The organism is Caulobacter sp. Root1472 (assembly GCF_001426985.1).
Classification (GTDB): Bacteria; Pseudomonadota; Alphaproteobacteria; order Caulobacterales; family Caulobacteraceae; genus Caulobacter; species Caulobacter rhizosphaerae.
The window spans coordinates 102,985-196,722 of record NZ_LMFX01000007.1 but is presented as its reverse complement, the minus strand read 5'-3'; the positions used below and the strand labels follow the sequence as shown (position 1 = coordinate 196,722).

Annotated in this window: 90 protein-coding genes, 1 tRNA gene and 4 pseudogenes; 29 read left to right on the top strand and 66 right to left on the bottom strand. The window is 68.4% G+C overall.

The annotated features are described in order from the left end of the window. Window positions 1–192 (top strand): annotated as a pseudogene (locus ASD47_RS26990) (IclR family transcriptional regulator); the annotation flags it as partial. 87 nt (window positions 193–279) lie between these two features. On the opposite strand, the gene ASD47_RS07235 reads toward ASD47_RS26990, so the two are convergent. From ASD47_RS07235 to ASD47_RS07200, 8 genes are all read right to left on the bottom strand, one after another. Then, complete coding sequence (locus ASD47_RS07235) at window positions 280–1,500, bottom strand: non-reducing end alpha-L-arabinofuranosidase family hydrolase (protein ID WP_082564508.1); 1,221 nt, start codon at window positions 1,498–1,500, stop codon at window positions 280–282. After that, the gene (locus ASD47_RS07230) at window positions 1,412–2,605 is read right to left on the bottom strand and encodes an acyltransferase (protein ID WP_056753646.1); all 1,194 of its coding nucleotides are present in this window, start codon (window positions 2,603–2,605) and stop codon (window positions 1,412–1,414) included. Before ASD47_RS07230 ends, ASD47_RS07235 begins: the two co-directional genes overlap by 89 nt. A gap of 113 nt (window positions 2,606–2,718) precedes the next feature. After that, window positions 2,719–4,599 carry a glycoside hydrolase family 97 protein gene (locus ASD47_RS07225; protein WP_082564507.1) on the bottom strand — a complete coding sequence of 627 codons (1,881 nt, stop codon included), beginning with the start codon at window positions 4,597–4,599 and terminating at the stop codon, window positions 2,719–2,721. A gap of 63 nt (window positions 4,600–4,662) precedes the next feature. Next, on the bottom strand, window positions 4,663–6,741 hold the full coding sequence (locus ASD47_RS07220) for a beta-galactosidase (protein WP_056753642.1): 2,079 nt from the start codon (window positions 6,739–6,741) through the stop codon (window positions 4,663–4,665). Window positions 6,742–6,795: 54 nt separating this feature from the next. Next, complete coding sequence (locus tag ASD47_RS07215) at window positions 6,796–8,370, bottom strand: alpha-L-fucosidase (RefSeq protein WP_056753692.1); 1,575 nt, start codon at window positions 8,368–8,370, stop codon at window positions 6,796–6,798. 39 nt (window positions 8,371–8,409) lie between these two features. Continuing rightward, window positions 8,410–9,408 carry an alpha/beta hydrolase family protein gene (locus ASD47_RS07210; RefSeq protein ID WP_235525813.1) on the bottom strand — a complete coding sequence of 333 codons (999 nt, stop codon included), beginning with the start codon at window positions 9,406–9,408 and terminating at the stop codon, window positions 8,410–8,412. Between the two features lie 114 nt (window positions 9,409–9,522). After that, on the bottom strand, window positions 9,523–11,205 hold the full coding sequence (locus tag ASD47_RS07205) for a DUF5597 domain-containing protein (protein ID WP_056753637.1): 1,683 nt from the start codon (window positions 11,203–11,205) through the stop codon (window positions 9,523–9,525). A gap of 1,098 nt (window positions 11,206–12,303) precedes the next feature. Beyond that, window positions 12,304–12,645 carry an autotransporter domain-containing protein gene (locus ASD47_RS07200; RefSeq protein ID WP_056753634.1) on the bottom strand — a complete coding sequence of 114 codons (342 nt, stop codon included), beginning with the start codon at window positions 12,643–12,645 and terminating at the stop codon, window positions 12,304–12,306. 163 nt (window positions 12,646–12,808) lie between these two features. Between ASD47_RS07200 and ASD47_RS26035 the strand changes: the two are divergent. The 4 genes and pseudogenes from ASD47_RS26035 to ASD47_RS26560 form a co-directional block, all read left to right on the top strand. Further along, window positions 12,809–12,991, top strand: a pseudogene (locus ASD47_RS26035) (hypothetical protein); the annotation flags it as partial. Between the two features lie 180 nt (window positions 12,992–13,171). After that, window positions 13,172–15,517: a glycoside hydrolase N-terminal domain-containing protein gene (locus tag ASD47_RS07195; RefSeq protein WP_056753631.1), complete on the top strand. Its 2,346-nt coding sequence runs from the start codon at window positions 13,172–13,174 to the stop codon at window positions 15,515–15,517. Between the two features lie 129 nt (window positions 15,518–15,646). Then, window positions 15,647–16,174 (top strand): annotated as a pseudogene (locus ASD47_RS28150) (type IIL restriction-modification enzyme MmeI); the annotation flags it as partial. Window positions 16,175–16,208: 34 nt separating this feature from the next. After that, entirely contained in the window at window positions 16,209–16,373 is a 165-nt protein-coding gene (locus ASD47_RS26560) for a hypothetical protein (protein WP_156402148.1), read from the top strand. Here the strand turns inward: ASD47_RS26560 and ASD47_RS26555 are convergent. The 4 genes from ASD47_RS26555 to ASD47_RS07180 form a co-directional block, all read right to left on the bottom strand. Next, complete coding sequence (locus tag ASD47_RS26555) at window positions 16,331–16,576, bottom strand: hypothetical protein (RefSeq protein ID WP_156402147.1); 246 nt, start codon at window positions 16,574–16,576, stop codon at window positions 16,331–16,333. The genes ASD47_RS26560 and ASD47_RS26555 overlap by 43 nt on opposite strands. Before the next feature lie 161 nt (window positions 16,577–16,737). After that, entirely contained in the window at window positions 16,738–17,775 is a 1,038-nt protein-coding gene (locus ASD47_RS07190) for a hypothetical protein (protein WP_156402146.1), read from the bottom strand. A gap of 55 nt (window positions 17,776–17,830) precedes the next feature. Further along, entirely contained in the window at window positions 17,831–18,433 is a 603-nt protein-coding gene (locus ASD47_RS07185; RefSeq protein ID WP_082564506.1) for an N-6 DNA methylase, read from the bottom strand. Window positions 18,434–18,698: 265 nt separating this feature from the next. Beyond that, window positions 18,699–18,775 (bottom strand) — tRNA-Arg (locus ASD47_RS07180). Window positions 18,776–19,088: 313 nt separating this feature from the next. Here ASD47_RS07180 and ASD47_RS07175 point away from each other — a divergent pair. Then, complete coding sequence (locus ASD47_RS07175) at window positions 19,089–20,276, top strand: sensor histidine kinase (protein ID WP_056753623.1); 1,188 nt, start codon at window positions 19,089–19,091, stop codon at window positions 20,274–20,276. Beyond that, entirely contained in the window at window positions 20,273–20,641 is a 369-nt protein-coding gene (locus tag ASD47_RS07170) for a response regulator (protein WP_056753620.1), read from the top strand. The genes ASD47_RS07175 and ASD47_RS07170 overlap by 4 nt, the downstream gene beginning before the upstream one ends. Before the next feature lie 36 nt (window positions 20,642–20,677). Here ASD47_RS07170 and ASD47_RS27480 read toward each other — a convergent pair whose 3' ends face one another. The 9 genes from ASD47_RS27480 to fdxA all read right to left on the bottom strand — a co-directional run bounded on the left by ASD47_RS27480 (window position 20,678) and on the right by fdxA (window position 27,403). Further along, on the bottom strand, window positions 20,678–20,890 hold the full coding sequence (locus tag ASD47_RS27480) for a helix-turn-helix transcriptional regulator (protein WP_056753618.1): 213 nt from the start codon (window positions 20,888–20,890) through the stop codon (window positions 20,678–20,680). Beyond that, the gene (locus ASD47_RS27475) at window positions 20,887–21,291 is read right to left on the bottom strand and encodes a hypothetical protein (protein ID WP_056753615.1); all 405 of its coding nucleotides are present in this window, start codon (window positions 21,289–21,291) and stop codon (window positions 20,887–20,889) included. Before ASD47_RS27475 ends, ASD47_RS27480 begins: the two co-directional genes overlap by 4 nt. 100 nt (window positions 21,292–21,391) lie before the next feature. Next, window positions 21,392–21,766 (bottom strand): GFA family protein, encoded by a 375-nt coding sequence (locus ASD47_RS07155; protein WP_082564509.1) that lies wholly within the window; start codon window positions 21,764–21,766, stop codon window positions 21,392–21,394. A gap of 101 nt (window positions 21,767–21,867) precedes the next feature. Then, complete coding sequence (locus ASD47_RS07150) at window positions 21,868–22,116, bottom strand: hypothetical protein (protein ID WP_056753612.1); 249 nt, start codon at window positions 22,114–22,116, stop codon at window positions 21,868–21,870. 159 nt (window positions 22,117–22,275) lie between these two features. Then, window positions 22,276–22,539, bottom strand: a complete 264-nt coding sequence (locus ASD47_RS07145; RefSeq protein ID WP_056753686.1) for a hypothetical protein — start codon at window positions 22,537–22,539, stop codon at window positions 22,276–22,278. 14 nt (window positions 22,540–22,553) lie between these two features. Next, window positions 22,554–23,027, bottom strand: a complete 474-nt coding sequence (locus tag ASD47_RS07140) for an Hsp20 family protein (protein ID WP_056753609.1) — start codon at window positions 23,025–23,027, stop codon at window positions 22,554–22,556. A 512-nt stretch (window positions 23,028–23,539) separates the two neighbouring features. Further along, a complete protein-coding gene (locus tag ASD47_RS07135; protein WP_056753605.1) occupies window positions 23,540–25,906 on the bottom strand; it encodes a TIM-barrel domain-containing protein in 2,367 nt (788 codons plus the stop codon). Between the two features lie 221 nt (window positions 25,907–26,127). After that, window positions 26,128–26,634, bottom strand: a complete 507-nt coding sequence (locus ASD47_RS07130; protein ID WP_019848404.1) for a CarD family transcriptional regulator — start codon at window positions 26,632–26,634, stop codon at window positions 26,128–26,130. 427 nt (window positions 26,635–27,061) lie between these two features. Beyond that, a complete protein-coding gene (gene fdxA, locus ASD47_RS07125) occupies window positions 27,062–27,403 on the bottom strand; it encodes a ferredoxin FdxA (protein ID WP_056753603.1) in 342 nt (113 codons plus the stop codon). A 244-nt stretch (window positions 27,404–27,647) separates the two neighbouring features. On the opposite strand from fdxA, the gene ASD47_RS07120 reads away from it, so the two are divergent. The 3 genes from ASD47_RS07120 to ASD47_RS07110 all read left to right on the top strand — a co-directional run bounded on the left by ASD47_RS07120 (window position 27,648) and on the right by ASD47_RS07110 (window position 31,607). Beyond that, window positions 27,648–29,741, top strand: a complete 2,094-nt coding sequence (locus tag ASD47_RS07120) for an EAL domain-containing protein (protein ID WP_156402144.1) — start codon at window positions 27,648–27,650, stop codon at window positions 29,739–29,741. Window positions 29,742–29,813: 72 nt separating this feature from the next. After that, window positions 29,814–30,410 (top strand): hypothetical protein, encoded by a 597-nt coding sequence (locus ASD47_RS07115; protein WP_056753600.1) that lies wholly within the window; start codon window positions 29,814–29,816, stop codon window positions 30,408–30,410. Between the two features lie 87 nt (window positions 30,411–30,497). Next, window positions 30,498–31,607 (top strand): MBL fold metallo-hydrolase, encoded by a 1,110-nt coding sequence (locus tag ASD47_RS07110; protein ID WP_056753598.1) that lies wholly within the window; start codon window positions 30,498–30,500, stop codon window positions 31,605–31,607. Between the two features lie 13 nt (window positions 31,608–31,620). Here the strand turns inward: ASD47_RS07110 and ASD47_RS07105 are convergent, their stop codons facing one another. From ASD47_RS07105 to ASD47_RS07045, 14 genes are all read right to left on the bottom strand, one after another. Beyond that, the gene (locus tag ASD47_RS07105; RefSeq protein WP_056753595.1) at window positions 31,621–31,908 is read right to left on the bottom strand and encodes an RNA-binding S4 domain-containing protein; all 288 of its coding nucleotides are present in this window, start codon (window positions 31,906–31,908) and stop codon (window positions 31,621–31,623) included. Continuing rightward, window positions 31,905–34,451, bottom strand: coding sequence for a helicase-related protein (locus tag ASD47_RS07100; RefSeq protein ID WP_056753592.1), 2,547 nt, complete (start codon window positions 34,449–34,451; stop codon window positions 31,905–31,907). The genes ASD47_RS07105 and ASD47_RS07100 overlap by 4 nt, the downstream gene beginning before the upstream one ends. A 167-nt stretch (window positions 34,452–34,618) precedes the next feature. Next, window positions 34,619–37,183: a polynucleotide kinase-phosphatase gene (locus ASD47_RS07095; protein WP_056753590.1), complete on the bottom strand. Its 2,565-nt coding sequence runs from the start codon at window positions 37,181–37,183 to the stop codon at window positions 34,619–34,621. A gap of 7 nt (window positions 37,184–37,190) precedes the next feature. Next, entirely contained in the window at window positions 37,191–37,697 is a 507-nt protein-coding gene (locus tag ASD47_RS07090; protein WP_056753580.1) for a hypothetical protein, read from the bottom strand. After that, a complete protein-coding gene (locus tag ASD47_RS07085) occupies window positions 37,697–39,082 on the bottom strand; it encodes a 3' terminal RNA ribose 2'-O-methyltransferase Hen1 (RefSeq protein ID WP_056753578.1) in 1,386 nt (461 codons plus the stop codon). Before ASD47_RS07085 ends, ASD47_RS07090 begins: the two co-directional genes overlap by 1 nt. Window positions 39,083–39,103: 21 nt before the next feature. Further along, a complete protein-coding gene (locus ASD47_RS07080; protein WP_056753575.1) occupies window positions 39,104–39,349 on the bottom strand; it encodes a hypothetical protein in 246 nt (81 codons plus the stop codon). A 1-nt stretch (window position 39,350) separates the two neighbouring features. Beyond that, the gene (locus ASD47_RS07075) at window positions 39,351–40,667 is read right to left on the bottom strand and encodes a TROVE domain-containing protein (RefSeq protein WP_056753571.1); all 1,317 of its coding nucleotides are present in this window, start codon (window positions 40,665–40,667) and stop codon (window positions 39,351–39,353) included. Between the two features lie 893 nt (window positions 40,668–41,560). Continuing rightward, the gene (locus ASD47_RS07070; protein ID WP_056753568.1) at window positions 41,561–41,950 is read right to left on the bottom strand and encodes a MucR family transcriptional regulator; all 390 of its coding nucleotides are present in this window, start codon (window positions 41,948–41,950) and stop codon (window positions 41,561–41,563) included. 66 nt (window positions 41,951–42,016) lie between these two features. Next, window positions 42,017–43,576 carry a SulP family inorganic anion transporter gene (locus ASD47_RS07065; protein WP_082564505.1) on the bottom strand — a complete coding sequence of 520 codons (1,560 nt, stop codon included), beginning with the start codon at window positions 43,574–43,576 and terminating at the stop codon, window positions 42,017–42,019. After that, the gene (locus ASD47_RS07060; RefSeq protein WP_056753563.1) at window positions 43,573–44,268 is read right to left on the bottom strand and encodes a carbonic anhydrase; all 696 of its coding nucleotides are present in this window, start codon (window positions 44,266–44,268) and stop codon (window positions 43,573–43,575) included. The genes ASD47_RS07065 and ASD47_RS07060 overlap by 4 nt, the downstream gene beginning before the upstream one ends. 161 nt (window positions 44,269–44,429) lie before the next feature. Then, window positions 44,430–44,933 (bottom strand): recombinase zinc beta ribbon domain-containing protein, encoded by a 504-nt coding sequence (locus tag ASD47_RS27240; RefSeq protein WP_200945237.1) that lies wholly within the window; start codon window positions 44,931–44,933, stop codon window positions 44,430–44,432. After that, the gene (locus ASD47_RS27235; protein WP_200945236.1) at window positions 44,930–45,670 is read right to left on the bottom strand and encodes a recombinase family protein; all 741 of its coding nucleotides are present in this window, start codon (window positions 45,668–45,670) and stop codon (window positions 44,930–44,932) included. The genes ASD47_RS27240 and ASD47_RS27235 overlap by 4 nt, the downstream gene beginning before the upstream one ends. A 19-nt stretch (window positions 45,671–45,689) precedes the next feature. Continuing rightward, window positions 45,690–45,881 carry a hypothetical protein gene (locus ASD47_RS07050; RefSeq protein WP_056753562.1) on the bottom strand — a complete coding sequence of 64 codons (192 nt, stop codon included), beginning with the start codon at window positions 45,879–45,881 and terminating at the stop codon, window positions 45,690–45,692. 156 nt (window positions 45,882–46,037) lie between these two features. After that, window positions 46,038–46,454 (bottom strand): hypothetical protein, encoded by a 417-nt coding sequence (locus ASD47_RS07045; protein WP_056753561.1) that lies wholly within the window; start codon window positions 46,452–46,454, stop codon window positions 46,038–46,040. A 164-nt stretch (window positions 46,455–46,618) separates the two neighbouring features. Here ASD47_RS07045 and ASD47_RS07040 point away from each other — a divergent pair, with 164 nt between their 5' ends. Next, complete coding sequence (locus ASD47_RS07040; protein ID WP_056753560.1) at window positions 46,619–46,825, top strand: helix-turn-helix domain-containing protein; 207 nt, start codon at window positions 46,619–46,621, stop codon at window positions 46,823–46,825. On the opposite strand, the gene ASD47_RS07035 is transcribed toward ASD47_RS07040, so the two are convergent. The 9 genes from ASD47_RS07035 to ASD47_RS06995 all read right to left on the bottom strand — a co-directional run bounded on the left by ASD47_RS07035 (window position 46,822) and on the right by ASD47_RS06995 (window position 56,952). Beyond that, window positions 46,822–47,733: a HEPN domain-containing protein gene (locus ASD47_RS07035; protein WP_056753557.1), complete on the bottom strand. Its 912-nt coding sequence runs from the start codon at window positions 47,731–47,733 to the stop codon at window positions 46,822–46,824. The two genes, ASD47_RS07040 and ASD47_RS07035, sit on opposite strands and share 4 nt — an antisense overlap. Window positions 47,734–47,954: 221 nt before the next feature. Next, entirely contained in the window at window positions 47,955–49,277 is a 1,323-nt protein-coding gene (locus tag ASD47_RS07030) for an ATP-binding protein (protein ID WP_056753555.1), read from the bottom strand. Then, entirely contained in the window at window positions 49,274–50,002 is a 729-nt protein-coding gene (locus tag ASD47_RS07025; RefSeq protein WP_056753553.1) for a response regulator, read from the bottom strand. The genes ASD47_RS07030 and ASD47_RS07025 overlap by 4 nt, the downstream gene beginning before the upstream one ends. Window positions 50,003–50,245: 243 nt before the next feature. After that, on the bottom strand, window positions 50,246–50,488 hold the full coding sequence (locus tag ASD47_RS07020) for a hypothetical protein (protein ID WP_056753549.1): 243 nt from the start codon (window positions 50,486–50,488) through the stop codon (window positions 50,246–50,248). Window positions 50,489–50,530: 42 nt separating this feature from the next. Further along, window positions 50,531–51,178, bottom strand: coding sequence for a hypothetical protein (locus ASD47_RS07015; protein WP_056753548.1), 648 nt, complete (start codon window positions 51,176–51,178; stop codon window positions 50,531–50,533). A 155-nt stretch (window positions 51,179–51,333) separates the two neighbouring features. Beyond that, entirely contained in the window at window positions 51,334–53,664 is a 2,331-nt protein-coding gene (locus tag ASD47_RS07010; protein WP_056753547.1) for a beta-L-arabinofuranosidase domain-containing protein, read from the bottom strand. A gap of 165 nt (window positions 53,665–53,829) precedes the next feature. Beyond that, the gene (locus ASD47_RS07005; RefSeq protein WP_056753544.1) at window positions 53,830–54,297 is read right to left on the bottom strand and encodes a hypothetical protein; all 468 of its coding nucleotides are present in this window, start codon (window positions 54,295–54,297) and stop codon (window positions 53,830–53,832) included. Window positions 54,298–54,451: 154 nt separating this feature from the next. Further along, window positions 54,452–55,975 carry a bifunctional glutamate N-acetyltransferase/amino-acid acetyltransferase ArgJ gene (argJ, locus tag ASD47_RS07000; protein WP_056753529.1) on the bottom strand — a complete coding sequence of 508 codons (1,524 nt, stop codon included), beginning with the start codon at window positions 55,973–55,975 and terminating at the stop codon, window positions 54,452–54,454. Beyond that, complete coding sequence (locus ASD47_RS06995; RefSeq protein ID WP_056753521.1) at window positions 55,972–56,952, bottom strand: peptidylprolyl isomerase; 981 nt, start codon at window positions 56,950–56,952, stop codon at window positions 55,972–55,974. The genes argJ and ASD47_RS06995 overlap by 4 nt, the downstream gene beginning before the upstream one ends. A gap of 491 nt (window positions 56,953–57,443) precedes the next feature. On the opposite strand from ASD47_RS06995, the gene secA reads away from it, so the two are divergent. Further along, window positions 57,444–60,209 (top strand): preprotein translocase subunit SecA, encoded by a 2,766-nt coding sequence (secA, locus tag ASD47_RS06990; RefSeq protein WP_056753519.1) that lies wholly within the window; start codon window positions 57,444–57,446, stop codon window positions 60,207–60,209. Between the two features lie 218 nt (window positions 60,210–60,427). Here secA and ASD47_RS06985 read toward each other — a convergent pair whose 3' ends face one another. Further along, complete coding sequence (locus ASD47_RS06985) at window positions 60,428–60,874, bottom strand: MarR family winged helix-turn-helix transcriptional regulator (RefSeq protein ID WP_056753677.1); 447 nt, start codon at window positions 60,872–60,874, stop codon at window positions 60,428–60,430. A gap of 154 nt (window positions 60,875–61,028) precedes the next feature. Here ASD47_RS06985 and ASD47_RS06980 point away from each other — a divergent pair, with 154 nt between their 5' ends. Then, a complete protein-coding gene (locus tag ASD47_RS06980; RefSeq protein ID WP_056753517.1) occupies window positions 61,029–62,024 on the top strand; it encodes an alpha/beta fold hydrolase in 996 nt (331 codons plus the stop codon). Between the two features lie 261 nt (window positions 62,025–62,285). On the opposite strand, the gene ASD47_RS06975 is transcribed toward ASD47_RS06980, so the two are convergent. From ASD47_RS06975 to ASD47_RS06955, 5 genes are all read right to left on the bottom strand, one after another. Continuing rightward, window positions 62,286–63,728 carry a DEAD/DEAH box helicase gene (locus tag ASD47_RS06975; RefSeq protein ID WP_056753514.1) on the bottom strand — a complete coding sequence of 481 codons (1,443 nt, stop codon included), beginning with the start codon at window positions 63,726–63,728 and terminating at the stop codon, window positions 62,286–62,288. 287 nt (window positions 63,729–64,015) lie between these two features. Next, the gene (locus tag ASD47_RS06970; protein ID WP_156402143.1) at window positions 64,016–64,639 is read right to left on the bottom strand and encodes a hypothetical protein; all 624 of its coding nucleotides are present in this window, start codon (window positions 64,637–64,639) and stop codon (window positions 64,016–64,018) included. Then, entirely contained in the window at window positions 64,639–65,055 is a 417-nt protein-coding gene (locus ASD47_RS06965; RefSeq protein WP_200945233.1) for a RusA family crossover junction endodeoxyribonuclease, read from the bottom strand. The genes ASD47_RS06970 and ASD47_RS06965 overlap by 1 nt, the downstream gene beginning before the upstream one ends. A gap of 42 nt (window positions 65,056–65,097) precedes the next feature. Next, complete coding sequence (locus ASD47_RS06960; protein WP_200945232.1) at window positions 65,098–65,727, bottom strand: class GN sortase; 630 nt, start codon at window positions 65,725–65,727, stop codon at window positions 65,098–65,100. Then, a complete protein-coding gene (locus ASD47_RS06955; protein ID WP_056753505.1) occupies window positions 65,724–67,883 on the bottom strand; it encodes a marine proteobacterial sortase target protein in 2,160 nt (719 codons plus the stop codon). The genes ASD47_RS06960 and ASD47_RS06955 overlap by 4 nt, the downstream gene beginning before the upstream one ends. A 183-nt stretch (window positions 67,884–68,066) precedes the next feature. Here ASD47_RS06955 and ASD47_RS06950 point away from each other — a divergent pair, with 183 nt between their 5' ends. After that, entirely contained in the window at window positions 68,067–68,831 is a 765-nt protein-coding gene (locus ASD47_RS06950; RefSeq protein ID WP_082564502.1) for a helix-turn-helix transcriptional regulator, read from the top strand. Between the two features lie 61 nt (window positions 68,832–68,892). Continuing rightward, window positions 68,893–69,222 carry a hypothetical protein gene (locus tag ASD47_RS06945; RefSeq protein WP_056753503.1) on the top strand — a complete coding sequence of 110 codons (330 nt, stop codon included), beginning with the start codon at window positions 68,893–68,895 and terminating at the stop codon, window positions 69,220–69,222. 10 nt (window positions 69,223–69,232) lie between these two features. On the opposite strand, the gene ASD47_RS06940 is transcribed toward ASD47_RS06945, so the two are convergent. Next, complete coding sequence (locus ASD47_RS06940) at window positions 69,233–69,577, bottom strand: PRC-barrel domain-containing protein (RefSeq protein ID WP_056753502.1); 345 nt, start codon at window positions 69,575–69,577, stop codon at window positions 69,233–69,235. Window positions 69,578–69,759: 182 nt separating this feature from the next. On the opposite strand from ASD47_RS06940, the gene ASD47_RS06935 reads away from it, so the two are divergent. The 3 genes from ASD47_RS06935 (at window position 69,760) to mutT (ending at window position 73,883) form a co-directional block, all read left to right on the top strand. Then, a complete protein-coding gene (locus tag ASD47_RS06935) occupies window positions 69,760–71,055 on the top strand; it encodes an MFS transporter (protein ID WP_056753501.1) in 1,296 nt (431 codons plus the stop codon). 4 nt (window positions 71,056–71,059) lie between these two features. Further along, window positions 71,060–72,700: a glycoside hydrolase family 43 protein gene (locus ASD47_RS06930; RefSeq protein ID WP_056753498.1), complete on the top strand. Its 1,641-nt coding sequence runs from the start codon at window positions 71,060–71,062 to the stop codon at window positions 72,698–72,700. A 778-nt stretch (window positions 72,701–73,478) separates the two neighbouring features. Next, window positions 73,479–73,883, top strand: a complete 405-nt coding sequence (gene mutT, locus ASD47_RS06925) for an 8-oxo-dGTP diphosphatase MutT (protein ID WP_056753492.1) — start codon at window positions 73,479–73,481, stop codon at window positions 73,881–73,883. Between the two features lie 7 nt (window positions 73,884–73,890). Here mutT and ASD47_RS06920 read toward each other — a convergent pair whose 3' ends face one another. After that, entirely contained in the window at window positions 73,891–74,805 is a 915-nt protein-coding gene (locus tag ASD47_RS06920) for a methyltransferase domain-containing protein (RefSeq protein WP_056753490.1), read from the bottom strand. On the opposite strand from ASD47_RS06920, the gene ASD47_RS06915 reads away from it, so the two are divergent. Genes ASD47_RS06915 through ASD47_RS06900 form a run of 4 tightly spaced genes read left to right on the top strand, consistent with a single transcriptional unit; the run spans window position 74,804 to window position 77,179 of the window. Next, the gene (locus tag ASD47_RS06915) at window positions 74,804–75,595 is read left to right on the top strand and encodes a ComF family protein (protein ID WP_056753488.1); all 792 of its coding nucleotides are present in this window, start codon (window positions 74,804–74,806) and stop codon (window positions 75,593–75,595) included. The genes ASD47_RS06920 and ASD47_RS06915 overlap by 2 nt on opposite strands. 31 nt (window positions 75,596–75,626) lie before the next feature. Then, window positions 75,627–75,881: a glutaredoxin 3 gene (grxC, locus tag ASD47_RS06910; RefSeq protein WP_056753479.1), complete on the top strand. Its 255-nt coding sequence runs from the start codon at window positions 75,627–75,629 to the stop codon at window positions 75,879–75,881. Then, the gene (locus ASD47_RS06905) at window positions 75,878–76,729 is read left to right on the top strand and encodes a carbon-nitrogen hydrolase family protein (RefSeq protein WP_056753478.1); all 852 of its coding nucleotides are present in this window, start codon (window positions 75,878–75,880) and stop codon (window positions 76,727–76,729) included. The genes grxC and ASD47_RS06905 overlap by 4 nt, the downstream gene beginning before the upstream one ends. A 15-nt stretch (window positions 76,730–76,744) precedes the next feature. Then, window positions 76,745–77,179, top strand: a complete 435-nt coding sequence (locus ASD47_RS06900) for a DUF1178 family protein (RefSeq protein WP_056753477.1) — start codon at window positions 76,745–76,747, stop codon at window positions 77,177–77,179. Between the two features lie 77 nt (window positions 77,180–77,256). Here ASD47_RS06900 and ASD47_RS06895 read toward each other — a convergent pair whose 3' ends face one another. From ASD47_RS06895 to ASD47_RS06860, 8 genes are all read right to left on the bottom strand, one after another. After that, window positions 77,257–77,571, bottom strand: a complete 315-nt coding sequence (locus ASD47_RS06895; RefSeq protein ID WP_035072319.1) for a glycine zipper 2TM domain-containing protein — start codon at window positions 77,569–77,571, stop codon at window positions 77,257–77,259. A 137-nt stretch (window positions 77,572–77,708) separates the two neighbouring features. Further along, the gene (locus ASD47_RS06890; RefSeq protein ID WP_056753476.1) at window positions 77,709–78,746 is read right to left on the bottom strand and encodes a glycine zipper 2TM domain-containing protein; all 1,038 of its coding nucleotides are present in this window, start codon (window positions 78,744–78,746) and stop codon (window positions 77,709–77,711) included. A 111-nt stretch (window positions 78,747–78,857) separates the two neighbouring features. Further along, window positions 78,858–79,247, bottom strand: a complete 390-nt coding sequence (locus ASD47_RS06885; protein WP_056753475.1) for a type II toxin-antitoxin system VapC family toxin — start codon at window positions 79,245–79,247, stop codon at window positions 78,858–78,860. Continuing rightward, a complete protein-coding gene (locus tag ASD47_RS06880; RefSeq protein WP_230983814.1) occupies window positions 79,247–79,516 on the bottom strand; it encodes a type II toxin-antitoxin system VapB family antitoxin in 270 nt (89 codons plus the stop codon). Before ASD47_RS06880 ends, ASD47_RS06885 begins: the two co-directional genes overlap by 1 nt. Window positions 79,517–79,555: 39 nt before the next feature. Beyond that, on the bottom strand, window positions 79,556–79,942 hold the full coding sequence (locus ASD47_RS06875) for a hypothetical protein (protein WP_056753471.1): 387 nt from the start codon (window positions 79,940–79,942) through the stop codon (window positions 79,556–79,558). Window positions 79,943–79,947: 5 nt separating this feature from the next. Then, window positions 79,948–80,700: a bifunctional 2-polyprenyl-6-hydroxyphenol methylase/3-demethylubiquinol 3-O-methyltransferase UbiG gene (ubiG, locus tag ASD47_RS06870; protein WP_056753469.1), complete on the bottom strand. Its 753-nt coding sequence runs from the start codon at window positions 80,698–80,700 to the stop codon at window positions 79,948–79,950. Then, window positions 80,697–81,089, bottom strand: a complete 393-nt coding sequence (locus tag ASD47_RS06865; protein WP_056753467.1) for a type II toxin-antitoxin system VapC family toxin — start codon at window positions 81,087–81,089, stop codon at window positions 80,697–80,699. The genes ubiG and ASD47_RS06865 overlap by 4 nt, the downstream gene beginning before the upstream one ends. Continuing rightward, on the bottom strand, window positions 81,079–81,624 hold the full coding sequence (locus ASD47_RS06860; RefSeq protein ID WP_230983813.1) for an AbrB/MazE/SpoVT family DNA-binding domain-containing protein: 546 nt from the start codon (window positions 81,622–81,624) through the stop codon (window positions 81,079–81,081). Before ASD47_RS06860 ends, ASD47_RS06865 begins: the two co-directional genes overlap by 11 nt. A gap of 181 nt (window positions 81,625–81,805) precedes the next feature. Between ASD47_RS06860 and ASD47_RS06855 the strand changes: the two genes are divergently transcribed. Beyond that, complete coding sequence (locus tag ASD47_RS06855) at window positions 81,806–83,053, top strand: aspartate kinase (RefSeq protein ID WP_056753461.1); 1,248 nt, start codon at window positions 81,806–81,808, stop codon at window positions 83,051–83,053. Window positions 83,054–83,056: 3 nt separating this feature from the next. On the opposite strand, the pseudogene ASD47_RS26985 reads toward ASD47_RS06855, so the two are convergent. Continuing rightward, window positions 83,057–83,186 (bottom strand): annotated as a pseudogene (locus ASD47_RS26985) (hypothetical protein); the annotation flags it as partial. A 52-nt stretch (window positions 83,187–83,238) separates the two neighbouring features. On the opposite strand from ASD47_RS26985, the gene ASD47_RS06850 reads away from it, so the two are divergent. The 6 genes from ASD47_RS06850 (at window position 83,239) to ASD47_RS06820 (ending at window position 90,824) form a co-directional block, all read left to right on the top strand. After that, complete coding sequence (locus ASD47_RS06850) at window positions 83,239–83,700, top strand: hypothetical protein (RefSeq protein WP_056753458.1); 462 nt, start codon at window positions 83,239–83,241, stop codon at window positions 83,698–83,700. Between the two features lie 22 nt (window positions 83,701–83,722). Beyond that, a complete protein-coding gene (locus ASD47_RS27470; protein WP_235525796.1) occupies window positions 83,723–85,228 on the top strand; it encodes a helix-turn-helix domain-containing protein in 1,506 nt (501 codons plus the stop codon). 176 nt (window positions 85,229–85,404) lie between these two features. Continuing rightward, entirely contained in the window at window positions 85,405–86,364 is a 960-nt protein-coding gene (locus ASD47_RS06835; RefSeq protein WP_056753454.1) for a DMT family transporter, read from the top strand. 240 nt (window positions 86,365–86,604) lie between these two features. Next, window positions 86,605–87,075: a glycine zipper 2TM domain-containing protein gene (locus ASD47_RS06830; protein WP_056753446.1), complete on the top strand. Its 471-nt coding sequence runs from the start codon at window positions 86,605–86,607 to the stop codon at window positions 87,073–87,075. A 217-nt stretch (window positions 87,076–87,292) separates the two neighbouring features. Beyond that, complete coding sequence (gene ptsP / locus ASD47_RS06825) at window positions 87,293–89,557, top strand: phosphoenolpyruvate--protein phosphotransferase (RefSeq protein ID WP_056753445.1); 2,265 nt, start codon at window positions 87,293–87,295, stop codon at window positions 89,555–89,557. A gap of 169 nt (window positions 89,558–89,726) precedes the next feature. After that, on the top strand, window positions 89,727–90,824 hold the full coding sequence (locus tag ASD47_RS06820; protein ID WP_156402142.1) for a RodZ family helix-turn-helix domain-containing protein: 1,098 nt from the start codon (window positions 89,727–89,729) through the stop codon (window positions 90,822–90,824). Window positions 90,825–90,826: 2 nt separating this feature from the next. Here the strand turns inward: ASD47_RS06820 and ASD47_RS06815 are convergent, their stop codons facing one another. The 5 genes from ASD47_RS06815 to ASD47_RS06800 form a co-directional block, all read right to left on the bottom strand. Then, window positions 90,827–91,417, bottom strand: coding sequence for a hypothetical protein (locus tag ASD47_RS06815; RefSeq protein ID WP_156402141.1), 591 nt, complete (start codon window positions 91,415–91,417; stop codon window positions 90,827–90,829). 84 nt (window positions 91,418–91,501) lie between these two features. Then, entirely contained in the window at window positions 91,502–91,957 is a 456-nt protein-coding gene (locus ASD47_RS06810) for an SMI1/KNR4 family protein (RefSeq protein WP_056753443.1), read from the bottom strand. A 35-nt stretch (window positions 91,958–91,992) separates the two neighbouring features. After that, entirely contained in the window at window positions 91,993–92,529 is a 537-nt protein-coding gene (locus ASD47_RS06805; RefSeq protein WP_200945231.1) for a hypothetical protein, read from the bottom strand. Window positions 92,530–92,844: 315 nt separating this feature from the next. After that, the gene (locus ASD47_RS26550) at window positions 92,845–93,189 is read right to left on the bottom strand and encodes a hypothetical protein (protein WP_156402140.1); all 345 of its coding nucleotides are present in this window, start codon (window positions 93,187–93,189) and stop codon (window positions 92,845–92,847) included. Then, a complete protein-coding gene (locus ASD47_RS06800) occupies window positions 93,186–93,464 on the bottom strand; it encodes a hypothetical protein (protein WP_056753440.1) in 279 nt (92 codons plus the stop codon). Before ASD47_RS06800 ends, ASD47_RS26550 begins: the two co-directional genes overlap by 4 nt. Window positions 93,465–93,738: the final 274 nt, after the last annotated feature.

Sequence of the window (93,738 nt, the reverse complement as noted above, 5' to 3'; positions counted from 1 at the left end):
TGGCGCGCCGAAAGCGACCTGGCGCCGAACATCACCGACGTCTCCGCGCCCATCATGGCCGACGGCGCGGCCATCGCGGCCCTGACCATGCCCTACATCTGCAAGCGTGGCGTGCGGCCGGTGGAAGAGACCATCGCCGAGGTCCAGGCCACCGCCGCGGCCATCTCCCGCGAGATCCAGGGCGTCGCCTGAAACACCCCCGACCGGCCGGACGTGGCCCAGCCGGTCCAGATCAGATCCGCTGAGCCGACCGCCGCCGACCGGCTCAGCGGATCCAGGTCATTTCACCGGCGTCCGGCACAGCCGGCTGATGGGATTGGGTCCCGTCGCCGTCAGGAGGGCCAGATTGTAGGGCAGGTTGATGTAGTCCGTGCCCGGCGGGTGGGACGCCAGGCCTTGATAGAGAAACCGCAGAGGCTTGCACGGATCGATGGTCAGGGTCTGGTCATGGCCGCTGCGCACGAGCTCGCCGTGGGAAACGCCTTCGGACCAGGCCGGTCCATCGAAGGTGACATTGTCCGAGCCCGCGAACGAATTCGAAGCGCTGTCGGCGAGCGGGCGCCATTCGCCGTCGAGCCGGTCGCTGATCCACGAGCGGAAGTAGCGCCCCCGCGGGCTGATGGCCTCGATGGCGGTGAGATAGGTGTTCGTGCCCGCGATCTTGTAGTGCATGCTGGCTTCGAAGATGTCGTCGCGAGCGCCGGTCAGGACCATCTTGGTGTCCGCGAAGCCCTCGGGAAAGCGGCCGATGGGCGTCTGCGACCGGTACAGGTGGCCGTTGTCGTCCGTGTTGAACAGATGGCAATTGACGTCGTCGCAGATGACCCAGAAATCGAGCCACGACGCCTCGCCCGCGGCGTTTTTGACGGCCGCCGGCGTTTCCGCGAAGAAGGGTTTCGGCGCGCTCCAGGACATCGGGTCTTCGATGTTCGCCGTTGTCGAATAGAGGGGCGGCCCGCCCTGATAGACCAGGTACCAAAGCTTTTGCGGCGCGAAGTAGAAGACCTGCGGGGCCGCGCGATAGCCCGGGCCAATACCGGATGGCTTCAAGCTGACGACCTTGGCCTTGGGCGCCTCGGACCAGTCCTTGAAGCGGGCGTACGCCATGTTCCACCCGTCCGAAGCGGCCGTGGTCATGAAGACGTGATAGGCCCCGTTGAAATAGACGACCGAAGAGTCCTTGAGGCCGGAATAGGCCTGAGCGCCCGCGTTCGAGGGGGTGATCAAGGGCGCGGACGAGCGCCATTCGAACCGCCCCTTCGTACCCGCGCCGGCCTGAGCCTGTGTCGCACCGGCCGCGGAGAAAGCGCCGAGAAAGGCGGCCGCGACGCATGCCCAGGTCCGGTATTTGGTGATCGCCACGATGTCAGTCCTGTTTGAAATTGAAAGTAAGTTGGATGTGAGGGGAGGATCAGTTCGGCGTCCGCAAGCGAGGCCCGGCCAGCAGCTTGCCGCCCAGCCAGCGCCGAGCCGGTTCGTCGTAGAATTTGAGGCAGGCATAGGCGATCGTGACCGCGGCCACGAACACCCCCGCCCCGACCAGGGCGCCCTGGGCCGGGGGGACCTTCTTGTCCACCACCCAGCCGGTGTAGATGTAGATCAGCGGGTAGTGGGTGATGTAGAGCGGATAGGACAGGTCGCCGAAGAAGCGGGCGATCCGCACCGACGGGCCGTCCGCGTCCTTTTCGCCAGCGCCGATGAGGACGATCAGCGGAAACAGCACGATCACGCACAGCGCTTCGTAGAGGCCGTTGACCCACAGTCGCTCGGTCCCGCCGAACCGCGGCAGCGCCAGCGCCGCGACCAGCAGCAGGCTGCAGACGGCGAAGGCGCCGCCGACCTTGATCCGCCGGCCCAGCCGCATCAGCAGTACGCCGGCCAGGAACGGGAACAGCACGCGCGTGAGACCAATGCGGACGCCGCTGGCGTCCAGGGCCCAGCCGCCGATGACGTCGCCGCGCGGACCAAGCACCAGCAGGTGGACGAGCGCCAGGGCCGCGAGCCCCACCAGGACCCCGAGCACGCGATTGGACAGCTTCCGCAGTCCCGTCGCGTAGAGAATGTTGGCGACATATTCGTAGAACAGCGACCAGGCCGGGCCGTTCAGCGGATAGATCTCGGTCCATCCGCGGATCTCGGCCGACGGCGTCAGCGGGATCATCAGGCAGCCCAGCAGCATGACCGCCACGATCTGCAAGGCCGAGGCCGCTTCCAGCTTGGGAAAGATGGAGAAGTGCTGGAAGGCGACCAGGGCCGCGCCGATCAGGCTGCCCATGACGATCATCGGCTGCAGCCGGACCAGGCGGCGCTTGTAGAACCCCCATGGGCTCATGCCCGCCGCCCAGCGGTCGTCATAGGCGTAGGCGACCACGAAGCCCGACAGCAGGAAGAAGAAATCCACCGCCAGATAGCCGTGGTTGATGATCTGCCTCTGCGGACTGCCCCCCGCATAGGCTTCGAACAGATGGAAGACGACCACCATCAGGGACGCGACGCCGCGCAGGCCGTCCAGCACGGCGTAGTGGCTCTTGGCGGGCGTGGCCGCGTCGGTCGAGGTCGCCGCGTCCGACGAAGGTTTGGCGAGCAACGAGGTTTGCTGAGTCATGGCCTTCCCAAGGCGGCGCGCCGGTGGCGCTGAACGGCGGTTGTCGATCTCGCCGACGCTGTCGGCGGCGGCGTCCCCCTTCGATCTGAACCAGACGAAGGGGGAGCCAAGCTCTAGTGAACCGGCTTGATGGCGATGGCGGCGCCGCCCCCCGCGCTCAGGGGAATATCGAGGACGTCGCGGCTGGAAACCGATTTGACGACATGCTCGACGTCATTGGGCCCAGCGCCGTCCCGCCAGATCTCGGCCTTGAACGTTCCCGCCCCCAGGAAGGCCAGCGGTATGGCGACGGCCCGGGCCTGTTCGTTGGTCATGGCCCCGACGTACCAGGTCTCGCCCTTGCGCCGCGCCAGCACGACGTGGCTTTCCGGCGTTCCGTCGACGAACCGCGTCTCGTCCCAGGCGGTCGGAACCGCCTTGAGGAAGTCGAAGCCCGGCGCGTTCTCATAGGCGGCGGGGTCGTCGGAGACCATCTGCAGCGGGCTGTCGAACACCACGTACTGGGCCAGGGCCTGGCCGCGCGTCGTGCGGGTCATCGGCATGACCTCCCGGGCGACATAGGTCTGCGGCGTGGTGTTGCGGAAGCCGCCCGGCGTGTAGTCCATGGGGCCCAGCAGCATGCGGGTATAGGCCAGCTTGACGTTGTGCCCGGGCGTGACCGGTCCCCACGGGAACTTGTTGTATTCCAGGCCCAGCACCCCTTCCTGGGTGATGTAGTTGGGATAGGTGCGCGCCAGGCCGGCCGGCGGAAAGGCGCCGTGCATGTCCAGCAGCAGATGGCGCTTGGCGGTCTCCCGGGCCAGGCGGACATAGAACTGGACCATCTCCTGGTCGTCCCGCTCCATGAAGTCGACCTTCACGCCCTTGATCCCCCAGCGCTGGTAGGTGTCGAGGACCTCCGCCATCCTGGGTTCGACATGCTTCCAGTGCGCCCACAGAATGAGCCCCACGCCCTTTGAGTCCGCATATTTCACGAGGGCCGGCATATCGACCGCCGGGTTGCTCTGGGTGATGTCGGTCTTCGGGTCCGCGTCGCAGCAGGGCGTGGCGTTGAGGGGCCATCCCGCGTCGATCAGAAAATAGGGAAAGCCGGACTCGGCCGCGAAATCGATGAAGCGGCGGAACCGCTCCGTGGTCGGCTTCTCGCCCGCGGTCGGTCCGGACCACCAGTCCCAGGCCGCCTTTCCGGGCCTCACCCACGAAAAATCGCCGCTGGCCTGGGTCGCCAGGTTTCCGATCAGGGGCGACTCGATCAGGTCGCCCGCACGGTCGCCCATCATGATCACCCGCCAGGCGCTCGTCAGGCCGGCGGCGGACTTGATCGCCACATCCTTTTCGCCGGGAAGCGGCGTCACCCGGACCTTCAGCCCGCCATCGACCGGGACCAGGCCTGAGCTCGCATAGGCGTCTATGCCCGACTGCGCGATCGCATAGTGGGTGCGACCGGAGGCGGACGAACAGACCACGGGAACGTCATAGAGCTTGGCGCGGTCCAGTTCCGAGATCTTCTTCAGGGCCCATGTGTTCTCATGGGAGCCCCCATATTCGCTGACTTCGCAGGCCGGGTCGTTCGGAAGACGGTACGCCGTCTTTTCTGCCTTCAGCACCACCGGCGCGTCCTTCGGCAACAGGTAGCGGAACGCGACCCCTTCATTGGCGGCGCGCGCTTCCACCGACAGCGTGCGACGCGCGCCGGTCTTTTCGCGGAAGGTGACGACGACGCCGTTGTACACGTCGCGCGCCGTCTTGGACTTCGTCGCCGTCAGCGGAATCTCGCGCCGCTGGCTCTGCTTTTTGACGTCGACGACCTCCAGGTCCGAGAAGTCGGCCGCGTTCGCCAGTTCCAGGCCCATCGGGGACGCCGCAACGATCGGCTCGCCCTTGCGCTGGACCGAATAGCTGGCCCCGTCGGCGGCGATCCTGATCTCGGCGCTCTTGTCCGGCGACGCCACGATGATTTGCGAGGCAGCAAGCGCCATCACGATATTGAACACTGGAGGACTCCCTTGGAGTGCGAATTCGAAAGCTGAGACGGCGATGGGTCGCCGACGACGCCGCTACTGCAGCAACTCGACGCCGTAGGGTTTGAGGTCGATCTTTCCCGCATAGGTCTGGTGCGTGAGCGCGCTCGATCTGGAGCCTGAGAAGGTCACGGTCGCGGGGGCGTTGTTGGTGTTCACGTACATCGTCCGCCCCTCGACCACGCGCGCGACGACGCCCTTCGGCGTCTCCGGGCCGCGCTCGATTCCGAGCTTGGGATAGAGCGACCGCAGCAAGGGACCGATCAGGCCGGGCTGGGCCGCGGTGGCGAGATAGATGGCCTGGCCCTTGCCGAAGTGGTTGATCGAAACGGCGGCGCTCTTCTCCGGCGTGTTCTCGAACACCGCCAGGGGCTTGGCGGCGCCAAGCTCGAGCACTTCATAGTAGCTGTCGCCGCCGGTCAGGGTTTCGCCGTTGAACCGGACCTTCAGCGGCTCCCAATGCCGATAGAAGGCGTTGGTGCGCAGGCCGAACACGTCGGCCAGGCGTCCCGGCAACGGCGTCTCGAACCATTTGCCCGTTTCGTCGACCTTCGCCGAATAGCCCGTCATGACGACCGTGCCGCCATCGGCGACGTATTTGCGGACCGCCGCGGCGGTCTGGGCGTCCATCACATAGGCGCTCGACAACACGATCAGCTTGTACTTGTCGAGCCGGTCGTGTCCGAAGTCGATCACCGCCGCGTCGATATTGTCCTCGAACAGCGGCTGGTAGGCGGCCTTCACCTGCTCGGTGTAGTTGCCCTTGAAGTACTCCTGAATCGTGTTGGGACCTGGAGGCGGATTGGTCAGCCACATCGTGTCGAACGAATAGTTCACCGCGACCTGGGGCTGGCGGTCGCGCGGGAAGCCGAGGGTCTTGAGGGTCTGGAACTCGCTGGCGATCCGCCCGAACTCGTCGACCTTCCAGGACGGGCGGCCGTCATGATCGACCAGGCCGAACAGCGCCTGCTCCTCGCCGCCGATATGGGAATTGAACGTCCAGGCCAGGAAGGTCTGGCCATAGTAGAGCAGCCCGAAATAGGCCCACATGCGCGATCGTCCAGGATCGCCATAGAAGCCGCCGCCGCCGGCCGTGAATTCGTTGAACCAGACCGGCGTCTCGTGCGCGGCCCTGTTCATCATGACCTCGAAGCCCGCGCCCAGCGCGTCGCCGGGATAGAAGCCCTGGGCGCCATAGGTCGAGACCTGGTCCCATGACCGCAGATAGTCGAAGCCCTTGGTCCCGGCGGTCGGCCAGAAATTCGACGCCACGGGAAGGTCGGGGGCGTACTGCTTGCGCGCGGACTCCAGGTCCTTGAGCGCGCCGATCGCGTCGTCGGACCAGTACCGGCGCAGGTCCAGATAGCGCTCGTTGGGCCCAGGGCCGCGGATATAGGGCAGGTCGACCTGGTCCCAGCTGGTGATCCGGCGCGACCAGCGCTGCGTCGCCCAGGCCTTGTTGAGGGCTTCGATCGTCCCGTATTTCTTCTGCAGCCAGGCCACGAAGCGCTCGCGATCCGCGGCGGAATAGGAGACCTGGCCGTTGCCGATCTCGTTGTCGTATCCGACGGCGATCACCGCGGGATTGTGGGCGTAGCGCTCCATCATCTTCTGCCCGAGCCGCTTGGCCAGGCGGCGGTAATCGGGGTCGCTGATGTTGTCCCAGTAGCGCGTCGCCGCGTTCAGCCTAACGCCGTCCTGGTTGATCAGGTCGACGCCGGGATAGCGCTTGTGCAGCCAGATCGGGGCCGGCTGGCCCGGAATGTCGACGATCACCCTGATCCCGGCCGCGTGCATCTGGGCGATCACCTGGTCGAACCATTCGAAGGTGAAGCGGCCTTCCTCCGGCTCGAAGGAGTCCCACGATAGGTCGCCCATGCGGACCAGGTTGAACCCGGCCGCCTTCATGATCGCGATGTCCTGGCGGATCTGCTCGGGCGATCGGTCGATGGGCTGGTAGCAGGCGCCGACGAACAGTTGGCCCTTGCCCGGCCAGTCGGGATGGCCCGCCGCGCTTTGCGCCCGGGCGGGCGACGGCTGGACGACCGGCGAGAGGCCGGTCGCCAGCATCAGCGCCAGGGTGACGCCGGCCAAGCGGGCGGGGCGATGTCCCATGAATCTCAAGTCCTGGTCGGGTTGTGGAATGGCCGTGACGCGCCGTTCGGCGCCTCAGGCGAAGCTGATCTTGAAGACGCTGGCATGCCGCGTCGCCGCGCGCGCCGGGACGTCGATCGACAGCGCGGCGGGGCCCTGGCGGAACTTGAGCGGCCCGCGGACACTCAGCATCTCCACCCGCCGGACGCGCCGACGCTCATGGGGATTGTTCGCGGCCAGCGCCGTGATCTCGGTGGACCCCGACGGCTCTCCCAGCGTGATCGCGTAGAGCGTATCGCCCTTGGTCGTGAACCTGATGTCCCGCGCGGTGTAGGCCGCACCCTCCTGGAACGCGCCGCTCGCGGCTTCGGTCGGCCCCTCGCCGAACAGCTTCCACGGCCGCGTCCCGTGGATGGCTTCGGCGTTCACCGCCATCCACGGCGCCAGCTCTTCCAGCAGAAGCTGCGACTCCGGCGGCAGGCTGCCGTCCGGATACAGCACGACGTTCAGCAGCAGGTTGCCGTTCTTGCTGACGATGTCGGCCAGCATGGCGATCACTTCCGACGTGGTCTTGTATTTGAAGCCGTCGCTGTAGAACCAGTCGCCGTTGGAGGTGTCGGTCTGCCACGGCAGCGGATTGATGCCGTTCAGGACCCCGCGCTCGACGTCCTGGACCGCCCATTCCTTGTGGAATTCGCCCGAACCCAGGTCCTTGCAATTGTACACGGCCTCGAGCTTGCCGCCGCGGGCGATGCTGCTGTTGTACATGTGCGCGACCAGGCTTCGCCCGACCACGCCGAACGGCAGCCCGCCGTCCGAGTACAGCAAGTCCGGCTCGTAGGTGTCGAGCAGGTCACGGATGCGGTCGAACCAGATCTGATGGAACCTCGGATCCTTGGTGTACCAGGTGTCGCCGCTGCCCCGGTAAGGCTCGTTGTGCGGCGGGTGGTAGAGGTCGGCGTACCGCGGGTCGGCGCCGTCGTAGGCCACGCCGTTCTCGGGCCAGGTCTGGTTGTAGAGATGGCTGGGGTGATACCAGTTATGGCTGGCCCCCAGGTGCTCCGACACCCCGAACCGCAGCTTGCGCTTGCGGGCGGCCGCCTTCCACGCGCCGACGATGTCGCGCTTGGGCCCCATGGCCGCGGCGTTCCAGCGGTGGTGCTTGGAGTTCCAGAGGTCGAAGTTGTCGTGGTGCACGCCCATGCTGACGAAGTACTTGGCGCCGGCGGCGGCGTACTTGTCCATCAGCGCTTCGGGATCGAACTTCTCCGCCGTCCACAGCGGAATGATGTCCTTGTAGCCGACCTTGGAAGGCTGGCCGTAGGTCTTCAGGTGATGGTCGTAGTGCGGATGGCCGGGAACGTACATGTACCGGGCATACCAGTCGCCCTGACGCGGCACGGCCTGCGGCCCCCAGTGCGCCCAGATCCCGAACTTGGCGTCACGGAACCAGTCCGGCGCTTGATAGGTCTTCAGGGAGCCGGGTTCCGGACCGAACGGGCCCTTGGTGATCGGCAGCCGATAGTCCGGCGCCGGCAGCTTGGCGCAGGCGTCCGCGGACGGCGCGTCCTTGGCCTGGGCGGCTCCGGCCAGGCCCAGCGCCGCCAGCGCCGGGACGCCCAGGAAGGTTCGCTTGTTCAAGGTCACCATGTTCACTCCCCAAGGTTCTCAACTGTTCGCAAGGCGGTTCTATTGGCCGTCCGAATGAAGCACGCGCCCGAAGAACGGGAGCACGTTGCTCTGGAAGCGGCTGGCGACGGCGCTGCCGTGATCGCCGCTGTAGATCTCGAAGGTGTTCCTGACGCCGAACGCCTCCATGCGCTCGTGCAGGGCCGCGGCGTCGACGCGCAGCCCGTCCCGATCGCCCACGTCGATGGCGATCGCCTGGTAGCGCCTGAGGTTAAAGACGTACTGGTCCAGCATGCTCAGGGGCGCGTTGGCGGCCCAGCGGGCCAGCACCGACCGGTCTTCGACGCCGTTCGATGTCGGCAGATCGACATAGAAGGGCGGCTTCTTCGGGTTTGGCGACCAGGCGGCGGCGACCGCGAAGGTGGCGCGCGGGAGGAAGTCGAGCCTGGCCGCCGCCTCCCGGGTCGTGACGCCCTCGACCACCGCGGCGGTCTCCGCGGGCGGCGCCTCTCGGGCCGAAAGGCAGCAGGGGCTCATGATGTACAGGGCGCCGAAGGTCTCGGGATATTTCATGCCGATCCGCGCGACGCCGTAGCCGCCCATCGAGTGGCCGGCCAGGCCGCGGCTCCGGCGATCGGGAAGGGTGCGGTAGTGAGCGTCGACATAGGCGACCAGGTCGCGGGTCAGGAACCCTTCCCAGTCGCCCGTCGTCACCGAGCTCGAATACATCGAGCCATTGTGCAGGGTCTGGGTGTCGGGCAGGACGACGATCATGCCGGGCGCGCCCGCGGCGAAGGCGCTCTCGGCGGTCCGCGGGGTCTGGAGCAATCCCGCGAACCCGTCGGCGGTCAGGCCGTAGCCATGCAGCGCATAGACGACCGGATAGCGGCGCGCCTTGTCGGCGGCGTAGCCGGGCGGGAGATAGACCACGACGTCCCGGTCGGGCGACTCGCCTTCGAGATTGCCCTCCAGGGCCGCGCCGTGGACCTTGATGCGCTCGACGGTCACGGCCTTGGCGCTCGCCGTCACCGGCGCCGCGGCCGCCAACAGAATGGCCATCGCCATGGAAGCCCAAACCGCCTTCATCTGTCTCCCCGCCTCCTTCATGGGTGGAAGCCCAAACCGCTTCACCGCTTGTGCTTCTCGCGCCCCTGTTCAGGGCTTCGCCGAGGGTCAGTTCGGATTGCCGACCGGAATGATCGCCGCGCCCTGGGCGGCCCCGAACTTGATCCGCAGGACCTGCTGGCGATCGACGAGGTTGAGGCCATTGTCGGTCTGGTCGCCGTTCCAGACCCGCCGGAAGATCCATTTCCCGTTCTCGAACCGACCCTCCTCGACGCGGAGCATCTGGCCGCTTTCGGGCTTGGACGGCTCGAACTTCACGCGGGTGTTGAAACCGGTCAGCAGGTAGTCGCCCGGTCCCAGCTCGGCGATCGCGGCGCCGCCCACGGGCTGGGGATTGCCGGTCGGCTTGTCCCCGCCGAACTGCCATTGGCCGAAGGTGGCGATGGCGCGATAGGGGCCGAGCTCCATCACCTGGGTGTGGTTGGCCTTGGGGTCGGTGGGCTCGGAGACGCCCCAGGTCTTGCCCGCGAACGCCAGGGCCGCCCACTCGCGCGCCATCGGCTCGAACAGGGTGTAGTTGCGGGCGAACAGCTTGGCCTTGGACTCGTCGAAGTCCTTGGCCCCGAGCGGGTAGTTGAAATAGCCGGTGTCGTCCATGCCGAACGGCGAGAACCCGATCGCGCCCTTGCCGATGGTCGCGAAGAAATAGCGCGCGAACTCGGTGTCGTTGCCGGTTTCAGGCACGAAGAGCGCGTTGTCGGGCCTGGCGTAGAAGTCCAGATAGGCCAGGTACGCCGCATGGTCGCGGACATAGATGTCGGGCGCGACCAGGTCGATCGACGGCGCGGCGGCCTTGTAGACATCGATCACGTGATGCACGGGGCCGCCGCTGGCGTAGGTCGTGGCCGGCTGCCGGCCGAACGCCGAGGCCAGGGCGGCGTTCATGTACATCGGCAGCGGCTTGACCGCCTTGCCGGCCTTGGCGATCTCCTCGACATAGGCGGCGATCGACCAGGCGTTGAAATATTCGTCGGCGTCGGTCCCGAACACGGCCTTCCAGCTTCCCGGCGACTTGCCTAGGCGCTTGAGCAGGGCGGCCGGAACGGGGCCGTCGAACAGCTTCTGGGCCGCGGGCGAGAAGTCCCGGACGCTGCCGTAGGAACCGACCTCGTTTTCCGGCTGGATCATGATGATCGTGTTCTGCGGGTCGATCTGGCGGATATGCTCCATCAGCTTGACGAAGGCGCGCTTGTCGGCCTCCAGGGTGGTGCGGCTATGCGGCGACAGCACATAGTGGGGCTGGCCGCTGGCGGTGATCATCCGCGGGAAGCGCTTGCCGTCCAGCTTGACCCATTCCGGGGTGTAGCTGGGCCCGGTGTTCTTCCAGGTGCCGAACCATAGCAGCACCAGCCGCACCTTGTTGGCGCGGGCCTGCTCCACCAGCGTGTCGACGAACGAGAAGTCGAACTGACCCTCGACGGGCTCGATCTGCTCCCAGGCGACCGGGACCTCGACGGTGTTGGCGTGGATGCGCTTGATCGTCGGCCAGACCTCCGGAAGCATGTCCGGATAGTTGCTGCTGTTGTTGACCTGGGCGCCCAGCATCAGGAACGGCGCGCCGTCGACGAACAGGGCGTGACGGCCGTCACGCGTCACGATGCGCGGAAGGGGATTGGCCTGCGGCGTTTCGGCGGCCGTCGCCGCCCCGCCGGCGAGGGCCAGGACCAACACCGCCAAGCCGGCTGTGACACGCGGCGTCCGGCGCCGGCAGGACGAATTCCAGAGGGTCATAACAACTCCATGCCGCTGGGGCGGCGAGATCGACGCTAGGGGGCAGGGCGGTGTCGTCGGGCGGTGTTCAGTCACGTTCATCGACGACCGCTGCGGCAAAGCATTTTCCATCCCTCCCATCGCCCGCCAGGGGTTCGCCGCTCTCTGGGCGGCGCTTAGCGCACAGACCGGCCATGGAATGGCAACGCTGTCATCGCATTTATCGACGTACCTCATCGCCGCAAATTAGCAAGTTAATTCCTCAGACAAATGTGCTCAGGATTCCGGGTTGGGACCCAACGTCGCTGACACCGGTGGCGCCCCGCGGGCACCGTAGTTCTGACCGGAGCAGGTTTGGAAAGACGCGCTCGCCAATTGGATATTTGAAACTGTTCCATTTAACCGATGGCGCCGAAAAGTTGTCTAGGTGGTCAGCGGTCAGGTCAGTCCGAGTTCGAAAGAAAAGGATAAATCAGACAATTAACGCGACAAGCGCGCTCACGCCGCAGCCCTTGACGTTCCGCGCCGGCGTTCGATGGACTGTCCCAGCTTTCAGGCGACGCTCTTGCGGCCTGCCGTCGACGGACGCCACCAAGTCGACTTGGCGCCAGATTATTCGGGAATTTTACTGATGCAACTATTTTTATATCTGGCGCCTCCGCTCGGCGATGTCCCCCGCCGCCACGCTGCACAGGCACCTGTTCGCGCCGATCGGCAGGCGTGACGGCGCCCAACCTTATCTCCGCGGCAGGCGACGCCCCGATCACTAGCGCGGAGGTCCTGCCGAAACCGTCGGTCGCGACCTCCTGCTCCCGAGACGCGGCGGCGCTGCTGCGGTGAGCGCCTGCGGTCCCGTCGGGCCTCCGGATTGAGCGCCGCCAGATCAACCACGTTTCTTCTGACCTGAGAAACACCCCCGGCGCAGGCTGGGGATGTCCTGACCGCGTCGGGATACGGCCGGCTCCTGCATCGTCCCCCAATGTCGGGGAGCCGGCCACCTTCTGCCCACGAACAGCATGGCAGGGCGGCCGTGCGCGATGCGGGCGCCTTGTCCCCCAGCAACCCGGGAAGGTCCCGGAACGTCGGATCGTCGCCAACGCGGAGGGGCGGTAAGCCGCGTCAGAACCGGAGGCTCACGCCGCCGCGCAGCGACTGGTCGGTGGACCTGTCGGCGAACTGGCCGTCGTAGGACAGGCTCAGGCGCAGGCGCGCGGAAACTTCCGCCGAGAGGCCGACCTCGACCATCAGGGCGTCTTTCTCGATGGGCAGGCCGGTGACCGTGAAGGCCGGGCCGCCCGCGGTGAAGGCCGCCGTCGCGGTCGGGTCTACGTCGCCCGAGGCATGGCGCCAGGCCAGGGTTCCCCGCCCGGTCAGGGCCCGGCCCGGCCCGAGGTCGAAGTCGGACGCCAGGACGGCGAACAGATCATGGCCGACCCCGCCGATCTCGAAGTCGAAGATCACGTCGGCGCCCGAACGGGAGTCGAAGGCGAAAACGTCGGCTCAGGTTTTGCGGTGCTGCATCTTCAGATTGTGCGTTTATCGGCCGCCTGAGGACGGCGCACGGATCCGTTGAATTCAAAGGGGCGGCGCAATTCGCCAAGTTAACGCCCCGACCTAAGAGCGTTCGCGGATCGAGCGCTTCGCGACCGACGTCCAGCGGCGCGTCCCGGCCGGCAACGGCTATGCCAACCGCTCGATGACCCGCGCCGTGGTCGACGTCCAGCCGTTCGGCGGCCGAGCGGTCGAGCGGGCGCTCAGCATCAGCACCACCACCCGGGGCGGGGATCCGGCGCTGCTGAACCCGTAGGCGTGACGCGTTCGCCGGCTTGCCCACGCGGCCAAGCCGGCGAAACGCCCCGCTGAAAGAGGCCCGGCGGCGCGATCATGGGTGAAACAAATTTCACTCTTGCAAACAATACCGCTCCCATGGATAGACATTTCCGGCTCAATCCGTCCAAACGAGGCGGACGACCGGGGAGTGACAGCCATGACCAACCCGACCCGCCGCGCCGTTTTCCTGGCGGGCTCGGCCATGGCCGCCTTGCCCGGCATGGCCCAAACGACTCCACTAGAAGCCGCCACGGGCCTGCGCCTCTGGTACCGGCAACCGGCCAGGGAATGGGTCGAGGCCCTGCCCGTGGGCTCGGGCCGGCTGGGCGCGATGGTGTTTGGCGGGACCGCCGTCGAGCAACTGCAGCTCAACGAGAGCACCCTGTGGGGCGGCGGCCCCTATGACCCGGTCAATCCCCAGGCGGCGGGCGCCTTGCCGGAAATCCGCCGGCTGATCGACGCGGGCCAGTACGCCGACGCCTCGGCCCTGGCCGCCGCCAAGTTCATGGCCACGCCGCTCTGGCAGATGCCCTACCAGACCCTGGGCGCGCTGAAACTGTCGTTCCCGGGCCTGCCGGACGCCGGCGAAGGCTATGTCCGCGACCTCGACCTCGACGCGGCCACAGCTCGGACGCGCTTTTCGCACGGCGGCGTGGCCTTCGCGCGGGAGGTCATCGCCAGCGCGCCCGACCAGGTGATCGCCGTGCGGCTGTCGGCCGACAAGATGGGCGCGATCTCGGTGGACCTGGCCTTCGACAGCCCCCTGAAGCCGACGGTCGCGGCGGAGGGCGGCGACACCCTGGTGCTCAGCGGCCGCAACGCCGGCCAGCACGGGATCGCGAGCGCCCTGACGGTGGACTGCCGGGTCAAGGTCGTCGCCAAGGGCGGCAAGGTTCTGGCCCAGGACCAGGGCCTGTCCGTGCGCGGCGCGGACGAGGTGCTGCTGCTGATCGTCGCCGGCACCAGCTATCGCCGCTTCGACGACGTCTCGGGCGATCCCGCCGCCGACAACCGTGCGCGGCTGGCCCGCGTCGCGCGCAAGCCGTGGCCTGTCCTGCTGGCCGACCATCAGGCCGACCATCGCCGCCTGTTTCGCAAGGTGGCCGTGGATTTCGGGACGACGGGCGCGGCCTTGCGGCCGACCGACGAGCGCATCCGCCTGTCGCCGACCACCGACGACCCGGCGCTCGCGGCCCTCTATTTCCAGTACGGCCGCTATCTGCTGATCGCCTGCTCGCGCCGCGGCGGCCAGCCGGCCAACCTGCAGGGCCTGTGGAACGACAGCATGAACCCGCCCTGGGGCAGCAAGTTCACGATCAACATCAATACCGAGATGAACTACTGGCCCGCCGAGCCCACCGGCCTGGCCGAATGCGTCAAGCCCCTGGTCGAGATGGTCCGCGACCTTTCGGTCACCGGCGCGCGAACGGCCAAGGCGATGTACGGCGCGCGCGGCTGGGTCGCCCACCACAACACCGACCTTTGGCGGGCGACGGCGCCGATCGACGGCGCGGAATACGGCGTCTGGCCGACCGGCGGCGCGTGGCTGTGCAAGCACCTGTGGGACCACTACGACTACGGCCGCGACACGGCCTATCTGGCCGACGTCTATCCGCTGATGAAGGGCGCGGTGCTGTTCTTCCTCGACGCCCTGGTGGTCGATCCCAAGTCCGGCCGGCTGGTGACCAATCCGTCGATCTCGCCGGAGAACAACCACGGCCGCGGGTCGGCCCTGGTCGCGGGTCCGACCATGGACGAGGCCATCCTTCGCGACCTGTTCGACAACTGCATCGCCGCCGCGCGGATCCTCGGGCGCGATGCGCCGCTGGCGGCGGAATTCGCGGCGACGCGCGACAGGCTGGCCCCCTACAGGATCGGCAAGGAGGGCCAGCTTCAGGAATGGCAGGAGGACTGGGACGCCGGCGCCATGGACATCCATCACCGCCACGTCTCGCACCTCTACGGCCTGTTCCCGTCCGACCAGATCGCCTTGGACCTGACGCCCGATCTCGCGGCGGCGGCCCGCAAGACGCTGGAGACCCGCGGTGACCTTTCCACCGGCTGGGCCATCGCCTGGCGGCTGAACCTGTGGGCCAGGCTGGGCCAGGGCGACCACGCCCATGGCATCCTCAAGCTGCTGCTGAGTCCCGAGCGCACCTATCCCAACATGTTCGACGCCCATCCGCCGTTCCAGATCGACGGCAATTTCGGCGGGACCAGCGGCATGACCGAGATGATCCTGCAGAGCCGCAACGGCGCGGTGCACCTGTTGCCGGCCCTGCCTTCGGCCTGGCCGAACGGCAAGCTGACGGGCCTGCGGGCGCGCGGCGGCCTGGGCGTCGACGTGTGGTGGAAGGACGGGAAGCTGCTGCGGGCCCGGCTGACGGCGGACAAGCCCGGCCGCCACATGGTGCGCGTCGCGGGGCGATCGTTCGTCGCGGACATGCGACCGGGCGAGAGGATCGAGCTGGTGATGCGGGACGATCAATTGCGACGCGGCTAAAGCCCCCAGCGGTGAAGGTTCTTTCTGCAATCGACCCTGATGGGCCGGTCGCCGTGGACAGATCGCCCATCTTCCCTCGAAGGCGCGTGATCTCTGTTACGCGGTCTTCGAGAGGCGCTCTATGCATCGATGGCCAGCGCCTGGCTGGACGACTTCATGGCGCGCCTGGCGTCCCCGCCCTACGCGACGCCCCTGAAGGATGAAAAGGGACAAGCGCAGGTCTTTTGTGAGCGGCTGTTTCAGGCTTTCGGGCACAAAGGGTATCTCGAAGCAGGGGCAGTCCTGGAGGATCGCGTCACCAAAAAAGGCGGCAAGGGCAAGAAATTCATCGACCTAATTTGGAAGCCTGTATGCCTCATTGAGATGAAAAGTGCGGGGCAAAAGCTCAATCTACATTATCAACAGGCCTTTGACTATTGGATCGCAGCCGTCCCAAACCGTCCCCGGTACGTCATTTTATGCAATTTTAGAGAGTTTTGGATCTACAATTTCGACAAGCAACCAGATGAACCTGTCGATCTGGTTACGCTAGACGAATTGCCGCATCGCTACACGGCCCTAAACTTCCTATTTCCTGACAGCCCGAAGCCAGTCTTCAACAACGACCGTGAAGAAGTTTCACGTGAGGCCGCCGATCAGATGGCGGAACTGTACCGGCGCCTGGTAAGCCGCCCTGCGAACAAGGTCTCGCATGAACAAGCGCAGCGTTTCGTTCTCCACCCACCGCAACCGCGTCGTCGCTGCCGAGGCTGTGATCCGCGATCGGTTGCTGAAGGCCGGCCTTGTCTATGGCGCGCTCGACGAGCCGTACGCTCAAATGTGCTTGGCCGAGGTCGTGGTCGGGGACGACGAGTGACCGCCCGGCGGCTCGACGACATCATGGACGCCATTGAGCGGGTCCTGCGCGCTGAGACCGCAGACTTGCGCGAGCTGGCGAGGCTCGCGGGTGCCGATCCGCGCAGCTTCTACATCGGTACCAAGCTCGATGGCGCGGATCTGCGCGGTCAGAATTTGCGCGGCATGCTCCTGCCCAACCTCAATCTTGACCACGTGCGGCATGACTCTGAGACCTTGATCGATCCCGACCAACTTGTGGCGTCGGTCAATCGTGCGGCCGGATCCGTTTTTATTGCGTCGCCGCTCATGGCGAATGGCCCCCTAGTCGGCTTTTTAGCCGGCTTCGGTGCCAAGGTATTCCATCCCAATCAGATCGAAGAATTTCAGGCTTCACTTGGGCCGCGCGCGTCGGGCATCGCTTTAGCCTGGGCCGAAGAACTCCTCTCGTCCCGCTCGCCTCTAGACCAGCTGGAGCGACTAGGTGGCCAACTGATCCATGTCGTGATCGGTAGGCATACCGCAGGACTTCGGGAGCAGTGGCGAAGGTCATGGCCGTCGGCAACAGTGGTCTTTTGTGCAAATTCGCAGAGATCTGGCAAGGTGCTTGCGGGGCGGTCCAAGGCGGACGTGCGAAGCCTCTGCTCGCTGTTGCTTGGGCATTGGGATGAGGCAGCCCGGAATTCGTCGCCGTTCTCGACCAGATGACGATGACCTAGCTCCCACATCAGCTGTTTGTAGAAGTCGGCGACCGACAACTCCGTCAGAGCAAAAAGGGCTTTGGCGGACAGGCTTTCCTCACCACCAGATTTCAGCAGGTTAGCCAGATAGGGCTTGTCGCGAACATCGGAATCCAGACGGGATTTCAGGATACGGCTCATCTCCACTGGTCCTTCCTGCTGAGGGCCGGCGGAAGCCGGCGCCCAATCATTCTCCGCGGTCGTGGCCCGCAGCCGCAACTCCGCGAGCGTCGTTCGGCTCAACCCCTCCAGCGCATTTTTGGCGAGTTCGCCGCGAAACGCCTGCGACAGCAACGTTTCCCTCAACCTCTCAAGGTTGTCGAGCGCCTGCATCGCGATCCTCGTTAGCGCATCGATGCGGCCGAGCGATTCATGCAGAATTCGGACGATTTCATGCTGCTCCTCGATCGATGGCAGCGGGAGCTTGTGGTCGATGACGTCGGCTTGCCGGATCTTCCAGATGCCCGCCGTCGTCCTCGCTTTGCGTTCTATCCGGCGCCGGACCTGAGGCGCGTTCCAGACGAACGCCAACCAAGCCGAGTCAGCGCGCGTCGGATCAGGCCGCAACCGAAAGGCGGTGTCCGGATAGATGGTCAGCTCACGCGGTGCCTCCATCAGCGATGCACGCCCCACCAGAGCCTTGGTTCCGTTGCCGCGACTGACGAGAATATCACCGCTCGCCAACTCATATCGCGCGGCTTGTGTCGGCGAAATGGGAAGATATCGAACGTCGTCCAGGTCAACCCGCGTTGATCGTAAAGCGCTGAGGCGCAAGGCGCGAACGCCCGGCGGCGTGTCCTGTCCCCGAGACTAGGAAGCCGCCGGTGCCCGCTGCTGGATCTTGTATGACCTCACCCGGTGCCGGGCGCATCAGCTCAACCAGGCAATCGACCAGGGCGCGCGGCGTGAAGTACTGGCCCGCGCCCGCTCGCCCCTCCGAGCTTTCGCGGAGGAGATATTCGTAAACGTCGCCGAACCGATCCGCCCCCACAGCGTGCCAGTCGAGTTCGTCCATCGACCGGAACACCTTCGCGAGGTTTTCGTCGTGAGAGAAGACCGTGGTCGGGAAGGCGAAGATGCGGCTGATCTCGCTGTTGCCGACGTCCTCACCAAGGCTAGTCAGCATTTTGCGATAGAAGCTCAGCATCCCTGAGCCGGCGTGAGCACGCAGGTCGCTCCATCGGCAGCCCTCGGGAAGCTCGTCCTCGGTGTCCGTCTCCTCCGCGATCTTGAGGAAGAGCAGATAACTCAACTCGGCCATATACTTATGGTAGACGATGCCGTCGTCTCGCAGAACGTGGCAGAGGCTCCATAGCTTCGCTCCGAATTCTGCTGTTTTCACGCGCTGCGTCTCTAGCTGCTAATCCCGAGCCTATTTGGCCCATCGCAGACGCGCTGCAAAGGGACGACTGCTGCAAGACCGCCTCTACGGTACGGCGTAACTCCTCTTACGCTCCAGACGGTCGCGTCTGCAGCCTGTGGTATGCTGGCTGTGGACGCCTTTGACATCCTATTTGGATGGCCAGGAAAGCCACCTGCGACCGCCTCGCATTATTGACGGTCTTAAGTTGCAAATGGGTACGCGTTAAGTTGCAACGACACTTAAATGGCGGCCCGGAAGGGACTCGAACCCCTGACCTTCGCTTTAGGAAAGCGCTGCTCTATCCTGCTGAGCTACCGGGCCGCGTTGCGCGCGCCAGGGTGCATAGCGCAAGTTTCCCGGCGTGCGAACCCCGGACGACGGCGGTCGTGTGGGCTGGTGGAGCCGTGTTCGTAAGATCGGTGGGATCGCGACCGATTGTCGCGCACGCCGGCCCGGGGCTCCGGGGTCTCGCGCCTTGAAGTCGTTGAGAATCTTGCCGCGTCGGTCGGGCGCCAGTCATGGCGGGCGCCTCGCGCATAGCCGCGAGCGACGAGCATTAAGCCTATGCTCCACCTTGCCGCGACCCCTGCGGGTGCTAGGGTCGCGCGGGACACGGACATCGGGACAACCAAGAGTGCTAAACGTCGCGAACGCCGAGCGTTCGGAACAGGCGGATCACGCCGCCCTGATCACGCTGGTCGAGACCATCGAGGCGCTGTCGGCCACGCGCACGATCGAGGAGGTCGCCGCGGTGGTCCGCTCGGCCGCCCGGCGCATGTCCGGCGCCGACGGCGTCTGCTTCGTCCTGCGCGACGGCGACCAGTGCTGGTACCTGGACGAAGACGCCATTGGCCCGATGTGGAAGGGCCAGCGCTTTCCGATGAGCGCCTGCATCTCCGGCTGGGCCATGCTGCACGGCCAGACGGTGGTGGTCCCCGACATCTACGCCGACGATCGCATCCCGCACGACGCCTACCGCCCGACCTTCGTCAAGAGCCTGGTGATGACGCCGGTGCGCCCCAAGGACCCGATCGCCGCGATCGGGGCCTACTGGGCGGTGGGCCAAACGCCCTCGCCGGACACGGTGATCCGGCTGGAGGCCATGGCCCGGGCCACGGCGGCGGCCATCGAGAACGCCAGGCTTTACGCCTCGCTGAACGAGGCCCTGGAGCGCCGCACCTTCCTGCTGCGCGAGCTGGACCACCGAGTGAAGAACACCCTGGCCTCCGTGCAGTCGATCGCCCGCCAGACCCTGCGCGCCGCCCCTACGCCCGCCGATTTCGCCGAGTCGTTCGAGTCGCGGCTGATGGGTCTGTCTCGGGCCCACGAGCTGCTGACACGCCAAGCCTGGGGGCGCACCGACCTGCGCGACGTGCTGGAGGCGGCGCTGCAGCCGTTCGGCGGCCTGGCCGACCCGCGCTTCACCGCCCGCGGTCCCGCCATCGCCCTAACCGCCGAGACGGCGGTGGCCCTGCACATGACCCTGCACGAACTGATGGTCAACGCCGCCAAGCACGGGGCGCTGACCTCGGCCAGCGGTCAGGTCACGGTGGTCTGGCGGATCGAGGAGGTCGAGGGTGATGGCGAGGGCGGGGGCGGGGCCGGTCCCAGCCTGGTGCTCGAATGGGTCGAGCGCGGCGGTCCGCCGGTGTTCGTGCCCAAGCGCCAGGGGTTCGGCACCAAGCTGCTGGAGCGCGGCGTCGCCCGCGACCTGGGCGGCGAGGCCAGGCTGACCTACCAGCCCAAGGGCCTGAGCTACGCCCTGCGCGCGCCGCTGTCGGACCGGATCGCGGCGGCCACGGCGCCGAGGGCGCTGGCATGACCGCGCCCCGCATCATGATCGTCGAGGACGAGGCCCTGGTGGCCCTGATGGTCGAGGACCTGCTGACCGACATCGGCTGCCGGATCTCCGGCTCGTTCGGCGCGGTCGACGAGGCCCTGGACTATCTGAAGGACGCGGCCGCCCCGCCGCCGGCCCTGGACGGCGCGGTGCTGGACGTCAATGTCGGCGGGACCATGGTCTTTCCGGTGGCCGAACGGCTGCGGGCGGCCGGCATCCCCTTCGTGTTCGCCACCGGCTACGGCGCCTTGCCCCGCAAGGGTTTCGAGGACGTCCTGGTGTTGAACAAGCCGATCGACCCGGTCCTGCTGGAGGGCGCGGTCAAGGGGTTCGGCCAGGCGGCGTGAGCCGCCGTCCTTCGTCCACGAAGGTGGGGTTGAGCGTCAATCCTCGCCGCCCGCCACGAACGGGTTGAAGAAGATCTGCTCGACCGGCAGCTCGAACAGGGCGGCCAGACGGTAGGCCAGCGGCAGCGAGGGATCGTACTTGTCGGCCTCGATCGCGTTGATCGTCTGGCGGGAAGCGTCCACCCGATCGGCCAGTTCGCCCTGGCTCCAGCCCCGCGCCAGGCGGGCCTCGCGCAGCCGGTTCTTCACGAGGCCTTGGGCCGGCGCATCGCCCACCAGCCCAGCCAGCAGACGCCATAGGCCGCGACCTGGGCCAGGAAGACCAGGGCCGCGCCCTGGAACAAGGGGGCTCGGACGCCGCTCGCGGCGATGGCCGCCAGCAGCGCCACGCCGCCGCCGAACGACGCGCCCCAGTACCAGGCGGTCAGGTGGGCGTCGCGCGCCATGTGGTCCAACCGTCGCCACCAGGGCGTTGTGGCCAGCAGCGCCGCGCCCGTCAGGGCGGCGCAGGCCAACACGATCACGACCAGCGGAACGCGGCCCTGGCCGGCGACGATGACCACGCCGCTGGCCAGCCCGACGACCAGCGCGGCCAGGAGCGCCGCCCCCCCGGCCTTCCAGATCTTCTTCTGATGTCGCTCGACAGCCATGTCGGCCTCCTCGTTGCCTGTAAAAGACCTTTGACATGCCGGCGTGTGCTGTCAAATTCTTTTTACAGGCCGGGGGCGGCCTGGCCGATCCCGGGCCGGTCTAATAAGCCTTGCCGTCGTACTTGCGCACCGGCAGCTGGTCCCAGGCGAAGTCCACCAGCAGCCGGGCGTTGATGCTGATGCGCGGATCGTCGAAGTCGGGCGCGCCGTTGTCGAAACTGGGAAATTCCGAATAGGTCGGGCAGCCGCAGATGGCGCAGTGGTGGTGCTGGCCCAGATAGTGGCCCCACTGATAGGTCGAGACCCGGTCGCGGGCCGTGGTCAGTTTGAACTGGGCCGGCCGGTAATAGGCGTGCAGGGCGCCGCGCCGGGAGCAGAACGAGCAGTTGCAGTCCCCCAGTTCGGTCGGCGCCTCGGTCACCTCGAACTGGGTGGCGCCGCAGTGGCAGCGGGCCTTAAGCGGCAGGTCGGTCATGACGATCTCCATCTTGGAACAACGCCGGCATCGTGACGCGCCCCTGCTGACAGCCTGCTGTCAACAGGCGACCAGGGGCCGTCGCCCGAGGTCGCCTTACCTTAAGCCGCCCGGGGCTGGGCGGGATCTTGGCCCGGTTCGGCCGGACAGAGGAAGCGGCCCGCCAGGTCGCCGTTGCGGAGCCGCAGCTCCAGCACGCAGGTCCGGCCCGCCCGGTTGAAGCGTTGGGCCAGCCATCGCGCGGCCGCCTCGGCTCGGGCGCCGCTCTTGAAGATCATCGGGTTTTCGAACTCCGGGCAACGCACGCCCCAGGCGTCGCCCTCGGGGGCGACGGAAATCACGGTCGGCACGACCTTTCTCCAAATCAAACTGAAAACGGGGCGGCCGGCGGGCAGGGACGGCCGACCGCCGATCCAGGGCTCCGACCTGACGGTGTCAGGCCGGCGCTCCAGACCTCGGCTTCACGCCTTTTCCGACCGGCGTCCGCTTCGTCGGAAAAGGCTCCGGCCTCAGGAGGGGCTCGCGGCGTCCAGGCGCCGGAGCGCGGCCAGCACCTCGCTCACCGGCACCGGGGCGCTGGTGCCCAGCAGCCAGCGGTAGGTGGGGCGATCCTCGACGGCGCTGGCGTCCGAGGCCCAGGCCGCCAGGATTTCGCGCTTGGCCCGCAGGTCGAGGTCCCCGTCCTTGACCACCTCCAGCGGATGCAGGAAGCCGACGGCGGGGCGACAGGGCCAGGGCGCGGCGCGTTTGGCGGTTTCGGAAGCGACGAGCATGGTCATCTCCCGCCTCAGGCCGCCTTGCGGGCCTTGTCGGGCCCGGCCAACTGCTGCTGGCGAGCCTGGCCGATCTCGATGCGCCGGGGCTTCAGCGCCTCGGGGACTTCACGCTCCAGATCGATCGTCAGCAAGCCGTCGGCGTGGCTCGCCGACCGGACCACCACGTGGTCGGCCAGTTCGAAGCGCCGCTCGAACCCGCGCATGGCCACGCCTCGGTGCAGGAAGTTGCGCGCGCCTTCCTCGGCCCGGGCCTTCTTGCCGGACACCACCAGCAGGTTCGGCTGGGCGGTCACCTCCAGCTCGGCCGGCGAAAAGCCCGCGGCGGCGATCGTCACGCGATAGCTGTCCTGGCCCGTCTTCTCGACGTCGAAAGGCGGATAACTGGCGTCGGCATTGCTGCGCAGCGCCGCCTCGGCCAGGTCGGCCATGCGGTCGACGCCGATCATCGAGCGATAAAGGGGGGAAAAGTCGAAAGCGGTGCTCATTTCCATCTCCTCGCAAGCAAGTTGGACATGAGGGGCGCCCGAAGCGCTCGGCGCCCCAGAGCCGAACCCATGAGGCGTTCGGCACGAGGCGAATTTAATACAGGCCAAGCACGGGTCAAGCACCGGTCGCCGGATTTTTCGACGATCAGGTAATCGGTCTATTTATCACCGCTGTGGACCGGGTCCGTTCAATGGCCGTGGAGGCGGTTTGCAGTAAAGCGAGACGACGTATCGACGAGTTGTCGGGGCGGCGCGCTCCAGGATCTGCCGGCATCCGAACATGCCGGAGTTTAAGCCAAGCCCCACGCCTGAAAGCTTGAAGATCTGTCCGAGTGACGGCGACGGGGGAGGGGGCGATCGCTACGCGGCAGCGGGATCGGCGTTCAGCGCGGGAGCCGAAAACCTCGTCCTTCGACAAGCTCAGGATGAGGTTTTCTTGCTGCTGGGCTTGTGAATGGTCCTCATCCCGAGCTTGTCGAAGGACGAGGATCACGCACGAAGCCGAGCATCCTCTAAGGCGCGCCCACCACCGTCTCCTGGCCGGTGTAGCGCACCGTCCGGGCCGGCGGCGTCACCGTCTGGTCGCCGACCCAGACGATGTTGAAGACCCGCTCGCGCGGCATGCCGGGATAGCGTCCCTTCCGCGCCCCGATCGTCAGGGTCTTGCGGGCCTCGTTCCAGCGCAGGTCGATGGTCGCCCGCCGACCCTGCCGGTAGCCCTGGCCGTCGCCCTCGTCGTCATAGAGGGTGAAAGCGCCGTCGGCCCCGCGATAGACGCGGATCTCCAGCGGCGCGTCGGCGCCAGCCTGGGCGTGCGGGACCACCGGCGCCAGCGGCAGGATGGCCCCGGCCCGGACATGGATCGGCAGGACGTCCAGCGGCGCCGCGGCCGTCACCGTCGATCCGCCAGCGTAGCGGCGGCCGGTCCAGAAGTCGTACCAGGGCGCGGCGCCGGGCAGATAGACGGTCCGGGTCTCGGCCTTGGGCTGGACCACCGGGCTGACCAGCAGGTCCTGTCCGAACAGGTACTGGTCGGAAATCCCGTGGGCCCGCGGGTCGGCGGCGAAGTCCATCTCCAGCGGCCGCATCATCGTGTAGCCCTGGTCGGTGACCCGCCACGACGTCGCATAGATGTAGGGCAGCAGCCGGTAGCGCAGCTCGACATAGCGCCGCAGGATCCGTTGGGCCGGCTCGTCGAACCGCCAGATCTCCTTGGCCGGACCCGTGCCGTGCACCCGGAACATCGGGGTGAAGGCGCCGAACTGGAACCAGCGCACGAACAGCTCGCGATAGTCGGGATCGCTGGGCTCGCCGCCGAAGAAGCCGCCGATGTCGGTGTTCCAGTAGGGAATGCCGCTGGCCACGAAGTTCAGCCCGGCCGGGATCTGCTTGCGGAACACCGCCCAGTCGCCGTGGATGTCGCCCGACCAGGTGACCGCGGCGTTGCGCTGCTGGCCCAGCCAGGCCGAGCGGGTCAGCACGAACGGCCGCTTGCCAGGCGCGTTCTTCAACTGGCCGTCATAGACGCCCGTCGTGTGCATCAGCGGATAGGCGTTGTAGACCTCCGCCCCCGGGCCGGCCGCCGTGGTCAGGGCGCGCATCTGGCCCCATTCGCCGCCCAGCTCGGCCTCGCTGGCGTCCAGCCAGTAGCCGTCGAAGCCGATCGGGGTCATCGATTTGGAGATCTGCGACCAGTAGAGGTCGCGCCCGGCCTTGCCATAGGCGTCGTACCAGCGGCCGGAGCCTTCCGGATAGACGTTGCGGTAGGTGGGCGGGAACAGCACGCCGGCCGCCTCCAGCGCCTTGGTGTTGGCCAGGCCCGCATCGAAGCGCGGCCAGACCGAGACGATGGCGTGCACGTCCATCGCCTTCAGGTCGGCCAGCATCTTCCTGGGGTCGGGGTAACGGGCGGGATCGAACTGGTGCGAGCCCCATTGGCCCGGGGCCCAGTACTGCCAGTCCTGGATCACCGCATCGATCGGGATGTTCATCTGGCGATAGCGGCGGGCGATCCCGACCAGCTCGTCCTGCGAGCTGTAGCGTTCGCGTGATTGCCAGAAGCCCCAGGTCCAGCGGGCCATCATCGGCGCCGCCCCGGTCAGGCGGCGATAGCCGGCGATCACCGCGTCGGGCTTGGAGCCGGCGATGAAGTAGTAGTCGACGTCGCGCCCGGCCTCCGACCGGAACGCCAGCTGGTTGGCGGCCTGGGGCAGGCCGACCTCGACGGTCGTCACCGAGGCGTTGTCCCACAGGATTCCGTAGCCTTTCGTGGACCACAGCATCGGCACGGCGACGTCGGTGTTCTTCTGCTGCAGCAGCACGCTGTGGCCGGTGCGGTCGAGAGCGCCGTCCGAATGCTGGCCAAGGCCCAGGAATTCCTGCGGACCGGAGATCTCGAACGCCTGGCGGATCGAGAACTGGCCAGGCGCGCCGCCCGTGGCCGGCGCCAGGCCGTCGTCCCCCGCCGCCAGCAACTCGCGGGTGTAGGGCTTTCCGGCCGCGTCGCTGAACGACACCGCGCCGCTGTCGCGGGCGATGGCCACCTTCAGCGCCGGGGTGGTGATCTCGACGCCGCCGGCGGTGGTGGCGACGCGGAGGCGCTGGGCCGGCCGCGGCAGGACCACCGCCAGGCTGGTCCGCTCCGGCGCCGCGTCGCGGTAGCGCCGGACCCGGACGATGTTGTCGCCCCAGACCTGCACATTGACCGCGCCCTGGGCCGTGCGGATCGTGAGGCCGTCCTCGCCCTGCTGGACCGCCGAGGCCGGCGGCCTGGCCTGGGCGTGCGCCGCCTCGGCCATCGGCCAGGCGGCCAGGGCCAGGCCCACGATCAGGAGCCGCCAAGGCCGTCTGGCCCGGCCCTGGAACTTTGCGTCGGTCATTGGAATCCTTCCTGCGCTTCCTCGTCGGCACGGATTCTGTGTCCGTGGCCAGCCTGGTTCATGTCAGGGTAATTGACAATGGTAACGGTATCAATCGACCTCGTACGGGTCGCGACCATTCGGCGCCTCAGAACATTTCCGGACGTCAGAACGCAAAACGCCCCCGGATCGAAATCCGGGGGCGCTTCGCTTTAACTCTGACTATTGCCGTCAGACCGCGCTCAGGCGGCGTTCTTGACCAGAGACTTGGTCAGGATGCCGATGGCGGCTTCGCGGTCGATGCGCTCGATGGCGGCGACTTCCCGGGCCATGCGGTCCAGGGCCGATTCATAGAGCTGGCGCTCGGAATAGGACTGTTCCGGCTGGTTTTCGGCGCGGTGCAGGTCGCGGACCACCTCGGCGATCGAGATCAGGTCGCCCGAATTGATCTTGGCTTCGTATTCCTGGGCGCGGCGCGACCACATAGTGCGCTTCACGCGGGCGCGGCCCTTCAGGGTGGTCAGGGCCTGGCTGACGACATTGCCTTCGGCCAGCGGGCGCAGGCCCGCGGTCTTGGCCTTCTTGGTCGGCACGCGCAGGGTCATCTTCTCGTGGTCGAAGGTGATGATGTAGACCTCGAGCGACATCCCGGCCACTTCCTGGGTCTCGACGCCCTGGATGCTGCCCACGCCGTGCGCGGGATAAACGACGTGATCGCCGACCGAGAATTCCAGACCGCTCTTGCTCATTCGTTCGTCCTCAATAAGTTCGGGCCAAGCCCAAAACACCGCGTCTCGAAACCATCCAAAGGGTGTCCCAAACGGCGACAAGGACCCGTCCGCGAAATGTTGCGGGGCCAATACCGGTCAGGATTTGGAATAGTGCTTAAGTCACCCTTCGCCTTCGATCGGGCGCGCCGGTTTCCCGGCTGACATCGTCCACATGACGGCAGGCGCGAACAATCGCGACCGTTACGTCGAGAGCGACAATATCATAAAATTCAGCTTGATGAAAGGCTTGCGACCTGTTTAGCCGCCCGGCCAAGCTGATTTGGCCGATCTTTCGGGAGATTTACGGCGAAATACGCGATTTCGCTCGTCCGTCCAGCGGGGGCGGCGTGATCGTCAACCATCCGTCGGCCGGAGCCCCCTGAGCCGAAGCCCGGGGCCAGTCGGCTCAGCTGCCCTTGCCGGGCTTTTCGCTGAAATATTTCTCGAACTTGCCGGTTTCGCGTTCGAAGTCTTCGCGGTCGGCGGGCGGCGTGCCCTTGACCGTGATGTTCGGCCAGATCTTGGCGTATTCGGAATTGATCCGCAGCCATTTGCCGTCGGGCTCGTCCTCGGTGTCGGGCTTGATGGCGTCGATCGGGCACTCGGGCTCGCAGACGCCGCAGTCGATGCATTCGTCCGGATTGATGGCCAGGAAGTTCTCGCCCTCATAGAAGCAGTCGACCGGGCACACCTCGACGCAGTCCATGAACTTACATTTGATGCAGGCGTCGGTAACGATGTAGGTCATCGAAGGCTCGGTGTATTCCGGGACTAGCGCGAGAGAGGCCGCGTTTTCGAAGCCAAGGGGCCGCTTGTCAATGCGGCTTGGCTGCGCGCGGGCCCAGGATTTCTCACATCCCCCTCCCTGTGGGCGGCCGGCGCCACCTCAAATTGGCGCGGATCTTTGGATACCGCCGTTACGTTACCCTTTCTTATCGAAGCTCGGTCACAACCAAGCCGAGGAAAACAAACAAGAAGTCGACTACCCGACCATGACGAGAACCGCCGTGCGCCCCCAGGTCTCGATCACGACCCCGCAGACCAAGACCCTGGGCGCCCAGATGGACGCCTTCGAAACCTTCGTGCGCCACGCCCCGTTCGCGGCGGCCCTGGTCGACGCCGACTTCCGCCTGACCGCCGTCAGTCCCGACTGGGCCAGCCACGGCCTGTCGCCCGGCGTTTCGATCGGCGACGATTTCCGCCGCGGCCTGGTCAGCCCCGAGGACGTCGCCAGCCTGGAGCGCTGCGTGGCGTTCGGCGAGCCGTTCTCGCGCTACCGCTCCATCGCCCTCAATGACGCCGAGCCCCGGATCTGGCGCACCGAATTCGCCGCCACCCAATCGGGGCAAGGGGAGGGCGAGGCCGGCCGCACCCTGGCGGTGATCGTCACCGCCCGCGACGTCAGCGGCTACGCGGAGACCGCTCTGAAGGCCGAACGCGACCAGCAGCGGCTGAGGATGGCGCTGGAGCTCGATGAACTGATGGTCCGCGAATACGACCTGCGGACCGGCGAGATCTACTGCTCGGGCACCTCGCCCGAACTGGAGAAGTGGTGCCTGTTCAAGAACGACCCGCTGGAGATCGTCCATCCCGACGACTATGAGCGGATCGCCGAAATGGTCCGGTCGCGCAAGGACGGCGAGGCCCAGGTCTTCGAGTTCCGCCTCAACCGCGACGACGGGGTCGAGACCTGGGTGCGCTCGGTCGGGAAGAAGTTCCTGGGCGCCGACGGCAAGCCCGAGCGTCTGGTCAATCTGTTCAAGGACATCACCGACCGCCGCCGCCAGACCGAGGCCGTCGAGAACCTGGCCTTCAAGGACAGCCTGACCGGCCTGCCCAACCGCGCCTATTTCAATCGCAAGTTCCAGGAGGCCGTCGACGCCTCGGAGATCATGGGCGAGCTGTTCGGCCTGATCATGATCGACGTCGACCACTTCAAGGACATCAACGACACCCTGGGCCACGACGCCGGCGACGCGCTGCTGAAACGCCTGGCCGAGATGCTGCACGCGGCGTTCCGGTCCGGCGACACGGTGGCCCGGCTGGGCGGCGACGAGTTCGCCGTGATCCTGCGCGGCCTGCATTCGGAGGCCGACATGATGCGGCCGGTCAACGCCCTGCAGGACCTGCTGCGCCGACCCATCGAGCACGCCGGCCGCAGCTTCTCGGTCAGCGCCAGCATCGGGGCGGCGCTGCACGGTGATCCCGACGCCGATCCCAGCCACATGATCAAGAACGCCGACATCGCCCTCTACCGGGCCAAGGACGAGGGGCGCAACCGCAGCGTCGTCTTCGACCCCTCGATGCGCTCGGCCCTGGAGCGACGGATCGAGTTGCTGCGCGACGTGCGCGCGGCGATCACCGCCAAGGAGTTCGTGCTCTACTACCAGCCGGTGGTCGACCTGGCGTCCAACAGCGTCAGCGGCTTCGAGGCGCTGATGCGCTGGGACCATCCCGAGCAGGGCGTGCTGACCCCCGACCGCTTCATGGCCGCCTTCGAGGACCAGGACCTGTCGCTGAAGCTGGGCGACCTGGCGTTCGAGACCGCCTTGAAACAGATGCGCCAGTGGCTGGACGACGGCGTCGAGTTCGGCCGCGTGGCGGTCAACATCTCGGCCGCCCAGTTCCGCAGCGGGCGCCTGGCCCAGGAGGTCCAGGAGCGTCTGGCCCGCTGGAACGTGCCCTGCGACCGGCTGACCATCGAGGTCACCGAGAACGTCTATATGGGCTGGGGCTCGGACATGGTCAGCGACACCGTCCGCCAGCTGCACCAGGCCGGGGTGATGATCGCCCTCGACGACTTCGGCACCGGCTACGCCAGCCTGGCCAACCTGCGCCAGTTCCCGATCGACCGGCTGAAGATCGACAAGTCCTTCGTCCAGAACGCGGAGGACGCCGCCATCGTCAAGGCGGTGATCACCCTGGGCAGCTCGATGGGCATGAAGGTGGTCGCCGAGGGCGTCGAGGACCAGGACCAGCTGGAGGCCCTGGCCGACTACGGCTGCGACCAGATCCAGGGCTACCATTTCAGCCGGCCGATGCCGGCGGCGATGGTGCCCGGCTATCTGCTGCGTTTTGGGGCATAGCGGTCCCGCGACCTTGCGTCGCGCGGGCGCTTCATCTTCTCTTCACCCGACCGACGCGAATTTGCCGGTGCGATGAAGATAGACCAGATCTCGGCGACGGCCGGCGGCGGCCAGACGGCCTTTTCCTTTTCAGGCGGCGTCGCGGCGGCGACCGCGGCGGTCAACGACGCCAGCGGCGCGACCCCGGTCGGTCGCCAGCTGGACGCCTATCACGCCCTGTCCGGCCGCTGGGCGGGCGCCGGCCACGGCGAGCGCGCCGCCCTGACCCACGCCCTGACCGAGTCGCCGTTCGCCAAGACGATCCAGACCGCGGTCAACACCTTCACCCGCGCCGCCTGGCCCGGCGCGGACGCCGCCCCGCCCGTTCCGCAGCAGCGGATGAAGGAGGCCTTCGACGGCCTGTCGAGCGACCACCAGCAGATCATCGCCTCGCTGCAGGTGGGCATGCCCGGCTCGCCGCCGCCGGCCTCGGTCGACGACTACCGGGCCCGCCTCCAGGCCGACCTCGACGCCGTCCAGGCGCCGCCCGCGGCGACCGACACCGTCACCCTGTCGCCCGAGGCCCAGGCTCGCCTGGCCGGCGCGGCGGCGGAGCCGGCCGCCCCGGCGGTCGCGCCGACGCCGGAAATGGCCCCCGCGATCAACGCCTACACCAAGGCGGGGCGGTAGGGCGTTCGCTCGCGCTTTGCGCGGTCGTAGCCGAAACGCCGGCTTCGTGGGAGGATCGCGTCCGCCGACGCCGGCCGGAGACGCGCGATGCCCTCGATGCCCGAGCTCTTTACCGATCGGCGGGCGTTGATCGCCGGCCTGCTGGCCAGCCTGTCGGGCATGTCGATGAGCCCGGTGCGGGCCGAGCCGCGCTTCAAGGCGCCCGTCGTCGACCAACTGACGCTGCAAGTGCTGATCGACAATGCGACCTTCGGCCCCTTCCTCCCCAACCTGACCCTGCCTGGCTTCGAGGTGCGCCGCGAGACGGGCGACCGACGCCCGCGGATGTCCCGCCAGGCGCTGAAGGCCGAGTTCGGGCTGTCGATCCTGGGCACGTCGCGGATCAGGGATCAGACCCGGCGCGTCCTGGTGGACTTCGGCTACACGCCGGAGACCCTGACCAACAATCTCGCCTTGCTGGGCCTCGACCCCGACCAGTTCGACGCCGCGGTGCTGAGCCATGGCCATCTGGACCACTATGGCGGCTTCGCCGGCCTGTTCGCGGGACGACCCGCCAGGGATCGCCACCTGCCGCTCTATGTCGGCGGCGAGGAAACCTTCTGCGAGCGGGTGGCGATGATTGCCTCGCCCCCGCCGGTGATGGGGGCGCTGGATCGCGGCGAGCTGGCCCGGGCAGGCCTGCAGGTGCGCATCGCGCCTGAGCCGGCGGTCGTCGCCGACCAGGCCTTCACCACCGGCGTCATCCCGCTGACCTCCTTCGAGCGGGCAGCCATACCCACGGCCATGCGCGCCGGGGTGGGGTGCGACGCGGCCAAGCTGTCGCCGGGCAAGCGCGACGGCCAGACGCCCGACGACGGCGAGCACGAACTGGCCACCTGCTACGTGGTCAGGGGCCTGGGCCTTGTGGTGGTGTCCTGCTGCAGTCACCGGGGCGTGCTCAACGCCGTCCGGCGGGCCCAGGCGCTATCGGGGGTCGACGAGGTCCATGCGGTGGTCGGCGGCTTCCACCTGGTGCGTCCACGGACCGAGGACGAGGCCAGGCGGACAGCCGCTGAATTCGTCAAGATGGACCCGACCTACATCATTCCCATGCACTGCACCGGGGAGGTGTTCATCGCCGAGGCGACGCGCCTGATGCCGGACAAGGTGATACGCCCCTATGTCGGAACCCAGCTGGTGTTCGACGGAAAGGCATAGGGCCAAGCGGTCCCTACCCCTCCACCGCCTCGTACAACTCCCGCGCTTCCGTCGCCGGGCCCCGCCGCTCGCCGAAGCCCAGCACGCGCACCGAGACGACGCGGCCGCCGATGGCGAACATCAGGGCGTCGCCGATGCGCAGGCCGCGCGAGGGCTTGTCGACGCGGCTCTCGACGCCCGTCCGGGTCAGGCGGATGCGGCCTTCCTCGACGAAGCGGCCGGCCAGGGAACGGGTCTTGAAGAACCGCGCGCGCCACAGCCAGACGTCGGCGCGGCAGTGGCCCGGATCCTCGTCGCTCATGAGGCGGCCTTGGCGGCGGCGGCCGGTTTGCGGCGGCGCGGCTTTTTCCGCCTCGGCGGCGGCTCGGTCAGCCTGGCCAGGGCCGCGAACGGCGAATCCGGACGTGGCGTGACCCTGGGCTCGGGCCGCTGGGCGCTGCGCCGCTTCCACACGATCGGGTCGCCCTCCTTGGGCCGGATCGCGGGGGTGTAGTCCAGGGCCCGCAGCACGGCGGCGGCCTCGGCCGGGGTCCAGCCCAGGGTGTCGCGGGCCGCGTCGGTCAGCACCACCCCGCCCGGCCGCTGGCCCTCGCGCAGCAGGGCGTCCAGCCGCTCCAGCATTTCGACCGGGGCCAGATGCCGGCCCACCAGCCGCAGGCCGTTGGCCGACAGGGCGCGGGCGTCCGGCGCGGGAGTGGGCGCGGCGGCCAGGCGCTCGCTCTGCCCGCGCCAGCCGCCCGGCATCAAAGCGCGGGCGGTCGCCACGGCCTCTGGCCGCAGTACCGACGGCAGGAACAGGCTGAACGCCCCGATCCGCACGCCCAGGGCCTTGAGGTTGCGCCGTTCGGCCTGGCTCATCGCCTTCAGGTCCGGGTCGACCGCGCGCTTGTCCAGCACGCCGCCGGCCTCCAGCAGCCGGTGGGCCAGGCCGCGCGGCAGACCCTTCAGCTCGCCGCCGGACAGCGCCCGCTCCAGCTTGCGCAGGCCGGGCAGCTTGCGATCGACCTCGGCGGCCAGGAAGGCGTCCAGCCGCCGCTCGGCGCGTTCCCGGACACTGGCCTCGCCCAGTTCGCCCAGCAGGCGCGCGCGAGGATGGAGCAGGTCGCCTCCGGCTCTCACCGCCCCGGCCGCCTCGCCGTTCCACAGCACCACGCCGTCTGGCGTCAGGGCGAAGGCGCCGTCGGGCTCGGCCGCCAACTTGCCCAGGCGACGGGCGATCTCGGGGGTGACCGCCCGCTGGGCGGTGTTGCGCAGCGCCTTCTCCTCCAGCGCGCTGGCGCCCTTTTCCTGGACGAAGGTGACGCCGGTCAGCCGGCCGACCACCTGGCCCTCGACCGTCACCGCCCCGTCGGCCCCGACGCCGGCCAGCATGGTCTCGCGGTCGCCCAGCTGGCGCATCAGCACGCTGGTGCGCCGGTCGATGAACCGGGCCATCAGTTTCTCGTGCAGGGTGTCGGAGAGCCGGTCCTCCAGCTGCCGCGTCGTGCCCTGCCAGTGGACGGGGTTGTGCAGCCAGTCGCCGCGGTTGGCGATGTAGCTGAGGGTGCGCACGCCGGACAGGCGGGCGGCCAGGCTGTCGATCTCGCCGTCGGTGCGGTCCAGCGCCTTGAACTGGCCGGCGATCCAGTCCTCGGGCAGGCGCTTGCGGCCCGTGGTCAGGTCGTCGAACAGGGTGCGGACCATGCGCTGGTGGTCGTCGTCGGTGGTCTTGCGGAAGTCCGGCGTCTGGCACACGTCCCACAGCCGGATCAAGGCCGAGCGGTCGGCCTTGCAGCGGGCGACCACGTCCTCCTGCTGGGCCAGCTTGCGCAGGGTGCGCTCGTCCAGCGCCTCTTCCGACAGCGACAGGCCCGCGCGATGCGGCGGCTCGGCCAGCGAGCGCAGCAGGCCCTGCAAGGATCCGAAGTCCAGCCGGGCGTTGCGCCACTCCGCGCCCATCACCGGCTCGAACTGGTGGTTGACGACGCTCTCGACGAGGTCCTCGTCCATCTCCTCGCAGTCGCCCGTGACCCCGAACGTGCCGTCGCGGGTGTAGCGCCCGGCCCGGCCGGCGATCTGGCCCACCTCCTGCGGGTGCAGCCAGCGGGTGCGCCGGCCGTCGAACTTGCGCAGGCCCGCGAAGGCCACGTGGTCGACGTCCATGTTCAGGCCCATGCCGATGGCGTCGGTGGCTACCAGGAAGTCGACGTCTCCGGACTGGTAGAGCGCGACCTGGGCGTTGCGGGTGCGGGGGCTCAAGCTGCCCATGACCACCGCCGCCCCGCCCCTCTGCCGGCGGATCAACTCGGCGATGGCGTAGACGGCGTCGGTCGAGAAGGCGACCACCGCCGAGCGGCGCGGCAGGCGGGTCAGCTTCTTGGAGCCGGAATAGGTCAGGGTCGAAAAGCGTTCGCGGCTGACGATCTCGGCGTCGGGCAGCAGGCGGCGCACCAGCGGGGCCATGGTCCCGGCCCCCAGCAGCATGGTCTCGAACTTGCCCCGGGCGTGCAGCAGGCGGTGGGTGAAGATGTGGCCGCGCTCGGGATCGGCGCACAGCTGGATCTCGTCGATGGCCACGAACTCGACCTCGCGGCCCAGCGGCATGGCCTCGACCGTGCAGACGAAATAGGCGGCGCGCGGCGGGACGATCTTCTCCTCGCCGGTGATCAGGGCGACCGACGCCTTGCCGCGCAGCTTGACGATCCGGTCGTAGATCTCCCGCGCCAGCAGCCGCAGCGGCAGGCCGATCATCCCCGAGGCGTGGCCCAGCATCCGCTCGACGGCCAGATGGGTCTTGCCGGTGTTGGTCGGGCCCAGCACCGCCGTCAGCTTGGAAGGGGCCAGGCCTGTCGAACGGTCGCTCATGACTCAAAGGTGGGATGGGAATCGCGGCGGGGCAAGCGGGAGCGCGGCGAGAAGCGCGGCTTCTCTCCTGAGGCCTGGGACCGGAGTTTCAGTCCGCCGCCTGCGCTCCTCGGCTCGAGGCCGCCCGGACGCCTGGGCGAAGACTCCGGCGCCGCTTGCTGTCGCCCCTATAGCCTTGGGTCGATCGGCTCGCTCTCCATCGCCAGCACGGCGAAGACGCATTCGTGGACCCGGCGCAGCGGCGCGCGTTCGACGAAGCGCTTAAGCGCCTCGTGACCGAGCGCGAACTCGCGGAGCGCCAGGTTGCGCTTGCCGCCCAGGCCTCGCACGCGCAGGCGTTCCAGGTGTTCGGGCGCGTCGTACTCCGGACCGTAGATGATCCGCAGGTACTCGCGGCCGCGCACCTTCAGCGCCGGCTGCAGGAGGCCCTTGGCGCCGCGCGCCACGAAGTCGCGCGGCTTGACGACCATGCCTTCGCCCCCGGCGCCGGTCAGGGCTTCCCACCAGGCGACGGCCTCGGCGCAGGCGGCGTCGTCGGCCAGCGGCACGACGCGCCAGCGGGTGGAGGCGACGACCGGATCGCCGGTCGCCGCCAGGCGCTCGGCCAGGCCCATGTGCCAGGCATGATCCTGGTCGAACCACACGCGCCCCTCGCTGGCCAGCAGATGGAACGGCGCGACCTTCAGGTCGTCGACCCCGGAAACCGGCCAGACATAGGGCGCCCAGGCCTTGGCGTAGAGGTCGGCGCGCCCGGCCCGGTCCGCGACCTTCGCCAGCAGTTCGGCGACCGGCGCGCCATGGGCCGCGGCGCGCGACAGCGCCTCCGCCGCCGCCGCGAGCCCCGCGCGGGACGAGGCCGCGACGGGGGCGTACTGGGCGTCGATCAGGGCGCCGGCCTTGGCCGACCAGGGCATGATCTCGGCGTCCAGCAGCAGCCAGTCGGTGGAAAGCTCGTCCCACAGGCCGGCGGCCTCGACGGCGGCGCGCAGCCGGGCCAGCAGGGCTTCGGTCGTCGCGGTCTCGGCGAAGAAGCCGCGCCCCGTGCGGGTCCAGATCGCGCCGGTCTCGCCGTCCGCGGCGTCGAAGCGGGCCTTCGCCGCCTCCGCCGTTCGGCAAAGGGCGATCACGGCCCGCGAGCCCATGTGCTTTTCCTCGCAGACCACCTCGGCCACGCCGCGCTCGCGATAGTGGGCGAAGGCCTCCTCGGGACGTTCCAGCCAGCCGTCGCGCGCGCTGGTCTCGACCGGCGACATGGTCGGCGGCAGATAGGCCAGCCACTGCGGGGCCAGGGCGAAGCGGCTCATCACCTCGATGGCGGCCGAGGCGTTCTCCTCGGCGACCACCACGCGACCGCGCAAGGTCGTGTCGATCCAGCGTCGGCCGCTGACGTCCTCCATGTCCAGCAGGTCGTCGGCGGCGGCCTGGCTCGAGCGGTCGCCGCCGACGGGACGCAGCGGGCGCATGGGTTCGCACCAGACCTGGCGAGCGGGGACCTCGACCAGGGCCTTTTCGGGCCAGCGCAGGGCCGTCAGCTTGCCGCCGAACACGCAGCCGGTGTCGATGCAGAGCGTGTTGTTGACCCACTGGGTCTCGGGCATGGGCGTGTGACCGTAGACGACCGCCGTCTCGCCCCGATAGCCGGCCGCCCAGTCGGCCCGGACGGGCAGGCCGAACTCGTCGATCTCGCCGGTGGTCTCGCCATAGAGCGCGAACTCGCGCACCGCGCCCGAGCCGCGGCCGATCATCTCGGCCTTGAGGCCCGCATGGACCACGGCCAGGCGACCGCCGTCCAGCCAGACGTGGCTGCGCAGGTCGTCCAGGAAGGCGGGCAGGGCGGCGCGGAAGCCGCGGTCGGTCCCGTCGTACTGATCGATGGTCTGCTGCAGGCCGTGGGCGATCGTCACCTTGCGGCCTTCCAGCCAGCGGCCGAACTTGCGCTCGTGGTTGCCCTGGACGCAGTAGGCGGTTCCGGCCGCGACCATGCTCATGACGATGCGCAGCACGTCGGGCGAGTTGGGCCCGCGATCCACCAGGTCGCCGACGAAGACGGCCTTGCGGCCCGCCGGCGGCGTGACGACGACCGAGCGCTCGCCGCTCGTCTCGCCCCACGCCACGACATAGCCCAGCGCCGCCAGCAGGTCCTGCAGCTCGTCGGCGCAGCCGTGGATGTCGCCGACGATGTCGAACGGCCCCTGGTCGTGGCGCTTGTCGGTCCACAACGGCTTGCGCTCGACGGCGGCGGCGTCGATCTCGGCCTCGCTGGCCAGCTTCCACACCTGGCGGAAGCCCTCGCGCTGCAGGCCGCCCAGGCCGTGTCGGATCTCCGAGCTCATGCGCTGGACGACGCCGATGCCGAAGTCGCGATCGGCGCGGGCCTTGTTGCGCGAGAAGCAGGTGTCGACGCCGGGGTCCAGGACGATCGCGACGGGCAGGGCGTGCCAGCGCCGGGCCAGCTCGATCCAGCCCTTGCGGTCGGCGGGACGCACGTTGGTGGCGTCGATCACCGTCAGCCGGCGGTGCTTCAGGCGCTTGTCGGCTATGGCCTTGACCAGCTCGAAGGCGTCGCCGCTGATCGACTGGTCGGTCTCGTCGTCGACGACCAGCGCGCGGCAATGGTCCGACGAGATCACCTCGGTCGGGGCGAAATGCCTGGCGGCGAAGGTCGATTTGCCGGAGCCCGAGGCGCCGATCAGCACGACGAGGGCGAAGTCGGGAATGTCGAGGGTGGTCATGGTGTCGTCAAAGCTCGTCGACCAGGCGGCGGAGCGTATCGCGTAGAGGGGAGGAGGCTTGGCGGACCTCGAAGCTCTCGGCGATGAACTCTAGAACGCTGTCGTGGAAGGTGAAGATGAAGTGGCGCAGCGCCGCGTATTGCGATGCGTGGTGATAGGGATGGACCCGATTGGCGCGCTCGAGGTCGGCGATCCAGGCCGAGTTCGTGACCTCGAACGCGGAGAATGGCTCCAGGCCCAGCTTGGCCAGACGGTGCCCCGAGATGGCCTCGTCGTTGGGCGGGCCGAAGAGATGCGCCCGGCAGAAGGGGACCTTGAGCACCGCCAGGGGCTCGTTCTCGGAGTCCTGTTCCACGACGCGGATCGTCGATCCGTCCCAGTCCGGCTCGTAGGTCTGCAGCAGGTAGCAGACGAACAACGTCTGTTCGTCCGCCACCAGGCTGGGCAGAGGCGCGCCGACCGAAGATTGCGGCACGTCGAGGCGGACCAGCGCCTCCTTGGACTTGCCGAACATCAACCAGCCCTCGTGAAGACGGCCATCTGGGTCGGCGCGCCGAGCGTCTCGTCGCGCTTGCCGATGTCGTCGTAGGCGACCGTGTAGCCGTGGGCGGACGCCACGCCTTCGGCCCAGGCGCGGAACTGCGCCCGCGTCCACTCGAACCGGTGGTCCGGATGGCGGAAGGCGCCGGCGGTCAGGTTCGGGAAGAGGGCGTTGTACTCGGCGTTCGGCGTAGTCACGACCACGGTCCTGGGCCCCGCCGCGCCGAACACCACCTTCTGCAAGGCGGGCAGGCGGTCGGCGTCCAGATGTTCGATCACCTCGACCAGGGCTGCGGCGTCGACATCCTCCCAGCGACGATCGCGGTAGGTGACCGAGCCGTGCAGCAGGGTGACCCGACCTTCGGGCGGACCGCCGGCCAGGTGCAGCTTCAGCCGCTTGGCCGCCCATTCCAAGTCGCGGGCGGCGGCGTCGACGCCGATCAGGCGCTCGACCCAGCGTTCGCGCACCAGGCGCTGCAGCAGCTTGCCCTCGCCGCAGCCGAGGTCGGCGATCGCCTTGGCGCCGCTGGCGCGCAGGGCCTCGGCGACGGCGGCCATCCGTTCGTCGTTGAGGCGCAGCGGCGCTTCCAGCGCATCCTCGGCGCCGGGCTTGCGTTCAGCCGGATCGACGGCCTCGTCGCGGGTCTCGGGCGCCAGGCGCTCCAGAGCGTCGCGGGCCAGGGCCTTGCGATGGATCAGGTAGCGGCGGACGATCAGGTCGCGGGCCGGATGGGCTTCCAGCCAGCCCTCGCCGCGCCGCATCAGCTTCTCCACCTCGTCGTCGCCGACCCAGTAGTGCTTGTCGTCGTCCAGCACCGGGATCAGCACATAGAGGTGGTTCAGCAGGTCGCGCAGGCGCGCGGTCGCCGACAGGCGCAGGGTCACGTAGCGCGACGGCGCGCCGTCCGCGCCGGCCACGCTCTCGACGTCGGCGGTCCAGCCCAGCGGCTCGAACAGCTGGCGCACCAGGGCCTCGCCGCCCCGCGCGGGCAGGGGCGTGACGACGGCCTCCAGCGGGATCGCGCTCTCCGCCAATTCGGGCCGCTCGCGCGAGGTCCCGGTCATGGCCGTACGCAGAGCGCGGGCCAGGGCCACCGACAGGAAGGACGAGGCGGCGTAGGGGCGGTCGTTGACGTACTGGTCCAGCAGGCCGTCGCCCCGGCCCTTGCCACGCACCAGGCCGACGGGATCGACGTCCAGCATCAGGGCCGCCTCGCAGCGATCCTCGCCGACCTGCGGATAGAACACGTGCGCCTTACCGAACGGCAGCTCGGTCTCGTGCACGCGGCCGGGGTGCTTGTGCAGCAGGAAGCCCACGTCGGTGGCGGGGCGATGGGTGGTGGCGATCGACAGGAACATCGGAGGCTTTCGGACGGGCGTTCAGTCTTCGGAAGGGGAGTCTTCGGCCGGGTCGAGCTGGTCGTACTCGCCCGGCCGAAGACCGGTCAGTCGGTAGATGAGCAGCCAGGCCTCGACGGCGGCGGCGACCGGCCCGGGAACCGGCAGGCCCGCGAACCAGCGGGACACCGAGGACCGGTCCACCCCCAGGGTTTCGGCGAGCCGGGACATCCAGCCCCGCTCGCCGAAAAGGGTGATCGCCGCCTGCCGCAAGGCCTCCGGGCTCATCCTAGCGAACCTCCGCCGTCAGGCGTTCGTGCTCGCGGATGAAGCCCAGGACGGCCTCGGAGAAGCCGTCGACATGGACCCAGTTCGGGCCGTAGCCGACGCCGTTCCGGGCGCTGGCGACGTTGACCATATAGGCCTTGGCCGCCTTCGGGGCCGGAACCCGGTCGTGGGACTGCTCGTCGGTCACCACGATCAGCCGGTCGTGGGCCAGGGCGTTGATCTTTTCGATCGCCTTGCCCAGTTCCGTGCCGCCGTGGGGCTGCGAGCGGACCACCACGTCGATCCCGGCCATGCCCCGACGGGGCGGGACCTCCTTCACCGCGTTGGAGAAGGTGAAGACCCGCACCTCGCCCGGCACGATCGAGGCCAGGGTGGCGGCCGCGTCCATCCGGGTCAGGTCCGACCGGGCCGACAGACGGGCGTCCATCGAGCCGGAGACGTCGACCAGAATGATCGTCCGCCCATCGAAGACCGCGCCTTCCAGCACGGTCTCGGCCAGCGCCTGGTCGAGCCAGGGCTCGAACCGCGGCGCGGCCCGGGCGGCCGCCACGTAGCGGAAGGGCAGGACCCGTTCCGCGCCGCGCCGCGCCAGGATGGCGTCCTTGACCAGGGCCTCGTCGACGCCGGCCTGATCCATGTTCCGGAGGTTCCGGAGCAAGGCCAGGTAGCCCAGCTTCTTCTCGGCCAGCAGGCGCTGGAAGGTTTCGCGCTTGTCCGCGCCGCCCGAGAGCGCGACCTCCCAGGTGTCCGGCGCCGTCAGCGTGCGGTCGGCGACCTGCTTCCACAGGGCCGCCTGCGCCTCGTCCTTCGGCTTGGCGTGGACCAGGAACAGCACGTCGCGCAGCTTCACCGGACCCTCGCGGTCGTACTTGGCCAGCTGATAGGCGTCGAACTTGCCGAAGGCGGCCGCGAGGCCCTTCTTCGTCTGCTTGCTCAGCGGCCGCCGGCCATGGCGCCAGTAGAGCGCCAGGAACTCGGTGAGTTCGTCGGCGCGCTGGATCACCCGCTCGATCGTCTGAGCGACCAGCGGCGTGCCCGATCCCGTGCGGGTCAGGGCGCAGAGCAGCATCAGCGGCGCATGGCGCAGCTTGAAGGTCTCGCGCGCCTCGATCGCGAGATCGGCCGTGACCTGCGGCGCGACCGCGCTCGCCAGGGCGGCGATGCGGTCGGCGATGGCCAGGCCGTCCTCGTAGAACTCGTCCTCCCACAGGAGGCACGAGAGCACCGACCGGCGCAGTTGTTGTTCAGCCGTGAGGACCACGGCGGGGGCGCCCTCGAAGGTGACGTCGGGGCGCTTGGCGAAGATGTTGAAGCGCATGGCGCTCTTCTCCTGACGTCGCTTGGGGTTTCCAGGCCGGTCGGGAGGCGGACGAGACGTCCAGGCCCCGATGGCCGAAACCGGCGTCGGGGAGGTCTAGGGCGTGCAGCCCTCCGGACGTTCAAACTTCAGATTGCTCGAAGTCATGGTCTCGTTCGTCGCCTGATCGGGTCCTCGCGACGCCGGCGGCGTCTCTTCGAAGACCAGAGTTCTTTAGTCCAGCTTGTTGCGTAATGCAACAAGCTGGACGAGAAAAATGTCGACGGGGAATACTCGGCTCGGGAGGGCGCTTCCGCCGGGCGCTCGCGACGCCCGGACCCGGTTGACTTTCGTCCCGGCCGCCCTTTGGTTGGAGCGATGAACCCGGTTGGCCATCACCGCCGTCGACGATCTTCCGGGGAACAGGCGCACCGCGGGCCTCCCTCTTGCGAGGAAACGGTGCGCAGCTTTCGCCCGCCTGCCGTCACCCGAAGAATCCGCTGTGCTACGCCGCCGGATCGATTGGCTTCCCGAGGGGGAAAATCCGGAAACGGCGTGGCGCTCTACCAGACTGAGCTACGGGCGACTTGCGTCGTCCGGAGGGATTCGAACCCTCGACCTCCCGCGTGACAGGCGAAGTAACCGTTTCCTGCGCCGCCCTCCGTTCCCGCCACCGAAGCGACGAGAGGCGTTCGTATAGTCAAGCCTGTTGCTTCATGCAACGAAAAACGGTGACGATGGGGAATATTCGGAAGCGGCGTTCCTGATGCTCTACCCACTGAGCTATGGCGAGAGGCCCCGCCAGCGGGACTCGAACCCGCGACCGTCAGATTATCGATGAAACCGCTTCCTGCGCCGCCATCGTCCCGCGGTCGGATACATCAGAATGTTGCATTGTGCAACATCAGGCCGGTCTAGGCGCCCAATCGACCGCGGCGCGCGGCTTGCGAGCGAAGATCCGAGAAGCTGCGGGCCACCAGCGGATAGTCGTCGGTCAACCCCCATTTGGCGCGATATTGGGCCTCGGTCAGGCCCTGCTGCTTGAGATGGCGGCGCAGCGAGCGATAGCGGCGGCCGTTCTCGAAACTGACGATGGCGTCAGGGGTGACGCTGGCGGCGATGGCTTCGGGGCTGGGCGGCCTGGTCGGCTCCGCCCTCGGCAAAGGAGCCAGCACCGCCTCGAGCGCGGCATAGGTGCGGGCGGTGAGCCCGGGCAGGTCGTCGGGCGGCACGAGGTTGCGGCTGAGGTAAGCGCAGAGGACCCGCGCGGCCATCTCGGCGGCGCGCTCCTGGGCCTTGGTCATCGGGAGTTCTCCAGGAAGGCGCCCAGGAACGGGGGGGCGTTCCTGGGCTTGGGTGCGGCGGCCGGATCAGTGGGCGACGGCGGCGCGGAGACGATCGCCGAACGCGCAGGGACTGGGCAGCTCGACCTTCACTCCCGCCCTGGCCTTGCCCTTCAGCCAGTCGCCGAGGGCTTCGGCGCAGGTGTGGTCCAGGCAGGTCAGGGCCCGGGTGTCGAGGCGGACAACGCCCCCGATCGGCGCGGCGTCCAGGACCTTGGCGATCTTGGGCAGCTGGACGAAGGTCGCCGCGCCCTCCAGGCGGATCTCGCTCTCGGTCTCGCTCAGCGCGTGCTGGGCGACCCGCAGGCGCATCTTCCGCAGGTTGGGGATCAGCTCCAGCAGCGTCAGGGCCATGCCGATCAGCACGCCGGTCAGCAGGTCGGTGGCCACCACCGCCACGAAGGTCGCCGCCCAGATCACCGCGGGCAGCAGGCCGTAGCGGGCGAACAGGTGGCGGACGTGGTCCAGGCTGACCAGCTTCCAACCCGTGACCACCAGGACCCCGGCCAGGGCGGCGCTGGGGACCTGCCGCAGCAGCCAGGGCAGCAGGGCGACGAAGGCCAGGATCCAGGCGCCGTGCAGCATGGTCGAAAGCCGCGAGACGGCCCCGGCCTGGACGTTGGCCGAGCTGCGCACGATCACGCCGGTCATCGGCAGGGCCCCGACCGCGCCGCACAGCATGTTGCCGACGCCCTGGGCGAACAGCTCCTTGTTGTACTTCGTGCGGGGACCGTCGTGCATGCGATCGACCGCGGCCGCCGACAACAGGGTCTCGGCCGAGGCGATGAACGCCACCGCCAGGGCGGTCAGCAGCAGCATCGGGTCGGCCATCCGGGCGAGGTCGGCCGCGCCGGGCACGGCGATGGCCGCGGCGATCGACTCCGGCACGGCGATCTTCTGGACGTCGAGGCCGAAGCCCAGGGCGACCAGCGTGCCGGCCAGGACCCCGAGCAGCGCGCCGGGAACCAGCTTCAGCCTGGCGGGGCGGAACTTCTCCCACGCCAGGATCGAGCCGATGGTGACCAGGCCGACCACCAGGGCGGCCTCGACCGCGCCGAGGCTGGTGAAGGAGACGCCGCCCAGGGCGGCCGGGATGGCGGCCAGGTTCTCCAGCCCGTGCGCCTTGGGCTTGTCGGCGAACAGGACGTGGAACTGACCGGCGACGATCAGCACACCGATGCCCGCCAGCATGCCGTGGACCACGGCCGGCGAGATGGCGCGGAACCATTGGCCCAGCCTCAGCGCGCCGGCGACCAGCTGGATCAGGCCGGCCGCCAGCAGGAGCGGACCCAGCATCGAAAGGCCGTGCTTGGACACGATCTCGAAGACGATGACGGCCAGGCCGGCGGCGGGACCGCTGACCTGCAGGGGCGAGCCGGCCAGGGCGCCGACGATGATCCCGCCGATGATGCCCGTGACCAGGCCGCGCTCGGCCGGGACGCCGGAGGCGACGGCGATGCCCATGCACAGCGGCATGGCCACCAGGAAGACGACGATCGAGGCGGTGAAGTCGCGCGACAGGATCGCCTGGAGTCCGAGCTTGCCGCCCGGCGACTCCTTGGGGGAGGTGATGGCGGCCTGGGTCATTCGGCGGCGATGCCCAGGTGGTCGGCCGCGACCATGCGGCGGGACGGGCGCTGGGCCACGGGCAGCGGGGCGCCCTCATAGACCTGTTCGAACTGGCCGGTGTCGCCGTTATAGGCCTGGATCTGGCCGGTCTCGATCTCGAAGAACCAGCCGTGCAGGGTCAGCTCGCCCTTGGCGATGGCCGAGGCCACCGACGGGTGGGTGCGCAGGTGGTTGATCTGGACGACGACGTTCTCGAGCGAGAGGGCCCGCGTTCGGCCGTGCTCGTCGAGGTCCTGATAGCACGAGCAGACCACGCTGTGGGCTGCATGGGCGTGGCGCAGCCAGGCGGCGACATTGGGCATCTTCTCCAGAGCCTCGGGATGGGAGAAGGCCTTCATGGCCCCGCAATCGGAGTGGCCGCAGACGACGATGTCGCGCACCCCCAGCGCCACCACCGCGTATTCCACCGCCGACGACACCCCGCCGTTGGCCTGGGAGAACGGCGGCACGATGTTGCCGGCGTTGCGGCAGACGAACAGGTCGCCGGGACTGGCCTGGGTGATCAGCTCGGGCACGACGCGGCTGTCGGCGCACGAGATCATCAGGGCCTTGGGACTCTGGCCATGACTGGCCAGGCGCTCGTAAAGGGCGCTCTGGGCGGGAAAGACCTGGCCGCGAAACAAGGCGGCGCGTTCGAGAAACTGTTCCAAGGGACCTCCGTCGATTGGCCGCCGCGGCGCCGAAAAAGGGGGGACGACGCCGCGGCGGGGCGTCATGGCGAGGATCGCCAGACGCAGGGACGAAGGTGGTTTTCGGGTTTTGCTGCGATGCAGCGGCTTTGTGACAAAGGATGTCTGGCGGTCGGGCCGACCTAGAACCGGCCCAAAGCCAGCCTAGGGCTGTCAATAACGCGACGTGTTCGCAGTTGCGTGGGTTTCAGACGATTGCTCTCCTCGATGAAGGCCCGCATGGCCTCGGCGATCACGTCGGGCGAGACGAGGCGATCCTTGAGCCCGGCAATGACCCGCGCTTCCAGCACGTCGCGGACGATGGTGCGGCTGTTGGAGCAGCCCTTGCCCATCACATGGCCGACGCAGCCGAAGCGGTTGTTGCCGCGCTTGGCGACGGCCCCGCCACAGACGCCACAGACCAGCAGACCCGACAGCAGGGTCTTGGGCCGCCGGTTGGCGGAAGCCGCCGCCGTGCGGCTCTTGGCCATGTTGTCCTCATAGACGTGGATGAGGCTGTCCTGACGCTGCCGGGCCGCATCCCACAGCGCGTCGCTGACGATGCGAAGGTGCGGAGCCTCGACGCTCACCCACTCGCTCTCGGGATTGAACCGAGGCTCCACTCGGCCGGTGTCGGGGTTCTTCATCCGCCGACGCCGGTTCCAGACCATGCGGCCAACATAGAATTCGTTGTTGATGATGCCCGAACCCAAGGCCCGGTTGCCCGGATAGAGCTATCGCACCACTTGCTGCCCCACGGCGCGGTCACGCCCTCGGCGTTCAGTTCGATGGCGATGCGGCGCGGGCTCTTGCCGGCGGCATAGTCGCGGAAGATGCGACCGATAATTTCAGCCTCCTCGGGAACGATGTCACGCTCGCCCGTCGTGACCTTCCCGGCCGCGTCGATCTGCCGGACCACCCGATAGCCGTAGGCGTTGCCGCCGCCGACCTTGCCGGCCTCCACGCGCCCCCGGATGCCCCGATGGGTCTTGGCGGCGAGGTCCTTGAGGAAGAGCGCGTTCATCGTGCCCTTGAGGCCGACGTGAAGCTCGCTGATCTCGCCCTCCGACAGGGTGACGATCGGCACGCCCGCAAAGCGCAGGCGCTTGTACGCCCCGGCGATGTCCTCCTGATCGCGGCTCAGCCGGTCCAAGGCTTCGGCGAGAACCAGGTCGAACTTCCCGGCCAGCGCGTCACGCAGCAGCGCCTGGAAGCCGGGGCGAAGGACCACGGTTGCACCGGAGATCGCCGCGTCCGAATAGGTCTCCACCACGTCCCAGGCTTGCTTGTCGGCCTGCATCCGGCAGATGCGGAACTGGTCTTCGATCGAATGGGGCGACTGCTTGTCGTCGGAGTAGCGAGCGTAGAGAGCGACACGGGTCATGACCGAAGGTCCTTCCTTGTCAGTCCTCGCCTGTCTCCTGCGAGGAGGTGTTGTCGTTGGCGGCTTGGCCGCTCCGGAAAACGTCACGGGCGATCTGGCGGCCCAGTATCCGGGCGATCTCCATGACCATGGCTTCGACCCGCGCCTCGGCGCCTGGGTCGTTGTCGTTGCTGGCGCTGATCAGGGTCAGCTTGCCGGGCTCATCGACCATGGCGGCCGCTCCGCGAGGGAAGGCCACCAGCCTCAGTCCAGGCGAAGATCAGGTCAACATCAACTCAGTAATAATGCCTGAAAAGCTAAGCAAATACAATCGCATGATGGCGACATGTAGCGAATGTTAGCTGAATATACGAAGAATATATTCGTACTATATTTTCCGAGAAGCCGTCCCGATCAGCACTCTGAGCGCATCCGTGACGATGTCGTGGATCGGTCCGCCGTACTCACGGGCGGCGTTGGCCACGACCGCGAGCTTGCCGGCTACGGCGCGCAGGTCGTGGGCCTGCATGTCGGCGATCTGCTCCAGCCCGCTCGCCTGCCGCTGATGCAGATGCTTCAGTCTCGTCTCTAGGCTCTCCTTCTCGGTGCCGGCCTGATGATCCAGCTCCGCCCACCGCAAGCTCAGACGATCGATCTCGGCGTCTGCCGCCAGCCATTGCCCGCATCGTTCGACGATCGCGTCGGCCTCGGCGGACGAAGCGCCGACGGCGACCGGGACGGCGGACGCCGCGCCCAGGATGGCGCGGCGCGAGAGGGAAAAGAACGATCGGCTGTCCGCAGGCATGACTAGGTTCCCAGCGCGAGGGATCGATCCGAACTGATCTCAAATCAGTGGAGTTCGATGCTGTTGCCGCTACAGTCGACTGAAATTCACTGACTAAGTCAATGAAATTCAGTCACGATAGATTAAATCTCGGTGGTGCAATGATAGTCCCGGCCCAAGTTCGAATGGCCCGCGCGGCGGTCGGCTTCAGCGTCCGCAAGTTGGCCGAGACCTCGGGCGTCGCCGACTCCACTATCCTGCGGTTCGAGACCGGCAAGGGCGACATTCTCACCGCAAACCTCGCCAAGCTGCAATCCACGCTGGAGGTCGCCGGGGTCGTGTTCGTCCCGGCTGATGACACCGTCGGCGCCGGCGTGCGCTTGAAGCGCTAAGCGGCGCTCTGGAGTTCGGCCAAGCGCTTCTCGCAGCGCTCGCGGACCATCTCGCGCAGGATGCCGATCCGTTCTTCCAGCCACGCCAATTGCTCGGCGGTAATGTGGTAGTGGCGCGAGTAGCGGGCCTTCACGTAGGCCTCGCGGATCAGTTCATAGCAGCGGCGCTCGAACTTGTTCTGCCCCGGCCAGACTTGGGCTAAGGCCGGGTCGAGGCCCTCGGCCAGCTTGCGCAGCTGGTTCAGGCTGTGGGTCTTCGGGCTGTAGAGCGTCAAGACCAGGAAGAGCGCATGGTACAGACGCTCTGTGGTCTGGTGCAGCAGGAAGGCAGCTTCCTTGGGCCGCTGACGCGCGACGTTGTCCTTTGCGTTTTGGAAGAACGTGTCAGCGCTCGTCAGCCATTCCTCGTAGTAATCCCGGCTCTCCTGAAGCGCCTGCGCTGCCGACAGTGGCGCCGGCGCCGCTAGCGGATGGCCCGGCTCTTCGAACAGCACGACGCCGTCGCGGACGATATCCGTGAAGAAGTACCGGCCGAGCGTCAGCTGCTCATTCACGTCGTCGAGGGCGTGGTAGATCACGCTGACGGGCGTGCGCAGGTGTTGGCCGGAGGCCAGGGCGTCAACCAGCGCCTCCTCGGCCTTGGTCCAGAACTCTGGGACGTCGGCGAGGTCCTCGTGGTTGACGACGACGAGGATGTCGAAGTCGGAGAAGTACCGGCCGACCGGATCCTCGACCCAGTCGCCACGGGCGTAGCTGCCGAACAGGATGATCTTGAGCAGCTTGCCGTTCCTGAAGCGCGGCATGGTCCGGTGCGCCAGGGCGCCGGCGAACGCCGCGCGCAGGGTGTCGACCACGAACTCTAGTTCGCGGCGCTTGCCGGCGGGGAGATGGTCGAGGCTCTGCTTCATCCAGGCCAGTTTCCGGTTTCGAGCGCAGGTTGCAAGCCGAGACCTGAGGGCCACGATTCACATCTGAGTCAGCAGCCTTAACCGGAGTCGGGATTTCTGGCGCCATGGCTGAACAGCCAGGGAAGACTTTCCCTGAAGCGGCTTAAGCTGCCTGCCGAGCCACAGTCAGGCGACCGGCAGTCGGTCAAGGGTGTCCGCCTCAACTGGGGCCGATCCTGGCGCTACAGCGCGGGCAGTCGCAGCTCGACGCGGAGGCCGCCTTCGGGGCGGTTCTTCAGGACCAGGACGCCGCCTTCGCGGTGCAGGATCTGCTGGACGATGGTCAGGCCCAGGCCCAGGCCGGCGGTGTTGCGGGCCCGCGCGCTGTCCAGGCGGTGGAAGGGCTGCAGCACCTCGGCCAGTTCCGCCTCGGGAATGCCCGGACCGGAGTCCTCGACCGCCAGCACCGCCGCGGCGCCCTCGCGCGTCAGGGTCAGGTTCGCCTCGCCGCCGTAGTGCAGGGCGTTTTCGACGATGTTGCTGATGGCGCGCTTCAGCGACACCGGCCGGGCCTGGACGGGCAGGTGGTCGAGGCCGTCATAGGCGGCGGGGCGCCCGGCGTCGACGGCGTCGTCGACCACCGTCATGGCGAGGGCGGCCAGGTCGGTGCGGCGCCGGGGCTCGGGATCTTCCTGGCCGCCCAGATAGGCCAGCAGCGAATCGAGCATGGCCGTCATCTCGTCGACGTCGGCCTCCAGCGCCTCGCGGGCTTCGGCGTCCTTGACGAAGCCCGCCCGCAGCCTCAGGCGGGCGAGCGGCGTGCGCAGGTCGTGGCCGACGGCGGCCAGGGCGTCGGTGCGGGCCCGCAGCAGGCCGGCGATCCGGTCCTGCATGGCGTTGAAGGCCTTGGCCACCAGCTTCAGGTCGCCGGCCCCGGTTTCGCCGATGCGCACATGGGCGTCCTGACCGACCTTGTCGGCGGCCTCGGCCAGGGCCCGCAACGGACGGCTGAGATTGCGCAGCACCAGGGCGGCGGCGGCGATGACGCCCAGGCCCAGGATGAAGGCCGAGCCGACGCTGCTGAGCAGCACCGCCCAGGGCGCGGCCCGGATCCTGGTCTTCAGGGTCAGCCAGGTCCCGTCACGCAGCCTGAGCGCCACCTTCAGGTGGGTGTCGCGGGGCAGGGCGTGGCCCAGCTCCGCGTTGAAGTGCAGGTCCCGGTCGCGCAGGCCGGGCTCGGCGTCGCGGAACTCGTCCCTCAGCTTGTGCTCGGCCGAACGCTCGCGATCGACCAGGGCGGACTGCGGCGACCAGACCAGCCGGCCGCCGCGGTTGGACAGGGCCGCCGCCCGCGCGGGACGTTCCGCGGCCGGGATGTTTTCCAGGATGTTCCCCGCCGTGACCAGCTGCTCGGCCGCGCGCCGGACCTGGTTGTCGCGGTTGGGATAGATGCGGCTGTTCTCGAACAGGATCGAGCTGCCGATGAACTCCAGGGCGACGGCCAGCATCAGGACCAGGGTGACCTGGCCGCCCAGACGCTGCGGCCACAGCCGCCAAGGCTTCATCGACGCTCCACCGCCGCCGTGAACAGATAGCCGACGCCGCGCACCGTCCGCAGCAGCGCCTCGGCCTGGCCGGTGACGGCCAGTTTCCGGCGAAGCCGGCTGACCAGCACGTCGATGCTGCGGTCCGAAGCGTCCGAGAAGCGGGCGCGCGACATTTCCAGCAGGCGCTCGCGGCCGATCACCCGCTGGGGCGAGGTGACGAAGGCCAGCAGCAGGTCGAACTCGGCCCCTGACAGCTCGATGAAGGTCCCGTCGGGCGACAGCAACTCGCGGCGGCCCGGGTCCAGGCTCCAGCCGGCGAAGGTCATCTGCTGGTGGCCGCGGGGCTGGCTGGACTGCGCGCCGCCCTGGGCCCGGCGCAGGATGGCGCGGATGCGGGCGATCAGCTCCTTCTTGCTGAAGGGCTTGCCGATATAGTCGTCGGCGCCGAGCTCCAGGCCGATCAGGCGGTCGGTCTCGTCGTCGCGGGCGCTCAGCATGACGATCGGCACCTCGCTGTCGCGCCGGATGGCCCGGCACAGGTCGAAGCCGTTGCTGCCGGGCAGCATGACGTCCAGCAGGATCAGGTCGACGGTGTTGGTCTCGAGAAGCCGCGCCATTTCCGCGCCGTGGCCGGCGCTGAGCGGCTGGAAGCCTTCCTCGCGAAGCAGCCGCATCAGCAAGGTGCGCAGCGCGGGATCGTCCTCGACGATCAGGATGGTGGGCGCCAGCGGCGCTGTCGCCATGTCACGCGGCGGGACGATTGTTCCGTGGCCTGAATAATCCATATGCTCGGGGTACTTAGGCGCGGCGACCGCGCGAACAAGATCGGTGTCGAGGTTTTTCCGTCCGGGCTCGAACGCAAAAGCCGGAACGCGCCGAGACTTTCCCGGCCAGATGGAGCCCTCGCGCGCCGCGGGGGAGGGGAACACGCGAGGGCGGGCCGCCTGGGCCTTTCCGGGTCCTGAACGGCGGTACGGCCGCTAGGCCTAGCTGGCCCGGCAGCTGTCGGACGCCGCGCCGTCCGGCTTGGCGTCGTCGGACTTGCGGGGCTCTCCCGCCTTGGGCGCGGCGCAGTCGGAGGGCGAGCGGAGCTCCGCGGCCCGCTTCTTCTGGAGAGCTTTCCTGGCCACCTCCTCGGTGAAGGTCAGGCCGGTGCCGGCAGGACCGGCGAAGGCGGGGGAGGCCGCCAGGCAGACGGCGGCGAGGCCGATGGACGCGAGAATTTTCATGCGGGTGACAAACTCCGGGACATTCAGGGGTGGAAGGGTGGTTCAGCCGTCCGCCGCGGTGTCGGCTTCGGCCTGGACGGCGGGCAGGGTGCGGCGGTAGCCGTCGACGGCCTTGAGCAGGCCTTCGATCTCGGCATGGGTGATGGCGGTGCGATGCTCGTCGCCGCCGTCGGACTTGAACTTGAAGCGCCAGGCGCCCGGCTGGGCGGCGGCGCGGCGCAGCTCGCTTTCGGAGATCTCGAAGGCGACCTCCTCGCGGCACAGCTCCGGCGCCTCGAACACGAAGCAGTAGCCGGCGTTGTCCTTGATCTTGGTCACCGGCGCGCGGACCGGCCACTGGCCGGTTTCATAGGCCACTTCGCCATAGCCCCTGACCGGACCCATGTAGGTGAGGACCTGGCGGACCTCGAAGCGCGTGGCGCCCGATCGCTTGTCGACGACGGCGCGCAGGTGGTTGTCGTTGCTGGGCGCCCGGAACAGGCCCTTGCCGGTCTGGAAGCCGGGTTCGGAGCTGATCACGGTCTCGATGTCCAGCGGATCGTCCACGACCTGGGCGCGGGCGTGGAAGTGGTCGGCGCCCAGGGCGACCTGCCGGGCCGGCAGGGGCGTGGTCTCGGCGCTCGCCGCGCCGCCGGCGGCCAGGCCGGCGATAGCGCTCAGAGCCAGCAGGGCGGTACGGGTCTTGGTCATCCTCGTTCTCCCGAACAGGCCGCTCGATGGCGAGCCGCCTTCTGGGGTCGAGAGTGGCGAGGCCGCCTTTCGGCTCTGCATCGCGTTTGTGACAAAGGATGACAGCCGCAACGCCCGGCTGCGGCCGGACCGAGAGGACCGCCGGCGCCGGGTCGCTAGCCCGCCATGACCCGCGCCTCGTAGAACACGGCCGCCTTTTCGCCCGCCTCGAGCCGCACCCGCGCCGGGCCGGCGCCGGGCGGCAGCGGCAGGTCCACGGCGAAGAAGCCGTCGCGCTTGTCCGCCGGGGTCTCGACGACGCCGGCGGGGGCGCCGTCGACCAGGACCTTGACCCCCTGGCCCGCGTCCTGCCCCCAGTAGACCAGCTGCAGGCTCATGCGCCCGGGGCGGCGGTTCAGGGTCATCTCCAGCCAACCGCCGGGATTGAGCTTGCGACCGCTGCGGCCGTTCAACTGGATGATCTCGCCGTTGGCGGCGCTCACCCCGTGGTCGACCTCCGGCTGCTGTTCGCCCAGATAGACCGTGTCGACGGTGCGGCCCACGGCCTCGATGCGGGCCTGTTCGGCGGCCAGGAAGCCCGGTCCCTCCGCCGCCCAGCGGGCCTTGGTGAAGACCGGGGCGTAGACGGCCGTGCGGCGCGCGTACTGGGCGTAGAACGGGCTGAAGGTCGCCGTGCCGCCCGTGGCCAGGTCGGCGACATAGGCGTGCGGCGCCGGGCCGGCCTTGCGCAGCAGCGTCGCCGGAGGCCCGTCGCCCAGCAGGGCGGGGGCGGCTCGCTCGAAGGGCCGTTCGGCTGGACCCAGGTCGGCGGCCAGCACCAGCGGACCGCTGACGAAGGCCACGAGGTTGGGGTCGTCCGGCGTCGCCTCCGCCCGCAGGGCCATCGGCAGCACCAGTTCGACCCGGTCGCCGGCTTTCCAGCGGCGCTTGAGGCGCGCGTAGCCGTCGCCGCCGCGCCGTCCCATCGGCGTCCCATTGACCTTGACCACCGGGGCCGCGCACCAGCCCGGCAGGCGCACGGCGATCTCGTGCTCGCCCGCCGGGGCCCGCTCGACGTTCAGCCGCACCAGCCCCTCGGCCGGATAGCGGGTGTCCAGGTCGATGGCGAAATCCCCGTCCGGCAGGTCCAGGCGCGAAGGGACGAAGAGGTTGAGATAGAGGGTGTCGCCGCCCCGCCACCAGATGGAATCAGCGTGCTTGGCGTGGCTCTCCATGCCCGAGCCGACGCAGCACCAGAAGCTGTCGTCGCGCGTGGAGTAGCTGCGCCGTCCGCCCGCCGCCATCGGCATGAAATAGACGAACATGCCGTCGCTCGGCCGCTGGTGGGCCATGATGTGGTTCAGCTGGGTCCGCTCATAATAGTCGAACAGCGACCCCTGCGGCGCCCAGCTCCACAGGCGGCGGGTCAGCTTCAGCATGTTGTAGCTGTTGCAGGCCTCGCAGGTGGTTTCGGCCATGTGGCGGGCGATCTCGTTCGGCTTGCCGAAATGCTCGCGGTCGGAATTGCCGCCGATGACGTAGCTGTGGTTCTGGGTGACCACTTGGTGGAAGAACCGCGCGGCCCGGGCCTCGGCCGGATCGCCGCCCACTTCGTACAGTCGCGCCAGGCCGATGACCTTGGGGATCTGGGTGTTGGCGTGCAGGCCGGCCAGTTCGTCGCGGCCCTCGGCGATGGGGTCGAGCACCGCCCTGTGGCGCAGCCGGCGCGCGACCTTCAGCCAGCGCTCGTCGCCGGTCAGGGCGTAGGTCTCGGCATAGGCCTCGTTGATCCCGCCGTGCTCGGCGACCAGGATCTGCTGCACCTGCTCGTCGCTCAGGCCTTCGATGATGGTGGCGAAATAGCCGGCCAGGCCCACGGCGACGTCCAGGGCCTTGGGCGTGTCGGCCAGGCGGTGGGCGTCCAGCAGGCCGGCGTGCACCTTGTGCCAGGTGTAGATCGGCACCCAGCCGTCATTGAGGCTGAAGCGCGACGAGCGGATGTCGCCCCGGCGGAGTTCCTCGAACACCTGCTTGCCGCCGGCCGAGTCGGCCTGGCCCCAGCGGGTGGTGCCAGCCGCGTAGCCGTCGCCGTGGGCGGCCTGCACGCGGGCCAGTTCGGCGACGATATAGGTCAGGCGGTCCTTCAGCTCCGGGTCGCCCGTGCCGGCCACCTGCAGGGCGCAGGCGGTCATGTAGTGGCCCAGGGTGTGGCCGGCGATGCTCATGGCCTCCCAGCCGCCATAGACCGGGGCCTTGACCGGCAGGCCGGCGCCCTGGTGGAAGTTGTGCAGCAGCCGGTCGGCCGACAGCGAGACCAGATAGGCGCGGTTGGCGGCCTGGGCCTGCTGGAAGATCGAAGGCTTCAGCGCCACGTGACGGGCCGGCGCCGGCTCGGCGGCCACGCGGCCGGCCGTCGCGACCGCCAGGGCGGGCGAGGCTGCTCCCGCGAAGGCCAGGGCGCTGGAGGCCAGCAGAAAGGCGCGCCGGTTCGGCCGATCAAGATCCATGGCGCTTCGTCTCCCGCAGCTTTTGTCTGATTATTGCCGCAAAAAAGCACAAAGGACGGGACGGCTCAAGGCTGGTCTCATCGTTGCTTGAAGAACGATCGGGGTTTGCGACCTTTAGTAATTGTCCGACAAGTGGCGGTTAGCTGGCTAGCAGGAGGCGTCTCCTCAGTTCGGCCGCCCGTCGGGCTCCAGTTCGAACGCCGCGTCCAGGGCGATCTCGTCCACGACGGTTCCCTTCAGCGCGGCGTCCAGGACCTCGCCCAGCGAGCTCCAGACGAAGGCCAGCTGTTCCAGCACGGCTGGCAGGCGTTCGGGGTCGAAGCCGGGATAGAGGTCGGCGACCAGCCACAGGCCGGTCAGCACATCGAAGCCGAACCGGCAGCCGATCAGGCGGAACTGGGCGCGGGCGATCGTCTCGAACAGGGCGTCCAGGCTGCGGGCCTGGTCGAGGTCGGCCGGGTCGAACACCTGGCAACGGACCTGCAGCCAGTCGCCCTCGGGGAACAGGTAGAAGGCCCCGCCGTCCTCGGCTCCGGAGACCTCCAGGCCGCGGTCGATCTCGGCGACGACATAGCCGGCCTCGCGGCAGGCCTCGGCGATGTCGTGGAGGGCGATGGGGGCGTCGTCGGCCATGGTCGGATCCGATCGTTGGTGGTGAGGCGGACTGGGCCGCCGTGCGTCCTTCGAGGCGCGCTCAGGAGCGCGCACCTCAGGATGAGGAAGTCAGGGCAAAAAGTCCCTCATCCTGAGGCGCCCGCGCAGCGGGCCTCAAAGGACGCACGGCGGTTTAGCTGCGGTAATCCCCGTTGATCGCCACGTACTGCTTGGTCAGGTCGCAGGTCCAGACCGTGGCCGAGCCCTTGCCGACCCCGACGTCCACCGACACCTCGAACTCGGCGCGCTTGACGTATCTGCTCATCGCCGCCTCGTCATATTCGGCCGAGACCAGGCCGTCGCGGGCGGCGTAGAGGTCGCCGAACTTGACGCTGATCTTCTCGCGGTTGACCGGCTCGTCGGCGCGGCCCACGGCCATGACGATGCGGCCCCAGTTGGCGTCCTCCCCGGCGAAGGCGGTCTTGACCAGCGGGCTCTCGGCGATGGTGCGGGCGATCTTGCGGGCCGACAGCGGGCTTTCGGCGCCGTTGACGGTGATCTTGACGAACTTGGTCGCGCCCTCGCCATCGCGGACCAGCTGCAGGGCCAGGTCCAGCAGCACCGCCTCCAGCTTCTCGCGGAAGTCGGCCAGGCGCCGGTCGCCGGCCCGGTGGATCTTGGGCGCGCCGGACTGGCCGGTGGCGAACAGCAGCAGGGTGTCGTTGGTCGAGCGGTCGCCGTCCACCGTCACGCAGTTGAAGGTGGTGCGGGTATAGAGGCTGACCAGGGTCTGCAGCGCCGCCGGGGCGATGGCCGCGTCCGTGGCCACGAAGGCCAGCATGGTGGCCATGTCGGGCGCGATCATGCCCGAGCCCTTGCAGATGCCGGCGATCCGCACCTCGTGGCCGTCGATGGTCGCCGTGGCGTAGGCGCCCTTCGGGAAGGTGTCGGTGGTCATGATCGCCGAGGCGGCGCCGGCCCAGGCGTCCTCGGTCAGGCGCGTTTCCACCAGGCGCAGGTTCGAGGTGATCTTGCTGTCGTCGAGGATCACGCCGATGACGCCGGTCGAGGCCATCATCACGTCGCGCTGGCGGCAGTCGAAGCGCTTGCCGACGGCCGTGGCGACCCGGCGCACCGCGTCGGCCCCGGGCTTGCCGGTGAAGCTGTTGGCGCAGCCGGCGTTGACCACCAGGGCCCGCACATCCAGCCCGCCGGAAGCGGCCAGTTGCCGCTTGCACCAGTCGACCGGGGCCGAGCCGACGCCGTGGCGGGTGAAGACGCCGGCCGCCGAGGTGCCCTCGGCGAAGCGCATCAGCAGCATGTCCTCGCGGTCGTGCTTGTAGAAGCCGGCCCGGCCGGTGGCGATCTCGACGCCGGCGATCGGCGGGATGGTCGGGAACGGCACGGCCAGGGGCGAGACGGCCAGGCCCGGCTTGCCGGGCGCGCCCTGGGCGGCCGGGGCGGTCGCCGGCTTGGCGGCCTGGACCGCTTCGGGGCTCCCCGTATTGGCGTCCTTCTGGGCCCGGCGCAGGCCGGCGCGCTTGAGGGCGGCGGTCAGCGGGTCGACCAGGGCCCGCTCCAGGGTGTGGCCGACGCTGGCGCCGACCTGGCCGACGATCTCGGCCGGGGTCGGGGCGCTGGCGGCCGCCGGAGTCTTGGCGGGCTTGGCGGCGGTCTTGGCCGCCGTCTTCGGCGCGGGCTTGGGAGTCTTGGTCATTTCTTGGCCGGAGCTTGAGCGGGGGCGGACGCCGGCGGGGCGTCGTCGAGGTCGGAGGAGGGGGCCTGGTCGGCGGCGCCGGGCGGGGCCGAGGCCGGCTCCTGCGGCGCGCCGGGCACGGCCTGGGGCTTGCCCGTCAGCATCTCGACCTTGGCGCCGCCGCGCAGCTTCTCCAGCAGGTCGCGGACCTGGTCATAGGTCAGGAAGCGCACGATCTGCGGCCGGGCGGCCTCCAGGGTGATCGGCTCCTCCAGGCGCTTGTCCTCGACGCGCAGCACGGCCCAGCCGCCTTCCGTCTGGAACGGGCCGACCAGCGCGCCCTTCTGGGCGTCCTTCAAGGCCACGGCGTAGGCCGGCGGCATGACGTCGACTGTGAAATAGCCCAGGTCGCCGCCGTTGAAGCGGGTGGCCGGGTCGGTCGAGCGCTCCATGGCCAGGGCGTCAAACGAGGCGCCGGCGGCCAGCAGCTTCTTGACGGCCTCGGCGTCGGCCTGGCTGCCGACCAGGATCTGGCGGGCGCGGATCTCCTCGCTGCGCTTGGACAGCTTCTGCTGCTCGGCGTAGAGGCCGCGAATGGCGTTCTCGTTGACCGCCTTCTCGACGACATTCTCGACCAGCATGTCGCCCAGGATGCGCTCGCGCGCGGCGGCCAGGCGGCGCTGGGCCACCGGATCCTTGTCCAGCTTCTGCTTGAGGGCCTCGGCGGCCAGCAGCTTCTGGTCGATCACCTCGTCCAGGCGCTGACGGAACAGGTCCGAACCGATGTCCAGCGGCTCGCCCTCGCTGATCAGCCCCTGGGCCACCGCCTCGCGCTTGACGTCCGAGGCCCAGACCGTGTGGCCGTCCACCTTGGCCACGGCGGTGTCGCCGGGTTCGGGCGGGCGCTCGTCGGCCTTGTCGCGGCCGCAGGCGGCGACCAGCAGGGAAAGGACCAGGACGGCGACGAGGCCGTGAACGCGGGACTTGCTGATATTCATAAGGGGCCGATCTCCGGCTGACTCTCACTCAGCGCTCTAGCGCGGTTTATCGCCAAGAGGAAACAGCTTCGCGATCTCGTCGCGATAGACGCCGCGCAGCTTCAAAATAGTTTCGTCATTCCGGGCCTTGTGCCCGGAACCCCTGGTTCATCCGACAGTGAGACGCCTTGGCGCGCTGGCGCGCCACGCATGCGCACCTGCGGCGGGCAGAGGGGTTCCGGGCACAAGGCCCGGAATGACGGTGGATAAGAAGATGACCTTGGGAACCAGTTTTGGTGGCGGCGATTTAGGCGCCGGATTGTTTCCACCCCGCCGTCGCAAGGTTCATGACTGTAAGCGCTCGCGTTGACACCCGGTGGACCGGTGCTTAAGTCTCCGCGCGCGCACAGGACGTGGAATTTCCGCGCGCTTCGCCGCCTCGAATTTACCGTAGTGAAGGCCTTCAAGCCCTAGCGCCGGCCTCACAGACACCGCTCCGGAACCTTCTCTTCATGCTCGGCTTCGCCAAAAAGCTCTTCGGCTCTTCCAACGAACGCAAGGTCAAGGCGATGTCCGCCCAGGTGGCGAAGATCAACGCCCTGGAGCCGGAATACGCCGCTCTGTCCGACGACGCGCTGCGCGCCAAGACCGACGAATTCAAGGCCCGGCTGGCCAAGGGCGAGACGCTCGACAGCCTGCTGGTCGAGGCCTTCGCCACCGTGCGCGAGGCCAGCAAGCGCGTGCTGGGCATGCGCCACTTCGACGTCCAGATGGTGGGCGGCATGGTCCTGCACTCGGGCGGGATCTCGGAAATGCGCACCGGCGAGGGCAAGACCCTGGTCGCCACCCTGCCCACCTACCTCAACGCGCTGGAAGGCAAGGGCGTCCACGTCATCACCGTGAACGACTACCTGGCCAAGCGCGACGCCGAGTGGATGGGCCAGATCCACAACTTCCTGGGCCTGTCGTACGGCGTGATTGTCAACGGCCTGAGCCAGGGCGAGCGCCAACGCGCCTACCGCAGCGACATCACCTACGGCACCAACAACGAGTTCGGCTTCGACTACCTGCGCGACAACCTCGTCTACAGCGTCGAGGAAATGGTCCAGCGCGGCCACCATTACGTGATCGTCGACGAGGTCGACTCGATCCTGATCGACGAGGCCCGCACGCCGCTGATCATCTCGGGCCCGACCGAGGACCGCAGCGAGTTCTACAAGACCATCGACGTCCTGGTGAAAGAGCTCATCAAGGACAAGACCAACTACGATCACGACGAGAAGCAGAAGCAGGTCATCCTCACCGAGGACGGCCAGGAGCGGATCGAAGAGATCCTGATGGCGGGCGGCCACCTGGCCGAGGACACCGCCGGCCTCTATGACGCCGCCAACATCTCGGTCGTGCACCACGTCAACCAGGCCCTGCGGGCCAATGTGCTCTACACGCTCGACAAGGACTACATCGTCAAGGACGCCGAGGTGATCCTGATCGACGAGTTCACCGGCCGCATGATGACCGGCCGCCGGCTGTCGGAAGGCCTGCACCAGGCCATCGAGGCCAAGGAAGGCGCCGACATCCAGCCCGAGAACCAGACCCTGGCCTCGGTGACCATCCAGAACTACTTCCGCCTCTACAAGAAGCTGGCTGGCATGACCGGCACCGCGGCGACCGAGGCCCAGGAATTCGACGACATCTACAAGATGAGCGTCAGCGAGATCCCGACCAACCGTCCGGTCCAGCGCATCGACGACGACGACGAGGTCTATCGCACCGAGGCCGAGAAGAACCAGTCGATCCTCAAGCAGATCGCCGACTGCCACGCCCGCGGCCAGCCGATCCTGGTCGGCACGGTGTCGATCGAGAAGTCCGAAGAGCTGTCCAGGCTGCTGTCGACCTACGCCTGGGAATGGGAAGGCAAGAAGCACAAGGGCATTCCGCACCAGGTGCTGAACGCCCGCTTCCACGAACAGGAAGCCGGCATCGTCGCCGACGCGGGTGTGCCCGGGGCGGTGACCATCGCCACTAACATGGCCGGCCGCGGCACCGACATCCAGCTGGGCGGCAACCTCGACATGCGCCTGGCCAACTGGCGCCAGCAGCAGAAGGGCCTGGGCGTCACCCCGACCCACGAGGACGAGCTGGCCCAGAAGGCCGAGCTGGAAGCCGAGATCGGCGAGGCCAAGGCCAAGGCCCTGGCCGCCGGCGGCCTGTTCGTGCTGGGCACCGAGCGCCACGAGAGCCGCCGCATCGATAACCAGCTGCGCGGTCGTACCGGCCGCCAGGGCGACCCGGGCCGTTCGAAGTTCTTCCTGTCGTGCGAGGACGACCTGCTGCGCATCTTCGCCGGCGAGCGCCTGGACGCGATCATGCGCACCTTCGGCGTGCAGGAAGGCGAGGCGATCACCCACAAGTGGCTGAACAACGCCATCGCCACCGCCCAGAAGCGCGTCGAGCAGCGCAACTACGAAATCCGCAAGAACCTCCTGAAGTACGACGACGTCGTCAACGACCAGCGCAAGGCCGTGTTCGAGCAGCGCCAGGAGTTCATGGAGGCCACGGATCTCTCGGAAATCATCACCGAGATGCGCCATGACGTGATCGACGATTTCGTCGCCCGCTACATGCCGCCCAAGGCCTATGCCGAGCAGTGGGACATCGAGGGGCTGGACGAGCGCGTCCAGGCGATCCTGGGCCTGACCCTGCCGCTGAAGGAATGGGCCGCCGAGGAAGGCTTCGGCGACGAGGAGATGCGCGAGCGCCTGACCAAGGCCGCCGACGCCTACGCCGCCGAGCGCGAAGTGATCATCACCCCCGAGCAGATGCGCTCGGTGGAGAAGAACTTCCTGCTGCAGATGATCGACCTGCAGTGGCGCGAACACCTGATGCACCTGGACCACCTGCGCAACGTCATCGGCCTGCGCGGCTACGGCCAGCGCGACCCGCTGAACGAGTACAAGACCGAGGCCTTCTCGCTGTTCGAGAAGCTGCTGGGCGACCTGCGCACCAACACCACGCGCTGGTTGATGACGGTCGAGATCGCCTATGCCGAGCCCGAGCCGCTGCACACGCCCGAGGGCCTGATCCCGGTCCACCTGGACCCGCTGAGCGGCGAGAACGTCGCCGTGGCCGGGGCCCTGCCCGAAGGCCTGTCGCCGGAGCAGCGCGAGGCCCTGCCGGTCTCGGTCCTGCCGGAAGGCTGGGAATACACCGCCCGCAACGGCGCCTGCCCCTGCGGCTCGGGCAAGAAGTTCAAGCACTGCCACGGGGCGCTGGTTTAAACCCTGAGCGTCTGGTGAACTGAAACGCCCGCCCCGGGAGACCGGGGCGGGCGTTTTTGATTCCATTTAGATCCGCTCATCCCGGCGAATGCCGGGACCCAGATCCCTTAGCGGTGTGGCGAGTTGGAAAAGCTCAGAGCTTGTGGCGTCAGCCTCAAAGCTATTCCATCTGGGTCCCGGCATTCGCCGGGATGAGCGGTGTTTTGGGGGTGTGAAGGCTAAGTCTTAGCTTCGTCCACCAGCGCCGCGCGCAGCGCCTGGACCTGGCGGTTGAGAGCGTCCAGCTGGTCCAGGGTCATGGCCGACTTGGCCAGCAGGGTCTCGCCCAGGCAGTCGCACTGGTTCAGCAGGGCGCGCCCGGCGTCGGTGAGGCTGACCTGGACCTGGCGTTCGTCCACCACGCCGCGTCGGCGGGCGACCAGGCCGGCCTGCTCCAGGCGCTTGACCAGCGGGGTGATCGTGCTGGACTCCAGCGCCAGCCGTTGGGCGATCGCGCCCACCGTCGCGCCGCCGTCGCGGCCCTCGGCCTCGCCCAGCACGTTCAGCACCAGGTACTGCGGATAGGTGATCCCCATCGCGTCCAGCATCGGCTTGTACGTGCGGGTGATCGCCATGCTGGTGGCGTAGAGGCTGAAGCAGATCTGGTTGTCCAGCGGGATGGGCACGACGGGAACCTCATGGCGGAAGCGGCCTGCCAGGTTCATACCACGAAAAATAATATCGCGATAAAGATTATGCTGGACAGGTCGTCGCAGGCGTCTTAGTCATATCGTTATCGCGATAACGAATATCGCCGCAACGATCCAGAGGGACACGAAGATGAGCCAGTCGATCCAGCAAGCCTCGCGCCGCACCATGATGACCGCCAGCCTGGGCCTCGCCGCCGCCGCGGTCGCCGCCCCGTTCGCGGCGGCCGCCCAGGACCGCCCCGCCGCCGCCAAGGGCGCTTCCGGAGCCACGGGCGCCGCCAAGTCGACCGCCGGCAGCGGCTTCCTCACCGTCCAGGACGGCACGCAGATCTTCTACAAGGACTGGGGCCCCAAGACCGCCCAGCCGATCGTCTTCCACCACGGCTGGCCGCTCAGCAGCGACGACTGGGACGCCCAGATGCTGTTCTTCGTGGGCCAGGGCTACCGGGTCATCGCCCATGATCGCCGCGGCCATGGCCGCTCCACCCAGACCGACACCGGCAACGAGATGGACACCTACGCCGCCGACGTCGTGGCCCTGGCCCGCCACCTGGACCTGAGGAACGCCATCCATGTCGGCCACTCCACCGGCGGCGGCGAGGCCATCCACTACGCCGCCCGGGCCGACGCCGGCCGGGTCGCCAAGGTGGTGCTGATGGGCGCGGTGCCGCCGATCATGCTGAAGACGGCGGCCAATCCCGGCGGCCTGCCCAAGGAAGTGTTCGACGGCTTCCGCGCCGCCCTGGCCGCCAACCGCGCCCAGTTCTTCCACGACGTCGCGGCCGGCCCGTTCTACGGCTACAACCGTCCCGGCGCGAAGGTCTCGCCGGCCACGGTCGAGAACTGGTGGCGCCAGGGCATGATGGGCGGCGCCAAGGCCCACTACGACTGCATCACCGCCTTCTCCGAGACCGACTTCACCGACGACCTCAAGGCCGTCGACCTGCCGGTGCTGGTGATGCACGGCGAGGACGACCAGCTGGTGCCGATCGCCGACAGCGCCCATCTGAGCATCAAGCTGCTGAAGAACGGCGTGCTGAAGACCTATCCGGGCCTGCCGCACGGCATGGCCACGACGCACCCCGAACTGATCAACAAGGACCTGCTGGCTTTCTTCAAGGCGTAGAGGTCTCTCTCTCTCTCTCTCTTCTTTCCCTCCCCCTTGCGGGGAGGGTGGCGGCGAAGCCGACGGGTGGGGGATCGGTGCAGGGCGTTCGACGGAGGTTTTTTCTGTCGACTCAGCAGCCCCCCACCCGACCCTGGCGCCGCCAGGGCCACCCTCCCCGCGAGGGGGAGGGAAGGGATCTTGGGAAGACCGCCCCTGAACGAGAAACGCCCGCCCCGGGAGACCGGAGCGGGCGTTTTGCTTGGGAGGCGTCAGCCGTCCTTAGTCGATCGGGTTCCAGCGTTCGGACGGGGCGGCCGCGCGCTTGGGGCCGCGGAAATCACCGCCGGCGGCGCGGGCCTGGCCCTGGGCTTGCGCCTGGCCTTGGCCATTACCCTGGCCGCCGCCGTTGCGACCGCGGTTCTGGCCGCCGGGCTTGCCCTGGCCTTGGCCGGCGCCGCCGCCCTTGGCCGGGCGATTGCGCTGGCGGCGCAGTTCGGACGGGACATTGTTGCGCGGGTCGGCGCGGCGCGGATCGACGTACTTCTCCGGCGGGGCCAGCTTGTCGGCCACGGCCGCGGCGGCCGCGAGGCCCTTGTCGTTGCGGCGGTCGAAGGTCGGGATCGTCTGGCGGGTGGCCTTCTGGATGTCCTTCAGCAGCGGACGCTCGTCATCGGCGCAGAAGCTGATGGCGATGCCGTCCTTGCCCTTGCGGGCGGTGCGGCCGATCCGGTGGACATAGGCCTCCGGCACGTTGGGCAGCTCGTAGTTGAACACGTGGCTGATGTCGTTGACGTCGATGCCGCGGGCGGCGATGTCGGTGGCGATCAGCGCCTTGACCTGGCCGGCCTTGAACGAGGCCAGGGCCCGTTCGCGCTGGCCCTGGGTCTTGTCGCCGTGAATGGCGGCGGACTCGATGCCGCTGGCGGTCAGGTACTTGGCCACCCGGTCGGCGCCGCGCTTGGTGCGGGTGAAGACGATGGCGCGCTCGACGCTGCGATCGGCCAGCAGCTCAGCCAGCAGGGGGCGCTTGCGCTGGGCCTCGATGAAGATCAGCGACTGGTCGATGCGCTCGACCGTGGTGGCCTGCGGGGTGATCGACACCTGGGCCGGGTTCTTCAGCAGCTCGCCGGCCAGCTTGCCGATCTCGCTGGGCATGGTGGCCGAGAAGAACAGGTTCTGGCGTTCCTTGGGCAGTTGGCTGGCGATCTTGCGGATCGGCACCACGAAGCCCAGGTCCAGCATCTGGTCGGCCTCGTCGAGCACGAAGATCTCGACGCCGTTCAGGTGGGCGCTCTTTTCGCCCAGGTGGTCCATCAGGCGGCCCGGGGTGGCCACGACCACGTCGACGCCGGCCGCCAGGGCCTTCATCTGCGGGCCGTACTTCACGCCGCCGAAGATGGTGGCGACGGTCAGGCCCAGGTGGGCGCCATAGGCCTTGAAGTTGTCGGCGATCTGGGTGGCCAGCTCGCGGGTCGGGGAGAGGACCAGGCAGCGGAAGCCGCGGCGCGGGGCCGGGCGCTTGTCCTCGGCCAGGCGGTGCAGGATCGGCAGGGCGAAGGCGGCGGTCTTGCCGGTGCCGGTCTGGGCGATGCCCAGCAGGTCGCGGCCCGACAGCACGGTCGGAATGGCTTGCGCCTGGATCGGGGTGGGCGTGGTGTAGCCCTTGTCGGCCAGCGCCTTCAGAAGCGGTTTGGCGAGGCCGAGATCGGTGAATTGAGTCAAGTCAGAAGCTTTCGTGCAGCCACGAGACGGCGCATGCGATCCTCGCACGGCTCGCCTGGTGGCGGGTCGGTGGGGAGCGCCCCGCGTGACACGGGCGGTCTGATGAGAAGCTTTCAGGGCGCTCAACAGGCTGGACCGGAAAGGTCCTTCACGCGGCTGGAGCGGCCGATAACGCCGGATGGCGTAGGGCCTATGTCGTTTATTGCACGTGCGAAGTCAAGGGTAGGGGTTATTTGACGCACTGCGTCGGGAAAACCCGGCGGGTCTGGACGTTGGTCGCGTTGACTTCAGGCGACCAGTCGTTCGCCCAGGTCCACCAGCCGCCTTACATCCGCGGGGGCCGGGGTGAGATCCAACTGTCCATGAGCGACCGCGTTTCGCGTGCTGCTCAGCCTGAACAGCAGGGCGCTTTCCGTCTGGGGCAAATGCCCCGTCGAAATAAGCAGATCGATCAGAGATCCCGTGGAAAGGCTCCGCGCCGCCAGGGTTGGCTCCAGACGCCGCCCAATGGCTTCCAGGCTTGCCCAGGCCATCATGAGCGCCGAGCGGGGGGCGTCGTCGGACAGCCGGCGGGCTTCCCCCAGAGCCGTGCGGATATCGTGAGGCGTGATGGTCTCGAGCGGCGCGCCATCGGCGGTGGCGTAGACGACCTCAAGCCGCCAGTCTGCTTGGCCGGAAAACAGACTTTGCAGCTGTTTCAGCTTGGTTTCGGTTGAGCCGCCTCCGCGCTGCATCACCTCAATGACCAACAGAGGTTTCGCGCCGACGGCGATCGCATCGGGCTGAAAACCACGCAAGAAGCCCGGAAGTTGATCCGCAGAAGGTCGGCGGATCACCTGATAGCCTCGTTTTGTCCAACGAGATTCCAGATTATCGAGCGCCGCTTGCTCGTTCAGCATGGCGGAAACCATCAGGCCAGCTCCTCATGCAGGTCGTTGGTGACCCGAATATAGATGATGGGTTCGTCCGCCTCCAAGGCTGACACCAGGGTATCGGTCGGGCTTTGGAAAGCAAACACCCGGCCGGGTTCGAACTTCTGAACGACGACCCGCTCCACGATCTCGTCATCGCTATAGACGCATCTTACCATGGCATCGAGTATCGGCTTTACCCTGTTGTCGACATCGCCCTGCATGACCGCGCCGGGAAAGATGAAGATGGTGACGGCGAGCGGCTCTGTGAGAAGCCAGGAGCCTTCAGGCAAGGCCTTGCGCGCCGCTTCCCGGATGGCGTCCTTCCAGGCGGCTTTCGAAGCTCCGGAGCCCTGAAGGCTGATCGCCGTCACTCGAACAGCGAATTCGAACGGCAGTTCCGGTCCCAGAGACAAGTTGCGTTCGTCCGGCTGTTTTCAGTCAATTCATAATTGCATTCACGATTGGGAATCAAGTTTGGAGACGCCTTCCATCGGCCGCGCCCAGACCAGGTAGCGCAGGGGGCCGTGGACCTTGGCGTCCAGCGGCCAGCAGGTGGCCAGGGCCAGGGCGCGGCCGGGCGCGTGGGGATCGAGGCCAGACGCGTCCCAGCGCACGACCTGGGCGCCGGCCACCGAGAAGCGGGCTTGGCGGCCGTCGATCCGCTGCACCGCGATCTCGTCTCCGGGGCCCAACTGGCCGAGCAAGGCGAAATGGGTGTCGCGATGGGCGGCGTAGACCGCCACGCCCCGGTCGCCGGCGTCGGGGGTGCCCGCCACGTGGCCGGGACCGAAGGCCAGGGCCTGGCCGCTGGCGCCGTCCAGCACGATCACGCTGCGGTGCAGGCGGGGGAAGGTGATCCGGGCCACCGGCCAGGTGTCGGCCCAGGGCCAGGGCTTCACGGGCTGGCCCGTGGCGACGGACCGGGCGAAGGCCCGCTCCAGCAGCACCTGGGCCAGGGCGGCCTTGGCCGGGATCCACAGGCCCTGGCCGCAGAGCGCCAGCCCCACGGCCATGACCACGGCCGCCGGGACCAGGAACGGGAGCCGCCGTCGGGCGGCTCCCAGCAGGGCGGCGATCCGGCTCACGCCGCGTTCCTCCGGCCGGACAGGACCCAGCCGCCGGCCCCGAGCAGGCCGCCCAGCGCCAGCAGGCCCAGGCCCACCATGACCAGCAGCGGGCCGTCCGTGGCGGTCTGCGGCAGGTCCAGGCCAGCGACCTGCTGGTCGGCGTCCGCGTCGGCCTGGCCGTCCGCGCCGGGGTGGCGGGCCCCGCCGAACAGGACGTCGAAGTCCCAGCCGGCCGGCAGGTTCAGCGGCAGGTCGGCGCGGGTCAGCGGCGCGTCGGCCGGGCGGGAAGGGGTCTTGTCGACGGCCACCAGGCTGGTCTGGCTGGTCACCAGCTGGTGATCCAGGCCCAGCTTCAGCACCCGGGCGTCGGCGTCTTCCTCGCTGATCTGGGCCAGGCTGCGGGCCACCTCGGCGTCGGTGACCTTGCGGCGGGCCCACAGCTTGGAGATCCCCTTGCCCGCCTCGGCGTCCTTCAGCGGGATCCGGGTCTCCCAGGGCTTGCCGTCGATCATGCCGCTGATCCGCAGGACGCCCTTCATGGCGCCGACCCGGGCGGCCACGGTGATCGGCTCGCCGCGATAGAGGTCGGGCAGGACGGCCGGGGCCAGGTCGGCCTCGGCGCCTTCGAACGTCACGGCCAGGTTGGTCGCCACGGGGCTTTCCAGCTTGTCGAACAGCTGTCGCATGGCGCCCTCGACACCGTCGGTCGAGCCGATGTGGGTGAAGGTCCCCCGGCCCAGTTCGGCGGCGCGGCTCATCAAATAGGTGTTGGGGGCCGAGCCGATGCCGACCATGAACACCCGCGAGCGGCCGCGATTGGCGCTGATCGTGTCGAACAGGCCCTGCTCGTCGCCGATCGCGCCATCGGTCAGGAACACCACCTGGCGGACCCGGCCGGTCTCGCCGGCGTGGTCGTCCTTGAGGGCGGCGGCCATAGCCGGGAGCATCTCGGTGCCGCCGTCGGCGTCGAGGCTGGCGACATAGTCCTGGGCCTTGGCCAGGTGGGCGGCGTCGGCCGAGACGGCGCTGGGGAACAGCACGGTGACGGTGTCGTCGAAGCGCACGACGTTGAAGCGGTCGCCCGGCTTCAGGTGGGCCAGGCCGTAGGCCAGGCTGGCCTTGGCCTGCTGCATGGACTCCCCGCCCATCGAGCCGGAATTGTCGATCACGAAGACGATGTCGCGGGGCGCCGGCGTCGTCGCGCGGGCGGCGATCGGCGGGGTCAGCTGGGCCAGGACGTAGTCGTCGCCAGCCACCTTCTCGTGGAACAGGCCCACGGCCGGGGCGGTCAGGGGGGCGGCGCGCCAGGTCAGGACGAAGTCGCGGTCGGCGGGGACCTGGCCGCTGGCCAGGGTGATCCGCTTGCCGCCACGCTCGTCGCGCACGTCCAGGGCGTGGGTGGCGCTGGACACGCCGGCCAGGGGGAAGCCGGCTCGCAGGTGGACGGTGATGGTCACCGGATTGATCTTGCCGTGGACCCGCGGATCGACGACCGGCGCCGCGGCGTCGGGGGCGGCCGGCGCGCCGGGCGAGGTGTAGCGGGGCGCCACGACCAGGGGGACGCGCAGCGAATAGTCGCCGGCCGAGACCGCGACGGGCGCCTGGTATTCGATCTGCACCAGCACCGTCTCGCCAGGCGCGACATTGGCGACCGAGTTGGTGAACATGTTGGGCCGGCCCTGCTCGACCAGGGCGGCCTTCTTGCCCTGGGCCTTGGCCGCGTCATAGATCGCCTGGGCCTCGGCCTTCTTTTTGATCTCGCCGACGATGACCTTGTTGCCGACCACCATCTTCAGGGTGTCGACGCCGCCGTCGTCGGGCAGGGGATAGACATAGACCGCCTCGACCCAGTGGCCGGTGTCGTTGCGAAAGGCCTGGGTGACGCGGGTGCGCACGGTCAGGCCGCTGACGGTCATGTCGATGTCGGTTCCCAGCCGCACGGCCTCGACCACCTGGTCGCCGCCTTTTGCGCGCATCATCAGGGCGCCGGAGGTCACGTCGCCCGGCTCGGCGGCGAAACTCTCGCGGCAGAACACCAGGGCGGCCAGCACGGCCAGCACCAGCATCAATCCGGCCGCGCCGCGATGCAGGGCGAGGTTGGCCAGGGCGATGACGCGGGGCCCGAAGCGGTTCTGGGACGGACCACGGGACGCGCCGACGTCGGAAGCGGGCATGGGAAGATCTCCTCATCTCGAAAGCGAGAGATCTCTCTTGTCTTCACATGGGGCGCCGGCCGCGAGCCTCATGATCTGCATAGTTCGTGCGGAAGCCGTGCAGATCCTCCGGTCGAAGCCTTGCAGGGTCCGGCGCTGTGCCGCAGTGTGCGGAAATGTGCGGATTCGTCAGGACCTGACGCGATGACCCTGGCTCCGGCGGAAGCCGACCTCTCGACCGAACTGAGCCAGGCCATCGCCGCGCGGGTGCGCGAGGAGCTGGCCCGCCGGCGCCTGTCGCGCCAGGCCCTGGCCGACCTGGCCAAGATCAGCATCTCCACCCTGGAAAAGGCGCTGGCCGGCCGGCGGCCGTTCACCCTGGCCACCACGATCCGGCTAGAGGAGGCGCTGGGCGCCTCCCTGCGCGCGCCGGTCCGCGCCGCCGCCGCGCCGTCCCCGACGGGCCTGGCGCCCGAAGCCCTGGGCGCCTATTCGCGCACCGCCGTCGCCTGGCTGGAGGGCCAGTATGTCACCCTGCGACCCTCGTTCGAGGATCCCAAGGCGGTCTATGCCTACCGCACAGAGATCGCCTGGGACGAGGCCTCGTCCAGCCTGGCGTTCCGCGAGGCGGCGCGCGAGGACGCCGACTTCACCCAGAAGGGCGCGGTGTCGCTGTCCAACCAGTCGGGCCACACCTACCTGATCACCAACGAGCAGGGGCAGTTCCGGCTGGTGGTCCTGGGCCGGCCGGCGATCGGCGGCGAGATGTACGGCCTGCTGACCACCCTGCAGGCCGGCCAGGGCAGCCATCTGACTCCGGCGGCGGCTCCGATCGCCTTCGTGCCGCTGCGCCGCGTCGACGACCCGCGCTTCGGCCGCATCGCGCCGGGGACCAGCCACTACGACCTCTATCGCGCCACCCTGGCCCGGGTGACCGACAAGGGCTTCGCGCGGTTCTTCGCGGGCTGAGGCCGCGTCGGAAAATGCTCTAACGGTGGCCTGGACGCGCGCGGCGGGGTAACACCGGCCCATGGCACGAACCAAGTTAAGCCCTGAATTCGAGATCGAGGTCGGTGGAGAGCCCTATGTCTGGCGGCTTCATCGACTGCCCGGATGGTCCAGCGACGCCCCGGTGCGGCACGGCATGGCGATCGCCGTGCGGCACCAGGAAGGCCAGCGCGAAGCCGTGGTGGAGTTCCCGCCGGGCCCGCAGCCGCGGTTCGGCGCGCCGCAACTGAAGGCTTCGCAGGTCCCCGTGAAGCTGGTGGCCAAGGCCATCGAGTCCGCCATCGCCGCGGGCTGGGAGCCGATGTCGCGCGGCAAGACGGTCGCCATCGTCGTGGACGCGACCGGCGCCTGAGGCGGCGGCCTTAGGCCCCGCCCTCGAAGAACCGCTCCACCTGGCCGCCCCAGCCGTAGGTGGCGCTGTTGAGCTGGTCGCGGTCGTAGGCCGGGACCTCCTTGAAGCGGTCCTTGGTCAGGTCGGCCACATAGGCCTCGTCCTTGTCGTCCCAGGTCAGCAGGCGCCAGGGCAGGGGGCGGAACTTGCCGCCGGCGGCGAACAGGCCGGCCGGCTCGACGGCGACGTAGCGGACGATGCCGGCGTCGCGGTCGACGAACAGTTCGCGGATCACGCCCAGCTTGTGGCCGCCGGCGTCCTTGATCTTCAGCCCGACCAGGGCGGCGCTCTTCACTAGGCGATCATCGAGGCTCATGGGGGTCTTCCTTGGTTGGTCCGCAAGCAAACGCGGCCACGACGCGGATTGATCCCGGATTAGACCTTGGTCGGTCTTGCCAGGCTGCTCGCCTTGCGGCGGGGGGAAGGCCGATCTATGCCCGTTACCGCTACCGTCGCGGTGAGGCCGCCGCTACAGCAGGCGGAGCCGGGGAGATACGCATGAACGGCAAGATCCGGGCCCTGCGCTGGTGGATGATCGGCCTGGTGATGCTGGGCGCCGTGCTCAACTACCTGACCCGCAGCACCCTGGGCGTCGCGGCCCCGACCGTGCTGGCCGACCTGCACATCGGCCCCAAGGAATATTCCTGGATCACCGGCGCCTTCCAGCTGGGGGTCATGCTGCAACCGCTGTGCGGCTATGTGCTGGACTCCATCGGCCTGAAGCTGGGTTTCGCCCTGTTCGCCACCGCCTGGTCGCTGATCACCATGGCCCACGGCCTGGCCGGAAACTGGCAGGCGCTGCTGGGCCTGCGCGGGGCCCTCGGCGTGGCCGAGGGTTGCGCGCAACCGGCCGGCATGAAGGCGGTGGCGACCTGGTTTCCCGCCCGGGAGCGCGGCCTGGCCGGGGGAGCCTTCAACATCGGCGCCTCGATGGGCTCGGTGCTGGCGCCGCCGCTGGTGGCCTGGTCGATCCTGGTCTGGAACTGGCGGGCGGCATTCCTGGTGGCCGGGGCGCTGGGCCTGGCCTGGGTGGCGCTGTGGCTGCTGGCCTACCAGTCGCCGGACAAGCACAAGGCGCTGTCCGACGCCGAGCGCGACCTGATCGCCGCGGGCCAGGAGGCCCACCTGGAGGACGCCGGAACCCGGCCCTCGCTGCTGAGCCTGCTGGCCCGCCGCAACTTCTGGGGCATCGCCCTGCCCAGGTTCCTGGCCGACCCCACCTGGGGCACGCTGTCGTTCTGGATCCCGCTGTACCTGACCACGGTCCGGCATTTCGACCTCAAGCAGATCGCCCTGTTCGCCTGGCTGCCGTTCGTGGCCGCCGACGTCGGCTGCCTGTTCGGTCCGGCCGTGGTGCTGTTCCTGCAGAAGCGCGGGGTCAGCCTGGTCAACGCCCGGCGCGGGGCCTTCACCCTGGGGGCGGTGCTGATGACCGGCATGATGTTCGTCGGCCGGGTCGAGAGCCCCTATGCGGCCATCGCCCTGCTGTGCCTGGGCGGCTTCGCCCACCAGACCCTGTCGGTGACGGTGATCACCCTGTCGTCGGACCTGTTCCGCAAGAACCAGGTGGCGACCGTGGCCGGCATGGCCGGGTTCTTCGCCAATTTGGGAGTGCTGGTCTTCTCGCTGCTGATCGGCGGCCTGGTGGCCAGCGTCGGCTATGATCCGTTCTTCGTCGCCCTGGGGGTGCTGGACCTGGCCGGCGCCGTCCTGCTCTGGACCCTGGTCCGCGATCCCGCCATCACCTCTCCTGGGCCGCCGAACACCAGGCCCGTCACCGTTCCGGCCCCGTAGAACCATGCCGCAAGACACGATCTCGAACCCGATCCTGCGGGGCTTCAATCCCGACCCGTCCATCGTCCGCGTCGGCGAGGACTACTATGTCGCCACCTCCACCTTCGAGTGGTTCCCCGGCGTGCAGATCCATCATTCGCGCGACCTGGTGAACTGGCGGCTGCTGACCCGGCCCCTGACCCGGCCCAGCCAGCTGAACATGCTGGGGGCGCCCGATGGCTGCGGGCTGTGGGCGCCGTGCCTGACCCATGCCGACGGCCGGTTCTGGCTGATCTACACCGACGTCAAGCGCTATGGCCGCACCACGGTGGGCGGGGCGTCGGGCGCGTCCCTGCGCGACTTCCACAACTACCTGGTCACCGCCGACGCCATCGAGGGCCCATGGTCGGATCCGGTCTATCTCAACAGCAGTGGCTTCGACCCCTCGCTGTTCCATGACGACGACGGCCGCAAGTGGTTGCTGAACCAGCTGTGGGACCACCGGCCGGGCCGCAACCGCTTCGCCGGCATCGTGGCCCAGCAGTACGATCCCGCCGTCCAGGCGCTGGTCGGCGAGCGCAGGAACATCTTCCCCGGCACGGTGCTGGGCCTGACCGAGGCCCCGCACCTCTACAAGCGGAACGGCTGGTACCATCTGGTCACCGCCGAGGGCGGCACGGGGTTCGGCCACGCGGTGACCATGGCCCGTTCGCGGACGCTGGAAGGCCCCTACGAGCTTCACCCCGACGGTCCGGTGCTGACCGCCCGCGACCGGCCGCACGCGGCGCTGCAGCGGGCCGGCCACGCCGACCTGGTCGAGACCCCCGATGGAACGACCTGGATGGCCTATCTGTGCGGCCGTCCGCTGCCCAACCGCGGCCGCTGCGTGCTGGGCCGAGAAACGGCGATCCAGCCGATGGTCTGGGGCGAGGACGACTGGCTGCGCACCCGCGACGGCTCCGGCGATCCGGAACTGGCCCCGCCGTCGCCAGGGCTGCCGCCCGCGCCGTGGCCCGCCGCGCCCGAATGGGAGGACTTCGACGGCCCCGCCCTGCCGGTCGACTTCCAGTGGCTGCGCTCGCCGTTTCCGGACGAGCTGTTCAGCCTGACGGCCCGCCACGGCTGGCTGCGCCTGTACGGCCGCGAGACGATCGGCAGCCAATACCGCCAGGCCCTGGTCGCCCGCCGCCAGCAGGCGTTCTGCTACGGCGCCCGGACGGTGCTGGACTTCGCGCCCGAGCACTTCCAGCAGGCGGCGGGGCTGGTCTGCTACTACGGGGCCAGCAAGTTCCACTACCTGTTCGTGTCGCGCGACGAGGCGCACGGCCGCTGCCTGCAGGTGATGTCGGCCCTGCCCGACAGCCCCCAGGCCGACGCCTTCACCGCCCCGATCCCGCTGCCGGACGCGGGCCTGGTCCACCTGCGGGTCGAGGTCGACTTCGAGCGCCTGCGCTTCGCCTACAGCCTGGACGGAGAGCGGTGGACCTGGCTGCCCCAGGTGTTCGACGCTTCGATCCTGTCGGACGAAGCCACCGCCCCGGGGGCGCCCAACTTCACCGGCGCCTTCGTCGGCATGGCCTGCCAGGACCTGTCGGGCGCGGCCCGGCCGGCCGACTTCGACGGGTTCGGCTATGTGGAGCGGGAGTATCAGGCGGAGGTGGGGTGAGGGGGGTGTCCCCTTAGCCCGTCCCGAACCCGCTCTAGGCTTCCGCAATTCGGGGTGCTACAAACGCAATCGGCGCAGCCTTTCGACTGCGCCGACGCCTTTTTATGGCGGTTCCATAGGAGCCTGCCTTTCTTAGGCAAGATACGATTTCCGCCTCCGCTCGCGAGGCAAAAAGGCGGTTATCGGCAACGTCCCTACCGGTTGGGCTCGCGCCCGCCGGTAGGTGACTCCCTCTTCTCACATCGTAGCAGCCAAGCCAAGACGAATTCTTTCGTCGATATGCATTTATGTGCGCACATGGCTTGCATCAGGCGGCCTCTGGAAGTCCAGCTGACCGATTGGTCAATGTGGCGGTGTACGCGGCAATCTCTGTTACATGAGATATACGTTTCAGGTGCATCGCTAAGGCTATGCTTTTCTACGTACACAAAAATTGACGACCAAATCTGAGAGCGAGTTTTAAAGCGCGCGGATACGTGTGTTGCTAATCACGCGATATAAACGACGAACGTCATTGCTAAATATACGAACGAAAAATACCCATTGAAAAACGACTATCAAAAATACGATGTCAAAACGGTGGGCTGAGCGGGATGCGCACGAAAATCGTCGATGTAAGAATGTCGAACTCGGTGTGGTGCCTACCGCAGCGATACCGGTATTGCGCGTACCTGATCTAAAAGGCCTTGTCGGACATAGTAGTGCGCAGCTTGGGATGGGGGCTGAAAGGGCGAAATGCCAGTTGCCAACCGTCGCCGGCTGTTCGACTAACGCGCCCATGACCAAGCCCACCGTCCTCGTCGCCGCCGCCGCCCTGATCGATGTCGACGGCCGGGTGCTGATCTGCCAGCGGCCGAAGGGCAAGCAGTTGGCCGGGCTGTGGGAGTTTCCCGGCGGAAAGGTCGAGCCCGGCGAGACGCCTGAACAGTGCCTGATCCGCGAACTGCACGAGGAGCTGGACATCAGGGTCGCCCAGGCCTGCCTGGCGCCGTTCGTCTTCGCCTCGCACAGCTACGAGTCGTTCCACCTGCTCATGCCGCTGTACCTGCTGCGGCGCTGGGACGGGCTGGTGACCGCCAAGGAGCACGAGGCGCTGAAGTGGGTGAAGCCGGACCAACTGGCGGACTATCCGATGCCGCCGGCCGACCTGCCGCTGATCGCCTGGCTGCGCGACCTGCTGTGAGGCGGCCCTAACTCCCCGCCTTGTCGCCCGCCGACTGCTCCACCGAGCCCAGCGCGTCGGCCAGCCGCATCTTGGCCGAGCCGGGGCGCAGGGGCTTCTGCTGGCGCTCGTGCGGGGCCCAGCCCGTCACCGTGATGATCTCGAACGTGGCCGGCACCCGGCCGTCGGGCTCGGCGAAGCGCTGCTGGTAGATCTCCATCGCCCGCAACAGCACCGCGCGGCCCAGCGGCTTGCGCGAGCGGTCGACCAGCACGCTGGTCTCGCCCATGGCCCGCAGGTCCTTGAGCAGGGCGATCGGGTGGGCGTAGCGCACCTTGACCCGGTCCTTGTCGGCCACCGGCAGGGCGAAGCCGGCCCGCTGCAGCAGGCCGGCGGCGTCCACCGTGTCGGCGAACGGCGAGACGCGCGGGAAGGCGCCGCCGGTGATTTCGTCCTCGGCCGCCAGCAGGGCCTGGCGCAGTTCGGTCAGGGTGGCCCCGCCGAACAGGGCGCCGACGAACAGGCCGTCGGGCTTCAGCGCCCGACGGATCTGGATCAGCGCCCCGACCAGGTCGTTGGTCCAGTGCAGGGCCAGGGTCGAGACCAGCAGGTCGATCGTCGCGTCGCCGAACGGCAGGCGCTCCTCGTCGGCGACGATCCGCGTCCCCGCCCGGTTCGCCAGCATCCGCGCCGACAGGTCGGTCTCGATCAGCAGGCCGACCTTGGCGCGCGCGTCGCTGTCGGCCAGGGCCCGCGAGAAAGCGCCGTTTCGGCTTCCCAGGTCGACGGCCACCGGAAACTCCCGCAGGATCGCCTCCAGGCGCAGCACGGCGTCCTCAGCGGCGCGGGCCTTCAGGAAACCGGCGGCGTCGAAGCCGGGGGCGGCGCGGTCGAGGCGGGCGCGCAGCAGGGCGCGGTCGAAGAGCAGGGGGGCGTTCGTCATGTCCGCGCAAGATGGGGCTTCCCGCGCGCCATGGAAAGCTCTGGGAAGGCCGCCGGCCCGCGTCACGGCGTTCGCGCAGGGGATGCTGGACCTGATCCTGCCGCCGCGCGCCTTCGACGGCGGGGCGGCCCTGACCTCGGGCCTGTCCGCCGACGCCTGGAGCCGCATCACCTTCCTGGACGGCCCGGTCTGCGACGGCTGCGGCGCGCCGTTCGCCTACGACGTCGGCGAGCTCCGCTGCGCCCTGTGCCAGGCCAAGCCCCGCGCCTTCGCCCGGGCGCGCGCCGCCTGCCTCTATGACGAGCACTCGCGCGACCTGATCCTCAAGCTCAAGCACGCCGACCGCACCGACCTGTCGGGCCTGTTCGCCCGCTGGCTGTCGCGCTGCGCCGCCGACCTGCTGGAGGAAGCCGACGCGGTGGTCCCCGTGCCGATGCACCGCTCGCGGCTGCGCAAGCGCCGCTACAACCAGGCCGCCGAGATCGCCCGGCCACTGGGCGCCCTGGCGGGCCGGACCTACCTGCCCGACACCCTGGTCCGAAAGCGCGACACCGACAGCCAGGGCGGCAAGTCGGCCGACGGCCGCCGCCGCAACGTCGCCGCCGCCTTCGCCGTGCCCGAACCGCGCCGCCATCGGGTGATCGGTCGCAAGGTGTTGCTGATCGACGACGTCCTGACCACGGGCGCCACCGCCGAGGGCTGCGCCCGGGCCCTGCTGGCGGCCGGCGCGACCCAGGTGATGCTTGCCGTCGTCGCGCGCGTTACAGAAATGCAAGCCCGTCCTATATGAGGACGAGCACGATCTCTGTTACGGATTCCCCATGGCCAAGGTCACCATCTACACCCGCCCGTTCTGCGGCTACTGCGCCCGGGCCCTGAAGCTGCTCAACGACAAGGGCGCCGACTTCACGGAAATCGAGGCCGGCATGGACCCGGCGCTGCGCAAGGAGATGATGGACCGCTCGGGCCGCGCCACCTTCCCGCAGATCTTCGTCGGCGACCAGCATATCGGCGGCTGCGACGACATGATGGCCCTGGAGCGCGAGGGCAAGCTGGACCCGCTGCTGGCCGCATGACGACGCCCCAAGCGCCCCTGCGCGTCGGCCTGGTCCAGACCCGCACGCCGGCCACCCACGCCGCGGCGCTGGAGCATGTCGCCCCGCTGGTTCGTGAGGCGGCGGCGCAGGGCGCCCGGTTCATCCTGACGCCCGAAGGCGTCAACGTCCTGCAGAAGGACCGCGCCAAGCTCTTGCCGACCCTGGTGTCGCTGGACGACGACCCAGTGGTTCAGGGCCTGCGGGACCTGGCGCGCGAACTCGACGTCTGGATCGACGTCGGTTCGGCCCTGGTCAAGCGCGAGGACGGCAAGGCCGCCAATCGCCAGGCGGTGATCGATCCAAGCGGCGCGATCGTGGCGACCTACGACAAGCTGCACATGTTCGACGTCGATCTCCCCCCACGAGACGGCAAGAAGGGCGAGACGGCGCGGGAATCGGCGACCTATGAGCCGGGCGACCGCGCGGCCGTGGTCGAGACCCCGCTGGCGACCTTCGGCCTGACCATCTGCTACGACATGCGCTTTCCGGCCCTGCACCGCGCCCTGGCCCTGGGCGGAGCCCAGATCCTGACCGTCCCCGCCGCCTTCACCCGGCCCACCGGCGAGGCGCACTGGGACATCCTGCTGCGCGCCCGGGCCATCGAGACCGGTTCGTTCGTGATCGCCGCCGCCCAGGGCGGCTTCCACGAGGACGGCCGTGGCACCTGGGGCCGGTCGATCGCCATCGGCCCGTGGGGCGAGGTGATCGGAAAACTTGACCACGACGCGCCGGGCGTGTTGATCGCCGATCTCGACCTCGCGGCCGTCGACAAGGCGCGCGCGGCGATCCCGGCCCTGAAGAACGCCCGTGCCTTCACGGGTCCCTGACCCTATCTAAGCATCATGATCAAGTACGCGCTCAGCTGCGATCACGACCACGCCTTCGAAGGCTGGTTCGGCTCGTCGTCCGATTATGACGACCAGGCCGCGCGGGGGCTGCTGGAATGCCCGCTTTGCGCCTCCAAGGCGGTGCGCAAGCAGATCATGGCCCCCGCCGTGGCCGGGACCAAGGCCCAGAAGGCCGCCCCCGAACCCAGCGCCCAGATGCGCGAGATGATGATGACCGCCATGGGCGAGGTCCGCCGCCAGGTCGAGGAGAACTTCGACTATGTCGGCGATCGCTTCGCCAAGGAGGCGCGCGACATTCACGACGGCAAGTCCGAGGACCGCGGCATCTATGGCGAGGCCTCGCCCAAGGAGGTCAAGGCGCTGATCGAGGACGGCGTCAGGGTCGCGCCGTTGCCGCCCGCCGCGCCGAAGAAGACCGAGGTCAACTAGCCTCGCCTCTCGGGCGCGGGTCGCGAAAAAGGGGACGGTTTCCCGTCCCCTTCATCCGATCGGCCTGGAGCGGCCGCCTAGTAGCGGCGGTACTCGTAGTGGCAGTTCTTCTTCTTGGAGTTCTTCTTGGCGATCTGGTTGCCGGCGACCGCGCCCAGCGCGCCGCCGAGCAGGGCGCCTTCGGTCTTGTTGCCGTGGCCCGCGACCACCGCGCCGAGCGTGCCGCCGCCGACGGCGCCGATGACGGTCCCCTTGTTGCGGGCGCTCTTGGTGCTCTTGCACACCCAGACCTTGTGGGTGCGCGTCTGGGCTTCGGCGGCGGTGACGGCCACCGTGGAGGCCGTGAAGCCAAGCGCGACGACGACGGCGAGAGTTTTCAGATGGGCGCGCATGGCGACCTCCCTGGTTTGTTGGCGATCCTTGAACGCTAAGAACGCTCAAGCTTCAAATGAGTTCGATGATTGTCGGGATTCCGACCTGAACGGGGGATGAAGCGACGCCGACCGCGCCGTTCATCCCCCTTCCTTCGCTAGCCCTGGATGCGATAGCGGCCCGAGCCGTCCGGGCAGACGCGGACATAGCGGGTTTCGACGCGACCGTTGTAGTCGGTTTCGGCCGGCGCCAGGCGGCAACGCCTGGAATAGTTGCTGTAGTCGTCGCGGGAACTGGCGCGATAGCGGCTGCTTTCGCGATAGGCGACGGTGTCGTCGCGAGTCCAGTACTGGCCGTTGGCGTCGCAGCGGCTCTTGGCCGAGGCGTTGCCGATGCTGGCCCCGACCCCCGCCCCGACCAGGGCGCCCAGCACCGTGCCTTCCGGCTTGGCGTTGCGGGCGGCCAGGTTCGAGCCGGCCACGGCCCCGACCAGGGCCCCGATCACGCCGCCGGCCGTGGCGTTCTTCTTGGCGTCCACCCGGCACGGCGCGTTGTACGAGACGTCGTCGCCGTAGCGGCCGGCATAGGGCGCGCCGTAGCGGTTGGCGTAGTCGGGATAGCGGCGGTCATAGGCGCCGGAGCCGTAGCGGCGGTCGTAGTCGGATCGCGACCGCTCGTACTCGGCCCGGTCGCGATCGTACTGGGCCCGCTGGCTCAGATAGTCGCTGCTGTCGGCGCCGTAGACCTGGCCGCTGGTGCTGAAGCGGCGGGCCTGGTCGGGATAGCGGCGGTCATAGGCGCCGTAGCCGTTGCGGCGGTCGTAGTCGCGGCGGGTGTCCTCGTAGATCTGGCGATCGTGGTCGAAGGCCGTCTGCTCGCCGTAATAGTCCGAGCTGCCGGCGTAGCGGGTGTCGTCGAAGCGCGTGGCGTACTGCGGGTAGCGCCGGTCGTAAGCGCCGACCCCGTAGCGACGGTCATAGTCGGCCTTGTCGCTCAGGTACTTGGCCCGGTCGCGGTCGTAGTCGCGCTGCTGCTGCTGGTAGTCGGCGCTCTGGGCGTCATAGACGGCGCGCTGGTCGCCGTAGCTTTCGAGACGCTGCTGGTAGGCCGCGTCGGCCGACTGGGCCAAGGCTGGCGCGGCCGTGCTCAGGGCGAGGGCCGAGGCCATCAGCCACACGGGGGTTCTCGATGTCATGATCGCTGTCTCCGTTCCGACGAACGGATCGACGTCCGGCCCCCGAACGGGCCGCCAATCCTTGGTAGGTGTCCCTTGCCAATAGAAGGCGTGGCGGCGGTACAGGTTCCGTCAGGCGGCGGGCAGGGCGCTGACGATGTCGGTGCGGACGAAGTCCTGGCCCTTGTAGAGCAGGGCGCCGTCGCCGCGGGTCCTCGCCAGGGCGTAGGCGAAGCAATCGCCCATGTTCAGGATTCCTCGCCCGAAGCGGAGGCGGGCTGCGATCGCGATCCGCGTCTGCTCGGCGTCGATGGGCGCGATTTCGACGCCCAGTTCGGCCATCAGGCGTTCGGCGTCCGGGCGCCCTGTCTCGTCTCGAAGGTGGGCGGTCCGAACGCAGGTCTCCCAGCAGTTGACCGGAGAGATTACGCCGCCGCCGGCCTTGAGAATGGCGTCGAGGAAGCGGTCCCATTCGGGTTCACGCAACAGGATGGTCACCAGCGCCGAGGCGTCGATCACCATCACTTCGGGAAGCCCTCCTCGTCATAGAGATCGGCGTCGGTGAGCACCGCGCCGGTGCGGGGCCGAGCCCAGATCTCTTGCAGGAGGTCCATGGCCTTGGCCTGGCGGGCTCCGAGGTCGTCGGCTTTCAGCGCCCGTTCCCGCTCAAGCGTTTCCCGCACCGCCGCCTCGACGGTCTCGGTCAGGCCCGCGCCGCGCAGTCGGGCCAGTTCGCGGATGTTCTCCACGACCTCGGCGTTGCGGATCTGGATGGGTCCGGGCTTTGTCATGATGCGGTAGATCGTATCATGATAACGACCCCTCGTCATTCAGTCGGACATCCACTCGACGTCGAAGCGCCGGCCATTCCATACGGCGACCGCATCGGACGATTCCTGGTAGCCGAATGACAGGTCGCCTTTCCGAAGCGTGATCCAGTCGCGTGAACATCGCCCGGTCTCGCGTCCGTAGTAGCCTTTGCCACAAGCGGTTTGGAAACGGCCCGCCCGCGTCGTGTCGACAAAAGCGCTCCTTGGCCGGTCCTTGCCATAATCCCAGATCGTGACTGGATGACCGGGGTCGGCGCCGCGCGTCACGCGCAGGACATACTGTCCGCGGTGGGCGACGATCCGCGCCTCGTCGGACCGACCGTCGTGATCGAAATCTCCGGCCAGAGGCGCGAAGGCCGTCGCCGCGGCCATCATCAGAGCGATCATCCAGCTCAGTCCTTCGTCACCGTCATCATGTAGTTGATGTCGACGTCGGCCGAGCGGCTCCAGCGGCCGGTCAGCGGGTTGTAGGCCACGCCGAACGGGCCGTGCATGGCCACCGGCTCGCCGGCCAGGAAGGCGCGCAGCTCGTCGGGCTTGAGGAACTGCTTCCAGTCGTGGGTGCCGGGCGGCACCCAGCGCAGCACGTACTCGGCCCCGATCTTGGCCAGGGCCAGGGCCTTCAGCGTGCGGTTCAGGGTGGCGACGATCATCAGGCCGCCGGGCGCCAGGAGCTTGGAGCAGGTGCGCAGGAATTCGCCCGGATCGGCGACGTGCTCGATCACCTCCATGGTCAGCACCACGTCGAACGGCCCCGCGCCCTCGGCCAGCAGCTGTTCGGCGGTGGCCGGGCGGTAGCCGATCTCAAGCCCCTGTTCGGCGGCGTGGGCGGCGGCGGTCTTGATGTTGTTCTCCGAGGCGTCGACCGCCGTGACCGTGAAGCCCAGCCGCGCCATCGGCTCGCTCAGCAGGCCGCCGCCGCAGCCGATGTCCAGCAGCTTCAGTCCCTCGAACGGGGCGCGGGCGTTGCCGTCACGGTCGAACCGCGCCAGGGCCTGCTCCCGGATGAAGCCCAGCCGGCAGGGATTGAACACGTGCAGCGGCGCGAACTTGCCGCGCGGGTCCCACCATTCGGCCGCGATGGCCGAGAACCGCGCCACGTCGGCGGGGTCGATGCTCCAGGAGGGGGGGGCGGTCTGAGTCATGGTTCGCGTATCAGCACGACTTCGACCGGAAGGTCCAGATCGCGCCAAGCGCGATCGGCGGTCATCACCGGCAGTCTCTCGCGCATGGCCAGGGCCAGGCAGGCGCGGTCGCCGAGAGACAGCCCCTTGTGGCGGGTGGCTTCGCGCAACAAGCCGGCCTTCATCGCCAGGTCGCGATCGAGATCAACGACCTTGGATAGAAGCCGCCCCATCCGCCTTTCGATGTCGTACAGGGGAATCTCTTCATCGATCATGCTCGACACGATCTCAGCCAGATTCACGGCGCAAATCCGGCTGTTGGGTAGAGCCGCCGCGACCCGGTCGTGGCCGGACTCTCCGTAAATCAGCGCCAGAATGGCCGAGGCGTCCATGACAAACTCAGTCGTCATGGGGCCTCCAAGCCCGACGGTCCCGGGATTCGCGCTCTTCCATCTCTACGTCTCGCCGGCGTTCGGCGAGCAGTTTGTCGACCATCGAAACGCCCGGGCGCACGTCGGGCCGCGCCCACTCCTGAAGCTGCCGGATCGCTTCATGGGTGCTGATCAGGGTGAAGCTGTCTTCTCCCAGGTCGGCGATGATCGCACCATTGGGACCTACGCCGAGCGCCGCCAGCACCTCCGGCGGCAAGGTCACAGTCCCGTTCTTCACCTCCAGCCGGTAGGTCTTGGGCCGGTCGTGGACGAACGCTCCGGCGTCCCCTTCGGCCAAGCCTTCGGGTTCGGGTTGCGCCGCCGTCTTCGTCTTTCCCGGCTCCTCCAGCACGTTGCGCACATGCTGGTAGCGCTTGCCGAGGATGCGGGCGATCTCGGCGCGGGGATAGCCGGCGGCCGCCAGGGCGCGGATCTTACCGGCGACGGTGGTCTCGCCTTCGATGAGGCGGGCGACCTGCGGTGAAAGGGGCGCGCTCATTGTGGCGACCTTCATGGACAGGTAGTCAGTTAGATAGGTTGCCTGCGCGACGTCAATGGCCGCCCGCGACGAAAAAGACGGCGCCGCGACATTGCCGTTGCGCCTCAGCGCCGCTAGAAGACCGCGGCTTGCGCGGCGGCGGCGGTTCGTCCGTCCCCGGCGCAAGAATTGACCTTAGGTTTTGACGGGGTAGGGCGTGTCACGTCTGGTGATGAAGTTCGGCGGCACCTCGGTGGCCGACCTGGAGCGCATCCGCCGGGTGGCGCGCCTGGTCGCGGCCGAGGTGGCGACCGGCAAGCAGGTGGCGGTGGTGGTTTCGGCCATGTCCGGCAAGACCAACGAGCTGGTGGCCTGGACCGACGGCTCGGGCCGCGCGGCGCAGGGCCTGCCGGAGTCGGACGACGAATACGACGCCGTCGTCGCCTCGGGCGAGCAGGTGACCGCCGGCCTGCTGGCCATGACCCTGCGCAACATGGGCCTGAACGCCCGCTCGTTCCTGGGCTGGCAGGTGCCGATCCTGACCGACGACGCCCACGGCCGGGCCCGCATCGAGGACATCCCGCCGGCCAATCTGGAGGCCTGTTTCGCGGCCGGCCAGATCGCGGTGATCGCCGGCTTCCAGGGCGTGACCACCGACCAGCGCATCACCACCCTGGGCCGGGGCGGCTCGGACACCAGCGCCGTGGCCATCGCCGCGGCGGTGAAGGGCGACTGCGACATCTATACCGACGTCGACGGCGTCTACACGACCGATCCCCGGATCGAGAGCAAGGCCCGCAAACTGGCCAAGATCTCGTACGAGGAAATGCTGGAAATGGCCTCGCTGGGGGCCAAGGTGCTGCAGACCCGCTCCGTCGAGATGGCCATGGCCCATCGCGTCCCGGTGCGGGTGCTGTCGAGTTTCGTCGAGCCGGGCGAAGCCCCGGGCCAAGGTACGATCGTCTGCGACGAGGAAGAAATCATGGAAAAGCGCATCGTCTCGGGCGTCGCCTATAGCCGCGACGAGGCCAAGATCACCCTGCTGGGCCTGCCCGACCACCCGGGCGTGTCGTCGCAGATCTTCGGCCGGCTGGCCGAGGCCAACGTCAATGTCGACATGATCGTGCAGTCGCGCGCCCGCAGCGCCGACACCGCCAACATGGAGTTCACGGTCGGCAAGCGCGACGCGGTCCGCGCCGTCGAGATCGTCCGCAAGGCCCAGGCCGAGATCGGCTTCGAGGACGTGGCGGTCAACGAGGACGTGGCCAAGGTGTCGGTGATCGGCGTGGGCATGCGCAGCCACGCCGGCGTCGCCCAGTCGATGTTCCAGGCCCTGGCCGAGAAGAACATCAACATCCAGGTCATCTCGACCTCGGAGATCAAGATCTCGGTCCTGATCGACGCGGCCTATACCGAATTGGCCGTGCGGGCCCTGCACGCGGCCTACGGGCTGGACCAGCTGTAGGATCAGCCGCCCTGCGTCCTTCGAGGCCCGCTGCGCGGGCGCCTCAGGATGAGGGCTTCGTTGCTGATGTCCTCATCCTGAGGCGCCCGCGCAGCCGAGCCTCGAAGGACGCAAGGCGCTTCGCCGTTAGCAAAACGTCGCCTTCTGACGTTATGACGTCGAAACGTCATCCTCCAGGAGCCCCCATGTCGGTCTTCCACTTCGATCCCGAGAAGCGCTCGGTCACCTTCGAGGGCGAGGCCGGGCTGGAGCTGCTGTACGACCTGCTGCTGCGCGCCAAGTTCGGCGACGGCTACGAGAAGCCGCTGCTGGTCAGCCCGTGGCTGGCCTCGCTGCTGCGCAAGCTGGACAAGGCCCTGCCGGACGACGGCCAGTGGTTCCCCGAACAGCCCGGCCGGCCGATCTTCGACGAGGACGACCTGCTGGCCATGGGCGACGCGGTGATCGAGGAGGGCCACACCGTCGGCTGGTGGACGATGACCGAGCCCGAGAAGCGCGCCTATCTGCGCGAGGTGATCGCCGCCCCACATCCCCTGACCGACGCCGAGGTCGAGTTCATCGAGCGCGACATCGACGCCGCGGTCGAGCAGGCCAAGCAACTGGTCGGGGCGATCAGCGAGCCCCTGGCCTTGCCGGGACACGGCTGACGACGAAGAGAGGGCGGCGGCGATGGATCACGGACTGAACGGCCGTCCCGCCCAGCTTTCCCTTCGCCGCTACGGCGCCGACGGCGACGCCCACGCCCATGACGACTTCGACCAGATCGTCCTGCCGCGCCGGGGCGTGCTGGAGATGGAGATCGACGGGCGCGGCGGCCGGGTCCAGGCCGGCCAGGCGGCCCTGGTGCGTTGCGGAACCCGCCACGCCTTCGCCGCCGACGGCGACAACCTGTTCGTGGTCGCCAATATCGGCCCGGACCTGATCGCCCCGTTCGAGACCCTGCGCGACCGCGCCTTCCTGCCGGTCAACGCCCCGGTGCGCGGCCTGCTGGACTTCGTCTGCGGCGACGCGGCGCGGCAGGTCGAGGACGAGGTGGCGGCCCTGTGGGCGCCGTTGCTGCTGCGCGCCCTGGCCGCCGGCGGCCCAGAGGCGGATCCGCGCCTGGCCCGCGCCGCCGCCCTGATCGAGCGCGACTTCGCCCAGCCGCTGAGCGTCGGCGAGATGGCGGCCGAGGCGAGCATGAGCCAGAGCCGGTTCTTCGCCGGCTTCGCGGCGGCGTTCGGCCGCTCGCCGCACGCCCAGCTGGCCGACACCCGCCTGCGCGCGGCCCAGCGCCTGCTGTCCCAAACTCGCCTGTCGATCGCCGAGATCGCCGTGCGCACCGGCCATGCCGACCAGAGCGCCCTGACCCGGGCGATGAAGGCGCGGCTGGGCGTGACCCCGGCGAGATGGCGGCGGGGCGCGCGCGGCTATCTTTTTTTGGGAATTTTCGGACCCGATGTCGAAATCGCGCTCCCTGGCGCGACTTCTCCTCGAAGGCCCCGCGGGGGCCTCGTGACGAGGAGCTGGATGATGATCACGATCAGTGCTTTCCGCTGGGTGCCGCCTTTCGCCCAAGGCATCGTGCGCGACCTGCGGGTGCGTTGGGCCCTGGAGGAGGCCGGCATCCCGTACCGGACCCATCTGCTGGAGCAGGGCGAGCAGGGGACCGCCGCCTATCGCCAGATGCAGCCGTTCGGCCAGGTGCCCTATCTGCAGGACGGCGACTTCGTGATGTTCGAGAGCGGCGCCATCGTGCTGCACATCGCCGACCGCTCGCCGGCCCTGGCGCCGTCCGACCCGCAGGCGCGGCTGCGGATGCACACCTGGCTGATCGCGGCGCTCAACTCGGTCGAGCCGGCCATTCAGAACCTGACCGCCATCGACCTGTTTCACGCCGACGAGGCCTGGGCCAAGGCGCGCCGGCCGGCGGCCGAGGCCTTCGCGGTCTCGCGGCTGGAAAGCCTGGCCGCCTGGCTGGACGGTCGCGACTACCTGTCGGACGACCGGTTCACCGCCGCCGACCTGATGATGACCACGGTGCTGCGCTTCCCGCGCCAGACCGACCTGGTGACCTCCAACCCGGTGCTGGACGCCTATGTCCGCCGCTGCGAGGCGCGGCCGGCCTTCCAGCGGGCCCTGGCGGCGCAGATGGCCACCTACCAGGAAGCCGAGGCCGTCCAGGCGGTGGCCTGATCCGGCGGCGGTTGAAGGTCGCCATCCCGGACGGCGCGCGCCGCGCCAGCGTCCGGGATGGCGATCTTGGTTGGATCGACAATGGCGTTGTCCCGCCGGGTCTGTTCGAGAGTCCTGGCCCAACCTGCGGGAGCTTTCGCCAAGCCTCCCGCGCCGGGCTCTGCTAACCCGTTCGCATGGATCACCGGCGGCGTCTTCTGATCGGACTTCTCTGCGGCCTCGTCGCGGGGGCCTTCTGGGGCGGGGTGTTCCTGGCGCCCAAGCTGCTGGCCGCCTTCACGCCGCTGCAGATGACCGCCGGGCGCTATCTCTGCTACGGCCTGGCCTCGGCGGCGCTGCTGGCCCCCGGCGCGCGCGGCCTGCTGGGGCGCCTGACCCTGACCGACTGGCGCGACCTGGCGGGCCTGAGCCTGCTGGGCAACATCGTCTACTATGTGGGCCTGGCGGTGTCGGTGCAGATCGCCGGCGTGGCCCCGGCCTCGCTGATCATCGGCCTCCTGCCGGTGACCATCACCCTGGTGGGGGCCCAAAAAAACGAAAAAGGGCCCGGGGAGGGCGTGGCCCTGCGCCGGCTGGCCGCGCCGCTGCTGCTGGTGGCCGCCGGCGTGGCCTGCATCAATATCGCCGCCTTCCAGACCGCCCGCGAGGTCGGCGTCGGACGGCTGGTCCTGGGCCTGCTGGCGGCGGTCGGGGCCCTGGCGGTTTGGACCGCCTACGCCGTCTGGAACGCCCGCCGGCTGGCCGCCACCCCGCGCTTCAACAGCCACGAATGGTCGCTGCTGACCGGCGTGGTCACCGGCCTGCTGTCGCTGCTGCTGGTGATCCCCGCCTTCCTGGGCGGCGTTTCGCACGCGGCGACGGGCTGGACCCTGTTCTGGGGCGTCAGCCTGGCCGTGGCGCTGGGCGCCTCGGTGATCGGCAACGGCCTGTGGAACGCCGCCAGCCGCCTGCTGCCGCTCAGCCTGTCGGGCCAGCTGATCGTCTTCGAGACCCTGTTCGCCCTGCTGTACGGCTTCCTGCACGAAGCCCGCTGGCCGCTGCCGCTGGAGGCGGCCGCCATCGTCCTGATGCTCGCCGGGGTGCTGTGGTCGGTGCACCTGCACCGGCCGGCCGCCGAAGCCCATCCCGCAGAGTAGGGGGCGTGCGTCCTTCGAGGCTCGGCTGCGCCTCGCACCTCAGGATGAGGAATTCAGCAAAACACGCCCCTCATCCTGAGGCGCCCGCGCAGCGGCCTCGAAGGACGCACGGACGTCCCCCAAACATGACCGCAACCTGAACATCGCCGTTCAGATCGGGTTCAAGGCGAGAATGCGACAAAGGTCCCAACAGCGCCGCACCGGACTTCTTCCGGCCTGACGCTCTCGAGGAGCTACGCCATGAAGACCTTTGGTCAGTTCACCAAGATCGCCGTCGCCGCGGCCGTGACCGGCGCCCTGGTCCTGCCCGCCTCGGCCGCCTTCGCCGGCGACCGCAACAACAAGACCGAGCGCGCCATCCTGGGCGCCGTGATCGGCGGCATCGCCGGCGCGGCCCTGTCGGACGGCGACAAGGGCGGCATCGCCATCGGCGCCGTCGCCGGGGCCGCCCTGGGCGCCTCGACGGGTCACAACGACCGCTATGACCGCGACCACCGCTATTCCAGCGGCTATCGCGACAGCCGCTACGGCTACGGGTCCAGCTACAACAGCGGCTACGGCTACAACGGCGGCTATGGCCGGTCGAGCTACGACAACGGCTACGGCCGCTCGGGCTACGACGGCCGCGACCGCCGCGGCGACCGCTACAACACCGGCTACCGCCATGACGGCGGCCAGTACGGAAACGGCTATTACGGCCAGCGCCGCTAAAGGCCTCCCCCAACGGCCTTCGGGCCGAGGGTGATCCGGCGCCGTCCCTTCGGGGGCGGCGCCTTTTTCGTGCGCCAACCACGATTTGAGCGGCCGCGGTCACTGTGCGGCGCGCGAAATCTGCTATAGCCCGGCTAAGGGCGATGCGGCTTCTTAACCTTCGACGCGTTCTGTCGGGATCAGCCGTATCGGACCATTGGGGAGTGCGCGCTTAGACATGGCGGCGTCCGGGATCGCTGTTCGGGGACCACGCAGCCTGCTTCGGCAGATTCGCGAGGCCATGGCCGGAGGCGGACCCGCCCAGGCCAAGCTCGACATGGTGGTGCGCACCATCGCCATCTCGATGGTGGCCGAGGTCTGCTCGATCTATCTGCGCCGCGCCTCGGGCGACCTGGAGCTGTTCGCCACCGAAGGCCTGTCGCGCGACGCCGTCCACGTCACCCGGCTGAAGCCCGGCGAGGGCCTGGTCGGCGAGACCATGCGCCTGGGCCGGCCGCTGAACCTGTCGGACGCCGCCAGCCACCCGTCGTTCTCGTACCGTCCGGAAACCGGCGAAGACCCCTACCACGCCTTCCTGGCCGTGCCGCTGCTGCGCGGCGGCCGCACGATCGGCGTGCTCGTCGTCCAGAACCGCACCGAGCGGGTCTATGACGAGGAAGAGGTCGAGGACCTGCAGATCATCGCCATGGTGCTGGCCGAGATGGTCAGCGCCGGCGAGCTGCTGGGCCTCACCGAGCTCAAGGACGTCGAGATCGCGCCGCACAAGCCCGAGCGGCTGAAGGGCGCGCGCTTCGCCGAGGGGCTGGCCTACGGCGTGGCCGTGCTGCACGAGCAGCCGGTGGCCCCCGAGCAACTGCTGTCCGACGACGCCCTGGCCGAGGAGGCCCGGCTGAAATGGGCCATCGAGGCGCTGCAGACCCAGATCGACGAGATGCTGGAAGGCCAGCACGGCCTGGTCGGCGCCTCGTACGAGGTGCTTGAGACCTATCGGATGTTCGCCCACGACCGGGGCTGGAACCGGTCGCTGCAGGAGGCCGTGCGCTCGGGCCTGACCGCCGAGGCCGCCGTCGAGCGCGTGCGCTCCGAGCATCGCGCCCGCCTGGGCCAGGCCCGCGACCCCTATCTGCGCGAGCGGCTGCACGACCTGGAGGACCTGAACGACCGGCTGCTGCGCCACCTGGCGGGCAATGTCCACGCCGTGCGGGTGCTGCCCGAGGACGCGATCCTGATCGCCCGGAACCTGGGTCCGGCCGACCTCCTGGAATACGACCGCACCAAGCTCAAGGGCATCCTGCTGGAAGAAGGCTCGGCCGCCAGCCACGCCGGCATCGTGGCCCGGGCGCTGGACATCCCGTGCGTGGGCCGCCTGGCCGGCTTGCGCGACCGGGTCAGCGAGGGCGACCCGGTGGTGGTCGACGCCGAGACCGCCGAGGCCTGGCTGCGGCCGCGCGCCGACGTGATCAAGTCGCTGCGGGCCCGGATGGAGGTCCGCGCCCAGCGCAAGGCCGAGTTCGCCCGGATCCGCGACACGCCGGCCGTCACCAAGGACGGCGACAAGATCACCCTGCTGATGAACGCCGGCCTGGCCGTCGACCTGGACATCCTGGGCGAGACCGGGGCCGAGGGCATCGGCCTGTTCCGCACCGAGTTCCAGTTCATGGTCGCCGAGGAAATGCCCCGGCTGGAGGCCCAGACGGCGCTCTACGAGAAGGTGCTGGAGGCCGCCAACGGCATGCCAGTGACCTTCCGCACCCTCGACCTGGGCGGCGACAAGCTGCTGCCGTACATGGAGCTGGAGCGCGAGGACAATCCGGCCCTGGGCTGGCGCGCGGTGCGGATGGGCCTGGACCGTCCGGCCCTGCTGCGCATGCAGATCCGCGCCCTGATCAAGGCCGCGCGGGGGCGGGAGCTGCGGATCATGTTCCCGCTGGTGGCCAATGTGGACGAGTTCCGCGCCGCGCGCGCCTTCGTCGACCAGGAGGTCGCCTGGGCGCTGAAGCGCGGCCGGCCCGAACCGGCCCGCCTGGACGTCGGGGCGATGATCGAGGCGCCCTCGCTGCTGTGGCATCTGGACGCACTGTTGCCGATGACCGACTTCGTTTCGGTCGGCACCAACGACCTGATGCAGTATTTGTTCGCCGCCGATCGGGGCAATCCAAGGGTTTCGGACCGCTACGACCCCCTGTCGCCGGCGGCGCTGCGGGCGCTGAAGACCATCCAGCAGGCCTGCGCCGACACCGGGACGGCGGTCTCGGTCTGCGGCGAGATGGCGGGGCGTCCGCTCGAGGCTTTCGCCTTGCTGGCCTTGGGTTTCGACCGCCTGTCGATGCCGCCGGCGGGGATCGGGCCGGTCAAGCAGATGGTGCTGTCGTGCGATCGCGAGGCCGCCCGGCGCAATGTCGAGGCCCTGCTGAAGACCTCGGCCGGATCGCTCCGTGGCGAGATCGAAACCCTGGCCCGCAAGCTTTACGTCGCCGTCTAGACACGGCGCAGGTTAACCAAGCGCGGCTTTATAGTTTATTGAATCCCGCGACTTACTTTGATATCGACCATAAAGTATTAACATTTCCCGGTCAGTGTGGCCGGGATAGCGCGTCGAAGTCGTCTCCCTGGCGGGACGAACGTCTCCGGCGACGCGATTTTGGGGTTTCATGGCAGCCATGCCGCTGGATACGGGCAGGGTTTCGCACTTGCAGCTGGTCGCCGACGGCGAGGGCGAGAACGCGCCGATGGCCGCCCAACAACCTTCCGTCGACCACGGCGCCGACATCGGCTCGGCCCTGCGCGCCGCCCGCGCGTTCCGCGGCCTGACTCTGCAGGACGTCGCCGACGCCACCCGCATCCGTCAGAGCTATATCGAGGCGCTGGAAGCGCTGCGCCTGGACGAGCTGCCCTCGCGCCCGTTCACGATCGGCTATGTGAAGTCCTACGCCAAGGTCCTGGGCCTGGACGGCGACGCCGCCGTGGCCCGCTTCAAGCTGGACGCGCCCGAAGACAGCGAGCCGCTGCGCGCCCCGGTCGGCGTGCGCCACGAGCGCGATCCGCGCCTGGGCCTGATCCTGGCGCTGGGCGTGCTGGTCGTGGCCGCCATCGTGCTGTGGAACGTCGCCCAGCGGGCCATCGCCAAGGACACGCCGCCGGCCCTGGTGGCCCCGGCCCAGGCGACCGCCGCCGTCGCCGCCCCAGGTGCGGTGGCGATGGGCGGCGGTGGCGGTGGCGGCGGTGACGGGACGGTGCCGCTGGGCGCGCCCCTGCCGGCCCCGGTCGAGTCGACCACGCCGGAGCCCTACAAGACCCCCGGCCTCGAGGACGCCGCGGCCAACGGCGGTTCGGCCGACGCCGTCAGCGCCGCCTCCAAGGCCCGCGCGGCCGAGGCGGCCAAGGCCGGCCCGGACCCCGGCCCGGTGCTCAATGTTGGCGCGCCGTTCCGGGCCAAGGGAGCGGTCTACGGCGCGGCCCAGGCCGAGGCCTCGGGCCTGATCCTGCAGGCCCGCAAGCCCGGTTCGCTGACCGTGCACGACGCGGCGGGCGCGATCTACTTCACCCGCTGGATGGCGGCCGGCGAGGCCTTCCGCGCCCCGCGCAACGCCGGCCTGGTCGCCGAGGTCTCCGACCCGGCGGTCTTCGAGGTCTATAACGGCGGCGTCCTGACCAGCCGCATGCCGAGCGCCACCGCGGCCCTGGGCAAGCTGACGGTCGCCCCCGCCGCGCCCGTCGCCGCGCCGCCGCCGGCCAAGCCGCAGGGCTGATCTCAGGCGGTGCGTTCGGCGTAGCTCTCGACGTAGTCGAAAACCCGTTTGTACAGACGGCGCGCGCCTGGCGCGCCGAGGCGCTTTTCCAAGAGGGCATGGGCGTAGTCGCGCTTGCCGCAGACGAGCGCCGCCGCGATGACCCGGACGAGCTGGGGGCGGGCGTGTGTCAACCGGCCGTCATCGCGCGCCTGCGCCGCCACCATGTCCTCGGGCGTCGCATAGACGTCCAGGAGCGGCATCGTCCATCGATCCAGGAACGCGCGCACCTGTTCGACGGCGGCGGGAAGGTCTTGCAGCCGATAGACGTACCAGCGGCGCGGGTCGGCCTTCTCCGCGGTGAAATGGATCCCCTGCCGGGTTCTGGCTTCCGAATAGCCGGCCAGTTCACCCGTCGCTCCGCCCACCATGTCCTCCAGGACGGCGTCGACGGCGGGGATTTGCACTTCCATCCTGGGATATAGGGCCGCAAGGGCCACGGGATCTTCCTTGGGGCGAACGTCGAAGGTGAGATCGATGATCTGCGTCGAGCCGGCGATGACGCGCTTGTAGATCAGGCTGTTCTTTCCCCGGCGAAAGCCGTGGTCGGACATGTAGGCGTCGAGGTCCGTCTCCACCGCGGACAGCAGGCCGGCCTTGATGTCTTTCCTCATTTCAGGAGCCTCGGGAAAGATCTTTCAGACGAATAGATTTATCCGCTTCTCGATGAATTCAAGAAAATCATCGGCATAGGTCTCGCCGGTCGCCAGCCCCAGGACAGGATACTCGTTTCCCGGTCTGCCGTGGTCGATCCGGAACGCGAACACGCCGTCCAGGTCGCTGTGGCACAGGGGAATGAGCTTCAGGTCCGCTCCGTTCTCCACGGACAAGCGATAGTTGCGGACGATATCGCCGCCGCCGATGTCTTCGGGATCTTCGGCATAGACGCTGAAGATTTCCTCGCCGCCGATCTCCCCGCCGCCGTAGTTGGCGAGCCACCACTTGTAGGATTCAGGCAACGGGTTTCCGATGGCCTTCTCGGCCGCCACGATTGCTTCCGGACAGGCCCCGTCGCCAAAATCGGCGAAATCAGCCACCGATCGATGGCGTTCGATCAGGGCGATGACTCTCTGGACCGCGACATTATCCAGCATGGCCTGGAAACTATGGGTTCCGTGGTTGGCCAGGATCAGGCGCGCCAGGAGATCGACGCGGCGCTGACGTCTTCCGCGAGATAGGCCTGCAGGTAGGCTGCCAGGTCACGATATCGAGACTCACCGTTCGCGTCATAAACCCAGAGTTCCGGTTCGTCTTCGAAGTCCAACCAGAGCAGGTAGATCCGCTCGTTGCTGTATTCGCTTCCGGCGAAAATCGACAATCGTTCGGGGCGGAACAAGGTGGACGCGTCGTTGGACCAGCCTTCCGCGCTGGCGGCTTGCATCTGCTTGACGCCTTCGATGAAGGGATCGGTTCCGTTGTCCGACCACAGGGCTTCCATGTCGGCCGTGGAGAGCCAATGACCGTGGCTGGCCGTCGTCCATCGGCCAAGGAGCTGGAAACGCTCCTCCAGCATGGGACTGCCCGGCCTGAAAACGCTTGGCGCAAGCGTGGGGATTCCGTGACTGAGGGGCGTCGGCGGCCACATCTTCGGGCGCAAGGCCTCTTCGGCGGTCTCCCGATACTTCGCCGTCTGCGCGAACGCCGCTTCGATCAGGGTCTTGATCATGCGCTCCACCCTTAAAACAAAGTGACGCCATTATAGGTCGTCCCAAACGGCACGGCTTGAGTGGCGCCGCCGACATACCCGTTGACCACGCCATTCAACGGTTTTATCGGCCCGCCGTCGCGCCCCCCGGGCCGACGTCCGGCTTCGTCCGCCACGCCAGGGCCAGTGGCCGGAAGCTGCCTGGCTCGTGCAGGTACAGCGTGGCCAGCGGATCGGCGGCCGCGCCGTGATCGCCTAGGTTACTGAAGTCGGTATGAGGTAGTCTGCAAATAAATAAAATATGCTGTACGCGAAAAGGTGTGTATTTTTGCGTGTCTAGTCCTGAAATTCTATAAACGCGTCTCGTTCATAATAGAATTCGAAAGCCGCGAAGAGGTCCATCAGACTTGCGGAGCGTTTTTGTTCGCGAGCGTTGGAAACAATATCCTGCAACGTAGCGACCGGCATCACCTGCATCAGCCCCTCATCCTTTGCAAATTGTGGAACTCCAGCGTCAGGTTCATCCTCAAGTTCGGGGGGGACTTCTTCGCTTTCCAATGCGGCGGATTTAGATTCTAGATTCCAATTTTTTGTACTTGGGAGATATACCCAAGCATTATGAGGCTTAGCCATGATTTCCGCCAGCATGTCTTGGAAGGCGACAATTGTGTTATCGGTCATAATTTCCTCGTTCTACCTTCTTCCTCCTCCCCAAATCTGTCTACCACCCTGTTGATTAGGGTGGAGAGAGTTTTGGACAGGTCCGGGAGCTTGGTGATGATCGCGTGGCACCAGTTGAAGATTTCCCGGCGTATGAGGATCATGATGCCAAGATAGGCCGGGAGGTGCGGTATCTGCAACTCCTCCTCGAGGTCCGGGGGTAACATGCGCAGTAATACCAGGATATTCAGCTTCCATTCGTCGAGCATAGGCGGGATCCGCCATTCGTCGAGCATAGGCGGGATCCGCCTGCATTCGACTATAAATTTCTCGATTACCTTGACGGAAGTGATTTGCGTCCGAGGCCTTGAAGGTTCCTGGTTTAAGCTGAACCTCTCCCGCGACAGAATAATGCGGGCTGTTGCTGGGGCGAGCGGCGTTGGTTCCATTCCCGAACGCGCACGACAACCCTAGCGGATCCACCCATGCATTGGGATCGAACACATACGCCGCCGCGTTCAGTCCGCCTTCGAGTCCGATCGGATCCGGCGTGACATACCGCGCGACGCC

Bases quoted from the DNA above. Each gene is read 5' to 3' on its own strand.
- ASD47_RS07235 (WP_082564508.1), bottom strand. From the start codon at position 1,500: ATGCCTGCCTCAAATTCTACGACGAACCGGCTCGGCGCTGGCTGGGCG.
- ASD47_RS07230 (WP_056753646.1), bottom strand. From the start codon at position 2,605: ATGACTCAGCAAACCTCGTTGCTCGCCAAACCTTCGTCGGACGCGGCG.
- ASD47_RS07220 (WP_056753642.1), bottom strand. From the start codon at position 6,741: ATGGGACATCGCCCCGCCCGCTTGGCCGGCGTCACCCTGGCGCTGATG.
- ASD47_RS07215 (WP_056753692.1), bottom strand. From the start codon at position 8,370: ATGGTGACCTTGAACAAGCGAACCTTCCTGGGCGTCCCGGCGCTGGCG.
- ASD47_RS07210 (WP_235525813.1), bottom strand. From the start codon at position 9,408: ATGGCCATTCTGTTGGCGGCCGCGGCGCCGGTGACGGCGAGCGCCAAG.
- ASD47_RS07205 (WP_056753637.1), bottom strand. From the start codon at position 11,205: ATGACCCTCTGGAATTCGTCCTGCCGGCGCCGGACGCCGCGTGTCACA.
- ASD47_RS07195 (WP_056753631.1), top strand. From the start codon at position 13,172: ATGACCAACCCGACCCGCCGCGCCGTTTTCCTGGCGGGCTCGGCCATG.
- ASD47_RS26560 (WP_156402148.1), top strand. From the start codon at position 16,209: ATGAACAAGCGCAGCGTTTCGTTCTCCACCCACCGCAACCGCGTCGTC.
- ASD47_RS26555 (WP_156402147.1), bottom strand. From the start codon at position 16,576: ATGCCGCACGTGGTCAAGATTGAGGTTGGGCAGGAGCATGCCGCGCAA.
- ASD47_RS07170 (WP_056753620.1), top strand. From the start codon at position 20,273: ATGACCGCGCCCCGCATCATGATCGTCGAGGACGAGGCCCTGGTGGCC.
- ASD47_RS27475 (WP_056753615.1), bottom strand. From the start codon at position 21,291: ATGGCTGTCGAGCGACATCAGAAGAAGATCTGGAAGGCCGGGGGGGCG.
- ASD47_RS07155 (WP_082564509.1), bottom strand. From the start codon at position 21,766: ATGACCGACCTGCCGCTTAAGGCCCGCTGCCACTGCGGCGCCACCCAG.
- ASD47_RS07145 (WP_056753686.1), bottom strand. From the start codon at position 22,539: ATGCTCGTCGCTTCCGAAACCGCCAAACGCGCCGCGCCCTGGCCCTGT.
- ASD47_RS07140 (WP_056753609.1), bottom strand. From the start codon at position 23,027: ATGAGCACCGCTTTCGACTTTTCCCCCCTTTATCGCTCGATGATCGGC.
- ASD47_RS07135 (WP_056753605.1), bottom strand. From the start codon at position 25,906: ATGACCGACGCAAAGTTCCAGGGCCGGGCCAGACGGCCTTGGCGGCTC.
- ASD47_RS07130 (WP_019848404.1), bottom strand. From the start codon at position 26,634: ATGAGCAAGAGCGGTCTGGAATTCTCGGTCGGCGATCACGTCGTTTAT.
- fdxA (WP_056753603.1), bottom strand. From the start codon at position 27,403: ATGACCTACATCGTTACCGACGCCTGCATCAAATGTAAGTTCATGGAC.
- ASD47_RS07120 (WP_156402144.1), top strand. From the start codon at position 27,648: ATGACGAGAACCGCCGTGCGCCCCCAGGTCTCGATCACGACCCCGCAG.
- ASD47_RS07115 (WP_056753600.1), top strand. From the start codon at position 29,814: ATGAAGATAGACCAGATCTCGGCGACGGCCGGCGGCGGCCAGACGGCC.
- ASD47_RS07110 (WP_056753598.1), top strand. From the start codon at position 30,498: ATGCCCTCGATGCCCGAGCTCTTTACCGATCGGCGGGCGTTGATCGCC.
- ASD47_RS07105 (WP_056753595.1), bottom strand. From the start codon at position 31,908: ATGAGCGACGAGGATCCGGGCCACTGCCGCGCCGACGTCTGGCTGTGG.
- ASD47_RS07100 (WP_056753592.1), bottom strand. From the start codon at position 34,451: ATGAGCGACCGTTCGACAGGCCTGGCCCCTTCCAAGCTGACGGCGGTG.
- ASD47_RS07095 (WP_056753590.1), bottom strand. From the start codon at position 37,183: ATGACCACCCTCGACATTCCCGACTTCGCCCTCGTCGTGCTGATCGGC.
- ASD47_RS07090 (WP_056753580.1), bottom strand. From the start codon at position 37,697: ATGTTCGGCAAGTCCAAGGAGGCGCTGGTCCGCCTCGACGTGCCGCAA.
- ASD47_RS07085 (WP_056753578.1), bottom strand. From the start codon at position 39,082: ATGTTCCTGTCGATCGCCACCACCCATCGCCCCGCCACCGACGTGGGC.
- ASD47_RS07080 (WP_056753575.1), bottom strand. From the start codon at position 39,349: ATGAGCCCGGAGGCCTTGCGGCAGGCGGCGATCACCCTTTTCGGCGAG.
- ASD47_RS07075 (WP_056753571.1), bottom strand. From the start codon at position 40,667: ATGCGCTTCAACATCTTCGCCAAGCGCCCCGACGTCACCTTCGAGGGC.
- ASD47_RS07070 (WP_056753568.1), bottom strand. From the start codon at position 41,950: ATGACCAAGGCCCAGGAGCGCGCCGCCGAGATGGCCGCGCGGGTCCTC.
- ASD47_RS07065 (WP_082564505.1), bottom strand. From the start codon at position 43,576: ATGACCCAGGCCGCCATCACCTCCCCCAAGGAGTCGCCGGGCGGCAAG.
- ASD47_RS27240 (WP_200945237.1), bottom strand. From the start codon at position 44,933: ATGAAGAACCCCGACACCGGCCGAGTGGAGCCTCGGTTCAATCCCGAG.
- ASD47_RS27235 (WP_200945236.1), bottom strand. From the start codon at position 45,670: ATGACCCGTGTCGCTCTCTACGCTCGCTACTCCGACGACAAGCAGTCG.
- ASD47_RS07050 (WP_056753562.1), bottom strand. From the start codon at position 45,881: ATGGTCGATGAGCCCGGCAAGCTGACCCTGATCAGCGCCAGCAACGAC.
- ASD47_RS07045 (WP_056753561.1), bottom strand. From the start codon at position 46,454: ATGCCTGCGGACAGCCGATCGTTCTTTTCCCTCTCGCGCCGCGCCATC.
- ASD47_RS07040 (WP_056753560.1), top strand. From the start codon at position 46,619: ATGGCCCGCGCGGCGGTCGGCTTCAGCGTCCGCAAGTTGGCCGAGACC.
- ASD47_RS07035 (WP_056753557.1), bottom strand. From the start codon at position 47,733: ATGAAGCAGAGCCTCGACCATCTCCCCGCCGGCAAGCGCCGCGAACTA.
- ASD47_RS07030 (WP_056753555.1), bottom strand. From the start codon at position 49,277: ATGAAGCCTTGGCGGCTGTGGCCGCAGCGTCTGGGCGGCCAGGTCACC.
- ASD47_RS07025 (WP_056753553.1), bottom strand. From the start codon at position 50,002: ATGGCGACAGCGCCGCTGGCGCCCACCATCCTGATCGTCGAGGACGAT.
- ASD47_RS07020 (WP_056753549.1), bottom strand. From the start codon at position 50,488: ATGAAAATTCTCGCGTCCATCGGCCTCGCCGCCGTCTGCCTGGCGGCC.
- ASD47_RS07015 (WP_056753548.1), bottom strand. From the start codon at position 51,178: ATGACCAAGACCCGTACCGCCCTGCTGGCTCTGAGCGCTATCGCCGGC.
- ASD47_RS07010 (WP_056753547.1), bottom strand. From the start codon at position 53,664: ATGGATCTTGATCGGCCGAACCGGCGCGCCTTTCTGCTGGCCTCCAGC.
- ASD47_RS07005 (WP_056753544.1), bottom strand. From the start codon at position 54,297: ATGGCCGACGACGCCCCCATCGCCCTCCACGACATCGCCGAGGCCTGC.
- argJ (WP_056753529.1), bottom strand. From the start codon at position 55,975: ATGACCAAGACTCCCAAGCCCGCGCCGAAGACGGCGGCCAAGACCGCC.
- ASD47_RS06995 (WP_056753521.1), bottom strand. From the start codon at position 56,952: ATGAATATCAGCAAGTCCCGCGTTCACGGCCTCGTCGCCGTCCTGGTC.
- secA (WP_056753519.1), top strand. From the start codon at position 57,444: ATGCTCGGCTTCGCCAAAAAGCTCTTCGGCTCTTCCAACGAACGCAAG.
- ASD47_RS06980 (WP_056753517.1), top strand. From the start codon at position 61,029: ATGAGCCAGTCGATCCAGCAAGCCTCGCGCCGCACCATGATGACCGCC.
- ASD47_RS06970 (WP_156402143.1), bottom strand. From the start codon at position 64,639: ATGGTTTCCGCCATGCTGAACGAGCAAGCGGCGCTCGATAATCTGGAA.
- ASD47_RS06955 (WP_056753505.1), bottom strand. From the start codon at position 67,883: ATGCCCGCTTCCGACGTCGGCGCGTCCCGTGGTCCGTCCCAGAACCGC.
- ASD47_RS06950 (WP_082564502.1), top strand. From the start codon at position 68,067: ATGACCCTGGCTCCGGCGGAAGCCGACCTCTCGACCGAACTGAGCCAG.
- ASD47_RS06945 (WP_056753503.1), top strand. From the start codon at position 68,893: ATGGCACGAACCAAGTTAAGCCCTGAATTCGAGATCGAGGTCGGTGGA.
- ASD47_RS06940 (WP_056753502.1), bottom strand. From the start codon at position 69,577: ATGAGCCTCGATGATCGCCTAGTGAAGAGCGCCGCCCTGGTCGGGCTG.
- ASD47_RS06935 (WP_056753501.1), top strand. From the start codon at position 69,760: ATGAACGGCAAGATCCGGGCCCTGCGCTGGTGGATGATCGGCCTGGTG.
- ASD47_RS06930 (WP_056753498.1), top strand. From the start codon at position 71,060: ATGCCGCAAGACACGATCTCGAACCCGATCCTGCGGGGCTTCAATCCC.
- mutT (WP_056753492.1), top strand. From the start codon at position 73,479: ATGACCAAGCCCACCGTCCTCGTCGCCGCCGCCGCCCTGATCGATGTC.
- ASD47_RS06915 (WP_056753488.1), top strand. From the start codon at position 74,804: ATGTCCGCGCAAGATGGGGCTTCCCGCGCGCCATGGAAAGCTCTGGGA.
- ASD47_RS06920 (WP_056753490.1), bottom strand. From the start codon at position 74,805: ATGACGAACGCCCCCCTGCTCTTCGACCGCGCCCTGCTGCGCGCCCGC.
- grxC (WP_056753479.1), top strand. From the start codon at position 75,627: ATGGCCAAGGTCACCATCTACACCCGCCCGTTCTGCGGCTACTGCGCC.
- ASD47_RS06905 (WP_056753478.1), top strand. From the start codon at position 75,878: ATGACGACGCCCCAAGCGCCCCTGCGCGTCGGCCTGGTCCAGACCCGC.
- ASD47_RS06900 (WP_056753477.1), top strand. From the start codon at position 76,745: ATGATCAAGTACGCGCTCAGCTGCGATCACGACCACGCCTTCGAAGGC.
- ASD47_RS06895 (WP_035072319.1), bottom strand. From the start codon at position 77,571: ATGCGCGCCCATCTGAAAACTCTCGCCGTCGTCGTCGCGCTTGGCTTC.
- ASD47_RS06890 (WP_056753476.1), bottom strand. From the start codon at position 78,746: ATGACATCGAGAACCCCCGTGTGGCTGATGGCCTCGGCCCTCGCCCTG.
- ASD47_RS06885 (WP_056753475.1), bottom strand. From the start codon at position 79,247: ATGGTGATCGACGCCTCGGCGCTGGTGACCATCCTGTTGCGTGAACCC.
- ASD47_RS06880 (WP_230983814.1), bottom strand. From the start codon at position 79,516: ATGACAAAGCCCGGACCCATCCAGATCCGCAACGCCGAGGTCGTGGAG.
- ASD47_RS06875 (WP_056753471.1), bottom strand. From the start codon at position 79,942: ATGATCGCTCTGATGATGGCCGCGGCGACGGCCTTCGCGCCTCTGGCC.
- ubiG (WP_056753469.1), bottom strand. From the start codon at position 80,700: ATGACTCAGACCGCCCCCCCCTCCTGGAGCATCGACCCCGCCGACGTG.
- ASD47_RS06865 (WP_056753467.1), bottom strand. From the start codon at position 81,089: ATGACGACTGAGTTTGTCATGGACGCCTCGGCCATTCTGGCGCTGATT.
- ASD47_RS06860 (WP_230983813.1), bottom strand. From the start codon at position 81,624: ATGAAGGTCGCCACAATGAGCGCGCCCCTTTCACCGCAGGTCGCCCGC.
- ASD47_RS06850 (WP_056753458.1), top strand. From the start codon at position 83,239: ATGTCGGTCTTCCACTTCGATCCCGAGAAGCGCTCGGTCACCTTCGAG.
- ASD47_RS27470 (WP_235525796.1), top strand. From the start codon at position 83,723: ATGGATCACGGACTGAACGGCCGTCCCGCCCAGCTTTCCCTTCGCCGC.
- ASD47_RS06835 (WP_056753454.1), top strand. From the start codon at position 85,405: ATGGATCACCGGCGGCGTCTTCTGATCGGACTTCTCTGCGGCCTCGTC.
- ASD47_RS06830 (WP_056753446.1), top strand. From the start codon at position 86,605: ATGAAGACCTTTGGTCAGTTCACCAAGATCGCCGTCGCCGCGGCCGTG.
- ptsP (WP_056753445.1), top strand. From the start codon at position 87,293: ATGGCGGCGTCCGGGATCGCTGTTCGGGGACCACGCAGCCTGCTTCGG.
- ASD47_RS06820 (WP_156402142.1), top strand. From the start codon at position 89,727: ATGGCAGCCATGCCGCTGGATACGGGCAGGGTTTCGCACTTGCAGCTG.
- ASD47_RS06815 (WP_156402141.1), bottom strand. From the start codon at position 91,417: ATGTCCGACCACGGCTTTCGCCGGGGAAAGAACAGCCTGATCTACAAG.
- ASD47_RS06810 (WP_056753443.1), bottom strand. From the start codon at position 91,957: ATGCTGGATAATGTCGCGGTCCAGAGAGTCATCGCCCTGATCGAACGC.
- ASD47_RS06805 (WP_200945231.1), bottom strand. From the start codon at position 92,529: ATGATCAAGACCCTGATCGAAGCGGCGTTCGCGCAGACGGCGAAGTAT.
- ASD47_RS26550 (WP_156402140.1), bottom strand. From the start codon at position 93,189: ATGACCGATAACACAATTGTCGCCTTCCAAGACATGCTGGCGGAAATC.
- ASD47_RS06800 (WP_056753440.1), bottom strand. From the start codon at position 93,464: ATGCTCGACGAATGGCGGATCCCGCCTATGCTCGACGAATGGAAGCTG.